This is a genomic window from Pseudomonas sp. (genome assembly GCF_030683065.1).
GTDB lineage: Bacteria > Pseudomonadota > Gammaproteobacteria > Pseudomonadales > Pseudomonadaceae > Aquipseudomonas.
Genome location: NZ_JAUXMX010000050.1, coordinates 1 through 112113 on the forward strand (window position 1 = coordinate 1; position 112113 = coordinate 112113).

A 112113-nucleotide genomic window follows, 5' to 3' on the forward strand; every position below is an offset into this window, starting at 1 on the left:
GTAGGAGGGGCAATGCTGTTCACTTAAGCCAAGTGAGCAGCGTTTTTTGTAGCCCGGATGAAATCCGGGGGAAGTCTGGCGCTTGAAAATCGCTCCCGGATTGCATCCGGGCTACGGGTAGGGGCATGGCTACGACAGGCGCCCAGAGATGGCCGCTTAAGTGAACAGCATTGCGGTTGTGAGCGGCCTTGAGCCCATGCGCCAATAATCGAAAAAGCTAACAACCACGCTCACACGGAATTATTGGCCGCGCCCATATGGCTGCTCATGACCGAGCGCAAACTGGCGTAATCCACACAGTTGATGGCCACCGGCACGTAGCCGTTCTTGCCTAAACTTGCGCTTTTCTCGCCCCTGAGGGCTGGCAGATACTCGGGGCCGGCGTAGCATGGCGGCCAGAGGGAGTGTTCATGTCACAGCTCGATCAAAGTCAGGTCTTTCAGGCCATGGCCAGTTCGCCCAATTCCAGGCTATTGCACAGTGCCGAGCTGGGCGATGGCCTGGCTGCGGCGCTGTGGAGCAATTGCCACGATACCCGCGACTACCAGGCGCCGAGCCACCACACCCTGTCCTGCTACCTGGCCGGCGGCACCGGCACCTTTCGCCGCGAGCGCCCGGACAGCAAGGGCGCGCCGGACAAGTTATGCATCTTACCGGCCGGGCATCAGTCGGCCTGGGTGATCAATGGCGAGATCAACCTGGCGCATTTGTATGTCAGTCAGGAGCAGTTCGCCCTCGGTGCGGTGCGCCTGCTCGACCGCGAACCGCGCGAGCTGCAACTGCGCGAGAGCACCTTCCTCGATGATCCGCAGCAGGCCCAGCGCTTTCGCCAGCTGAGCCGCCTGAATTGGCTGGAGCCAGGCGAGCGCCTGCTGACCAGCAGCCTGGCCCACGCGCTGCTCAACCATGCCCTGCTGTCCCAGGTGGGTCGGCGCGATGGCCTGCGTCTGACCGGCGGCCTGGCGCCAGCGCAGCGGCGGCGGTTGCGCGACTATATCGATGTGCACCTGGCCGAACCGCTGACCCTGGGCCAATTGGCCGGGCTCTGCGCGTTGTCCGAGTACCACTTCGCGCGCATGTTCCACCTGAGCTTCGGCCTGCCGCCGCACCGTTATCTGCTCGCGCGCCGCCTCGAACGCGCCCAGCAGTTGCTGCACAGCAGCCACCTGCCCCTCGGTGAGATTGCCCTGGCCTGCGGCTTTGCCAGCGCCAGCCATTTCTGCAACCGCTTTCGCCAGGCCTTTGCCGCGACGCCCGGGCAGTACCGCATGGCGTTCGCCAGCTAAGCAGCTGCCGTTTGCCCTGCCGCACCTGCGCGCGGCTTCCTCTGCGCTGCGCCTTGAATGGCTGGGGCCGTTAGATTACTCAATGGCCTGCTAATCCCTTGCCAGCTGTGCCAGAATCATCGGCTTTGCACTTACTCGGCACTGCCATGTCCAGACTCGCGCCCACCCCAGTTGCATTGCCATGATGGCCCTGGATGTTCTGCATCTACGCCAGGCCGACTGGCGGGCGACTTTTCGCGCCGGTGACTTCAGTCGCGGCCTCGATTATGCCGAGAAAGGCCGCAGCACCCTGCTCAGCCTGAAGGGTGAGACCCTGCTGGCCAGTTGTCGCGGCTCGGGCGCGCAGACCTACCAACAGCGCATCAGCCTGCAGTCCTTCCCCCAGGGCTGGAGCGTCAACGGCCATTGCGGCTGCCCTGTAGGGTTCAACTGCAAGCATGTGGTCGCCGCCCTGCTGACTCTGGAGCGCCAGCAACTGGCCGGGATCGACCTCAGCCCGCTGATAGAAACGCGCGCGGATGTGGTCGAGCAGCGCCTGGAGGGCGTTCAACCGCTGCCGGTCGTGATTCTCGGCAGCCATGTGCGGGTGCATTTCGATTCGCGCAAGGGCCGTATGCTCGAACAGACCCAGCACCGCGCCGTGCTGGCCTTCGATTACCAGGGCCATCTGGCCTACGGCAAACCCGCCAAAGACCTGCTGGTACGTCAGAGTTCGAGCCAGATCCTGCGCATCATCCGCGACGCCGCTGCCGAGGCAGCGCTGCGCCAGCGCCTGGAAGACGCCGGCCTGCAGGTCGCCCTGCGCCAGAGCGAAGCCCTGGCCGAACACCCCGGCGAACACTTCGACATGCCCGGCGAAGCCGCATGGCTGAACTTCGTCCAGGAACAAATACCGGTGCTGCGCGAGCAAGGCTGGCGTATCGAACTGCAGCCGGATTTCCGCTACAACCTGGCGCAGGTCGATGACTGGTACGCGGCCATCGAAGAAACCCCCGAGCACGACTGGTTCGACCTGGAGCTGGGCATCGAGGTCGAAGGGCGGCGCATCAGCCTGCTGCCGATCCTGCTGCAAGCGATTCGCTACAAGCCCTGGCTGCTCAATGGCGAGGCTCTGGCCCAACGTCAGGACGAGGAAATGCTGCTGGTCAGCCTGCCGCAGAGCGGTAAGCACATTGCCCTGCCCTTCGCCCGCCTCAAGCCCTTGCTGGCGACTCTGGGCGAGCTGTTTTTCCGCGAGCCGGGTGAGTCCAGCCAACGCTTGCGCCTGCCCCGCGCCGACGCTGCACGCCTGAGCGAACTGGATCAAGGCCCGGCGCTGAACTGGCAAGGCGGCGAGCAGCTGCGCGGCTTTGCCCAGCGCCTGCAGGCGCACAGCGCGCAGGAGGTCAAAGCACCGACGGAGTTACAGGCGACCCTGCGCCCTTACCAACTGCATGGCCTGGCCTGGATGCAGGCACTTGCCGAGTTGGACATCGGTGGCGTGCTGGCCGACGACATGGGTCTGGGCAAAACCCTGCAGACCCTGGCGCATATTCTTAGCGAGAAACAAGCCGGGCGCCTGGATCGACCGGCGCTGATCGTCATGCCCACCAGCCTGATCCCCAACTGGCAGGACGAAGCCGCCCACTTCACCCCGCAGCTCCGGGTGCTGGCCCTGCACGGGGCGAAACGCCGCCCGCTGTTCAAGCTGATCGGCGAGCACGACATCGTCCTGACTACTTATGCCTTGCTGCCGCGCGACCTCAAGGCGCTGGCGGCGCAGTCGTATCACCTGTTGATTCTCGACGAAGCGCAGAACATCAAGAATCCGCGCAGCAAGGCCGCCCTGGCCGCCGGACAACTGCAGGCACGGCAACGCCTGTGCCTGACCGGCACACCGCTGGAAAACCACCTGGGCGAACTCTGGTCGCTGTTCAACTTCCTCATGCCCGGCTGGCTCGGCGATGCCAAGAGCTTCACCCGTGACTACCGCACCCCCATCGAGAAACTGGGCAACCAGCAACGCCTGGCGCACCTGCGCGGGCGGATCAAACCCTTCGTGCTGCGCCGCACCAAGGAACAAGTGGCACGCGAGCTGCCGCCCAAGACCGAGGTCACCCACTGGGTCGAGCTGACCGCTGCCCAGCGCGACCGCTACGAAACCCTGCGCCTGGCAATGGACAAGAAGGTGCGCGATGAAGTCGCCCTCCAGGGCATGGCGCGCAGCCAGATCGTCATCCTCGAAGCGCTGCTGCGCCTGCGCCAGGCCTGCTGCGATTTGCGCCTGCTCGGCGATGACAACGCGCAGCTGAAAAGCAGCGACTCGGGCAAACTCAGCGCCTTGATGGCGATGCTCGAAGAGCTGGTCGAGGAAGGCCGCAAGGTGCTGCTGTTCTCCCAGTTCACCTCGATGCTGACACTCATCGAAACCGAGCTGAAGGCACGCAAGATCGGCTACACCAAGCTCACTGGCAGCACCCAGGATCGCCGCGCGCCGGTACAGCAGTTCCAGGCTGGACAGTTCCCGGTGTTCCTGATCAGCCTGAAAGCCGGCGGCGCCGGCCTCAACCTGACTGCCGCTGACACCGTGATTCACTTCGACCCCTGGTGGAACCCGGCCGCCGAAGCCCAGGCCAGCGACCGTGCCTACCGCATTGGCCAGGACAAACCGGTGTTCGTCTACAAGCTGATCGCCCGCGGTAGCGTCGAAGAAAAGATTCAACACCTGCAGCAGGCCAAGGCCAACCTGGCCCGCGGCCTGCTGGAAGGCGGCAGCCAGGCGCAGTGGCAGATGAGCGAGGACGACCTGGCGGCACTGTTTGCGCCCTTGAGCGATTAAATCCGGTGATCCTCGACACGTCCTTTACCGGCGATCAAACCACCCGCCAGCATATGCCACTCAACCGAGACGTCGCGGTTGACCAAGCCTGCCTAAACTGAGACCACGGCAATCTATCCCGGCGCGGGGATTGGATCGCCCGGCACGTCCGCCCCGTCGCATCTGGTGTTACTGCCATTGACACCACTACACGCAGAGACGTCCGCAATGAGAAAAGTCATGACCTGCTATGCCGTTGCTGTTGCCCTGCTGCTGCTTGGTTTACTGATTGCTACGGCTGGTGGCTGGGGCGTGCTGGCCATCACGTTTGCCGGGCCGTCAAACGCCACGCTACGCAATTGCCTGGCTGGCGGATTTGCCATTGCCTCGCTGGCAGCGCTGGTTGCTCTGGGCTTTGGCCGCTGGCGCGGCCTTGCCCTGGTGGCCTACGTCATCCTGTTCGCCGGGCTGCTGGCCTGGTGGTGGCGCATCGAGCCGTCCAACCAGCGCAATTGGCAGACGGATGTGGCAGTGCTGCCCTACGCCACCATCGAAGGCGACCTGGTGACGATGCACAATATCCGCAACTTCGACTACCGCAGCGAAACCGACTACACCCCGGCCTGGTACGACAAAACCTTCGACCTGCGCAAGCTGCACGGGGTGGATTTAATCACGTCCTACTGGATGGGCCCGGCCATCGCCCACGTATTTCTCAGCTTCGACTTTGGCGATGATGACCATTTGGCCATATCGATCGAGACACGCAAGGAGAAAGACGAAGCCTATTCGACGCTCAAGGGTTTCTTTCGCCAGTACGAACTGTTCTACGTGGTCGCCGATGAGCGCGACGTCATTCGTCTGCGCACCAACTACCGGCGCAGCCCAGCGGAAGAGGTCTACCTCTATCCGCTGCACGCCCCTATCGAACATGGCCGCCAGTTGTTCCTCGAGTACATACAGCGCATCAACACGCTGAAAGACCATCCCGCGTTCTACAACAGCCTGACTACCAACTGCACCACTGGCATGTGGCTGCATTCGCGAGTCAACCCGCAACATTTGTCGTTCGACTGGAGAATAATTGCCAGCGGCTATGTACCACAGCTTCTCTATCGGCACGGCTTGATCAACAGCGCCGGCTTGCCGTTCGCCGAGGTTCGCCGCCAGGCGCATATCAACGCTCGGGCGCAGGCCGCGGACGATGCCGTGGATTTCTCCAGGCTCATCCGCACGGATAACCCCGCGCAGCCCGTCGAACCGGCCGCTCAGCCGGCCGAAGATCCTGGCACTCGCAGCGAATAAGCCGCGAAGCTTTGCCTGCCGCCCAGCATGGGACTGCATTCACCCCAGCCGAGGCAGCCCCTTTAGTCGTCGCTCTGCTCATCGTCTTTTTCCGACGCATCATCGGCCAGATTGCGACTCTTGCGTGGGCCGTTGCTCTGCACCGAAGGGAAGCGCGAGGAGGCATAACGCACCACCAGAATCGCCAAGGCCAGTAACAGGATCGCCGCGGACACCATCACCACACCCCAGCCTGGCGTGTGGTTGTGCGAAATATCGGAAATCATCAGGCGGGTCAGCGCGGTAATCGCCACATAGATCATGAAGCGGATCGGCATGTGGTTGGTCTTGAAATAGATCCCCACCATCGCTGCCAGTTCCAGGTAGATGAACAGCAGCAGAATGTCATCAATATCGATCTGGCCCTTTTCCAGCATGCCCAGAAAGGCCATCACCGCCGCCCACGCAGTGACCGCACCAATGGCAAACAGCGCAAGATAGTGGAAGACCTCCATCAACAGATTGCCCAGCGACTCCGCCAGCCCATGCATGCTCTCGCGCGTGCGCTCAGCCCAATTGCGTCTCACTATCAAATCTCCTTAGAACACGATACGGCGATAAGCCATCGCCACGATGACTGCTAGGTTATGCAGGAACAAGACCAACGCCAAAGAGATGACGCCCGCCAGGCAAAAGACACCTACCCAGGCGCACCAGGGCTGGATACGCAGCGTTCATCACGCTCAACGGCGCCCCCTCAAGCAGCACATCTGCTTGGCGCAGTCTGTAATACGATGATTTTCCAGCGACGCAGCACAGTTGTCGCTGTTCAAATGCGCTAGAGTTCTTTATGCTCACAACCACTGTATAAATAAACAGTTTCCTGCAACTTATCAGCGTGAAGGCGTAGAGGTGATGAATGGCCGTCGAAGTGGTGTACCGCAGCAGCCGGGATCTGGAGCGTTTATTTATGGATAAAGCCGAAGCCGACCGTCATGACAAAATGCTCGAACTGGCCGAACTGCTCACCGACGTACTGCAAAAGGCCGTGCCTTCGCTGAACGAGCAACAAGGCGAAGAGCTGGGCATCTTCATGGCCAAAAACCGCGAGATCTTCGCCAAGGCCTTCAAAAACCAGCCAGATGCACTCAGCGAGCTGGACCAAGCCACAGCCGAATAACCACGCCCCTTGTAGGCGCGTGGGGACGCCTGACCCCATGCCCGCGAAGCTTTTATTGGCACGCTTCGCGAACATGGAGCTAGGCGCCCGCTTGCTCATCAACTAATAGATAACTCTTTTTTTTATATAGAAATCAGATCAGCTGCAGGAGCCAACTTGCTAGCGGTAATCGCCCGGTAGGCATCGATGGCTCGCGCAATGGCCTACACATAATTCGACAGCCCCCACTCATGTGGCAGGCATCGGGAGTGCGCCAGCTCAACACGAACACCTGCAGGTCGTTCTTCAGTGCGTACTGGAAAAGCTCGAATAACGGGTGGCGCAACACCACCGAACCTGGGGTGACGGCCAGATTACGCCCCACCTCGAAGACCTGCTTGCTCACCTGGCTGGACATGCCGCCGTTGTGCAGCATGCCGTCGACCAAATGGGCGACGTCTTTGAGCACACTGACACCGCCTAAGCTGAACAGCTCCTTGAGCGCCAGCGGATTGAGCAGGCCAGAGCATCGCCAAACTGGCCCATGACAAAACGCACGCGGGCCTTCTCATCAGCTGGCAATGCGCTGCGTAGCCCTGCGATCAACAAACGGATAACAGTGCTCATTGCGTGGGTACGCGGATGTTGCCATAGCTGGCTGGAGGAACCCGAGCAAGGCTTGGCGGGTGTCGCTCCAGGCAGTCTTGTGCTCCATATCGAGAAAGTGCCCGGCAGTGCCGATGGTGCGGAACTGGCACTGGCGGGCGTGGCCGGCAAACAGACGGGCGTCGGCTACCGTGGTGTATTCGTCCCGCTCGCCATTGACGAATAACAGCGGGATATCAATGGCTTCAGCGCACGCCAGGTAGCCCTGGATATCCTGGGTCAGCACCTCGCGGACATGGCAATACATCTGCAGGTATTCGTGGTCGGCCAGACTACTGATATGCCGCTGGTTGAAGCGCTTGAATAGCGGCGGCAAGTGCTTGCCGATGGTGTCGTTGATCAGGCGTCCAACGTTGTCGCCGTCGTGAGCCAGGAGCACGCCCAGTGCACGTTCCAGATAATCGCGCATTGGCTGGTTGAGCCGCGCGGCGAAAGAGCTGATCACGGCCTTCTCGATCCGCCACGGCCGCTGGGCCAAGGCCAGCATCGCGGCTGCGCCACCCCAGGAGAAGGACATCAGGTGGTTGACGCGGAAATGCTCGATCAACTCCAGGAGGATCTCGGCTTCGTCTTCCTTACGGATCGGTTGCTCGTGACGGTTATGTACTTTCGACTGGCCGGCATAGGGTTGGTCGTAGAGCACCACGTTGAAACGTGGCTGCAGGAAACGCAGCGTCTGGGCAAAGAATGCGGTGGTTGCCAGCGAGCCGTTGACCAGAATAATGGTCTTGTTGGCGGCGGGGTTGCGGTAGTGCTGCGTGTGGATTTTGTACTTCCCGTGAGTCTCGACGATGGCAGTTTCCGGCCTCATATCGTTATCCTCTTTGCACAAATTGGACGCTGCAGACAGTCTGTGCGCTGCTGGCAGGGCCATAGCGTGGGCAATAAGATGCCTAGACCCGAAACTTGAGCAAGTTCGAGGTGGCCCCATAAATGAATTGTTTACGTTACGTACTTGCAGTGGCTTATCGGATCAAGTCCGCATACCACGAGTGAGGGTCCATCCACTTCAACCAACGCGCACTACACCGCACAGACTGACAACGCGGGCGCCTTGGAGGCTCGACGTGACTTATTAGTCACCCGTCAACTAGGAGTAAAAATTTAATCAGGCACCCCACAGCTAAGCAATACCCCTTTCGGCTAATTCCGACGAGCGCCAGTGCCGCCGAGCTGGGATCTGCAGCGTTTATTTATGGATAAAACCGAAGCCGAGCGCACCGTCGAGATCCTCGAACAGACGCTGCAGCCGGCAGGGCCGCAAAGCTGTGCACTTGATGGCATAAGCCAGGCACCGCGCGCGTAGATCCTATGTTCATATGCAAGGTCTGCGGAATCAGGGTGGATGACGCTCTATCCATCCACCCATAGCGATGATGGATCCCGGGTGCAATCCGGGAGGGCTGTTCAGCGGCCAGATTTCCCCGGATTGCATCCAGGCTACAAAAAATGCTGCTCACCTGGCTTATGTGACCGCATTGCGGCAGGGTCGAGCCGTTCAACCCTCGGCCTGCTCCAGCGCCTGCACCAACGCTTTAAGAAACCGCGCGGCCTCACCGCCGGTGACTGCGCGGTGATCGAAGGTCAGCGACAGCGGCAAAATCGGGTGCACCACTACCTTGCCATCGCGTGCCACCGGCTCGTCACGGATACCGCCAGCGCCGATGATCGCCACCTGCGGCGGCATCACCACCGGGTTGGCGTAACGGCCGAACAGGGTGCCAAAATTGGACAGGGTGATGGTCGCACCCATCATTTCCTGGGGCGGAATCGAGCGCGCCTTGACGTCGGCACGCAGGCGCGCGACCCCGTCTTTCAAGTCATCGGCGGTGCGTGCGCCGACATTGCGCAACACCGGCACGAACAGGCCGTCCGTAGTATCCACCGCGATGCCCAGATCGAGCTGCGCGTGGGGCTTGAGCGACAGGCTCTTGCCGTCGAACCAACTGTTCAGTAACGGCTCCACCCCGCAGGCGGCGGCGATCGCCTGGGCGATGCGTACCAGTGGATCGCGCGCCTGCGACCAACGATGCAGATCGGCGTCGCCGACAATGAACACCGGCACCACCTCGGCATGCGCACGCGCCATGTTGATCGCCATGCTGCGCCGTACCCCGCGCAGCTTGTCGCCACCGAACTTGTCGCGGGCCGACTGGGTCGCGGCTTCGACATCGCCACGGGTGATCAGGCCAGCAGCTCCAGAGCCGCTCAGGCCGCTCAGCTCGACGCCTAATTGACGGGCCAGCTGGCGCACCGCCGGGGTCGCGCGCGGCGCCAGGTGCTCGCGGGTCGACGGCGCGGCACCGACGAAGAAGCTGTCGGCCTGGGCCTCGCCACCGCCTTCCAGGCGACCAACCACGGTGCCGGCATCGGCCTCGCCCTCGTAGGCCAGCAGCGGCTCGCCGACATGCAGGATGTCGCCCTCGGCACCGAAGGTCTTGGCCACCACGCCGTCGTAGGGCGCGGGAATTTCGACGATGGCCTTAGCGGTTTCCACCGAGACCAGCAGTTGGTCGACCTTGACCTCATCACCGGCCTTGACGTGCCACTCGACGATTTCGGCCTCCTGCAGGCCTTCGCCCAGGTCGGGCAGTTTGAAATATTTCATGGTCTCTCCCGGTTCCAGTGCTCTTGGTGGGAGCGGACTTGTCCGCGATAAAGTCATCAGCTATACAAGCGTTCGCGGCCAAGGCCCCTCCTACAAAAACCGCGCAGGGTCGGCCAAGCGGCGATTCGCTTCAGCCCACGATTCAGATACTCATCGGTGGTGGCTAAACGCAATAATTTCGGCCTCCTGCAGGCCTTCGCCCAGGTCGGGCAGTTTGAAATATTTCATGGTCTCTCCCGGTTCCAGTGCTCTTGGTGGGAGCGGACTTGTCCGCGATAAAGTCATCAGCCATGCAAGCGTTCGCGGCCAAGGCCCCTCCCACAAAAGCCGCCCGACCCACCCTAGATTCTGCATACCTTCACTTGCTCAGCCCTGTAGCCCAATGAAATCCGGGACCGGGCCGCTAACAACTCCCCGGATTGCATCCGGGCTACAACATGTGCGTACCCCGTAGGGTGCGCCGTGCGCACCATTGCCCCAGGCATCAGGCGTAATCCAGCACCGCATCGCATGCCGCGAGGATGTCCTCGACGCTGGGGATATACAGCTGTTCCATGCGGTACAGCGGCGGCGGAATATCCGGCGCGGTGACTCGCTTGATCGGCGCCTGCAAATCCAGCAAGGCGCGCTCGTAGAGGCTGGCGGCGATTTCTGCGCCGACCCCACAACTCTTCGGCGCCTCATGCACGATCACGCAACGTCCGGTCTTGCGCACCGAGGCTTCGAGGGTATCCAGATCCAGCGGTTTGATGCAGGCGACGTCGATCACCTCGGCGGACACTCCGCGTGCCTGCAGTTGCGCAGCCGCCTGCAGGGTCTCGTGGACACTGGCGCCCCAGCTGATCAGGGTCAGGTCGCAGCCCTCACGCAGGGTGAAACAGCTGTCCAGCGGCAGGCGCCTGCCATCGTCATGCAGCACCTGCGGGTTCATCCGGTACAGCCGCGTGGGTTCGAGGAAGATCACCGGATCGGGATCGTCGATGGCCGCCAGCAACAGGCCATAGGCCCGTGCCGGCGAGGACGGGATGACCACGCGCAGGCCGGGAATTTGGGCGAACATCGCCTCGGTGCTTTCACTGTGGTGTTCCGGCGCGCGGATACCGGCCCCCATCGGCGTGCGCAATACCAGCGGGCAGCTCAACCGGCCGCGGGTGCGATTGCGCAGGCGACTGGCATGGGAGACCAGCTGATCCAGCGCCGGGTAGATGAAGCCCATGAACTGGATTTCCAGCACCGGCTTCAAGCCTTGTGCAGCCATGCCGACCGCCAGGCCGGCGATCATGGTCTCGGCCAGTGGCGTGTCGATCACCCGTTTGAAACCGAAGGTGTCGCGCAGGCCGGCAGTGGCGCGGAACACGCCGCCGTTAACGCCGACGTCCTCACCGAGCACCACCACATCCAGGTCCTCGTACATGGCCCGGTGCAGGGCCAGGTTGACCGCCTCCAGCAGAGTCAGTTTGACCTCACTCATGACGAGCCTCCTTACGCCGGGCGACGCGCTCCAGGAGCATGTCGCGCTGCTCGGCCAGCGCCGCCGGCCACTGCGCGTAGACATACTCGAACAGCGTCTCGGCGGGCGGATTGCCGACTGCCTCGAAGGCTTCGACCGCTTGTTGCACCAGCGCCTGACACTCGCCGATCAGCGCCTGCTCGCGGCCTTCGCCCCACACGCCCTGGGCAGCAAGATACGCCTGCAAGCGTTTGACTGGCTCTTCCTGCCAGGCCTGCTTGACCTCCTCGCTGCTGCGATAGCGGGTGGCGTCGTCGGCGGTGGTGTGATCGCCGAGGCGGTAGCTGATGCACTCCAGCAACACCGGCCCCTTGCCATGGCGGGCACGTTCCAGGGCGACGCGCATGCGTTCGTAAACCGCAATGATGTCGTTGCCGTCGACCTGCTCACCGGGGAAGCCGGCACCTATCGCCTTCTGCGCCAGGGTCGGTGCGCCGCACTGGATACGCCGCGGCACCGAGATCGCCCACTGATTGTTGTTGACCACGAACACCACCGGCAATTGCCAGGCGCCAGCGACGTTGAGCGCTTCGAGGAAATCGCCCTTGCTGGTGGCGCCATCGCCGCAGGTGGTGACGGCAACCCGGTGCTCACCACGAATTTTCATCGCCGTGGCCACGCCGCAGGCATGCAAGGCCTGGGTGGCGATCGGCACGCAGAGCGGAAAATCCTGGGCTACCGCCGGGTCGACGTAGGCGCTGCCGCGCTCGTCGCCGCCCCAGTAGAGGAGGATTTCCTCCATCTTCACACCACGCATCACCTGCACCGCGGTGTCGCGGTAATACGGCACCAGCACGTCTTCGGGCTTCATCAGGGCGCCGATGGCCACGCCTATGGCTTCCTGGCCGATGGTCGGCGCGTAGGTGCCGATGCGTCCTGTGCGTTGCAGGGCCACGGCCTTCTGATCGAACAGGCGGGTCAGAACCATCTGCCGATACAGGCGAATCAGCAGGTCACTGTCGTCGGCCCACGCTGGCAAGGCATCGAGTACACGCCCCTGCGGATCGAGGTAGCGGGTATAGGCTATGTCGGGGTTGAGCACGTTCATGGACGTTTCCTCGGCACCTTTTGGGTGTGCTAACAACGGCCGACGCTTGTGGCATCGGCTGAGGCTGGCTGGCCCGGATTAACAGGTTCAGCCGTACAACAAACGCTCGGCCAGGGCATCGGCGACCCGCGCAGGTGAGCCCTTGTCGGCCTGGGCATGGGCGTATATCTCGGTCAGGCGCAGGCTGATCTGCTGCAGGTGCGCAGTGATCGCCACCGGGCTTTCACCACGGTGCCTGAGGGCGACGTAGATCAGCCCGCCTGCATTGATCACGTAATCCGGCGCATAGAGAATCCCGCGCGCCTGCAGGGTGTCGGCAATGTCGGCGCTGGCCAGTTGATTGTTGGCCGCGCCGGCCACTGCCGAGCAACGCAACTGGCCGACTGTTTCGCCATTCAGTACGCCGCCCAGCCCGCAGGGCACAAGGATGTCGCAGGGTGTGGCGAGCAGCGCAGCACTGGCCACCGCATGGGCGCCCAGTTGTTCCACCGCCAATTGCACCCGGCCACGGTCCAGGTCGCTGACCAGCAACTCGACACCGGCCGCGTGCAGCTGCTCGGCCAGCGCATAGCCAACATTGCCAAGCCCCTGAATGGCCACGCGCAGGCCTTGCAAATCAGCACTGCCCAGGCGCGCCATGGCGGTCGCGCGAATGCCGGCGAACACCCCCATGGCGGTGTGCGGCGAGGGGTCGCCCTCTTCGGTGGTGCTGGTGACGTGCTGGGTGTGCTGGGCGATGCAGTCCATGTCGGCACTCGAGGTGCCGCTGTCCACCGCGGTGATGTAGCGGCCATTGAGCGTCTCGATGAAACGGCCGAACGCTTCGAACAACGCAGCACGATTGTCGACATGCGCCGGACGGATGATCACCGCCTTGCCGCCGCCCTGTTGGAGACCCGCCAGCGCGGCCTTGTAGCTCATGCCTTGGGCCAGGCGCGCAGCATCACGGATGGCGCTCTGCTCATCGGGATACACCAGGTAACGGCAGCCACCCAGAGCGGGCCCAAGACGCGTGTTGTGAATGGCAATTATGGCCTTGAGGCCTGTGTCAGGATCCTGCGTGAGGTGCAATGCCTCAAGCCGGGCGGCTTCCATCATGGCGAACATGCTGTGGCTCCCTTGCTTCTGCTTACAGCCAGTATAGGTGCAGCCCCTGAAATAGCCCGCCGGGGCCGGCATAAGTAAATTCATGAAAAAGCCAAGCGGCCTAAGTGGCAAATCCCAGCGCAACACTGGACGTCGCTCACCAAGGCGGTTACAACCAAGTCTTGCGCAGAGGTGATCATGAGCCCACGCCAGAACTGTCTTGCCTGCCTTGACCAGGAACCGCCCGCACTCTTCGAGGCAGCGCTGTGGATTGCCGCCGAGCATGATCCGACACTGCAGCCGGCTGAGGTGCTGCGTGAGTTCAATACGCTGCAGCAGCAAATCAGCGTGGCTTTGCCCGCTTTGCCCGTTCAGGAGCTGGCGCAACCGCTGCTGCGGCGCCTGAGCGAGCTGGATTTCCGCGAAGACGACAGCCCGCCACGGCCGCAGGTCGCCTTGCTGCACAAGGTTATCCAGCGCCGCCGCGGACAACCGCTGTCGCTGGCATTGGTGGCCCTGGAGCTGGCGCGTCGACTGGGGATTCCCTTGCAGGGGGTGAATTTTCCGGGGCACTTTCTGCTACGGGTAGCGGGTGCCGACCACCTGCTAGACCCGTGCGGCGGGCGGCGCCTGTATACCCGCGACTGTCGCGAGTTGCTGATGCGCTGCCAGGGTGCCCAGGCCGAACTCAGTGCCAGCCATATGCGCGCCTGCGATGGACGCAGCATGCTGCAACGGCTATCGCGCAACCTGCATTACCTGCACCTGCTGGAGGAGGACTACCTCGCAGCCTTGAAAGATGCTGAACGCGTGTTGCTGCTGGGCGAGCCCACGGTTGCCGACCACCTGGCCCGCGCCGAACTGTACCAGCGGCTGGAATGCCCCCACGCCGAGCGCTTCGACGTGCAGCGTGCGCTGCTGCTGTGCGACGACCCGGCGCAACGCATGCTGCTCGCCGAACGCCTGCGCCAGCTCGCCAGCCCCCCGGCCCTGCATTAATAAAAGCACCATGGTGGTGGCGACCTGTTCGCTGCGCCCGCGCCGCCCTAGGTTCTGCTCTGTCCTGATCTGCCGGCCGGCCGGTGATCTGTGATGGGTATCGCTGCGCTCAACCGCATCCTACAAAAATGCTGCGGCCACCGACCCGTAGGATGGTGTTGAGCGCAGCGATACCCATCCGGCAACCTCGGGTTTACAACACCCCCAACGCCTTGGCCCGCGCTACGGCCTGGGTGCGTCGGGCCACGCCGAGTTTGCCGTTGATCCGTCGCGCATGGGTTTTCACCGTGTGCAGGGAAATAAACAGCTGTTCGGCAACTTCCTGATTGGACAGGCCCTGGGCGATCAGGCGCAGCACGGTCAACTCGCGGCAGCTGAGGCAGGCATCTGGTGCTGCCGGTATTTCGCCGGTTGTTGCCAGGGTGGCCTCGTCTTCGGCAAACCACAGCCCCTGATAGTTGAGACGTTGACGCAAGCTTTGGGCGGTCTGGCGGGCCTGGTGCGTTGCTTGCAGATCGGCGTAGGCGTTGCACGCTTCGGCATAGCTTGACCAAAGCTCGCTGGCAAATGCCTGGCGACCCTGTTCAACGGCCTGGTTAAGCAACTGCTGCAGCGCCTCGCGAACATCGCGGCCACCCAGCAGATCAAGGCACAGTAGAAGATGTTCAAGGCGCAGGAACAGCTCGGGGAAATTGGGCGGCGGCACGCTGCCCTGGCGCCGATGCCCGAGCACCCGGGTCAAGGCTTCGCGGGCACGCGGGTAATGCCCCTGGTAAATCCACAGGCGACTACTGGCCAGCAACAGCACGCCACGATACAGACTGTCGCTGACCCGCTGGCGCTGCATCCAGCGCTCGGCTTGAGCCAAATGGGCGAATGCGCCAGGGATATCGTGGCGACAGGTGGCCAACTCGGCCAGGCCCAGATAACCATGGAAGGCACCGGGATCACCGCCGGCTAGCGCATCATCGAGTCCGGCCTGCAGGTGACTGGCCGCCTGCCCGGTGCAGCCTTGGCGCAACGCCAGGCGGCCCAGGCGCAACAGAATCCTGCCGCGCACCGGCGTCTGCTGCAGCGACTGCGCATCCATCTGTGCGAGCACCCGTTGCAACAGCGCCTCGGCCCGACCGAACTCACCGCGCGCTTCCAACAGCAGCGCATGGTCGAGTTCCAGCAAGGCCTCAAACACCGCACTGCCGCACTGCCGCGCCTGCTTGAGCACGGCATAGCTGAGGTGCTGCGCCTGCTCCAACTGGCCCTCGCCAATGGCGATCTGGGTCAGCACCGAACGGCACAGCAGGCTCTGCGCCCAGGCGCTGTCCGGCAACGCCGACAGCGCCTCAAGCAAATGGCTGCGCGCCTCAGCCGCGTGGCCACGGCCATAGGCGGCAATCCCGCAAATCGCTTGCCACTGGGCGAATAACTCGGTCAGCCGCTCGGCATCGCCACGCGGCTGAAAACGCGCCAGCTGATCGACGCAGGCCTGCGCCTCGTCCAGGCGCCCGACCAGCAACAACGCCCAGGCATTCAGCAGGATCAGCCGCGGCGTGCTGCTCAGCAGGCTGTCGGGCAGCTCGCTGCGCCAGTGCAGGATCAGCGCCAGGTCCTGGCCCTGGAGCAGTTGCTCCTCGGTGAAACGTTCGAGAAAACTGGCCGCAACCTCCGGCTGCCCGCCCTTGAGCGCATGCTCCACCGCAGCACGCACTTCGCCGCGGGCGGCGAACCATTGGCTGGCATGCAAATGCAGGCTGGTGCAAGGCGCGGCCTTGGTCCGCTGTTGCAGCAAGTGCGCCAGCGGTGCGAATACTTCCAGCCAGTCTGCGGCGCCCTCCACTTCGTTGATGAACAGGCCGCGTGCGCGCAACGCCTGCAACCAGGCCGCGCCTTCGCCCACACCCAGCAGGTGCTCGCAGAGTTCATCATTGAAGCGTGGAATCTGTGCCAATTGGCAGAGTGCGTGCATCAGTTCGGCAGGCAGACCCTGCAGCACCTCATGTTCGATGTAGTCGCGTAACAGGGGGTTATGCTCTTCACACAGAGGCACAGCCGAACCCTCGCGCTCGCCCTGGGCAGCCAGCAGGCGCAGGGCCGCCGGCCAGCCGCGAGTCAGGCCGAACAGGTTGTCCGCACGGCTGGTGCGCAGCGTCTCCACATGCGGCAACCAGGCACTGACCTCGCCCGGAGTGAAGGCCAGTTCGGCGCCACCCAGTTCGAACAACTCGCCCTCCAGCAACAAGCGCGGCAGGTTGCAGAGCGGGCGCCGTCGACTGCCAAGCCACCAGCAGAGGCCCGCAGGCGATGCACAGAGCAGGCGGTCGAGGCAGGCGTCGAGTTCGCCATCGGGCTCGCGCGGATAATCGTTGAGCATGATCCACAGCGTGCGCTGCTCCTGCTCCACAGCCGCTAACAATTGGGTTTCGTTCACGTCCGCCGGGTAGCCGAGGGCGGCAGCCAACTGTCGGCAGAACGCCCGCGGCGAAGCGAGCAGCGCGGAGCAATTGAGCCATAGCGGCAAACATCCCGGCGGACATTGGCGGGCGCAATCGGCGAGCAGCACCGACTTGCCAAACCCGGCTGGGGCGATCAGCAGGCGCAAACGACAGTCTTGGGCAAGCAAGCGGCGCTGCAAATGCTCACGCTGAACATGCCCTGGCGGTTGGCGCGGCAGCAGGCTCTTGGCGCAGGATGGCAATGCGATAAGCAAAGATGGCGCGTAGGCGGTCATGACGGCTCGTATTGGTTTTGTACTGGGAGCAGTACTCACGAGGCTAGACCCGAGCGCAGGCATGCAATAGCTGTATCAGCATTGCTGATAAGCCACGATAAAAAAGGCGGCCCGCAGGCCGCCCGATCAAAGTACCGCGATGCTGTTATTGGCCTTAACGCACGCCGGAGCTGCGCAGGGCAGCCGGGGTGTAGTCGGCGGCACTGGCCTTGAAGCCGAAGGCGTAAGCCGATTTCTCTTCGTTCTTCATGCCCAAAGCCAGGTAGCGACCGGCGACGATGTCGTACAACGCCTCAAGGGTGTAACTCGGCACTTGGTGGTTGTAGTAGTTCTGCGCATGCCCTTCGGCGACGCGCCACAGTTGACCTCGACCGTCGTAGTGATCGACCAGGGCCAACTGCCAGGTATCCTCGTCGAAATACATATGACGCTTGGCGTAGATGTGCCGCTCGCCAGACTTCAGCGTGGCTTCCACTTCCCAGACCCGGTGCAGCTCGTAACGCGTCAGGTCCTGGTTGATATGCCCGGCCTTGATCACGTCATCGTACTTGAGTGCCGGCGAGTCGAGCTGGTAGCTGTTGTAGGGAATGTACATCTCCTTCTTGCCTACCAGTTTCCAGTCGTAACGATCTGGCGCCCCGGAGAACAGGTCGAAGTTGTCCGCCGTACGCATGCCGTCAGCGGCAGTGCCCGGCCCGTCGTAAGCCACCTGTGGTGCGCGGCGTACCCGGCGCTGGCCGGCGTTGTAGATCCACGCCAGGCGTGGTTCCTTGACCTGATCGATGGTCTCGTGAACCAGCAGCACGTTACCCGCCAGGCGCGAAGGTGCGGTTACCCGCTGCTTGAAGTACAGCAGCACGTTGGCGGCCTTGGCCGGATCGACATCGGGCATGTCGGAGGGGAAAGCAACCTCATCCTCGAACTTGACCATACTGTAGGAGCCGCCGGTCTGTGGCGTCGCCTGGGTGATCCAGCGGCGCACGTTGCCGCCGCGGTAACGGGTGATATGGTTCCACACCACCTCAACCCCAGTCTTGGGAATCGGGAAGGCGTAGTAACGGCTGTCGCTGAAGTTCTGCAGGCCGTTACCACCGTCGATGCTGCTGGTATTGAGTGCGCTCTGCTTGGCCGCCGCATAGATCGCCGCAGGCACGGCAGCAGTGCGGTGGGTCGTATAGACCGGGATCTTGTAACTGTCGGCATAGCGCTTGAACATCGCCATCTGCCCCGCGGACAGCTTGTCCTGGTACTGCGCGGCATTGGCGGCGGTAATCGTGAACAGCGGCTGCTCACCCGCGAACGGGTCAGCGAGGAAGCCCTTGCCGTCGACCGCGCCAGCAGTGGTCGACAGACCGCCGGTCCAGGCCGGGATGCTGCCGTCGGCGTTGCCGGCCATTTCCGCGCCCAGCGGGGTCAGGCTGGTGCCCAGTTGTGCGGCCTCCTGTTCAGAGACCGCCGCCATCACGCTACTGGCCAGCAAGGTCAGCACCAGCGCTCCGGTTTGCAGGATTCTTGTAGTTTTCATTATGTACGGATCCTTTGCGCGTCGTTGATCAGAAGTTCATACCGAAACTCAGGGCGACGAAGTCGCGGTCGGTAGTGGTGTTGTAATCGCCATCAAAGAAGTCGGTGTAACTGAGGCTGGCGTTATAGGTGTTCTGGTAATCGGCGCCAAGGGCGAGGCTGACAGCCTTGCTGCCTTCGTTGAAGTTCGGCCCAAAACCGTCGACGTCATGCGACCAGGCGATGCTCGGCGTCAGGTTGACCCCGGCAATCACGTTCGCGTAGTCGGCGCTGGCGCGCAGGCGATAACCCCACGAACTGCTGGTGTAGAAGCCCTCACCCTGGCACTCGTCCGGGTTGGCCGCGTTGAATGCGCCACACACGCCAGGCGCGCTGAACTCGCCGGCGCCGTAGATTGGGTCGCGGCCAAAACGCAGCTCGCTAGGGTCGTCCTTGATACCGCCAATGTGGTTGTAAGCGACTTCACCGAGCAGGGTCAGACGGCTGGCACCGAGCACCCGGTCAATGAACTGCACGGCGGTGACCTGGGCCTGGGTGAACGGCTTGCGTTCGTAACCGTGGATGTCGGCGCTGGCGACGTTCTGCGCGTGACCGGACTCGAATACCGGGTTGAACGGCAGCCCCAGAGCACCGAAGGACAGGTCGGTGGAGTTGATTTGCATCGGCATGTTCGGCCGGTGGCTGACTTCGCCAGACAATGCGGTGCCGCCGACATTGGTCTGGAAGCTCATGCCGTAGAGGCGGATATCCTCCGGGTATTCAATGAAGTAGCGCGCATTCGGCGCACCTGGGATGAAACTTGCGAAGTTCGGCGTGGTGGTGCGGATGGTGCTGAATACCGGGCCGCGACTGTGATAGTTCATCGCATAGAGGCCGAACTCGGTGTCGTTGAGCGACTCGGCGAACCAGCGCAAGGCCACGCCATACTGGCCGCTGTCGCGCGCATCGCGGTCGCCGGCACGCGGGATATAAGCGTTGTCGGCAAACGAGTTGGTCGACTCGCCAGGCGGCAGATCGGCGCCGAATACCGCGAGCCGGTCTTCGCAGCCATCAGCCAACACATCGGCGCTGGAGAAGAAGGTGCCGCAGTTGTCCACCACGGTCTGATCCCACTCCAACTGATAGAAGGCTTCCATGCTCAGCGAGTTGGTCAGGCTCTGCGAGACATAGAGCATATTGACCGGAATCAGGCCTTCCTTGATCTCCGCACCGGGACGGCGGAACGCGGCCACATCGACCGGATTGATCGAGTTGATGCTGTTACCGATGAAGGTGCTCTCACCCCAACTGACCACCTGCTTGCCGACTCGCACACTGCCGGGCAGGTCACCAATGCTGTAGTTGTGGTAGATGAACGCATCGAGAATCTGCGCGCCGGAGGCCTGCGCCGCTTCCTTGCGATTGTGATCGTCGATGTCATAGAACTGCCGGCTTTCATCTTTGGTTTCGAAGTCGTACCAATAATTGCCACGAATAAAGATCCCAGTGTCGCCGTACTTCAATTCAAGGTCGTGGATACCCTTGAAGATCTTCGAGAAGGTCTCGCCCTTCTTGAAGTTCAAGCGCCCGTCGTCCGAGGTCCGCGAGGAAGCCTTGCCGCCACTGGCGACCGAAACGAACTCTGGGTCGGCAGCGCGAACGCCCCAGCTGGCGCCGACCGACAGCGCAGAGTCGAACTGCGCTTCGAGCCCGCCGACATTGAAAGTGATCGCCTGGACCGGCGCGACACAGCCCAGAGCGACGGCAACTGCCAGTGCGCACGGCTGGAAGCTTGCATGCCTTGTTTTTGTTGTCATGCGGCTCTCCTGGAAAGCATGGTTTCGTGTTGAAGCTCCACGCTACCCAGCACCATCCTTGCGGATAAGCGCCCGAAAGAGGGATTCGTCCTGTCGCCCGAAAGAGTGAATACACCTCTACTGCGCAGCATTGCCGCCACGCCATGAACCGTCCCAATGGCTCGTCATAGCGCCGGTGAATGGCGCCAGCAAACGCGCACCTCGGGACAAAGCGTTGTGCGCCGGCTAGGCTGGCGGCACATGCCCGCATGAGGAAAGATCCGATGTCGCTACAACCGCGCATCAGCCTGTGGATGGATCAACTCGCTTCACCCCTGACGCCGCGCCCGGCCCTGCAGGGCCGTCAGGAGGTCGACGTAGCGATCATCGGCGCCGGTTACACCGGGTTGTGGACGGCCTATTACCTCAAGCGCCAGGCGCCTGAACTGCGCATCGCCGTGGTCGAGGCCGAGTACGCCGGCTTCGGCGCCTCCGGGCGCAACGGCGGTTGGCTGATGGGCAACCTGCTCGGCGAAGATCGTCTGCTCGCCGGCCTGCCTGCGGAACAGCGACGGGCCGCCTTCGACCTGCTGCACGGCATCCCCGACGAAGTGGCCGAGGTGCTGCAACGTGAAGGCATCGCCTGCGACTATCGCAAGGGCGGTGTGCTGTATTGCGCGGCGCGCTACCCGGAACAGGCGCGACGCCTGCGTACCTGGCTCGACTCGCTGCATGGCGAAGGCCTGAGCGAAGCTGACTACCGCTGGTTGGCACCGCAAGAGCTGAGCCAACAGCTGCGCATCAACAACCCACTCGGCGCCATCCACAGCCCGCATTGCGCGACCATTCAACCGGCAAGGCTGGTGCGCGGCCTGGCCCAGGCAGTCGAACGCCTGGGCGTGCAACTGTTCGAGCAGAGCCGCGTGACGCATTGGCAACCGGGCCTGCTGCGCACCGCCCAGGGTGAACTGCACGCCGACTGGGTGGTGCCTGCAGTTGAAGGCTACGCCGCCGAACTGCCGCTGCTGCGCCGCTATCAACTGCCGGTGCAAAGTCTGCTGATCGCCACCGAACCACTGTCGACCAGCCAGTGGGACGAGATCGGCCTCGAACGCGGCCAGGCCTTCAGCGAATTCAGCCGCCAGGTCACCTACGGCCAGCGCAGCGCTGACGACCGCCTGGTATTCGGCGCCCGTGGTGGTTACCGCTTCGCCGGCAAGCTGCGGCAGAACTTTGACCTGAACGCCGAGGAAGTCGGCCTGCGCCGCTACCTGTTCGGCGAGTTGTTCCCGCAATTGCGCAACGCCCGGATCAGCCATGGCTGGGGCGGCAACCTCGGCATGGCGCGGCGCTTCCAACCGCACATGTTGCTCGACCGCAGCAACCGCATCGCCCTCGCCGGCGGCTACGGCGGTGAAGGTGTCGGCGCCAGCAACCTCGGCGGGCGCACCCTGGCCGACCTGATCCTCGGCCGCAACAGCCCGTTGACCGCGCAACCCTGGGTGCTTGGCGAACGTCCGCTGTCGGCGCTCAAGGTCTGGGAGCCGGAACCCTGCCGCTGGCTCGGCTACAGCGCCATCATGCGCAGCTTCAGTCATGAGGACCGGGTGCTCGCCAATCCGCACAGCGCCCCCTGGCGTCGTGCTCTGGCCAGCAAGCTGGCGGACTTCATGGAAAGCCTGATGCGCTGAGCCGCGAGTGAGCTCATGGGCGGCTACCAGGGACTCACTTCAACGCAACACCAAATGTATTGATTTCAATACATCGTAACGAAATCCACACAAGTGCGACACCCACCTGCCAACCCGCGACATCACAGGCTTTGCTGGGTCATTTCAGTAGCAACCCGCAACAGCCGTATCGAATTCAATACAAGGCAGTTATTCACAAGCCTGCTTTAAAAATCATAAGTCGTTGTTTTTATTGATAAAAATAACAATGGCACCGCACTTGCTATGGTCTCTAGCTAAATGCTCGCTGCCTTGCACGAGCACCTTGTTCATCGCCCGCACAAGAAAGGGCGAGTCTGACTACTTGAGGAATTCACATGAGCGAGTTGCGTTTTACCGTCGAACACGAATGGCTGCGTCAGGACGCCGATGGCATGGTCACCGTGGGCATCACTGCCTACGCTCAGGAAGCCTTGGGTGACGTGGTGTTCGTGCAACTGCCAGACCTGCAGAACTACGCCGAAGGCGCAGAAGTCGCGGTGCTGGAATCGGTAAAAGCAGCCAGCAACATCGCCATGCCGCTGGACGGCGAAGTGCTCGAAGTCAACGCCGAGCTCGAAGCCAGCCCGGAACTGGTCAACGAAGATCCGCTGGGCCAGGGCTGGTTCTTCCGCTTCCGCCCAACTGATGCCAGCGCCATTGCTGCCCTGCTCGACCAGGCTGCCTACGAGCGCCTGCTCAACGCCAACGCTGACGCCTGAGAGAGTAAAATGACCGATCTGACCACCCAGAACGAATTTATCGCTCGGCATATTGGCCCACGCGATGCTGATACCTCGGCCATGCTCAACGCGCTCGGGTTCGACTCCCTTGACGCCCTGACCGCCAGTGTGATCCCCGAAACCATCAAGGGCACCAGCGTACTCGGGCAAACCCCGGGCCTGTCCGAAGCCGATGCCCTGGCCAAGATCAAAGCCATCGCGGGTAAAAATCAGCAGCTCAAGACCTACATCGGCCAGGGTTACTACGGCACCCACACGCCGAGCCCGATCCTGCGCAACCTGCTGGAAAACCCGGCCTGGTACACCGCCTACACCCCTTACCAGCCAGAGATCTCCCAGGGTCGTCTGGAGTCGCTGCTGAACTTCCAGACTCTGATCATCGACCTCACCGGCCTGTCGATCGCCAACGCATCCTTGCTCGACGAAGCCACCGCCGCCGCCGAAGCCATGACCTTCTGCAAGCGCCTGTCGAAGAACAAGGCCAGCAACGCCTTCTTCGCCTCCGCGCATTGCCACCCGCAAACCCTCGACGTGCTGCGCACCCGCGCCGAACCGCTGGGTATTGAGGTAGTAGTCGGCGACGAAAGCACCATCACTGACGCCAGCGCCTACTTCGGTGCGCTGCTGCAGTACCCAGCAAGCAATGGCGACATCTTCGACTACCGCGCGCTGGTCGAGCGTTTCCACGCCGCCAATGCATTGGTCGCCGTAGCCGCTGACCTGCTGGCCCTGACCCTGCTCACTCCGCCGGGCGAGTTCGGTGCCGACGTGGCCCTGGGCAGCGCCCAGCGCTTTGGTGTGCCGCTGGGCTTCGGCGGCCCGCATGCCGCCTATTTCGCCACCCGCGATGCATTCAAGCGCGACATGCCAGGCCGCCTGGTCGGCATGTCAGTCGACCGCTTCGGCAAGCCGGCCCTGCGCCTGGCCATGCAAACCCGCGAGCAACATATCCGCCGCGAGAAGGCCACCAGTAACATCTGTACCGCTCAGGTATTGCTGGCCAACATCGCCAGCATGTACGCCGTGTACCACGGCCCGCAGGGCCTGAGCGCAATCGCCAAGCGGATTCATCTGCTGACCGCGATCTTCGCCCAGGGCCTGGCCAAACTCGGCCTGAGCGTCGAACAAACCCACTTCTTCGACACCCTCAGCATTGCCACTGGCGAGCGCACCGCGCAACTGCACCAGCAGGCACGCGCGATGGGCATCAACCTGCGCGAGATCGATGGTGAACGCCTCGGCCTGTCGCTGGACGAAACCACCGACCAGGCTGCCGTCGAGCACCTCTGGGAAGTCTTCGCCGAGCCGGGCAACAGCTTGCCAAGCTTCGCTGAGCTGGCTGCCAACATCGCCACGCACCTGCCGCAAGGCCTGCTGCGTCAGTCGGCAATCCTGCAGCACGAGGTGTTCAACCGTTACCACAGCGAAACCGAGCTGATGCGCTACCTGCGCAAGCTGGCCGACAAGGACCTGGCGCTGGATCGCAGCATGATTCCGCTGGGTTCCTGCACCATGAAGCTCAACGCCGCCAGCGAGATGATCCCGGTAACCTGGGCCGAGTTCGGCAACCTGCACCCCTTCGCCCCGGCCGCACAGAGCCAGGGTTACCAGCAGCTGACCGACGAACTGGAGGCCATGCTCTGCGCGGCCACCGGTTACGACGGTATCTCCCTGCAGCCGAACGCCGGCTCCCAGGGCGAGTACGCCGGCCTGCTGGCTATCCGCGCGTACCACCAGAGCCGCGGCGACGATCAGCGCGATATCTGCCTGATCCCGTCCTCGGCCCACGGCACCAACCCGGCGACCGCCAGCATGGCCGGTATGCGCGTGGTGGTGACCGCCTGTGACGCCCGTGGCAACGTCGATATCGACGACCTGCGCGCCAAGGCTGAAGAACACAAGGAGCGCCTCGCCGCGCTGATGATCACCTACCCGTCGACCCACGGTGTGTTCGAGGAAGGCATCCGCGAGATCGCCCAGATCGTCCACGACAACGGCGGCCAGGTGTACATCGACGGCGCCAACATGAACGCCATGGTCGGCCTCTGTGCGCCAGGCAAGTTCGGCGGCGACGTTTCGCACCTGAACCTGCACAAGACCTTCTGCATCCCGCATGGCGGTGGTGGCCCAGGCGTCGGCCCGATTGGGGTCAAAGCCCACCTGATTCCGTTCCTGCCCGGCCACGCCAACATGGCGCGTAAAGAGGGTGCCGTCAGCGCCGCGCCGTTCGGCAGCGCCAGCATTCTGCCGATCACCTGGATGTACATCAGCATGATGGGCGGCGAAGGCCTCAAGCGTGCATCGCAGGTGGCCATCCTCAATGCCAACTACATCGCCCGCCGTCTCGAAGAGCACTACCCGGTGCTCTACAGCGGTGAAGGCGGCCTGGTGGCGCATGAGTGCATTCTGGATATCCGTACGATCAAGGACAGCAGCGGCATCAGCGTCGACGACGTGGCCAAGCGCCTGATCGACTTCGGCTTCCATGCCCCGACCATGTCCTTCCCGGTGGCCGGCACCCTGATGATCGAGCCGACCGAAAGCGAATCCAAGGAAGAACTGGACCGCTTCTGTGACGCTATGATCGCCATCCGCGAGGAAATCCGTGCGGTCGAAAGTGGCGAACTGGATGCCAACGACAACCCGCTGAAGAACGCCCCGCACACCGCCCTGGAACTGGTCGGCGAGTGGACCCACGCCTACAGCCGCGAGCAGGCGGTGTACCCGGTTGCCAGCTTGATCGATGGCAAGTACTGGCCACCGGTTGGCCGCGTGGACAACGTGTTCGGCGACCGTAACCTGATCTGCGCTTGCCCGTCGATCGAGGCGTATCAGGAAGCCTAAGGCGCTAAAAAACGTAGGATGGGTTAGCGGCGCAGAACGCTGTTCGCGCCGCCAATACCATCCTTGCGCGCCGCGTAACCCATCGATGGCGAGCGCGGCCTACGCAATGATGGGTATCGCTTCGCTCAACCCATCCTACGACTTTGTTTACCCAAAATTTTCGACTCACCCCTACCCGGGGCGGGTAAGTTGCACCCGACAAGAACAATAACCGAGGATTCTCACCATGTTTAGCAAGCACGATCAACTGCAAGGCTACGATGACGCCCTGCTCGCTGCGATCAACGCCGAAGAGCAGCGTCAGGAAGACCATATCGAGCTGATCGCCTCGGAAAACTATTGCAGCCAGCGCGTCATGCAGGCGCAGGGCAGCGGCCTGACCAACAAGTACGCTGAAGGCTACCCAGGCAAGCGCTACTACGGCGGCTGCGAGTATGTCGACAAGGTCGAAACGCTGGCCATCGAGCGCGCCAAGCAGCTGTTCGGCGCGGACTACGCCAATGTGCAGCCACACTCCGGCTCTTCCGCCCACAGCGCCGTATACCTGGCGCTGCTGAATGCTGGCGACACCCTGCTCGGCATGAGCCTGGCCCACGGTGGCCATCTGACCCACGGCGCCAAGGTCTCCTCCTCCGGCAAGCTGTACAACGCCGTGCAGTACGGCATCGACGAGAACGGCCTGATCGATTACGCCGAGGTCGAACGCCTGGCCGTCGAGCACCAGCCGAAGATGATCGTTGCCGGTTTCAGCGCCTATTCGCGCACCCTGGATTTTGCCCGCTTCCGCGAAATTGCCGATAAGGTCGGCGCCCTATTGTTCGTCGATATGGCCCATGTCGCCGGCCTGGTTGCCGCCGGCCTGTATCCCAACCCGATCCCCTTTGCCGATGTGGTCACCACCACCACCCACAAGACATTGCGCGGCCCGCGCGGCGGCCTGATCCTGGCCCGCGCCAACCCGGAGATCGAGAAGAAGCTCAACTCCGCAGTATTCCCCGGCAGCCAGGGCGGCCCGCTGATGCATGTGATCGCGGCCAAGGCCGTGTGCTTCAAGGAAGCGCTGGAGCCGGGCTTCAAGGCCTACCAGCAGCAGGTAATCGATAACGCCAGGACCATGGCAGACGTGTTCGTCGGCCGCGGTTTCGAGGTGGTTTCCGGCGGCACCGACAACCACTTGATGCTGATCAGCCTGGTCAAGCAGGGCCTGACCGGCAAGGCCGCCGATGCGGCGCTGGGCGCGGCGCATATCACGGTGAACAAGAACGCCGTGCCGAACGACCCGCAGTCGCCGTTTGTCACCTCGGGCATCCGCATCGGCACCCCGGCGGTGACCAGTCGCGGCTTCAAGCAAGGCGAGTGCCGCGAACTGGCCGGCTGGATCTGCGACATCCTCGATGCGCTGGATAACACCGACGTCAGCGAACGCGTTCGTGGCCAGGTCAGCGACCTTTGCGCGACTTTCCCGGTCTACGCTAAATAAGACGCCGGTTTAAGCCAACGGTAGGAGCGAGCCATGCTCGCGATGCCCTGCTGGATGCAGGCGCAGGCATCGCTCGCGCCTGCATCACGATGGCTGACTTGCCCATGGAGATCACATGTCACTTAGCGTTTTTGACCTTTTCAAAATCGGTATCGGCCCGTCCAGTTCGCACACGGTCGGGCCAATGCTCGCCGCCGCCCGCTTTGCCGAAGGCCTGCGCCGCGACGACCTGCTGACGAGCACCGAGTCGGTAAGAGTCGAGCTGTACGGCTCGCTTGGCGCCACTGGCAAAGGTCACGGCAGCGACAAGGCAGTACTGCTCGGCCTCGAAGGCGACCTGCCGGACAGCGTCGACATCGACAGCATCGCCGCACGCCTGGCGGCCCTGCGTGAGACCGGCCAGCTGCAACTGCTCGGCGAAAAACCGATCCGCTTCGTCGAAAAAGAACACCTGGCCATGATCCGCAAACCGCTGGAGTTCCACCCCAACGGTATGATCTTCCGCGCACTCGATGCTGCCGGCCTGCAGATCCGTGCCCGCGAGTACTACTCGGTGGGCGGCGGTTTCGTGGTCGATGAAGACGCCGCCGGCGCCGACCGCATCGTCGAAGACCAGACCGCACTGGCCTACCCCTTCACCACCGGCAAGCAATTGCTCGCCCACTGCGCCGAACAGCAACTGTCGATCAGCCAGCTGATGCTGGCCAACGAAGCCGCCTGGCGCCCGGAAGCCGAAACCCGCGCGCGCCTGCTGCATATCTGGCAAGTGATGCAGGATTGCGTCACAGCCGGTTGCCGCAACGAAGGCATCATGCCCGGCGGACTCAAGGTCAAACGCCGCGCCGCCGCCCTGCACCGCCAACTGTGCCAGCACCCGGAAGCCGCCTTGCGTGACGCCTTGAGCGTACTCGACTGGGTCAACCTCTATGCCCTGGCGGTGAACGAGGAAAATGCCAGCGGCGGCCGCGTGGTGACCGCCCCAACCAACGGTGCGGCCGGCATCGTGCCAGCGGTGCTGCACTACTACACGCGCTTCATCCCCGGCGCCAACGACGATGGCGTGGTGCGCTTTCTGCTTACGGCCGCCGCCATCGGCATCCTCTACAAAGAAAACGCCTCGATCTCCGGCGCCGAAGTCGGCTGCCAGGGCGAGGTCGGCGTGGCCTGCTCGATGGCTGCTGGCGCCCTGTGCGAAGTGCTCGGCGGCAGCGTCAACCAGGTCGAAAACGCCGCCGAAATCGGCATGGAACACAACCTCGGTTTGACCTGCGACCCGATCGGCGGCCTGGTTCAGGTACCCTGCATCGAACGCAACGCCATGGGCTCGGTGAAGGCGATCAACGCCGCGCGTATAGCCCTGCGCGGCGATGGCCAGCACTTCGTATCGCTGGATAAGGTGATCCGCACCATGCGCCAGACCGGCGCCGACATGAAGAGTAAATACAAGGAAACCTCACGCGGCGGCCTGGCGGTAAATATTGTCGAGTGCTGAGTACCTTGGGTGTGCGGGCCGTCTGAGCTGCGCCCCCCATCTGACACACGTATTGATCACGACCCGGTGCGCATGGCGCACCCTACCGGAGAGATTGCATGACCACTGAAACCCTCGCCAAAACCCCGTTACACGCTCTGCACCTGGAACTGGGCGCACGCATGGTGCCGTTTGCCGGCTATGACATGCCGGTGCAGTACCCGCTCGGCGTAATGAAAGAACACCTGCACACCCGCGAAGCCGCCGGTCTGTTCGACGTCTCGCACATGGGCCAGATCATCCTGCGCGGCCCGCAAGCGGCCCAGGCCCTGGAGCGCCTGGTGCCGGTCGACATCATCGACCTGCCGGTCGGCATGCAGCGCTACGCCATGTTCACCGACGACCAGGGCGGTATTCTCGATGACCTGATGGTCGCCAACCTCGGCAACGACACCCTGTTTCTGGTGGTCAACGCCGGCTGCAAGCACCAGGACCTGATGCACCTGCAACTGCAGATCGCCAGCCAGTGCCAGGTCGAGTCCTGCTTCGACCGCGCCCTGCTCGCCCTGCAAGGCCCGAAAGCCGTCGAGGTGCTGGCGCGTCTGGCGCCAGAAGTAGCCAAGATGACCTTCATGCAGTTCGCCCCGGTACGCCTGCTGGGTGTCGACTGCTACGTCAGCCGCTCCGGCTACACCGGCGAAGATGGCTATGAAATCTCGGTACCGGCCGCACACGCCGAAACCCTGGCGCGCAGCCTGCTGGCCGAACCGGAAGTCGCGGCCATCGGCCTCGGCGCGCGCGACTCGCTGCGCCTGGAAGCCGGCCTGTGCCTGTATGGCCACGACATGAGCACCAGCACCACGCCGATAGAGGCCGGCCTGCTGTGGGCCATCTCCAAGCCCCGTCGCGCCGATGGTGCGCGCGCTGGCGGCTTCCCCGGCGCCGAGCGGATCTTCGCCCAGCAACAACAAGGCGTCGCCAGCAAGCGCGTCGGCCTGCTGCCGCAGGAGCGCGTCCCGGTGCGTGAAGGCGCGGAAATCGTCGATGCCGACGGCACTGTGATCGGCACGGTATGCAGCGGCGGCTTCGGCCCAACCCTGGCTGCCCCGGTAGCCATGGGCTATGTGCAGAGCAGCCATATGGCCATCGACACCCCGGTCTGGGCCATGGTGCGCGGCAAGCGCGTGGCAATGAAAGTGGCCAAGACCCCGTTCGTGCCGCAGCGTTACTACCGCGGTTAAAACGACAGAGGCGGACAAGGCAAACTACCTTGTCCGCCAACGGCTTGATTAGTCGCGCAACCCACCCACCATCGCCGCCGTCACGCTCAGCACATCCTTGCCCAACTGCATCGAGCGCTGGCCGTTCCAGCCGGTGACGGCATTGGGCCTGTCATCGTGGTCCTTGAACGGCATTTCGATGGTGAACGACAGGCAGTCGAATTCCAGGCCGACCGCGTTGCACGCCAGGGTGATGTTGGCCTGCCCGGGCTGGTCACGCGCATAGCCGAACGCAGTCTGGAACTCGGCGCCGATGCCGACCAGGCGGCGGCGGAACTCCTCCTCCAGCTGCGCCAGGCGCTGGCTGTAACCGGGGTTGCCTTCGCAGCCTGCGGTGAAGACGTGGGGGATTTCCTCATCGCCGTGGATATCGAGAAACAGGTCAACACCGATCTGGCGCATCTGCTGCTGGACGAAAAACACCTCGGGCGTCTCGCTCGCGCTGGCTGCTTGCCAGGCGCGATTGAGGTCCTTGCCGGCGGCGTTGGTGCGCAGGTGGCCACGGAAGGCGCCATCCGGGTTCATGTTCGGCACCAGGTAAAGATCAGCCTGTTGCAGCAGAGCATTCAGTTCGGCGTCGTCACGGTTCTGCAGGCGCTCGATCAGGCCCTCCATAAACCATTCGGCCATGTGCTCGCCGGGGTGCTGCTGGGCGATGATCCAGATCTTGCGCAACGCGTTCGGGTTGCGACTGACGCGCAGTAACTGGATGTCGCGACCTTCGATACTTTTACCCGTGGCGAACAGTTCCGCGCCGGCCTTGCTCTGCGCCTGCTCGATCAGCCCGTCATGCCGCGCTCGGCTGTAGGGCTCGAAGTAGGCGAACCAGACCTGGGCCCGGCTCGGCTCGATGGTAAAGTCGAGCGCGCCGTTCTCGAAGCAGCTGGACACGCGAAACCAATTGATCTGGTCGTAAGAGGCAACGGCGTTGTAGCCGACCCAGGCATTGCTGTAGGCGGACTCGCCGGCGTTGGTCAGGCTGAAGCCGTAACGCTGGCCCGGGGTCAAGCCGTCGACGTTGAAGTGGAACCACTGGAAGTGATAGCTGTTGAGATCGTGGCGCATAGCCAGCAGCATCCGTTGCGGGTTGCTGGCATCGATGACCTCGATATTGCCGCTGTCGAAGTTGCAGCTGATGTTCATGGGTACCTCAACGGTTTGATGATGGTGTTGCTCGCCTGCCTATAAGCATCGCAGCGCGGCCAGCCTAGGAAAACCACCAGAGGCGACGAACAGATATGTATTCTGCCGGGATTGGCGCGCCTGACGAAGCCCGCCGCGCAACTTGTGCTCACTCGCGGGGTCTTCTGCTGCGCAGTCAGCTCAAGTGGCCGCGCCAGAGACTAGACAAGTAGCCAATTACGCTTGAGCAACCAACATTCCTGGCAAGCCCGAATACAGGCAGTCTGGCGCTAGCCACCCGCATACAGAAGGAATGACCATGACAACTCAGCAATGGGCCGGCACAAAACTATTCGCCCTCGTGTGTGCAGTGTTGCTGCTGGGCGGTTGTGCCAGTCAGCAACCGAGTGCGGCCAGTGCGCCGCAGACAGAAACACCCGCGGCCGACGAAGCAGCGGTCGAGAGCGCAGACGCGACCCTGGCAAAGCTGCGCAGCCAAGCCAATCGCGGTGACCTCGACTGTCAGTTCCAGTTGGGCAGTTCCTACTTCGTCGGCAAACCGGCGAAAGACCTCAAGCAAGCTGAGTATTGGTGGCAGCAAGCTGCCGACAAGGGCCACGCCATGGCGGCGGTCAGCCTGGCCTACCTGTACACCGGTCGCGACAATCCGGATTTCGCCAACCCGCAGCGCATGCTCAAGTACCTCAACCAGTCCGCCGCCGGCGGCAACCCGATGGCCCAGCACATCCTCGGCAACCTCTACCTGCGTGGCGAACAAGGCGTACCGCTCGACGCCAATCAGGCCAGACGCCTATTCCAGAGCGCCTGCCAGCAGAATTATGAGGTCAGCTGCACAGCGTTGAGCAGATTGCCCTGAAGCTGTCGCTGCTGCGCCAGCAGTTACGGGCCGGGCGGTTGACGGCGATCACCTCCTTGGGCAGCGACCCGGTACACTTCGCCAGGCTGATCCTGACCAGCCTGGATATCCGCCTGATGACTACGCGGGGGCGCGCGCTGCTATTGTTCGACGCGCCAAGCTCAGCCGTAAAGCGTCAGCAAGGCACTGCCGCCCTGTTTCTGGCGCTGTAAGAACCTGCTCACAATCTGTTGCGCGCCTGCCCCGCCGCATTAAAACGGGTTTCGCGAGCCGCTGGCTGTTACTCGCATAGCGCCTTGCATGGCTCCAGTTCGCGAGATTGTGCACAGGCTATAGACCGCATCACTGCGTCACAATCCCCCTGGAGCCGCCGGCCTGGCAGCTCCTTGTCTTGCAAGGACAGAACCGTCTCCATGCCAGCTGCCACACCCTTCCCCCGGCATATTGCCGCCTTGATCCTGGCCGTCCTGGCCTGCTCCTTCGCCGGCAACCATATTGCAGCGCGTATCGCTTTCGACCATGACACCGGCCTGCTGTTGGCCATGCTCAGCCGTTCCGGAGTGACCCTGCTGGCGCTCGCCGCCCTGGTGCTGTGGCGCGGTGAATCGCTGAAAATGCGCCGTCAGACTTGGGGCTGGCAGTTGATGATGGGCCTGCTGATCGCGGTACAGAGCTTCTGCATTTACTCGGCGGTGGCGCGGATCCCGGTGGCCCTGGCATTGCTGGTGGTTAACCTGGCCCCCATCCTGCTGGCGCTACTAACCTGGGCCTTGGGCGGGCCGCGGCCAACCCGCCGCGCCGCCTGGTTGATGGGGCTGATCCTGCTGGGGCTGGTGTTTGTGCTGGACCTGCCACAGCAGCTATCCAACCCGGCCGCAATCGATCGGCGCTGGGTCGAAGGGGTATTGTTCGGCCTGACGGGTGCCGCCGCATTTGCCGGCGCCCTATGGATCACCGAGCACCGGCTCCGCGGCATGCCAGGCACGGTACGTAGCATGCTGACCATGCTGGTGGTGTTCGCCGCGGCGGCCCTGGCAGGGGCTGGCGGCATGCTGCCAGGAGGAATGAACCTGCCCAATGCCACGGCAGGCTGGATCGCTCTGGGCTGCCTGGTGCTGCTCTATGGGGTGGCGTTTTCCACGCTGTTTATCCTGGTTACCCGCCTGGACATCGGGCGCAATGCCCCGGTGATGAATATGGAACCAGTAGCCGGCCTGCTGTTCGGCTGGCTGATTCTCGATCAGTTGCTCAATGGCCTGCAGATGTTAGGCGGTTTGCTGGTAGTCAGCGGCATCGTCCTGCTGGCCTACAGACGGCAGCCGTAGGAGAAACGCCGTGAACTGCCAACCGACTGGAATGCTGAATGCCAGATTATTCAGGAAGATGCCGGCTACCAACTCGACTGTTGCAGCGATAGCCCGTATTACTTGCTCTATTGTCCAACCATGCAGAGCCCAACCGAACAGCACTTCTTCTGTTTCGAGCCGGTCACCCATCCGGTCAATGCCCATCACCTGCCTGATCATCCTGGCCTGCGTTTACTGCGTCACGGACAATCCACCAGCCTGCACTTCGGCCTGCAGTACCGGCCACTGAATCACCGTTGAATACCTGCCTGAGGCACTATCGAGCGCTGACGTGAACACAACGGCCATATGCACTGTCTGAACAGACACCTATTCGTCAACCGCCTACCGGGGCTGCCAACTCTAGACTTTTAAGCGGCATTGGCCATACTTGTATTCGACCGTGCGCAATTGATAACGTGTAAGCACCCGCTTAATCAAGGCAAGTGCTTACTTCAAGAGAACGTTGTCTCACACGCCACAATCCGAGACTGTTCGACAGGTGCATTTGCCATTGCCGCAGCCAATAGATCGATGACCGTAGCAGCAAGCAATTGTGAACATATCTTATCTATTGTGATCGCCACCAGGTGCCTGCTGTAGAGGTTGCGCCCGGGGGCTGGTCTCGCAATAGCGCTCGATACTGTCACAACCGCTGAGGCCAATGTTGTCATCGCACGACTTTCCAAGACTATGGGTAATCACGTGACCAAAGACGAACTGCGCGCCGAGCTTGAGCGCCAGGCGCAGCGTTACAAGGATGAACAAGGCGGAGAAATCTTTACTTACGCCGCTCAACCGGATCCCGAGCGCAAGCCCTGGCGCAAGAAGGCTAGCCTTCTTGACCAAGCATTTGAGAAAGAAATCGAGAAAATCGAAAAAGACCTGCACGCCAAACCTGACGAACACGGCGGCTGAGTTATTCCTGCAGAACGTATAGCGCTCTGCAGAAATAACTGGCGAGGCGCTATCGCCCCTTGCCGCCTAATAACGATCCCAGCAAACCGCGCACCAACTGCCGACCAAGTTGATTGGCAGCTTGGCGCACGGCACTTTTCACCACCTGGCCGGCAAGGCCGCCCAACATGTCACCGATGCCGCCTGCAGGGCTTGTAGTGGATTGCTGCTGCGCCGCCTGGGCAGTGGCTTGGGCAGCACGGGCATTAAGCAACTCATAAGCCGATTCACGATCAATCGGCTTATCGTAGCGCCCGGCCAGCGGTGACTGGCGAATCAAGTCGGCACGCTCACTCTCGCTCAACGGGCCGATGCGCGACTGGGGCGGCGCGATGGCCACGTGCTGAACCATGGCCGGTGTACCTTTCTCTTCCAGGGTACCGACCAGAGCCTCGCCGATGCCCAGTTCGGTGAGGGTTGCCAAGGCATTAATCGCCGGATTGGGACGAAAACCATCGGCTACCGCGCGCAGGGATTTCTGCTCCCGAGTAGTGAAGGCGCGCAAGCCGTGCTGAATACGCAGGCCAAGCTGAGCCAGCACACTGTCGGGTAAATCACTGGGCGATTGGGTGACGAAATACACGCCGACGCCTTTCGAGCGAATCAAGCGAACCACCTGTTCCAGGCGCTCCTGCAGGGCTTTCGGGGTACCGGCGAACAGCAGATGCGCCTCATCGAAGAACAGCGCCAGCAGCGGCTTGTCGGCATCGCCTCGCTCCGGTAACTGCTCGAATAACTCGGCCAATAGCCACAACAGGAAGGTCGCGTAGACTTTCGGCGCCTCATGCACCAGACGACTGGCGTCGAGCAGATGAATCCGTCCGCGACCGTCGCGATCCGGCCGCAGAATGTCCTCCAACTGCAGAGAAGGCTCGCCGAACAACGCCTCGGCGCCCTGCTGTTCGAGGCTGGACAGGCGCCGCAGCAGGGCCTGCGAAGACGTGCTGGTGAACAGCGCGCTGTCTTCGCCGAGCACAGCCGGATTGCTCTTCAGGTAGGCCAGCAGGGCTTTCAGGTCTTTCAAATCGAGCAGCAGCAATCCTTCGCGGTCCGCCACCTTGAACGCCGCATAAAGCGCGGCCTGCTGGCTGTCGGTCAGCTCCAGCAACGCCCCGAGCAACAACGGCCCCATCTCACTGAGGGTGGTACGCAGCGGATGACCACTCTGGCCATGGATATCCCAGAGCGTAACCGGATAGGCCGTCGGCCGATGCGCAAGCCAGGGCATGCTGGCGATCCGCTCGGCCACCTTGCCTTGCGGTGCGCCAACAGCGCCGAGCCCGCTCAGGTCGCCTTTCACGTCCGCAGCGAACACCGCTACACCGGCATCGCTGAATTGCTCAACCAGACGCTGCAAGGTCACCGTCTTACCGGTACCAGTAGCTCCAGCCACCAGACCATGCCGATTGGCCAGGCGCAAAAGCTGCCCGACAGGTTGACCGCCGAGATCGGCACCAAGAACCAACTGGGTTGCTACACGCATTTATATGTCCCTTGAGTTAAAGCTTTGCTCACGCCATGCCGACATAATTACTAACGCTGCCTAGACAGCGCTGCCTGTGCCGTGCACCAGCCAAGACTGGTCCCTGACATTACCGGACGCAAGAAACCATGAATAATAACTTGAAGTTCAGTCACAAGATTCTACTGGCCGCATCGCTGGTGGTGATCGCCGCGTTTTCGCTGTTTACCCTGTACAACGACTACCTGCAGCGCAAGGCCATTCGTGACAACCTGGAAAGTTATTTGCATGAGATGGGTAGCGTTACGGCCACTAATATTTCCAGCTGGTTATCGGGACGAATCTTGCTGGTGGAAAGCGTAGCTGAGTCCCTGACCCGAGATTCAACAAACCCTTTCTTAACCAACTTGCTTGAGCAAAAAACACTCAACTCTGCATTCGAATTCATCTACTTAGGCGCAGCTGATGGAAGCTTTACCATGCGTCCAGACAGTAAAATGCCTGATGGTTACGACCCACGTAAACGCCCGTGGTACACAGATGCGATGACCGCTGGAGGAACGACGTTAACTGAACCCTACATTGATGCTGCAACAAATGTATTGATTCTCTCGATCGCCACACCGGCTAAAACTGCAGGTGTGGTCGGCGGCGACCTAAGCTTGAATGCGATGATTGATATCATCAACTCGCTAGACTTTGCCGGCATGGGCTATGCCTTCCTGGTCAGTGCTGACGGCAAAGTTCTGGTTCACCCCGACAAATCGCTGGTAATGAAGAATCTCAGCGAAATCTACCCGCAAAACACACCACGCATCAGTGGCGACTTCAGTGAGACCACACTGGATGGAGACACTCGAATTCTTACCTTTGCGCCAGTCGAGGGTTTGCCCTCTGTTAAGTGGCACGTCGGCCTGTCGATCGACAAGGGGAAAGCCTACTCGATGCTCAGCGAGTTCCGCGCCTCGGCCATAGTGGCCACGCTGATCGCGGTGGTGCTGATCATCCTCCTGCTGAGCATGCTGATCCGCGTCCTGATGAAGCCGCTGACCGTGATGGGCAAAACCATGCAGGACATCGCCCAGGGTGAGGGCGACCTGACCAAACGCCTGGCGATTCAGTCCAATGACGAATTCGGCGCTTTGGCCAAAGCCTTCAACCAGTTTGTCGAGCGGATACACGGTTCGATCCGCGAAGTGTCCTCGGCCACCAGCCAGGTCAATGAAGTGGCAAAGCTGGTGGTCAACGCCTCTAACTCTTCGATGATCAATTCCGACGAACAAGCCAGCCGTACCAACAGCGTAGCCGCCGCCATCAATGAGCTGGGTGCTGCAGCCCAGGAAATTGCGCGTAACGCCGCAGACGCCTCGACTCAGGCCTCCGATGCCCGGCAGCAGGCCGAAGATGGGCGCCATGTGGTGGAGAAAACCATCCATGCGATGAACGATCTGTCCAGCAAGATCCGTACGTCCTGCGGCCACATCGAAACCCTGAATGGCAAGACGGTGAACATCGGCCAGATCCTTGAGGTGATCAAGAGCATCTCCCAGCAAACCAACCTACTGGCACTCAATGCTGCCATCGAAGCCGCCCGCGCAGGCGAAGCAGGTCGCGGCTTCGCTGTAGTCGCAGACGAGGTGCGTAACCTGGCCCACCGTACCCAGGAGTCAGCTCAGGAAATCGAGAAGATGATCGAGGAGCTGCAGGTCGGTTCCCGTGAGTCGGTCACCACCATGACCGAGAGCCAGCGCTACAGTGAAGAAAGCGTGATAATTGCCAACCAGGCCGGCGAACGCCTGAACAGCGTAACCCTGCGTATCGGCGAGATCGATGGCATGAACCAATCGGTAGCCACCGCCACCGAAGAACAAACCTCGGTGATCGAATCGCTCAACGTCGATATCACCGAAATCAACACCCTCAACCAGGAAGGCGTGGAAAACCTCAATGCCACTCTGCGCGCCTGCGGTGATCTCGAGCAACAGGCTTCCAGGCTCAAGCAGCTGGTCGACAGCTTCCGCATTTAACTGCCCGCGCAATGCAAACGGGGCACTCAATGAGTGCCCCGTTTTTTTCGGCTATGTACCCGCTGGATATTCAGCTGTCTGCCGGGCTTCGCTGCCCGCACCAACCTAGGACTTATCGCCTCACAGCACACGGTACATAGCCTTTTATTTCGGCTTGTCGCGATCAGCCGCCTGCTTATCCCGTTCCAGCTGCCGCCACAACTCGGCGGCCTCGGCAAACTCGGCACCATCCTCGGGGCCAAGGGCCTGCGGATCGTAACGCTGGGTACAGCCCTCACCCACAACGGGCGGGGCGGTGGCGGTGGCGCGCGCAAGCGGATCATTCATCCCATCGCCCTCCGGCTCAGCGTCTGGCTGGACAGCTCAACTAACCAACAAACGACCTTCATCGTGCTGGGCGAACTCCTTGACCGCGCGCAGCACGTCGCTGCGGCTGACCTGGCCAACCAGGCGACCATCCTCGACCACCGGCAGACGCCGCCGACGGCCGCGCAAAAAGCATTCGGAAACCTCGATGATATCGGCCTCAGGCGAGATGATTTCTACCTCAGTGGTCATATAAGCACTGACGTCACCCCCTGCCGACTCGTAATAAGCGCCGGAAAGAATACCGCGCAAACAATCGCCCTCGGACAACAGGCCGACCAGATGCCCCTGCCCGTCAACCACCGGCGCGCCAGAGATACGGTGTTCCAATAAACGGTTGATCGCTGTAAACAAATTCATTTCGGGACGAAAGGTCACCAGATTGCGGGTCATGTAATCGCGCACTTTGACGGACTTGAGCATCAGCAAACTCCTTTGTCATGCACTAAACCAGCCCACGATCAACAACTCAGTCAAATACCACTGTCTTGTTATCGTGCACCAGTACTCTGTCTTCTAAGTGATAGCGCAGACCGCGGGACAACACCATCTTTTCCACATCTTTACCCAGACGCACCATCTCTTCAATGCTGTCGCGATGGCTGACCCGCACCACATCCTGCTCAATGATCGGCCCGGCATCCAGCTCTTCGGTGACATAGTGCGAAGTGGCCCCGATCAGCTTGACCCCGCGCAACGAGGCCTGGTGGTAAGGCTTGGCGCCAACGAACGACGGCAGGAAGCTGTGATGAATATTGATCACCCGCTGGGCGAAGTCGCGACACAGCTGCGCAGGCAGAATCTGCATGTAACGCGCCAGCACAATGACATCAGCGGCATGCGCATTGACCAACCGCTCCACTTCATCAAACGCCACCTGCTTGTTCTGCGGCTCGACCGGCACATGAAAATAAGGAATGTCGTGCCACTCAACCATGCTGCGCAAATCGTCATGGTTGGAAATCACGCACGCAATATCGCAGTCCAGTTCATTACTGTGCCAACGGTGCAACAAGTCAGCGAGGCAATGCGACTCGCGACTGGCCATCAATACCACACGTTTTTTCGCGGCCGAATCGGTGACTCGCCACTCCATGGAAAACTCACGGGCGATTGGCGCAAACGCCTGGTGAAACCCTTGCAGATCGAACGGCAACGAATCGGCACGAATCTCGTGCCGCATGAAGAACCAACCGCTTTGATTATCCGAGTGATGACTCGCCTCGGTGATCCAGCCGTTATAGGTGGCCAAAAAGTTACTGACCTTGGCCACGATACCAACGCGGTCCGGACAGGCTATAACCAGCCGAAAAGTACGCATGGAAAACTCCAGAGAAATCGCAAAAGTCAGTCATTCTAGCCACAGCGAGAGAAAACTGCAGTATTCATCAAGCCTACTCCAGCAGGCCAAGGCAGCAAACCAATTGGCTTCGCCCTGGCCGCGCTAGGCCATATGCGTTGACTGAAGATAATCATCTGGCGAGCAGCTCAAGGGCGCAATCAAGACATAATGACGGCCAGCTCTTGGCAATATCACGACCACGGATTTAAATATTATTCACTAATCCGAAGCAAATTCTTGCAAAGCGGTTTACTTGTCAAAAGTGCCTGACTATTATCACTGCAACTTTGCCACCGCCTACTCAGAACAAGGTAAGTCTAATGTCGCTAATCAACGAATACCGCGCTACCGAAGAAGCCATCAAAGAGCTGCAGGAGCGCCTGAAAAATCTGTCGCAAGACGACAAGCTGAAAAAAGAACTGGAATTCGAAGGCAAACTGCGGGTTCTGATGGGTGAATATCAGAAGTCCCTGCGTGACATCATCGCCATGCTCGACCCGGATGCCAAAGTCAGCAAGGTGCCGCGCGCCGGCGTTAAGACCACTGGGGTCAAGCGTGCCCGCAAAGTTAAGCAGTACAAAAACCCGAACACCGGTGAAGTGATCGAAACCAAAGGTGGCAACCACAAGACCCTGAAAGAGTGGAAAGCCAAGTGGGGCGGCGATGTTGTTGAAAGCTGGGTCACCTTGCTGGACTAAGCCATACGTTTGAATCACCCATTCAGCGTACAAAAACGCCAGCCATGCTGGCGTTTTTTATGTGCCCTGAATTCATACCTGAAAAATATATATGCTGGCGGTAATACGCGGAGTGGCTTCAAGGCGCTCACCGCCCATATGGCATAGCCGCTCAAGCAAGTCTGGTCATGGGCCTTTGACCGCAGGCGCAAAGCAGACGCTTGAGCATGCGCCTTTCAGCGCAATGCGCTGCAGGCCCGCGCGCCAACCTACCCACTGCTGCAATAGCTAACAGGTACACAGCTAATTTAAAGGCTATAACGCAAGCGCAACTGCTGCGCGTAGTTGCTCCATTCAGTCAGCATCGCCTGTTGTTCGGGCGTGGCCGCCGCGAATAATTCACCAAGTGCCTGATCAAACGCCGCCAAGGTATTGGGCGCACCACACTCGGGACGGGTTAACCGCTGCTGACAAAACATCACCCAGCGCTGTTGCTCTGCTGCGTCCAGGCTGGACGAAAAGTTGCGCGCACGATAACGAAACAACAACTCAGGTAACCGTGCGTCATCGAACGGCAAGACAGTAGTGGCTAACTGCGCAGGCTCGGCACTGCGTACCTGCTCACACAAGCGACGATCACGATCACCAATAAAACCGTCATACAGCTGCTGCTCGGGATCCTCGCTGGGTGCAAAACCTTCTTCGCCATATATCTGGGCGAGCTTATCGTGCCATTGTGCCTGGGCTGCAACCAGTTGATCGGCGTGCTGCAAAGGACTGTTCATGTCCAACTGCAAACGCTCAATATCTTCGCCACGCAGCACATTTAATGGCGCCAGCACCGGGCAACGATTGATATGGAGCAACTTCAACGGTACCGGTAATTCGCCCTCGCCCAGTTGCTCGCGGCGGGTGTATAGGCGCCGACGCAAGGACTCAGCATCCTCATTGAGCAACGGCGTCGGATCGGCATGCAAGTCGCAAACAATAAGTGCATTGCGATTACGCGGGTGCCAGGCCAGCGGCAACACCTGCGCCAGATAATGTCGCGTACCGGCGAAGCGCCCGGAAATATGCACCAGCGGTTGTAACAAACGAATCTGCTTGAGTACCTGCTGCTTGCTGCGCATTTGATAGAGGTAGTTGTACAGCTTGGGCTGTTTACTACGGATCAGCCGCGCCAAGGCAATAGTCGCGCGCACATCGGATAAAGCGTCGTGGGCCTGGCCGTGCTCAATGCCGTTGGCGACGGTCAGGCGCTCCAACTTGAGGCTGACGCGACCCTCTTCTTGCGGCCAGACAATGCCCTCTGGGCGCAAGGCATAGGCAGCGCGTACCAGGTCAATCAGGTCCCAGCGACTGTTGCCACCTTGCCACTCGCGGGCATAGGGGTCGTAAAAATTACGGTACAGGCTGTAGCGGGTGACTTCATCGTCAAAACGCAAGCTGTTGTAACCGACACCGCACGTACCCGGCTGCATCATTTCGGCATGCACGCGGGCCATGAACTCAGCCTCACTCACGCCTTTTGCCGCGAGCTGACTGGGCGTGATACCCGTTATGAGGCAAGCAGCCGGATGCGGCAGGATGTCGTCGCTGGGCTGACAGTAGATATTCAGCGGCTCGCCGATTTCGTTGAGGTCTTCGTCGGTGCGAACCCCGGCGACTTGCAGCGGGCGGTCGCGGCGCGGATCGATACCGGTGGTTTCGTAGTCGTACCAGAACAGACTGGAGGTCACGGCGGCTTCCTATGGGCAATGGACGACGCCAGTCTAGCAGCCTGTAAGACATGGTCGTCCGTGGCGAGGTAAGGCGGGCACCGATTGCCCCCTCAAACGCAGTTTGCATGCACAGCAGTTGCTTAGCCGTCAGCCGCTGGCTAGCATCGGGGTTTATTCAGCGCAGACCGCCGATGCCGTATTCCGCCACCTCGCCAAGTTCGCGCTCGCCTCGACCGTCCATCCAGCCGTCAACTGCACTGCTGGATACCCGCTATGAGGTGGAAACCCCGGAAGGTATCGACCTGCTCCTGCGTCCTGCGGGCCTGGTGCCGCGCGTCTTGGCGTTCGCCATTGACCTGCTGATTCGCGGCCTGTTGTTGCTGGTGATGTACGTCGTCCTCGGCCTGCTTGGCAAGTTCGGCATGGGCCTGGCGACTATCCTGCTGTTTCTGGTGACCTGGTGGTACATGGTGCTGTTCGAGGTATTCAACCAGGGTCGCTCCCCCGGCAAGCAAATCCTCGGCCTGCGTGTAGTGCACGATGACGGCACCCCAGTCGGCTGGGCCGCCTCACTGACCCGTAACCTGCTGCGTTTTGTCGATCTGCTGCCGTTCGCCTACACGCTGGGCATTCTCAGCTGCCTCAATCACCCGGCGTTCAAACGCCTCGGCGACATTGCCGCCGGTACCCTGGTGGTCTACCGCGACAGCGTACCCGAACGCCCGAGCCTGCCACTGGCCGAACCGCTGCCTGCACCTTTTGCTCTGGACCGGTTCGAGCAACGGGCCGTACTCGGATTTGCCGAGCGTGGCGCCAACCTGTCCACTGAACGCCGTGCCGAGCTGGCGGCGATTCTGGCCGAGCCGCTGCAAATCCCCCGCGAGCAGGCGGAACAACGCATCAACAGCCTAGCCCGCAGCTTGCTGGGGCCAACATGAAACAGAACCTGTTCGAAAACCGCCACCAAGCCGACTGGCAAGCTTTCGCCGAACAACTTGACGCCCTCGAGCGCGGCACGACCGACCTCCAGCAGTGCCTGGGCTTTGCCGCGGCTTACCGGCGCCTCTGCCAACAACTGGCCCTGGCCCAGGCGCGGGCTTACAGCAACCACCTGACTGAACAGCTCCAGCACTTGGTGTTGCGCGGCCACCAACAGTTCTATCGCCACCGCAGCCCCTTGGGCGCGCAGTTGATCGGCTTCCTACTGGCCGGCTTCCCGCGCCTGGTTCGCGCCGAATGGCGCTGCGTGCTGGTTGCCAGCCTGATGTTTTTCGGCAGCCTGCTGGGCATGGGGGCACTGGTCTACCTGTTCCCCGAACTGATCTACAGCCTGGTCGACCCCGCACAAGTGGCAAGCATGGAGCAGATGTACGACCCCGACGCCCGGCGTCTAGGTCGCTTCGGCGAACGCCAGTCGGGCGACGACTGGCTGATGTTCGGCTTTTACATCATGAACAACATCGGCATCGCCTTTCAGACCTTTGCCAGTGGCCTGCTGTTCGGCCTGGGTAGCCTGTTCTTCCTGCTGTTCAACGGTTTGATGATCGGCGCGGTGGCCGGCCACCTGACCCAGATCGGCTACGGCGAGACCTTCTGGTCGTTCGTCATCGGCCATGGCGCATTCGAGTTGACCGCCATCGCCTTGGCTGGCGGCGCCGGCCTCAAACTGGGCTGGGCACTGCTTGCGCCAGGTCGCCGGTCACGCAGCGAAGCCTTGCGCTTGGCCGCCGGGTGCAGCGTGCGCCTGATTGGCGGCGTGATTGTATTGCTGTTGCTCGCGGCGTTCGTCGAGGCTTACTGGTCCTCGATGACCTTCGCCGAGCCGACCGCCAAATATGCAGTTGGCGCCATACTCTGGCTGCTGGTGCTGAGTTACCTGCTGCTGGCCGGGCGAGGTAGCCATGCGCCTGACTGATGCCAGCGTGGCAATCCGCCCGCGCAGCCCCTGGGAAGCACTGGACCTCGGCGTGCTCCTGGCACGTCGTCATGCAGGCCTGCTGATGGCCAGCTGGGCATTGGTCACAGTGCCGATCTTCGCCCTGCTCTGCCTGTTGCTGTGGGACTCCCCGGGCTGGGCGATATTCGCCTTCTGGTGGCTGAAGCCGGCCTACGAGCGCCTGCCGCTATACATCCTCGCCCGCGCCCTGTTCGGCGACACACCCAGTCTCAAGCAAGCGCTCAAGGCCTTGCCCAGCCTGCTCAGGCCACAACTGCTAGCCAGCCTGACCTGGCGCCGGTTCAGCCCGACGCGCAGCTTCGACCTGCCGGTGTTGCAACTCGAAGGCTTGTCCGGTCAGGCGCGCAGCCAGCGCCTGGTAGTCCTGGGCCAGCGCGATGCGGGCGCCGCAAGTTGGTTGACGGTGGTCGGTATGCACCTGGAAATAGCGCTGTGGCTGGGCCTGGCCAGCTTGTTCTACCTGCTGTTGCCGGCGCAGATCGAGCTGGACTGGAGCTGGCAGAGCCTGGCCAATGCAGCAGTCGACGAGTGGCTGTGGCTGGAACACCTGTCCAACCTGCTGTACGTATTGGTGCTGATCGTCTGGGAGCCGGTCTACGTCGCCTGCGGCTTTACCCTCTACCTGAACCGACGCACCGCTCTGGAGGGCTGGGATATCGAACTGGTGTTCCGCCAACTGCGCCAGCGCCTGACCGGCGTGGCCTACGCCCTGTTACTCGGTTGCGGCTTATTGCTACTGCAGACGCCGACCGCGGCCATGGCCGCCGAGATCGTCACCAGCCCGCTGCCCGGCCCCGAGGCCGCGCGCCTGCTCAAACAACCGCTGAACAGCCAGGCGGCCCGCGACAGCATCAGTCAACTGCTGGATCAGCCGCCCTTTGAACACCGCGAAACTGTCACCCGCTGGCGCTTCGGCGAGCCAGAACAAGCCGCAGACGGGAGCGAGGAGCAACTCAGCGGCCTGTTTGAACTGATCGAGAAATTCTTCAAGCTGGCCGAGTTCTGGAACAGCATCGACGCCGTCGCGCTGTTTTTCGAGGCCCTGCTCTGGGCGGCCATGCTCGGACTGGCGGCACTGTTGATCTGGCGTTATCGGCAATGGCTCGGCGCCTTCGTTAGGCGTATTGGCCTGCCGCAGCGCGCCGCAACGCCGCCCAGCAGCCAGCTGTTCGGCCTGGAAGTGACCGCCCAAAGCTTGCCCGCAGATATCGCCGGCACAGCCGAGCAGCTATGGGCCGAACACCCCCGCGCGGCCCTCGGCCTGCTCTATCGCGCCCTGCTCAGCCGCCTGTTGGAGGACTATCGACTGCCCCTGAACAGCGCCTTTACCGAGAGCGAAGTGCTGCACCTGATCGAGGGCCTGGAGCAACCCGAACTGACCACCTTCAGCCAGACCCTGACCCTGCACTGGCAGAACCTCGCCTACGGCCAGCGCCTGCCGCCGGATGATCTGCGCCAGGCGCTGTGCCAAGACTGGCGAGACCTGTTCGATGACGGGGCGCGAGGATGAGCAGACGCCACTTATTACTGCTCGGCAGCGCGCTGGTGCTTGGCATGGGCTTGCTCGGCCTCTATTTGCTGAGCCGCGCGCAACCCTATGCAGAAACCATCGAGCACGGCCCGGCACCCGAGGCGCAGGCCAACCCATATCTGGCCGCCGAACACTTTCTTCGTCAGCAGGGCCTAAAGGTGCAGCGCAGCGCTGACTTGCGGCTGCTACCCACTTTGTCCAGTGCCGGGCAGACCCTGCTGCTACTTGCCGACCGTGAGCGCATGAGCCCGCGCCAAGTCGAACACCTGCTGGCCTGGACGGCCAAAGGTGGGCACCTGGTGTTCGTTGCCGAACGCCTGTGGGATGAGGATGAGGGTAAAAGTGCTGACCTGCTGCTCGACAGCCTGGGCATTCAGCAGTACCAGAGCGACGAGCTAGACCAGCCAGACGGTGAGACCGAGGAGCCCGCTCTGGATGCCGACGAGGCCACGGCCAGTGCCTACCCGGAGCTGACTCAGCTCTACCTGGAAAACGAGCAAGCCCCGGCTTACTTCAGTTTCGACACCGGCTTTCACCTCTACGATGCCGAAAATCGCGCCCATGCCTGGGCCAACAGCGCTGCGGCGACCCACCTGGTCCAGCTCTATCATGGCGACGGTCTGGTCAGCGTACTGAGCGACAGCTGGATCTGGCAGAACGACAGCATCGCCAATTACGACAATGCCTGGCTGCTCTGGTACCTGAGCCAGGACAGCGCCGTGACCCTGCTCTACCATGCCGATCGCGACAGCCTGTTCAGCCTGCTGCTGCGCTACTTCCCCCAGGCCTTGCTGGCCCTGGCGCTACTGCTGGGTCTCGGCCTGTGGCGCGTCGGTATGCGTCAGGGTCCGCTGCAAGCGCCGGCCAGCCCCAATCGCCGGCAATTGCAGGAGCACCTGCGCGCGAGCGCCGACTTCCTCCTGCGCCGCTGCGGCCAGCACAGCCTGCTACAAGGCCTGCAACGGGATATCAGGCGCCGCGCGAACTACCGTCACCCCGGTTTCGAACGCCTCGGTGTAACCGAACAATGGCAGGTACTGGGACGATTGACCCGCTTGCCCAGCCGCGCCATCAGCCAAGCCATGCGACCGCTGCCCAAGCAGCGCCTGTCCGCCGTTGACTTCACCCGTCAGGTCGCCCACCTGCAAACACTCAGGAATGCCCTATGAGCGAATACACGCCCGAACCGCCGAGCAGCCCCGCCGCAGAACCTCCGGCCGCTGCCGCGCCGGTCCCCGCGCCGAGCAATCCTGCACAGCAGCGCCAGCGCGCCAGCCAGCTTGCCCAGGCCCTGCGCCTGGAGTTGCACAAGGCGCTGATCGGCCAGAATGCGGTGGTTGACGATGTGCTCACCGCCCTGATCGCCGGCGGCCACGTACTGATCGAAGGCGTCCCCGGCCTGGGCAAGACCCTGCTGGTACGCGCCCTGGCGCGTTGCTTCGGCGGCGAGTTTGCACGCATCCAGTTCACCCCGGACCTGATGCCCAGCGACATCACCGGTCACGCCGTGTACGACCTGCAGAGCGAACAGTTCAAGCTGCGCAAGGGCCCGGTGTTCACCAACCTGTTGCTGGCTGACGAAATCAACCGCGCCCCGGCCAAAACCCAGGCGGCGCTGCTGGAAGTGATGCAAGAGCGCCAGGTCACCCTCGAGGGGCGTGCACTGGCGGTGCCGCTGCCGTTCATGGTGCTGGCCACGCAAAATCCGATTGAGCAGGAAGGCACCTACCCGCTGCCGGAAGCCGAACTGGATCGCTTCATGCTCAAGCTGCGCATGGACTACCCCGAGCAGGCCGATGAGCTGAGCATGGTGCGCCAGGTCACCCGCTCGACCCGTGCCGACATGCTCGACGTCAGCACCTTGCGCACCCTGCTGCAAGCCAAGGACCTGCTGGCCATGCAGAAGATCGCCAGCGACCTGCCGCTCGACGAACAGGTGCTCGACTATGCCGTGCGTCTGGCGCGCGCCACCCGTACCTGGCCGGGCCTGATTCTCGGTGCCGGGCCACGGGCCTCGATTGCCCTGGTACGTGGCGGACGTGCCCGTGCCCTGTTGCGCGGTGGCGACTTCGTCCTGCCGGACGACATCAAGGGCTGCGCCCTCGCCGTGCTGCGCCATCGCGTGCGCCTGGCGCCGGAGTTGGATATTGAAGGTCTGTCGGTCGACCAGGTGCTTCAGCAGTTGCTCGACCAGGTGCCGGCACCACGTCTATGAACCAGTCGACCCTGAGCGCGCACGCATGAAGCCTTCGCGCACGCTGCTGATCTTGCTCGGCGTCCTGCTCGGCCTGGCTATTGCCCTCGGCGTTCTGCAGGCGCTGGCGGTAAACGTGCCGCAAAGCCTGCACGCGCTCTGGTGGGGCGTGTTGCTGACGCTGACTGGCGCGGCACTGGTTGACGCCCTGCGCGTGCGCCAATTGCCCTCGCCACGTATCGAGCGCCTGCTGCCGGGCAATCTGCCGCTGGGGCGCTGGAGCGAGATCCGCCTAACCCTGCACCACACCTATGCCCAGCCCTTGGTGCTGGACGTATTCGACCATGTAGCCGACGGCATGGCGTTCGAGCAGCTGCCGCAACGCATCGAACTGCACCCCGGGGAACAGACCCAATTCGCCTACCGCGTGCGACCGCTGGTGCGCGGGCACTTCCATTTCAGCCAGTGTGAACTCGACCTGCCCAGTCCGCTGCGCCTGTGGTCTGCGCGCCGCTACCTGAGCTTGCCTGGAGAAACCCGGGTCTACCCGGACTTCGCCCACCTGCATGGTGCGCAGTTAATGGCGGTGGATAACTGGCTCAGCCAGCTTGGCGTACGCCAGCGACCCCGGCGTGGCCTGGGTATGGAATTCCACCAACTGCGCGAGTTCCGCGACGGCGACAGCCTGCGCCAGATCGACTGGAAAGCCACTGCACGCAAGCGCATACCGATCGTGCGCGAATACCAGGATGAACGCGACCAGCAGATCATCTTCCTGCTCGACTGCGGCCGGCGTATGCGCAGCCAGGATGGCGAACTGGCGCACTTCGACCACGCCCTCAATGCCTGCCTGCTGCTCAGCTATGTGGCCTTACGCCAGGGCGATGCGGTGGGCCTGGCAACCTTTGCCGGAGAGCAACAGCGCTTCCTCGCGCCGGTCAAAGGCCAGGCGCAGCTCAATGTGCTGCTGAACGCCGTCTATGACCTTCGCAGCAGCCTGCAGCCGGCCGACTACGCCGCCGCGGTCGACAGCCTGCTCGCCCGCCAACGTCGTCGCGCCCTGGTGGTGCTGGTGAGCAACCTGCGTGACGAGGATGATGAGGAATTATTGAACGCGGTCAAACGCATCAGCCGCCAACACCGCGTGCTGGTCGCCAGCCTGCGTGAAGAAGTGCTCGACACACTGCGCCACGCGCCGGTCGAAGATTTTGCCACGGCCCTGAGCTACTGCGGCACGGTCGACTACCTCAATGATCGCGCCGGCCTGCACGAGCGGCTGGCCGCGCACCATGTGCCGGTACTCGACGTCCGCCCCAGCGAGCTCGGCCCGCAACTGGTCAGCCGCTACCTGGCCTGGAAGAAGGCCGGGGTGCTGTAATGACGCGGGCCGCGTAGGCCTGGCCGCGTAGGATGGTGTTGAGCAAAGCGATACCCATCAAGCGATAGACCTGCTTGCGCCCATGATGGGCTACGTCGCAGCGGATCTTGCGGGTTCATCGCCAGCGGCAACAGGCGCCTAACCGACGCGGCCTATCCTACGTCCTACGGGGAATCGCAGATCAGCCGCGGGCGGCCTTGATCACTTCGACATAGGCTTCGGCAAAGCGCTGATCCTGGACCAGGGCGATGAAGTCGCGACCCTCGACATCCTTGGCCTCGAGGTCGTAGCCGGCTTCGACGAAGAAGCCAACGAAACGCGTGAAATCATCGATGCGCAGGCCGCGGTAGGCCTTGATCAGTTTATGCAGCGACGGCGGCGTGGCGTCAGCCGGTTCCACGGTAAGGAACAGCTTGATCGGCTCATCACCAATCTCGTCACCAATCACCTGTTTCTTGTCTTTACGCATCATTCACTCCAACTCGGCAGGCCACACGGGGCCGGCAGTGTAACTCTGGCAACGGCCGCGGCTCAACGCACAAGCGGCAATCGCAAGTCTGAGCCTACCGGCCCCACAGCTAACCTGACTGTGTAACACGCGCAACGCCGCCAGCAACAGCCGACTTAGGTCGGCACCCTGGCTGAGTCTCAGGCTTTATACTCCGCGCAGCCATGTCGGAGGCCTCATGTCGTTATCCTTACCGCCACTGTTCGCCGCCTGGCGCCAGAGCCTGCGTGCCGGCTATGGCTGGAAGAGCCTGCGCGGCGACTTGAGCGCCGGTGTCACCGTCGGCATTATTGCCATTCCGCTGGCCATGGCCCTGGCGATTGCAGTGGGTGTGGCGCCGCAGCACGGCCTTTATACGGTGCTGATCGCCGCGCCACTGATCGCCCTGTTCGGCGGCTCGCGCTTCAATGTCTCCGGCCCCACCGCTGCCTTCGTGGTGATCCTGCTGCCGATCACCCAGCAGTTCGGCCTCGGTGGCCTGCTGCTATGCACCCTGATGTCCGGGCTGATCCTCATAGCCTTGGGTTTGCTGCGTGCCGGCCGCCTGATCGAGTTTATCCCCTACCCGGTAACCCTGGGCTTTACCGCCGGTATTGGCATTGTCATCGCCACCTTGCAGATCAAGGACCTGTTCGGCCTGAATCCGGTTGGCCAGCCGAGCAACTACGTGGAGCAATTGAGCCTGCTGCTGCAGTCACTGCCTGGCTTGCAGTTCGCCGACAGCCTGGTGGCGCTGGTCTGCCTGGCCGTGCTGGTGCTCTGGCCGCGCTGGGTACCGAAGGTGCCCGGACACCTCGCCGCCCTGGCCGTGGGCGCCTTGCTCGGCCTGCTGCTGGAACACTACGGCCTGCCGGTGGCGACCCTTGGCGAGCGTTTCAGCTACACCCTGGACGGCATCGAGCACCCAGGCATCCCGCCGTTCCTGCCGAGTTTTGCCTGGCCCTGGCACCTGCCCGGAGCGGATGGCCAGCCGCTGCAGATCTCCTTCGAACTGATCCGCCAATTGCTCGCACCGGCCTTCGCCATCGCCATGCTTGGCGCCATCGAGTCACTGCTATGCGCGGTGGTCTCCGACGGCATGACCGGCAGCAAACACGACCCCAATGGCGAGCTGATCGGCCAGGGCATCGGCAATCTGGTGGCGCCCCTATTCGGTGGCATCACCGCCACCGCCGCCATCGCCCGCAGCGCCGCCAACGTCCGCGCCGGGGCTTTTTCACCGCTGGCGGCGATCATTCATGCCGGCGTGGTGCTGATCGCCATCCTGTTTCTCGCCCCGCTGTTCAGCTACCTGCCGATGGCCGCCATGGCCGCCTTGCTGCTGATGGTCGCCTGGAACATGAGCGAGGCGCGGCACGTGCAGCACACCCTGCGCATCGCCCCACGCAGCGATGTGCTGGTGCTGCTGACCTGCCTGGTACTGACGGTATTGTTCAACATGGTGCTGGCGGTTGGCGTCGGCCTGCTGCTGGCCGCCGGATTGTTCATCAAACGCATGAGCGACCTGACCGACACCGCCGCCTTGCCCAAGCATTTCCACGAGGCGCTGAGTGATCTGCCCGAGCATGTCCTGGCCTACGCCATTCGCGGCCCGCTGTTCTTCGGCGCAGCGGAAAAGGCCTTGAGCGTGCTGCGCCGCCTCAGCCCTGAGGTGCGGGTGGTAATCGTTGATATCAGTGCGGTGCCGTTGCTCGACATGACCGCCCTGGCGGCGCTGGAGAGTGTACTGCGCGACTACCGCGCACAAGGCGTGGGCCTGGTACTCAGCGGGCCGACGCCGCAGGTACGCCTGCAACTGCGCCGCGCCGGTATTCAGCGCGTCGAGGGCCAACTGGCCTATGTACGCGACCTCGATCAGGCGCGGGCAAAGGCGCTGCGCTGGCTGCAGCCAGGCGACAGCGCTTAAGAGATTGCGCCGTGCCGGGTAGGGTGCGCCCTCCCCCGCATTGCATCAGGGCTACCGCAGGACACCGCCGATTCGAGGCACACCAGCAGACTCGGTGCGCACGGCGCACGCTACCGAGCAGCGCTTACATGCCCTTGACCGCATAGATCCCGGCGGCATTGCGCCAGTAGCCTTTGTAATCCATACCGTAGCCGAAGACGTAACGGTCGATGCACGACAGACCGACGTAATCGGCCTTGAGGTTAGGACGCGCCTTGCGCTGGTGGTCCTTGTCGATCAGGACGGCGGTATGCACGGCGCTCGCACCGGCGTGGCGGCAAAAGTCGATGATCGCGCCCAGGGTATGCCCTTCATCGAGGATGTCGTCGATGATCAGCACGTCGCGGTCGATAAAGGAGATTTCCGGCTTGGCTTTCCAGAACAGCTCGCCGCCGCTGGTTTCGTTGCGATAACGGGTGGCATGCAGGTAGGACAGCTCCAAGGGGAAATCCAGCTTGGGCAGCAGCTTGCCGGAGAAGATCAAGCCACCGTTCATCACGCAGAACACCACTGGGTTGCGCTCCGCCAGTTCGGCGTTGATCGCGGCGGCTACCTGGTCGATGGCCGCTTCAACTTCGGCTTCCGTGTACAAGCAATCAGCTTCCAGCATGACTTGGCGGATATGCGTTAGATCGACGGGCATGGTCTTTCCTCATAAGAGTGAGCAAACGCTGAACAAGCACAAAAGCTGATCGATGCGTCAAAATAAAAGTCGGCAAAGGTACCCATCCACCCCAGTCGGAGCAAGCCTTTGCAGACAAACTGCCGGAAATACGCGTAATCGGCGACATCTCATACTAATTTCCTGCAAGCCGCCTGCATCTGCGCGCCAACGGCACAAAGCCAGTGCTAATCTAGCTCAATTTTTTTTGCCAGCCCGCCGGAGAACCCGCCATGCCCATCCTCGAGATTCGTCACCCGCTGATTCGTCACAAGCTCGGCCTGATGCGGCGCGCCGATATCAGCACCAAGAACTTCCGCGAACTGGCCCAGGAAGTCGGTGCCCTGCTGACCTACGAAGCGACCAACGACCTGCCTCTGGAGAACTACGACATCCAGGGCTGGGCGGGCACCGTACAGGTGGAGAAAATTGCCGGCAAGAAAATCACCGTGGTGCCGATCCTGCGCGCGGGTATCGGCATGCTCGAAGGTGTACTTAGCCTGATTCCGGGAGCCAAGGTCAGCGCCGTCGGCGTGGCGCGCAATGAGCAAACCCTGCAGGCGCATACCTACCTGGAAAAACTCGCCCCGGAGATCGACGAGCGCCTGGCCTTGATCATCGACCCGATGCTCGCCACCGGCGGCTCCATGGTCGCCACCATCGACCTGTTGAAGAGAGCCGGCTGCAAGGAAATCCGCGCCATGGTTCTGGTGGCCGCTCCCGAAGGGATCAAGGTGGTCAACGATGCCCACCCTGACGTGATGATCTTCACCGCATCAATCGACGAGCGCCTCAACGAACACGGCTACATCATTCCCGGCCTGGGCGACGCCGGCGACAAGATATTCGGCACCAAGCAGAAGGACGCCTGATCATGCAGGATCACATGCAGGACGCCACCTGGCGTCAGGCCCTGGCTGGCTCGCAGATGCTCTTTGTGGCCTTCGGCGCACTGGTGCTGATGCCGCTGATCACCGGCATGGACCCCAACGTGGCGCTGTTTACCGCAGGGCTCGGCACCCTGATCTTCCAGCTGGTGACCAAGAATCAGGTGCCGGTGTTTCTCGCCTCGAGCTTCGCCTTTATCGCACCAATCCTCGCCGCCAAGAACGACTTCGGCCTGCCGGCTACCCTCGGCGGCCTGGTTGCCGCAGGCGTCGCCTACATGCTCCTGGCCGGGGTAGTGAAGCTCAAGGGCACGGGCTTTATCGACCGCCTGTTGCCACCGGTGGTAATTGGCCCGGTAATCATGGCCATCGGCCTGGGCCTGGCTCCCGTGGCCGCCAACATGGCCATGGGCAAAGCGGGCGACGCCAGCGTGCAGCTGGTGCCTTACGACATCGCGCTGATGATTTCCCTGCCGGCCCTGCTTACCACCCTGATGGTTGCGGTGATCGGCCGCGGGGTCTTTCGCCTGATCCCGATTCTCTGTGGCATCGCCGTAGGCTATGTACTGGCCTGGCTACTCGGTGTGGTCGACTTCAGCCCGGTGACCGTTGCACCCTGGCTGGCCGTGCCGAATTTCGTCGCACCCGAACTGCACTGGGGAGCGATCCTGTTCATCCTGCCGGTGGCCATCGCACCGGCCATCGAGCATATCGGCGATGTGCTGGCGATCGGCACGGTGACCGGCAAGAACTACCTGAAGAACCCGGGCCTGCATCGCACCTTGCTCGGCGACGGCCTGGCCACCTCGGCCGCCGGCCTGCTCGGCGGGCCGCCCAACACCACCTACTCGGAAGTCACCGGCGCAGTAATGCTGACCAAGAACTTCAACCCCAAGGTGATGCTCTGGGCAGCCGTGATCGCCATGACCCTGGCCTTTATCGGTAAATTCGGCGCGCTGCTGCAGAGCATTCCGGTGCCGGTGATGGGCGGCATTCTCTGCCTACTGTTCGGGTCCATCGCCGTAGTCGGGCTCAATACCCTGATCCGCCATCAGGTCGACCTGTCCGAGGCGCGCAACCTGGTCATCGTCGCGGTGACGCTGGTGTTCGGCATCGGCGGCATGGTCATCGGTGCCGGCGACGTCAGCCTGAAAGGCATCTCGCTGTGCGGCATCATCGCCATCGTCCTCAACCTGCTGCTGCCCGGCGGCAAGGGCTGGCGCAGCAAGGCACTGAGCGACGGGCCGGAGGCCTAGGCACGGCTTGCGGATGCCAGCGGTGGACAATGCTTCACGATGTCCACCGCACACCCGCTCTTCGTAGCCCGGATGAAATCCGGGGGCGGTCTTATGGCGACTACCGATGTCCCGGATTGCATCCGGGCTACCGACTGGAGCAACAAGACGCTTAGCGAAGAGCAACCTGCATGGCACCTGGTGCGCACAGCGCACCCGAGGCCTGGGCCAGCACTCAGGCCGGTTCTGCCGCCCACTGCTGCAACCGCACCACACTTTCCCGGTAGGGTTTGAGGCTCATGCTCAGCAGCACGATGGAGCTAAACACCGCGATGCTGGTGACGATCAGCAGCGAGTAGCGCAGTGCCATGTCGTCGGCGAATACGTAGTCGGTGACCAGCGCCACGGCGGTCGGGCCGATACCCAGGCCGATCAGGGTAATCACGAACAGGTAGATCGCTGACGCCTGGCCGCGCATCGAGTTGGGCATGATTTCCTGGATCGCCGCCGGCGCCACACCGAACGGCATACTCAGGAAAAACACCGCCGGCGCAGTAAGAATCGCCGCCCACAGCGCAGTTTCCATCAACGGGAAGGCCAGCACACATGGCACCGCGCCGATGGCCGCATACAGACCAACGCGCATGTTGGCGTCGCTGCTACCACGCTTGGCCATCCAGTCAGCCAGGCGCCCGCCAAAGACGATGCCCAGGCAACCGAACACCGCGACGATGCTGCCGTAGATGATGCCGACCTGACCGGCGTCCCAGCCATAGGTGCGAATGAAGAACGTCGGAATCCAGGCCGCACTGCCGTAGCCAGCGAAGGCCAGGCCGGCGAAGCCGAAGTTATGGCAAAGCACAGTGCGCTTGTTGGCGCGAATATAGCGGCCGACATCGGCCAGCGGCACCGCGACGCCAGCTCCGACGCCACGCCGCGCCGGTTCCTTGACCGCCAACATCAACAGGGTAAAGAGCACCCCAGCCACGCCCAGAATCAGGAAGATCAACTGCCAGGGCCGTACTTCGCCGACCACTGGCAGCAGCACATCGCCCTGGGCCGAGGCGAACTGGATGACCAGCCCGCCGAGCAGAAAAGCCAGGCCCGAGCCCAGGTAGACACCCATCGAATAGACGCTGATTGCAGTAGCACGGCGCTCGGCCGGAAAGCTGTCGGCAATCAGCGAATAAGCCGCTGGCGATAGGGCCGCCTCACCGACACCGACACCAATCCGGCAGATAAGAAACTGCCAGTACAACTTAGCCAGGCCGCAGGCTGCAGTGGCCGCACTCCAGAACAGCACACCGATGGCAATCAGGCCACGCCGGCTCTTGGTATCGGCCAGGCGCCCCAGAGGAATACCGCAAACGGTGTAGAACAGGGCGAAGGACAAGCCCATCAGCAGGCTCATCTGCGTGTCGCTGATCATCAGATCGCGACGGATCGGCTCCACCAACAGGTTGAGAATCTGCCGATCGATAAACGACAGCACATAGGCCACCATCAAAATGGCGACAGTAGTCCAGGCGCGGGCACTGGAGGGATAGCCGTTATTGTTGTTGGGCACTGGCAGTCTCCTCGGCAGCGCAGGTGCGCTACACGACGGTTGAATGAGCTGCCAGCTTAGGTCGAGATACAGCGCGATGAGTATCGCCCGTAGGTGTTATCAGTCAGGCGAATGCACGGCATCCTTTCGAGCTAATGCATCCACCTGATACTCGGCTAGCAGTCCATTGCAAGCGTAGGCAAGGAAGCGGACTGCTAGAGCATTAGCGGTGCACGCTCGCTGAGGGTCTTCAGCGCCGCCACCCAGCGCGGGTGGTCGTTGAGGCAGGGCACCAGCTGCAGGCTTTCGCCACCTGCCGCGACAAACTGCTCAAGACCGCGATCGCCGATCTCCTCCAGGGTTTCGATGCAGTCGGCAACGAACGCCGGGCACATCACCAACAACTTCTTGACGCCCTGCCCGGCCAACTCCTCGAGGCGAGCTTCAGTGTAGGGTTCGATCCATTTATCGCGGCCCAGACGAGACTGGAAGGATACCGACCACTGCTCCGGGCGCAGGCCCATACGTTCGGCAAAGGCTGCAGCGCTGCGCATGCATTGCGCGCGGTAGCAGGTTGCGAGCACTTCCGGCGGCGCTGTCTGGCAGCAATCGGGGCCTTTGAGGCAATGCTTGCTCGGGTCAAGCTTGCGCAGATGACGTTCCGGCAAGCCGTGAAAACTCAGCAGCAAGTGGTCGAAATCTTGCTCCAGATAAGGCTTGGCACTTTCGACCAGCGCCTCTATGTATTCCGGCTGGTCATAGAACGGCGCCAGCAAGGAGAAACGCATGTCCAGGTTGCCCGCGCGCACTGCCCGCTTGGCTTCCTCGATTACCGTGGTCGTGGTGCTATCGGCAAACTGTGGATAAAGCGGCGCCAGTGTCACCTGCTTGATGCCTTGCGCTGCCAGACGCTGGAGTACGGTATTGATCGATGGCTCGCCGTAGCGCATCGCCAACTCGACCGGGCCCTGGGTCCACTGCGCCTTCATGGCCGTCTGCAGGCGCTTGCTCAATACCACCAGAGGCGAACCGTCCTCCCACCAAATGGACGCATAGGCGTGGGCTGAAGCAGCAGGTCGCTTGATCAGAATCAGCGACACCAGCAACCGGCGTAACGGCCAGGGGAGATCGACCACATAGGGGTCCATCAGAAATTGATTGAGGTAGCGCCTTACATCAGCTACTTCGGTCGACGCGGGTGAACCCAGGTTGACCAGCAGCAGGGCGTGATTACTCATGCAGAATCCTTATCAGTCAGTGTCGACCCAGCAAATCTGCCAGGGCCGTATCCAGATCGGTGAAACGAAAACTAAAGCCGGCTTCGCTCAGGCGAACCGGCAATGCGCGCTGGCCGCCCAGCAGCAAACCGGACAACTCACCCAGGCCGACGCGCAACACCAAGCCCGGCACCGGCAGTAGCGCCGGACGGTGCAGGGCGCGGCCCAGCGCGCGGGTAAACTCGGCATTGCGCACCGGGTGTGGGGAACAGGCATTATATGGACCGCTGGCCTGCTCCTGCTGCAAGAGAAAATCAATCAGGGCAATTTGATCGGCCAGATGCACCCACGGCATCCACTGCCGGCCATCACCCAAACGTCCGCCCAGGCCAAGCTTGAATGGCAGCAACAGGCGCTTGAGAAAGCCGCCGTCCCTGGCCAGTACCAGCCCGGTGCGCACCAGCACCACGCGAATGCCCATGGCTTCGGCGCGCTGCGCGGTTTCCTCCCAGGCGCCGCACAACTGGGCGGCAAAATCCTCGCTGACCGGCGGCGTATCTTCGTGCAGCTCGCGCTCACCACCATCGCCATACCAGCCCACTGCCGAACCGGACAACAATACCCGCGGCTTGTTTGCGCGCGCCTGCAACCAGCTCAGCAATTGCTCGGTAAGGCCGATACGACTGGCCCAGAGCAGGCTCTTGCGCTTGCTGCTCCAGGGTCGGTCGGCAATAGGCGCACCGGCCAGATTGACCACCGCGTCCACCTGTTCGTCGCCCAGCTCTTCGAGCCGGCCGATGCCGCGCACCTGCGCCCCGCAAAGCCCCGCAACCTGCTGCGGACTGCGGCTCCACACGGTCAACTGGTGGCCCTGCAGCGCCCAATGCTGACAAAGACCACGACCGATCAAGCCGGTCCCACCGGTGAGCAATATGTGCATGGCATCCTCCTCGCGTTACGTTAGCCAACCTGATGACCATCAGTCTGACTTATGGCCGGACAACGTGCCTTTAATCCGGCGCAAAATTGTCTTAAACATCGACATGATGTGATTGAATCCGATAATCCCTATACATACAAACAATATTGTATAGGTTTTGTATAAAGCGTAGCCTTGCACAGAAGCTCAAGAGCTAATCGGCAAAGGGCAATCGAGCACACCCGGATGAATGGAAAACGGCCGGGGCAGGCACGCACTACTGGAGATTACCGGCTCAGTTAAAGCTGCGGGTCGTGCCCATTGGGACGGCAGCGCCGAAGCCGCGGTCAATCGCGACCTGACCAGTAAGCCGCCAACCCGGACTTACGCTGCCGATAGCGATAAACCAGCAAGATCCGTTGCGCCGTGATCTGCGCAGCCCGCTCAGCACGTGATACGAGATTTCATGATTGACATGACACCAATCGACCCACTGAAGCACGCTGCTAGCGAGCAGCTTGCCGAGGTCGATTGCAACGCTGCATAGTTGAGCGCAGTAGCTTTTTTTCAGCCTGCGAGCGCCCTGAAGTCAAGAGGTAAACATGACCGCACCCATCGCCATCATCGGTACCGGCATCGCCGGTCTGTCCGCCGCCCAAGCGTTGCACGCCGCCGGACATGAGGTTCAGTTGTTCGATAAAAGCCGCGGCAGCGGCGGCCGCATGGCCAGCAAACGCAGTGATGTCGGCGCCCTCGATCTGGGCGCGCAATACTTCACTGCGCGCGACCGGCGCTTTGTCGATGTGGTTCAGCAATGGCAGGCCCGTGGTTGGGTCGCCGAATGGACACCGAACCTCTATCACAGCCGTAACGGTCAACTCAGTGCCTCGCCAGACGAACAGGTGCGCTGGGTCGGCAGCCCACGCATGAGTGCGATTACCCGCGCCATGCTGGGCGCCCTGCCAGTACATTTCTCCTGCCGGATCACCGAAGTGTTTCGCGGCACACAACACTGGAACCTGCAGGACGCCGAAGGTAACAGCTACGGCCCTTTCAGCCATGTGGTAATCGCCGCCCCCGCCCCACAAGCCAGCGCGCTGTTGGCGGCTGCGCCGAAACTCGCCAGCGCGGCCTCCAGCGTGGTCATGGAACCAACCTGGACAGTCGCCCTGGCCTTTGCCAACCCACTGGAAACCAAGGTCGATGGCTGCTTCGTGCAAGACAGCCCGCTCGACTGGCTGACACGCAATCACAGCAAACCCGGTCGCGACGGCAACCCGGATACCTGGGTGCTGCACGCCAGCAGCAGCTGGAGCAAACAGCACCTGGACATGCCCAAGGAGGATGTGATCGAACACCTGCACGGCGCATTTGCCGAGCTGATCGACTGCAGCATGCCAGCCCCCATGTTCAGCCTGGCGCACCGCTGGCTTTACTCCCGACCTGCCAGCGCCCACCAGTGGGGCTCGCTGGCAGACGCCGACCTGGGTTTGTATGCCTGTGGCGACTGGTGCCTGTCCGGTCGAGTAGAGGGCGCCTGGCTGAGCGGCCAGGACGCCGCGCGCAAACTGCTGGCGCACTTGCAATGAGCGGCGCAGCGCCCAGGCTGACCGCCAGGCACCGGATCAACCCACGCAAACTGCTGCTGTCCAAATGGACGGCAGTACAGCCGCAAAATCGTGAGAAACACTTTCTGGTCAGCGAGTTGTTCTGCGATGAAGAAGGCAATGTGCTGCAGGTCGAACTACAGGCGGTGCTTAACCAGCGCAGTCAACGCCTGGACTGGCAAGCACTCGAAGACGCCACACACTGGCACATGGGCTGGAAGTAGCCCGTTTTCGAACAGCCTGCTGAATCAGCAGCAGGTATGGCCAAACAGCCAACCCCGCGCGCAGGCGAGCCATTGACGTCGACACAGCACGACGGGCAGGGCCAGTTCAACGGACCAATCCAGTACAACACTTGTACAAAGTATTTGACTTGTACAACAGCACACCTATGATGAACACAAGTTGTACATTATTCGATCTATGTACAAGTAGCCATTAGAGGTTGTGCCATGAAACCGTCCCAAGTCGCCTCCAGCAAACCCAAACTTGCCATCAGTGCTTGCCTGCTGGGCGCTGAAGTGCGCTACAACGGCGGCCACAAGGAATCACGGCTGTGCAGCCGTACCCTTACAGAGCATTTCGATTTCGTCCCGCTATGCCCCGAAGTAGCAATTGGCTTGGGCACCCCGCGCGAACCCATACGCCTGGTCGGTGACCCGGCGGCACCCCGCGCAGTGGGCACCGTACAGCGTGAACGCGACGTCACTGAACCCCTGGCTGCCTATGGTGCGCAGATGGCGGGAGAACTGGACGACATCTGTGGCTATATCTTCATGCAGCAATCGCCGTCCTGCGGCCTGGAGCGGGTCAAGGTCTACCAGGAAAACGGCCGCCCCAGCGAACCCAAGGGCCGCGGCATATACGCCGAGGCATTCTGTGCCAGACGCCCTGATCTGCCAGTTGAGGAAGACGGCCGACTCAATGACCCTATCCTGCGTGAGAACTTCATCACTCGCGTGTTTGCTTATGCACAATGGCAGCAATTGCTGCGTGACGGCCTGAGCCGCAAGGCGCTGCTGGACTTCCACTCGCGCTACAAATACCTGCTGATGGCCACCCATCCGCTGCAATACAAAACGCTCGGTCGCCTGCTCGGCAACCTGCACCAGCATGATCTGCAGGAGTTGGCCCCGCGCTATTTCAGCGAACTGATGGCAGCGCTGAAGAAGTGCGCGACCCGGCGCACTCACAGCAACACACTGCAGCACCTCAGTGGCCACCTCAAGCAGGCTCTGAGCAGCGTAGAACGTCAGGAAATGCAGCAGCTGATCGGCCAATACCGCAACGGCATCGTGCCGCTGGTAGTCCCCCTCACCATGCTCAAGCATCATTTCCGCCGCCACCCGGACAACTATGTAGCTACGCAGGTTTACCTGCAGCCACACCCAGAAAACCTCAGCCTGCGTAATGCCCTTTGAACATGGACGAACCGACTCAGCAACTCACCGACCACGACGAACCTACTGCGGCCGGCGATGACTACCAGAACGCATTGGCCAAGGGCTTTCTGCCAATACGCGATGTTGCCCGGCTTACCGGCGTGAATGCCGTAACCCTGCGCGCCTGGGAGCGCCGCTATGGCCTGATCGTGCCGCACCGCACGCCAAAGGGCCATCGCCTGTATTCGGACGAACATGTGGCGCAAGTCCAGACCATCCTCACCTGGCTCAACCGGGGCGTCTCGGTTGGCCAGGTCAAAGGCCTGCTGCGCGCCAACCAGCCGGCGTTTGCCGAAGCCACTTCGCAATGGGATGAAAAATGCCAGCACCTGCAGGAAGCCATCTGCAACCTGGCGGAACGGCGCCTGGACGAGTGTTTCAATAGCGAACTGGCCCTCTACCCGCCACACACCTTGTGCAAACAGCTGCTGCTGCCACTGCTCGATGCCCTTGAGCTGCGCTGGCGTGGCCAGTTTGGCGCCCAGGCCGAACGGGTGTTCTTTTACTCCTGGCTGCGCAGCAAGCTAGGCGCGCGGCTCTATCACAACAACCGCCAGCAGGGCGGCGCACCGCTGCTAATGGTCAATCTTTCCGACCTGCCGATGGAACCCGGCCTGTGGCTAACCGCCTGGCTGGCCAGCAGCGCCGGCTCGGCAGTAGAAGTATTCGACTGGCCATTGCCGCCAGCAGAACTGGCCATGGCAATCGAGCACATCCAGCCCAAGGCGTTGCTGCTGTATTCCAGCCAAGCGTTGAACAGCACACATTGGCCACGCTTGCAGGCCGGCTATGACTGCCCGTGCTTGGTCATCGGCCCTGCGGCGCACATTCATCATCAGGAGTTGCAGGCCCTGGCTCTGCAGAACAGTGCCCTGGGCATGGCGCAAGACCCGCTAAGCGCCCTGCAAATTCTCTCCGATCTCAACCTGCTGGACAGCCAATGACTACGCCACAACTGATATGGCTGCGCACCGACCTGCGTGTGCAGGACAACAGCGCACTGGCCGCAGCCATGGCAGCAGGACCAACGGTCGCCCTGTTTTTGCTCAGCCCCGCGCAATGGCAGGCCCACGACGATGCCCCGAGCAAGGTCGATTTCTGGTTGCGCAACCTGACCGAGCTGAGCCGTGAACTGGCTGCACTCAACGTGCCCCTGCTGGTGCGTCAGGCCGATGACTGGAGCGGCGCGCCACAGGTAATCGCCGAGCTTTGCCAGCAGTTGCAGATTGCTGCGGTACAGGTCAACGAGGAATATGGCGTTCACGAAAGTCGCCGTGACCAGGCCGTGGCCCAAGCCCTGGACGCACTCGGGATCAACTTCCACAGTCACCTCGACCAGCTATTCTTCAGGCCTGGTAGCGTGCTGACCAAATCTGGCGGCTACTTCCAGGTCTATAGCCAGTTTCGCAAAGTCTGCTACCAGCGCCTGCACAGCGCCCTGCCCGCACTGATCCCGCACCCGACCGCACAGGCGACACTGAATATCGCCAGCGACCCTGTTCCCGTTGCGGTAGCAGGCTTTACGCCACCCAGCGACAGCCTGCGCCAGCTATGGCCGGCGGGTGAGCAGGAAGCCCACAACCGCTTACTGGCCTTTGCCGACGAGCAGATCAACTACTACCAGAGTGAGCGCGACTTCCCGGCAAAGCCCGGCACCAGCCGTCTGTCTGCCTACCTGGCCGCCGGCGTGCTGTCGCCACGTCAGTGCCTGCACGCCGCCCTGCAAGCCAACCAGGGCGAGTTCGACAGCGGCAATAGCGGCATTGTCACCTGGATCAACGAGCTGCTTTGGCGCGAGTTCTACAAACACATCCTGGTCGGCTACCCACGGGTATCCATGCGCCGCGCCTTTCGCCCGGACACCGACGCCCTGGCCTGGCGCCAGGCGCCGGACGAACTGGCTGCCTGGCAAGAGGGCCGTACCGGCTTGCCGATCATTGATGCCGCGATGCGCCAGCTGCTTGCCACCGGCTGGATGCACAACCGCCTGCGCATGGTCGTGGCGATGTTCCTGACCAAGAACCTGTTGATTGACTGGCGCGAAGGGGAGCGTTTCTTTATGCGTCACCTGATCGACGGCGACCTGGCGGCCAACAATGGCGGCTGGCAGTGGAGTTCATCCACCGGCACTGATTCGGCACCGTATTTCCGTATTTTCAACCCGCTCAGCCAATCCCAGCGCTTCGACCCGGACGGCACCTTTATCCGCCACTGGGTGCCGGAATTGACTGGCTTGAACAAAAAAGACATCCATAACCCGGCGGCCATGGGCGGTCTGTTCGGGATGGCGAATTACCCACGGCCCATCGTCGATCTGGCCAGCAGCCGCACCCGTGCGCTGGCGGCCTTCAAGCAGCTGCCGCATCTCGCGCCGGAGGCTCATGCATGAGTGATTTTCTGCGTCAATTCGCCCGTTCCTTCGCCACCCTGGACAAGGACAACCTTGCGAGCCTCGGCGATCTCTACAGCGACGACGCGCTGTTCCGCGACCCGCTGCATGAGGTACGCGGGCTGGCCAATATGCAACGCTACTTCACCGAGCTGTATAGCAATGTCAGCGAGCTGCGTTTCGATTTCTATGGCTTTGATCAGGTGCGCCCTGGCGAAGGCTACCTGCGCTGGACCATGAGCTACCGCCACCCGCGCCTGGCCGCCGGCCAACTGATTCGCGTGGAGGGCTGCTCCCACTTGCTGTGGACTGACAAAGTTCATCAGCACCGTGATTTCTTTGATGCAGGCAGTCTGCTCTACGAGCACCTGCCACTACTTGGCCGGGTCATCCGCTGGCTAAAAAGGAGACTGGCATGAGACGTATCTGGCTCACCGGCGCCAGCAGCGGCATCGGCGCCGCACTGGCCGAACTGTTGCTGCAACGCGGCTACCGCCTCGCGCTCAGTGCGCGTACCACTGAACCTCTGCACGCGCTGGCCGAGCGCTACCCGGAACAGGTCCTGGTCGCCGCCGGCGACCTCAGCGACGCCACCCAGGTACGGGCAATTGGCGAACGCATCGCTCAGGTATGGGGGGCACTGGACGGTGTGATTCTGAATGCCGGCACCTGCGAATACGTCGACGTGCAGAACTTCGAAGCCGCAATGATTGAACGGGTGGTGCGAGCCAACCTGTTCTCTGCCAGCTACTGCATAGAAGCGGCGCTGCCACTGCTGCGCCTGGGGCATCTACCACAGCTGGTCGGGGTAAGCAGCTCGGTGACCTATCTGCCGCTGCCGCGTGCCGAGGCCTATGGCGCGTCCAAGGCGGGCATGCGTTACCTGCTTGAAGCACTGCGTATTGACCTTGCGGCTGAGGGCATCGCCGTCACCGTGGTCAGCCCCGGCTTCGTCGATACGCCGCTGACCCAGAAAAATGACTTCCCCATGCCGATGCGCTGGCCGGTGGACAAGGCCGCCCGGCATATCGCCGAGCGACTGGATAAACGCCCCTACGAGATCGCGTTTCCCGGGCCCTTCATCGCCATTCTTCTGCTCCTGGCTCACCTGCCCAAACGCCTGCAAGTGGCCATCGGCAAGCGCATGGCTCGTACTACCAAGGACAGTGCATGAAAATCGCCATTATCGGCAGCGGTATCGCTGGTCTGACCAGCGCCTACCTGCTCAATCGAAACCATGAGATCAGCGTATTCGAAGCGGGTGACTGGGTGGGCGGCCATACCCATACGGTGAACGTCACTGTCGAGGGCAAAAGCTATGCGGTGGACACCGGCTTCATTGTGTTCAATGACTGGACCTATCCAAACTTCATTAACCTGCTCAACCAGCTCGGGGTCGGCTTCAAACCCACCGAGATGAGCTTCTCGGTGACTGACCCCGTCAGTGGCGTGGAGTACAACGGCAATAACCTCAACAGCCTGTTCGCCCAGCGCAGTAACCTGCTGTCACCCAAGTTCATCGGCATGGTGCGCGACATCCTGCGTTTCAACCGCGAGGCACTGGATGATCTGCAGCACAATCGGATAGATGCCGTCACCACCCTCGGCACCTACCTCAAGCAACGCGGCTACGGCGAACGCTTCACCCAGCACTACATCGTGCCGATGGGGTCTGCAATATGGTCGATGTCACTGGCCGACATGCTCGGTTTCCCCCTGCAATTCTTCGTGCGATTCTTCAAGAACCATGGTTTATTGTCGGTCAGCAACCGTCCTCAGTGGTGCGTGGTAGAAGGCGGTTCGAGCAGCTATGTGGCGCCACTGAGCGCGTCGTTCAAGCAACATATTCGGCTGAACTGTCCCGTACAGCGGGTCGAGCGTGATGCGACAGGCGTGACCCTGCACAGCGCCGCTGGCAGCGAGCGCTTCGACAAGGTGGTGTTCGCCTGCCACAGCGACCAGGCCCTCAAGCTACTCGCCCAACCATCGCAGGCCGAGCAGGAGATTCTGGGTGCCCTACCCTATGCCGACAATGACGTGGTGCTGCACAGCGATACTCGCCTGCTGCCCAAACGCCGCCTGGCCTGGGCCAGCTGGAACTATCGCCTTGGCGGGCCGGCCAATCAGCCTGCGGCGGTAACGTACGACATGAACATTCTCCAGGGAATTCAAAGCGACACCACCTTCTGCGTCAGCCTCAATCAAACGGCGCTGATCGACCCAACCAAGATCCTCGCACGCTACCGTTATGCCCACCCGCAATACAGCCTGGCCGGCATGGCCGCGCAGGCACGCTGGGAAGAATTGCTCGGCGCACAGCACAGCTATTTTTGCGGCGCTTACTGGGCCAACGGCTTCCATGAAGACGGCGTAGTCAGCGCCCTGCGCGTGGCGCGCGCCTTCGGCGAGGAGCTGTGATGAACAGCGCCCTGTACAGCGGCTGGGTGCAGCACCGGCGCTTCGCCCCCAAAGTTCATAACTTCCGCTACCGCATGGGCCTGCTTTATCTCGACCTGGACGAGCAGCAACAACTGTTCGACCTCTCACCCCTGGCCGGCAGCGGACGCTGGGCGCCTTTCGCCTTTCGTGAAACCGACTACTTGCCGCAATTCACCCGGGCCGGGGTCAGCCTGATCGACGCCGTGCGCCAGCGGGTCAGCGCAGCCCTGGGGCACACGCCGCAAGGCTCGGTCTGCCTGCTGACCCAGCCGCGCAGCTGGGGGCTGGCCTTCAATCCGGCGAGCTTCTTCTACTGCCATGAGGCCGATGGCAGCCTCGCGGCGATCCTCTGCGAAGTGAGCAATACCCCGTGGCGCGAGCGCTACCACTATGTGTTGCCGGCAGACGGCGAGGGTCATCAACACTTCGCCGTGGCCAAGGCCTTTCACGTCTCGCCTTTTTTGCCGCGTGAACTGGAATACCGCATGGCGTTCAGCCCCGCGGGTGAACGCCTGGGCATCCACATGGCCGACTGGATGACTGGCGAACAAGGCGATACCAAAGTGTTCGATGCCAGCCTCAGCCTGCAACGCAGCCCGCTCGACCGGGCAAGCCTGCATGCCTACCTGCGCAGCTTCCCCTGGATGACCGGCAAGACCGTCGCGGCTATCTACTGGCAAGCCCTGCGCCTGTTCGTCAAGCGCATCCCCCTAATTAGCCATCGAGCCGCGGAAGGTGAATTCCGTGTCGCTCGCCCAGTATCGAAGGACGTACACCATGAAAAGTTCTAGCCTGTCATCCGCGAAAACCTCGGTACGTGCGGGCAGCGGGATCGGCGCCAGCTTGCTGCGCCGCGCCGTCCTGCGCCAACTGAGCCAATTGCGCCACGGTCACCTGCGGATCATCGACGGCGATGATTTTCTCGAATTCGGTGACGCCACTGCCACCCTGCGCGCCGAAATCAGGGTGCTCGATGGCGCGCTCTGGGGCCTGGTCGCCGGTAATGGCTCGATAGGCGCTGGCGAAGCTTATATTCACGGTTACTGGAGCTCTCCAGACCTGACTGCGGTGATTCGCGTATTTGTCAGTAACCTGGAGTTGCTGGACGCCATGGAGCGCGGCCTGGCAAAGCTCGGCCGCCCTTTGGTGCAGAGCCTGCATTGGCTTAACCGCAATACCCGCAAAGGCTCGCGCAAGAATATCGCTGCCCACTATGACCTCGGCAATGAGCTGTTCGAGCAACTGCTTGACCCGACCATGATGTACTCCGCGGCCATGTTTGCGCGCCCGGAAGACAGCCTTGAGCAGGCGCAGCTGAACAAACTCGAACGCATCTGCCAGAAACTCGCGCTCAAACCCAGCGACCACCTGCTGGAAATCGGCACCGGCTGGGGCAGCATGGCAATCCATGCCGCCACCCATTACGGCTGCCAGGTGACCACCACCACCTTGTCGCGCGAGCAATACGCCTACACGGAGCGACGCATTGCCGAACTCGGCCTGGAAGATCGCATCACCCTGCTGCTAGAAGACTACCGTGACCTGCAAGGCCAGTACGACAAGCTGGTGTCGATCGAAATGATCGAAGCCGTCGGCCACCGCTTCCTGCCCACCTACTTCAAGCAGTGTGCGCAGTTGCTCAAAGATGACGGACTGATGCTGCTGCAAGCCATCACCATCCGCGACCAGCGCTACGAGCAGGCGAAGAAGAGTGTCGACTTCATCCAGCGCTATATCTTCCCCGGTGGCGCGCTGCCCTCGGTGCACAAGATGCTGGACATCATCACCACCAAGACCGACATGAACCTGCACCACATGGAAGACTTCGGCCAACATTACGCACGCACCCTGCGCCTGTGGCATGACAACCTGCAGCAGGCCAGGCACACGCTTGAGCAACTTGGCTACGACGAGCACTTCTATCGACTTTGGGAGTTCTACCTCTGCTATTGCGAGGGTGGCTTCATCGAGCGCACCATCGGCACCGCACAATTGCTACTGGCCAAGCCAGCGGCGCAACCGGAACCCTTGCTAGGAAATTTCGATGCCTAAACTGATCGCCAACGCCCTGCTCTTTCAGCTCGGCTGGTTCGCCTGCGTATTCGGTGGCGACAGCTTGTGGCTGCTAATAGTCGTAGCCGCAATGGCGGTGCACCTGCTCTGGGTCAGCAACTGGGCTGCCGAAGGCAAGCTGCTGCTGAGTGTATTTCTCGCCGGCAGCGCACTGGATAGCTTCCTGCTCAACCTCGGGGTATTCGACTTTGGCGAGCCGCGTAACATGATCCCGCTATGGCTGGCCCTGCTCTGGCTATTGCTGGCAACCACACTCAACCATTGCCTGGCCTGGACGGCCCGTCCCTGGTGGCGCGCCAGCCTGCTCGGCGCCTGCGCCGGCCCGCTGTCCTACTATGCCGGCGCACAAATCGCAGGCGTTGGCATGCCTTACGGCACCTGGCAGACGCTGCTCTTGCTGGCAGTAATCTGGGCGTTGGTAATGCCCGTGCTGCATGGATTTGCCAAGCTCTACCGCAGCCAACATGAACAAAGCGCTCGCACGCGCCAATCGACGTAGGCTGCGCCACCAGTAGCAGATTTGTGCATGCTCAGACGTGCGCACTCATTGGTGCGCACGGCGCACCCTACAATCTCCAAGCTGCATTGGTCGACCCGATACAATGCAGTACCGCGCCTGGCGTACACTGCACCACTATGACCGACCCAAACCACATTCCCCTCAGCCAATTGCCCAGTGAACCCGCGGTCAGTTGCAGCAACTGCGCCGCTTGTTGCTGCCAACTGGAAGTCATGCTGATCACCGACACCGGGGTGCCGCCACGTTTTATCGCCACCGATGACTGGGGCGGCGAAGTCATGCATCGTCTGGATGATGGCTGGTGTGCGGCGCTGGATCGCGACAGCATGCGTTGCACCATCTATGAGGTGCGCCCGCTGATCTGCCGTGAATTCGAGACGGCCTCCCCCGAATGCCTGGACGAACGTCGTGGCATGACCAGCATTTATCGCTGAATCGGGTTTATTGCAGAATTAAAAATCGGCCAACCAGCGACGGACGCTAAGTCCTGTCCGGGAATGGCAAGCAACCGCAAATTGCAGGCTGGCGCCGAGGAACGCAGCCCAATAAAACCAACCTGCCTGGCTTCGCAGAGCGGAGCCTGGGCGGCTTGACCTACGCGGCACGACCTGCGCGGCTCGACCTGCGCGGCCCGACTCTACCGACAAATATCCGTGCTTTCGAACAGTCTGCTAAAAACTCAAACGGTAATGCAGGGTATAAGCCTCGGCGCCGTCATTCGGATTTTTCAGCCCGGCGTTGGAATAGTGCACGGCGCGCAGACCGACTTCCTGGCCGGCAAAGCGCACCCCGAAGCCGAGGCGATCTTCAAACTGCAAGGACGAACCCAGGTCATTGTCTTCCAGTTCGGTGCTGCTGAACGCGGCCAAGCCAATTCCCGCCTCGACATAGGGCCGCACGGTGTCGCCGGCGAACTCGTAAACAAACACGGGAATGAACGACAGGCTGTGGTTGCTCGCCGTATCGTCGCCTTGCCAGTAGGTATAACCGGCATCCCAGTAACCTGTCAGGCGTCCGCTGTCGTACTGACGCAAGGTGCCGAAATCGAACTGGGTGCCCAACCGATAAACCATGGTCGAATCACCGGACTGGCCGATGGCGAAGGTCACATCGGCAGCTTGCACTGCGCAGGCCGGCCCCAGGATCAAGGCCGCAAACGCAGCCGCAGGAAACAACTTGGTCATTGGGATATCCTTTTTCATCCGGCGGCAGGAGCGCCACCCTTCGCTGCTGAAAGTATAGAAATTTTTATTCCTAGCGAAAGGCTGGAAAGAAATAAAGGTGCAGCCTTGCCACAATCACAGCGCCTGCACAGGCACCGACTCGCCCCACAACTGCGGCAATACTGCCTGCATGCTCAGCGGTTCAGCGCTCGACCAGAAGCGCGCCGCCTGCGCCGGCCCAGTAGCCAGTAACTGGCGCTCGCCGAGCACATAGCGCAGTTGCCGTGCGACCGCGGCCCCAGTGTCGATCAGGCTGACTGACTCGGGCAGTAGCTGACGCAACAGTGGCTTGATAAAGGGGTAATGGGTACAGCCGAGAATCAGCGTGTCACAGCCTTCAGCCAAGAGCGGTTGTACCCAGTCGCGCAGCATATCGCGGGTCTGCGCACTATCCAGTTCGCCAGCCTCGATACGCTCGACCAGCCCCGGACACGGCTGGGTAATGACCCGCACGTCACTGGCAAAGCGGTCGAGCAAAGCAGCGAACTTGGCGCTTTTCAGGGTACCGGTTGTGGCCAGCACCCCGACTACGCCCGAACGAGTCGCGGCGGCAGCCGGCTTGACCGCCGGCTCCATGCCGACGATAGGCAGCTGCGGGTACAGCTCGCGCAATTCGGCAACCCCAGCCGCGGTTGCCGTATTGCAGGCCAACACCAGCGCCTTGGCGCCTTGCTCGAGGAGAAATGCGGCGAGATAGCGACAACGCTCGCGGATAAATTCCGGGCTCTTCTCGCCATAAGGCACATGACCGCTGTCGGCTACATAGAGCAGCGATTCATTGGGCAGTAGCGCACGAATCTCGCCCAGCACCGACAGACCGCCGACGCCGGAATCGAATACGCCGATTGGCGCGTCATTGCCCATGGCCAATACCGCCACAGACGCTGCACGCCGGGTCACGCTTGACCCGCAGCTCACGAAAGCGCGAACCCAACGCATCGATCAGGAGCAAACGACCGACCAGCGGCTCACCGAATTGTGCCAATACCTTCAAGGCTTCCAGAGCCTGCAGGCTACCGACCAAGCCCACCAGCGGGCCGACTACCCCGGCCTCGCTGCAGGTCAGTTCGGCTTCGCTGCCGTGGCCGTACAGGCAGTGGTAACACGGGCTATCGGCACGCCGTGGATCGAACACCGAGAGCTGCCCTTCCAGGCGAATCGCCGCGCCGCTGACCAGCGGCTTGCGCGCCGCCACACAGGCAGCGTTGACCGCCAGGCGGGTGGCAAAGTTGTCCGAGCAGTCCAGCACCAGGTCCACCGCGCTGACTGCCGCCACCAGCGAGTCGCTGTCCAGCGCCTGGCGATGGGCCTGCAGACGAAGTTGCGGATTGATCGCCAGCAGACGCCGCGAGGCCGAATCGACCTTGCTCTGACCGACGCTCTGGGTGTCATGGACGATCTGCCGCTGCAGGTTGGTCAGATCCACCGTGTCGAAATCCGCCAGGTGCAATTCACCAACCCCGGCAGCGGCCAGATACAGTGCCACCGGCGAGCCCAGCCCACCCAGGCCGACGATCAGCGCGCGGCTGTTTTTGAGGCGTAACTGACCGTCGATATCGATCTGTTGCAGCAGGATCTGCCGGCTGTAGCGCAGCAGTTCTTCGTCAGTCAGCATGTCTTGCGGGCTCATGGCGTCACTCATTATCGAAGCGTCCCAGACTGATGCGCTCATGGCCGCCCAGGTCACGCCGGCTTTCCACCGCGCTAAAACCGCGCGCACTAAGCAGCTCACGTACCGCCGCGGCCTGGTCGAAACCATGCTCCAGCAGCAACCAGCCTGCCGCTTGAAGATAGTCCGGGGACTGCTGGATGATCAGGCGAATATCGTCCAAACCATCCGCGCCCGCCACCAGGGCGCTGCTCGGCTCGAAACGCACATCGCCTTCGGCCAGATGGCGATCATCGGCAGCGATATAGGGCGGATTGCTGACGATCAGCTGATAGCGCTGACCTGCCAGGGCGCTAAACCAGTGGCTTGCAACAAAGCTGGCATTGGCCAGCTTGAGTCGTGCGCGATTGCGCTCGGCCAAGGCCACCGCCTCCGCCACGCGATCCACACCGGTTAGTCGCCAGGCTGGCCGTTCACTGGCCAGGGCCAGGGCAATCGCACCGGTGCCGGTGCCCAGGTCGAGCAGCGCGGCAGGCGTGGCCGGCAGCAGCGCGAGCACGGTCTCCACCAGCAGTTCGGTATCCGGACGCGGAATCAGGGTGTGCGAGGCCACCTCCAGCTCCAGGCTCCAGAAACCCTGCTGACCGAGGATATAGGCCACCGGCTCGCCGGCCTGACGCCGCGCCAGCGCCGCCTGATAACGCTCCAGCTGCGGCGCGTCGAGCTCGCGTTCCGGCCAGGTATGCAGATAGCTGCGCGACTTGCCGAGGGCATGGGCGAGCAGCAGCTCGGCATCCAGCCGTGGGGTGGGCGAGTCGGGCAGTTCGGCGTTGTTGAGCAGGGCTTCGATAGTGGCCATGACATTCGTCTGGTGGAGATTTGTAGGGTGGACAACCGCGCAGCGTTGTCCACCAGCGACGCCGTGGTGGAAAACCGCTTTGCGGGTTTTCCACCCTACAAGTTATCGGTTATCCGAAGCAGATCAATCGCCCAACGCGGCCAACTGATCGGCCTGGTATTCGACCAGCAGCGGTTCGATCACGGCCTCAACGCCGCCAGCCATCACTTCATTGAGCGAATACAGGGTCAGGTTGATGCGGTGATCAGTGACCCGCCCCTGGGGAAAGTTATAGGTACGAATACGCTCGGAACGATCACCGGAGCCCACCAGCAATTTACGCGTGTCGGAAATTTCCTTGTGCGCGGCGGCGTCCTGCTGATCCTTCAATTTGGCCGCCAACCAAGCCATGGCCCGTGCACGGTTCTTGTGCTGGGAGCGTTCTTCCTGGCATTCGACCACGGTACCGGTGGGGATGTGGGTGATGCGGATCGCTGAGTCGGTGGTGTTTACGTGCTGGCCACCGGCACCGGAAGAACGGTAGGTATCGACGCGCAAGTCGGCCGGATTGATATCGATTTCGGCCTGTTCATCCGGCTCGGGCAACACAGCCACGGTACATGCCGAGGTGTGGATGCGACCCTGGGATTCGGTTTCCGGCACTCGCTGTACGCGGTGCGCGCCAGACTCGAACTTGAGCTTGCCGTAGACATTCTCACCTTCGACCCGAGCAATCACTTCCTTGAAGCCACCGTGTTCGCCTTCACTGGCAGAGAGAATCTCGACCCGCCAGCCGCGCCGTTCGGCGTAGCGCGAATACATGCGAAACAGGTCGCCGGAAAAGATCGCAGCCTCGTCGCCGCCAGTACCAGCACGCACTTCGAGGAACACATTGCGACCGTCGCGGGGATCTTTGGGCAACAGCATGCGCTGCAGGTTGTCTTCCAGTTCGACGAGCTTCCCTCTGGCTTCGGCAACTTCTTCCTCAGCCATTGCACGCATGTCCGGGTCGCTGTCCTTGAGTAGCGCCTGGGCGCCCTCAAGGTCGGCTTGCACCTTGCGAAACGCCCGGAACGCGCTGTTAACCGGTTCAATTTCGGCATATTCGCGCGAGTAGGCCCGGAACTGGCTCTGGTTGCTGATTACCTCAGCATCGCCAAGCAGTGCAGTCAGCTCTTCGAAGCGATCCTGCAGCATGTCGAGTTTGTTGATCAGTGACGCTTTCATTGCAGGCCTTTATTTATTGACCGAACCGGACGGCGCGCCCTCATCGAGGGCAAAGAGTTCCTGAGCCACACCGAGCGCATCGACGCGACCGTCGGCAGACAGTTTTTTCAGCTGCACGCTGGGCGCATGCAGCAGCTTGTTGGTCAGCCCGCGCGCCAGTTGCACCAGCACCTCTTCGGCCGCGCTGCCGTTATTAAGCAGGCGCAAAGCCTTGGCTAATTCTTCGTCACGTAACCGCTCGCCCTGCTGGCGATAGGCTTTTAGCACATCCACCGCAGCCAGCTCGCGCAGGCGCAGCATGAAGGTCTCGGCGCCCACGGCGACCAGTTCTTCGGCCGCCTGCGCGGCGCCCTGACGGCTTTTCAGATTCTCCGCAATCACTTCATGCAGGTCGTCGACGGTATACAGGTAGACATCGTCAAGCTCACCGACCTCGGCTTCGATGTCGCGCGGCACGGCGATGTCGACCATAAAGATCGGCTTGTGCTTGCGCTTCTTCAGCGCCCGCTCGACTGCACCTTTGCCGAGAATTGGCAATTGGCTGGCGGTGGAGCTGATGACGATGTCGCTATTGATCAATTCATCCGGGATTTCCGAGAGCAACACCGCATGCGCACCGAACTGTTCAGCCAGGGTGCTGGCACGCTCCAGGGTGCGGTTGGCCACCACAATGCGCTTGATACCCTGCTCGTGCAGGTGCCGCGCCACCAGGCTAATGGTCTCACCGGCACCGATCAGCAGCGCCTGACTGCGGTGCAGATCAGTGAAAATCTGCTTGGCCAGGCTCACCGCGGCAAACGCCACCGACACCGGATTTTCGCCAATTGCAGTATCGGTGCGCACGGTCTTGGCGGTACTGAAAGTGGCCTGAAACAAGCGCCCGAGCAGCGGACCGACAGTGCCCGCCTCGCGCGCCACGGCGTAGGCCGACTTCATTTGCCCGAGAATCTGCGGCTCGCCCAACACCATCGAATCCAGCCCGCAGGCCACGCGCATCATGTGACGCACTGCCGCGTCGTCTTCAAGCACATAGGCGCAAGCACGTAACTCGTCGAGGCTGAGCTGGTGATACTCGGCCAGCCAGACCAGCACCCCATCGACAGTCAGTGCATCCTGTTCGAGGTACAGCTCACTGCGGTTGCAGGTCGACAGAATTGCCGCCTCACGGCTATCCGTACGTTGGCAAAGCTGCTGCAAAGCCTCGACCAAATGCTCCGGAGAAAAAGCCACGCGCTCGCGCACGGCCACCGAAGCAGTTTTATGGTTGATACCGAGAGCAATAAAGGCCATGCAAAGTCGCTGACAGGAAGATAAGCGCGCAATTGTCCTACTTCGACAGAGTGAGAACAACCACCGCAGTTTATTGTCCTAATAAGTCACCAGCCAGCTATCGGGCCTTGCCCCATGGGCTTGCCCTAATGCTTGTGTCATGATGCCCCGACCCCAGGTTAGTCGCCGTTCTCTCTATGATTTTCTCTATGAATAGATCATTCGCGTTACTGACCGCCCTTGCTTTGTTGAGTGGCTGCCAGACTTTTACCTTCTCCGACCCAGACGGCACACCGCCCGTGGAAGAAGCTTCTGTTGTAGCAGAAGCGCCAAAGCCCGAAGCCTACGCGTCGTTCAGTCAGGAAACCCTGCTCGCACTGCTCGTCGCCGAACTGGCCGGGCAGCGCGACCGCTTCGATATTGCCATCAGCAACTACGTGCAACAGGCCCAGGAGACCCAGGACGCCGGCGTGGCCGAGCGTGGCTTCCGGATTGCCGAATACCTTGGTGCCGAGCAGGCCGCCCTGGACACTGCACTGATCTGGGCGAAGAACGCCCCAGACAGCCTGGATGCCCAGCGCGCAGCCGCCATCCAACTGGCCCGCACGGGCAGCTATGACGAATCCATGACCTTCATGGAACAGGTACTGCAACGTAAAGGCGACACACACTTCGACTTTCTCGCCCTGTCCGCCATGGAAACCGACCCAGATACCCGCGCCGGCCTGCTGCAGAGCTTCGATCGACTGCAAAGCAAATACCCGGACAACGGCCAACTGCTTTTCGGCAAAGCCTTGCTTCTGCAGCAGGACGGTCGCCCGCAGGAAGCGTTAGAGCTACTCGACGCGCAATCGGCCAACCAACGAGAAATCCCGCCGCTACTGCTCCATGCACGACTGTTGCAAAGCCTGGACCGCGGCGCTGAAGCCCTGCCACTGCTGCAAAAAGGCATCCGCCTGCACCCTGACGACAAACGCCTGCGCCTGACCTATGCGCGCCTGCTGGTCGAACAAGACCGCCTGGCAGAAGCCAAAGGCGAATTCGCCTCGCTGCTGCAACAGTTCCCCCAGGATGACGACCTGCGTTTCTCGCTCGCGCTGGTCTGCCTGGAAGCCAAATCTTGGCGCGAGGCCATCGTCTACCTCGAAGAACTGATCGAACGTGACAGTCATGTCGATGCCGCCCATTACAACCTGGCCCGCGCCTACGAAGCGCTCGGCGAAAAAGACAGCGCCCTGATCGAATATGCACTGGTCGGCCCTGGCAACGACTTCCTCCAGGCCCAGGCGCGCCAGGCGCAATTGCTGTTCGACAACAAGCGCCAGGCAGAAGCCTCAAAACTCCTAAGTCAGGCCCGCACAGCAGAGCCCGACTACGCCATCCAGCTCTACCTGATCGAAGTGGAAGCCCTGACCAGCAACGAGCAGCAGGAACAAGCCTGGCAAATGCTGCAACAAGCGCTGGAACAATTCCCCGACGACCTCAACCTGCTTTACACCCGCGCCATGCTCGCCGAGAAGCGCGACGATCTGGATCTGCTGGAGCAGGACCTGCGCTTCATTCTCGAGCGCGAACCAGACAACAGCATGGCGCTCAACGCGCTGGGCTACACCCTGGCCGACCGTACGACGCGCTACGCAGAAGCCAAGGTACTTATTGAGCAAGCCCTGCAGCTCAACCCCCAAGACCCGGCAATTCTCGACAGCCTGGGCTGGGTCAACTATCGCCTGGGCAACCTTGACAAGGCCGAACAGCTGCTGCGCCAGGCACTGGAACGCTTCCCTGACCACGAAGTCGCCGCCCACCTTGGCGAAGTACTCTGGGCTCAGGGCAAGCAGCGTGAGGCGCGCAAGGTCTGGAGCACAGCCCTCAAACAGCAGCCTGACAGCACAATATTGCGCAGCACCCTGCTGCGCCTGACCGGATCAGAGACGTTTTGATGTTTGTTCGCCAACTCCTCGTATTCAGTTTGATCGTCCTGCTCACCGGCTGCGCTGGCCTGACCTCCCGCGAAGCCCTCGAAGGCCAGGGCAGCCCGGCGCTCTGGCAAAGCCATAAGCAGCAGATCGGCCGCCTCGACGCTTGGCAAATAAGCGGCAAAGTCGGCATCCGCGCGCCCCAGGATTCAGGCAGCGGTACCTTGTTCTGGCTGCAACGCCAGGACTACTACGACATTCGCCTGTCAGGCCCGCTGGGCCGCGGCGCCGCGCGCCTGACCGGGCGCCCAGGCGACATCCAGCTGGAAGTCGCCAACCAGGGCCGCTACCAGGCCGCCTCACCGGAACAACTGCTGCAGCAACAGCTGGGCCTAAACCTGCCGGTCTCGCACCTGCTGTGGTGGATTCGCGGCCTTCCTGCACCTGACAGCAGAAGCCGCCTGACCCTCGACAGCGACAGCCGCCTGGCGCAACTGAGCCAAGACGGCTGGCAGGTCGAATACCTGCGCTACGTCGAACAGGATGGCTACTGGCTGCCCGAGCGCCTCAGGCTGAACGGTCATGACTTGCAGGTCACCCTGGTGATCAAGGACTGGCAACCGCGCCAGCTCGGCCAATGAGCGCGCCGGCAATTCCCGCCGCAGCCGAACTGAGGCTGCCGGCGCCGGCCAAACTCAACCTGATGCTGCACATCACCGGTCGCCGCGCAGACGGTTATCACGAACTGCAAACCCTGTTCCAGTTTCTCGACTTCGGTGATGAGCTGGGGTTTGCGGTACGCGCAGACGGCGTAATTCGCCTGCACAGCGACATTCCCGGAGTAGCCCACGACAGCAACCTGATCGTGCGCGCCGCCCGCGCCCTGCAACAACAGTCGGGCTGCACACTGGGCGCCGACATCTGGCTGACCAAACGCCTGCCCATGGGCGGCGGCATTGGCGGCGGCAGCTCGGACGCAGCAACCACCCTGCTCGGGCTCAATCACCTCTGGCAGCTGCACCTGGACGAGGATCGCCTGGCCGAACTGGGCCTGACCCTGGGCGCCGACGTACCGGTTTTCGTTCGCGGCCGTGCGGCTTTCGCCGAAGGGATCGGCGAAAAAATCACCCCAGTTACCCTCAGCGAACCCTGGTTTCTCGTGGCAATTCCACAAGTCCTTGTCAGTACTATGAAAATTTTCTCTGACCCTGAGTTGACACGGGATACTCCGACCATTAAAGTTCGCAGCCTTCTTGAGGGGGTCAGTCGTAATGACTGTCAGCCAGTCGTCGAGAAGCGTTACCCAGAAGTACGTAACGCGCTGATCTTATTGAACAAATATGTATCGGCAAAAATGACTGGCACTGGAGCTTGTGTGTTTGGGAGCTTCCCAAACAAGGACGATGCTGATAAAGTCGCCCGCCAACTTCCAGCAACTCTGCCAAGTTTTGTGGCAAAGGGGCGTAACATCTCGATGTTGCACCGCGCGCTAGAAGTTGTGGCAAAGAAGTAAATGCGTAGCATCAGTTACAGGGGCGTCGCCAAGCGGTAAGGCAGCAGGTTTTGATCCTGCCATGCGTTGGTTCGAATCCAGCCGCCCCTGCCATTACTGCCCTCGGGCAGCGATACACTGACAAGCAGCATTGGGTTACACACGTTACAGGGGCGTCGCCAAGCGGTAAGGCAGCAGGTTTTGATCCTGCCATGCGTTGGTTCGAATCCAGCCGCCCCTGCCATTTTCTATACTCATCCAGGTATACCCTCAGCCGGCAGGTACTGCGCGTGTCCAAGATGATGGTTTTTACGGGGAACGCTAACCCCGATCTGGCGCGACGTATCGTACGTCAGCTGCACATCCCCCTCGGCGATGCTTCTGTCGGAAAATTCTCCGACGGCGAAATCATGATTGAAATCAATGAGAACGTTCGCGGTAAAGACGTTTTTCTGATTCAGCCGACGTGTGCGCCAACCAATGACAATCTGATGGAACTGGTAGTGATGGCTGACGCCTTCCGCCGCTCCTCAGCCTCCCGAATCACAGCAGTCATCCCCTACTTCGGTTATGCCCGCCAGGATCGCCGTCCGCGCTCCGCTCGCGTGGCAATCAGCGCCAAAGTCGTGGCCGACATGCTCACTGTAGTGGGTATCGACCGGGTTCTTACCGTCGACCTGCATGCGGATCAGATTCAAGGCTTCTTCGATATCCCGGTAGATAACATCTACGGCTCACCAGTTTTGGTGGATGACATTGAAGACCAACGCTTTGAAAACATGATGATCGTCTCCCCGGACATTGGTGGTGTGGTGCGTGCGCGTGCCGTGGCCAAGTCCTTGGGTGTTGATCTGGCAATCATCGACAAGCGTCGTGAAAAAGCCAACCACTCCGAAGTGATGCACATAATCGGTGACGTGGAAGGCCGCACATGTATCCTGGTCGATGACATGGTGGATACCGCCGGCACCCTGTGCCATGCGGCGAAAGCGCTGAAAGAACACGGCGCATCGAAAGTCTTCGCCTACGCCACACACGCCGTACTGTCTGGCCGTGCGATCGAGAACATCGAAAACTCCGTACTCGACGAGCTGGTGGTGACCAACACCATCCCGCTGTCAGCCGCCGCGCAATCCTGTTCGCGTATTCGCCAACTGGATATCGCTCCGGTAGTCGCTGAGGCGGTTCGCCGTATCAGCAATGAAGAATCGATCAGCGCGATGTTCCGCTAACCCGGCCATCACCCTGAGCGCAACACGCCTCACTGTGCCAGTGGGGCTTATTACCTAACCGTCCGGTCGCTGGTCGCAAGCGTAAAGGGCGGTTTGGTTATTTTGGAGAAGTGAAATGACTGTTGAATTTGCCCTGAATGCTGAAGTGCGTTCCGACCTGGGGAAAGGTGCGAGCCGCCGCCTGCGTCGTAACGTTGCCATGGTTCCTGCCGTCATCTACGGTGGCGAAAAAGCCCCGATGTCGATCAGCCTGCTGGCCAAAGAACTGGCCAAACTGCTGGAAAACGAAGCTTCGTTTAGCCACGTTCTGACCCTGAACGTTGCCGGCAGCAATGAAAGCGTGCTGATCAAAGCTCTGCAGCGCCACCCAGCCAAAGGCCACGTGCTGCACGCTGACTTCGTTCGCGTTGTCGCCGGCCAGAAACTGACCGCTCACGTACCCCTGCACTTCCTCAACCAGGAAAGCTCGGTTGGCGTTAAGCAGCAAGCTGGCGAAGTCTCCCACGTAGTCGTGGAAGTAGAAGTTTCTTGCTTGCCGAAAGACCTGCCGGAATTCATCGAAGTCGACATGGCTGCGGTTGAAGTCGGTCAGATCGTTCACCTGTCCGACCTCAAACTGCCAAAAGGCGTTGAGCTGGTTGCACTGGCTCACGGTAACGACCTGGCAGTGGCCAACATCCACGCCTCGCGCGTTGCCAAAGACGTAGAAGAAGGCGAAGGCGCTGCCGAGTAACTCTCGCACCGCCGGAAAACAGCCTGAGCGCACCAGCGTTCAGGCTATTTCCACGAAAGGGCTCCTGACATGACTGCCGTACAACTGATCGTCGGCCTGGGTAACCCAGGCCCTGAATACGACCAGACCCGGCATAATGCAGGGGCCCTTTTCGTTGAGCGCCTGGCCCACAGCCAAGGCGCCAACCTAAGTGTTGATCGCAAATATTTCGGCCTGACCGGCAAATTCAGCCATCAGGGCCGCGACGTTCGCCTGCTGATCCCCACCACCTTCATGAACCGCAGCGGCCAGGCCGTAGCGGCATTGGCGAATTTCTTCCGCATACCGCCGGAAGCTATTCTGGTGGCTCACGACGAACTCGACATGCTCCCAGGCGTCGCCAAACTCAAACAGGGTGGCGGGCACGGCGGGCATAATGGGCTACGCGATATCATCGCCCAGCTCGGCAACCAGAATAATTTTTATCGCCTGCGGCTTGGCATTGGCCATCCCGGGCACAGCAGCATGGTCTCCAACTTCGTCCTCAGCCGCGCACCGCGCAGCGAACAGGAACTGCTGGATACCAGCATCGACTTCGCCCTCGGCGTATTGCCGGAAATCCTCGCAGGGGATTGGAGCAAAGCGATGCACAAACTGCACAGTCAGAAAGCCTCCTCTTAACTCTTCACCGCCATTTCGCGCGAGGGACACACCATGGGATTCAACTGCGGCATCGTCGGCCTGCCCAACGTCGGCAAGTCCACCCTGTTCAACGCCCTCACCAAATCCGGGATTGCGGCAGAGAACTTCCCCTTCTGCACCATCGAACCGAACACCGGTATCGTACCGATGCCCGACCCACGTCTCGCTGCGCTGGCCGCCATCGTCAATCCCAAGCGAATCCTGCCGACCACCATGGAATTCGTCGACATCGCCGGCCTGGTCGCTGGCGCATCCAAGGGCGAAGGCCTGGGCAACAAGTTCCTCGCCAACATCCGCGAGACCGACGCCATCGCCCACGTAGTGCGCTGCTTCGAAGACGAAAACGTGATCCACGTATCCAACAGCGTCGACCCCAAGCGCGATATCGAGATCATTGACCTCGAACTGATCTTTGCCGACCTCGACAGCTGCGAGAAGCAACTGCAGAAAGTCACTCGCAACGCCAAGGGCGGCGACAAGGACGCGGCTGCGCAGAAAGGCCTGCTGGAGCAACTGATTAGTCATTTCAGCGAAGGCAAGCCAGCGCGCAGCTTGATGAAGAGTTTGAGCGCTGATGAGAAAGCGTTGATCCGCGGCTTCCACCTACTCACCAGCAAGCCGGTGATGTACATCGCCAACGTCGCCGAAGACGGCTTCGACAACAACCCGCTGCTCGACGTAGTCCGCGCCATCGCAGAAGAAGAAGGCGCGATCGTGGTGCCGGTGTGCAACAAGATCGAAGCGGAAATCGCCGAACTCGACGACGGCGAAGAAAAAGACATGTTTCTCGAAGCCCTGGGCCTCGAAGAGCCAGGCCTCAACCGCGTAATCCGCGCCGGCTACGAAATGCTCCACCTGCAGACCTACTTCACTGCTGGTGTCGAAGAAGTCCGCGCCTGGACCGTGCGTGTCGGTGCCACTGCACCGCAGGCCGCTGGCGTGATCCACACCGACTTCGAGAAAGGCTTTATTCGCGCCGAAGTCATCGCCTACGACGACTTCATCCAGTACAAGGGCGAAGCCGGCGCTAAAGAAGCCGGCAAATGGCGCCTGGAAGGCAAGGAATACATCGTCAAAGACGGCGACGTCATGCACTTCCGCTTTAACGTCTAAGCGCGACGCCGGATCCCGGCGGACGCTGACAGACCCCGAACCCCCGTACTCACCCTGTGATACGGGGGTTTTCTTATCCCGCAGCGGCCACCGCGATTCGTTGTGATCCGAGTTTTAACCCGGTCGAACACTACCGCGCATATATAAGGCTATGTACCCATTGCCTGCTGTGAGGTGATGAGTCATGTCTCAATGGGAACAGCAGGCTCTCAACCTTCGCGCTGACGCGATCACGTTGTTTGTAACTAATTGATCTGTAGCAGGGTTTCTGTGGTTACTGGGAAATAGTGTCCTGCGGTGCCTGCCTGTCGTTGAGAATACCTGTCTAGTCTTGCGACAGAGCCCGAAATGAAGAACATCAAGATAGCCTTGTGGGGATTGCTGATAGGTTTAACCCTGCTCTGGGCACTGGCAGATACCTTCCTGCCGCAGCCGCTGAGCTATTTCTCGCTGCGCACGGTGCTGGTGCAATACACCGGCATCATCGCGATGGCGGCCATGAGCGTGGCAATGATGCTGGCTGTGCGCCCGCGCCGCCCCGAACCGCTGTTGGGCGGACTGGACAAGATGTACCGGCTACACAAGTGGCTGGGCATCAGCGCGCTGGTGTTTGGCAGCATGCACTGGGTATGGGCCAAAGGGACCAAGTGGGCGGTCGGCTGGGGCTGGCTGAGTAAACCGCTCAAGGGTGGCGGTGCGGGCCCGGAACTTGGCACCATTGAGCAGTTGCTGCGTAGCCAGCGTGGGTTGGCCGAGACGCTCGGCGAGTGGGCGTTCTACGCAACCGTTGTGCTGATCATCCTGGCGCTGGTCAAGCGCTTCCCCTACCGCTGGTTCGCCAAGACCCACACCATTCTGGCCGCACTCTACCTGGTGCTGGTGTTCCACACGGTGGTGCTGGTCAAATTCGCCTACTGGTCCCAGCCGGTCGGCATAGTCACGGCCCTGCTGCTGGTCGGTGGCAGTCTGGCGGCGTTCCAGGCGCTGTTCAAGCGCATCGGAGCCCGGCGCAAGGTCCAAGGTGAAATACAAACCCTGACCCAGTACCCGGAACTGCATGTGCTGGAAACCCACATCGCACTGCAAGCGGGCTGGCCCGGGCACAAGGCTGGTCAGTTTGCCTTCGTCACCTCGTCAGAATCGGAAGGCGCCCACCCCTACACCATCGCCTCGGCCTGGGACCCGCAGCAGGCGCAAGTCACCTTTATCACCAAAGCCCTGGGCGACCATACCAGCCGACTGCCGCAGACCCTGCACGTGGGCGATCGGGTGACGGTAGAAGGACCCTACGGCTGTTTCACCTTCGAAGACCAGAAGCAGCGGCAAATCTGGATCGGTGCCGGGATCGGTATCACTCCATTTGTGGCGCGGCTAAAGCAACTGGCACTGGAGCCTGATCGTCAGTACAGCATCGATCTGTTCCATCCGTCCGCCGAGTACTCGTCCCAGGCCATTGATAAATTGCGCGCCGATGCTGCCGCTGCGGGGGTCAGGTTGCACCTGTTGGTCGCCGATCAAAACGGCCGCCTCAATGGCGAACGCCTACGCGGGGAAATTCCAGACTGGCAGGATGCCAGCATCTGGTTCTGCGGGCCTACGGGCTTTGGCAAGGCCCTGCGTGATGACCTGGCGGCCCACGGCCTGAGGCCAGCAGATTTCCATCAAGAGTTGTTCCAGATGCGCTGAGCATCCGGCTGAGTGGCCGCACTGGTAATTTCCGGGAAACCCACCCGGTAATACTCAGGCAGCCACTTGAATAAAAGTGGCTGGACTTAGCGAAGCCCAGCCTTGTACTCGTCAGATCACCCGCTTGATGGCGATGTAATCACCCTCGGTACGCAGGGTGACGTTAACAGGCTTGTTGGTGCGATTACGCCAGAACCAACCGTGATTACCATCGAAGGCTGCCTCCAGCACGCCCTGATCCTCGGCGGTGGCGCGGCCCTTGCCATAGCCGTGATAGAACTCGCGCGGCGCATTGTAGGGGTCACCATGGGTGTCGTAGTTCACCACGCTACCGTTGGCCGTCCAGAAGTACTTCACCTGGGTGCCCTTGAGCATCTCCACCTTGATCTCGGCGCCCTGGCCGGGCGCCAGAGAAACACTCATTTCATGCGTCTGCCCTTTTGTTTCAGGCGCCTCTAGCGCCGCTACAATCGCCGGTTCAGCAACCACGGCAGGCTGAGGAACAGCTTGCAGTACCGGCTCGGGCGCCGCTGCAGCACCAGCAACAGGCGCTACGGCATCGGCGGCGGCTTCTTCGGCCAGTAGCAACTTGACCTCGCCCATCTGGGTAAGCCCCAGCATACGACCGGCCCCGGTGGGGTCGATGGCGTATTCCGAGGGCATGACCACGGTTACCAGCAGGACCATGGCGGCGATCAGGGCAATCACCGTCGAGCGCAACAACTGCTGGCTGCTGGGCATTTCGTTAAGGGCAGGTATCTTGCTGTTGAACATGAGAAATTCCTTACTGAGAGACGATCAGGCCGGTGAGCTGGTAACCCATTAACAGGAAACCGGCGCTCATCAAGGCGACGTTAGCGGTGTAGGCATGGCGCCAGAAGCTGGCGGTGCGCCGCCAGTAGCCCATCAGAATGAGAATGCTGCCGAGAGCCAGAAGCTGGCCGATCTCGACGCCGACATTGAAGGCGAGCAGGTTAGGAATCAGGCCATCCGCCGAAATCTCGTACTCCTGGATCTTGCTGGCCAGGCCGAAGCCATGCAGCAAACCGAAGATCAGCGTGGCCGCGCGGGTGTCAGGCTGGTAACCAAACCAGCGCTGGAAGGCGCCCAGGTTATCCAGCGCCTTGTAGACCACCGAGAAGCCGATGATGGCGTCGATCACGTAGGCACTGATGCTGATTTCCGCCAATACGCCAAACAGCAGGGTGACGGTGTGGCCGACAGCGAACAGGCTGACATACAGCGCCACGTCCCTTAGACGGTAGAGAAAGAAGATCACCCCTAACAGAAACAGCAGGTGGTCGTAGCCGGTGATCATGTGCTTGGCGCCCATATAAATGAACGGCATCACCATCACCCCCGCGCTTTCCTGGATAAAGCCCTTGTCGCCCTCGGCAACCGCGTGGGCCAGCGCCTCGGGCATACCCAGAACGAGCAATGCCATAAACAACAGCACCAGTGCTAGTGAGCGGTGCGGGCGCACAGCAGATGCGCCAAGGGCGCTTATAAAAAGCGAATGCATGGTTAAGTCCTAAATTGCAGTGGTCTTGGACCGCAGGCGCGGCCTGTGTCAGATCGCCAACAGGGAACGCGGCGGGCGCTCAATCAGAAAGATGGGGCCGAGCGAAATCGAATAGCGCGGTGCTTCTATCGGCACCGCGCGCACTGACAACGTACCGATACTCAGCAGTGCGGGCAGGTGCGGTGTTTCATGCACATGGTCGGCTGCCAGCGAGGAATGGTAATGATCCGCACATGCCGTACAGGTAAATGCGCCGCCGCCGTGGGTATGGGCCTCATCATTGCCGCTCCAGGCGGACTGGCTCGAACCCGTGAACAGCGCAGGGGCATGCCCGGCCCAGGCCATCAGAATGGCGAGAGCAAGGGCAAATATCACCTTGGCGCGGATGGGCGTACTGAGCATGCGGCGGCTCTTTTCAATGCCTGAACGGTTGGCTTTTCTGGCAGGGAAGCAGGTTTGCCATATCCCCCCCGGGGGGATAGCATGCGAGCGTAATTCATCGATGCATGAGACTCAAGGCATGAGCGATCACGAACATGGCCATCAGCACCAAAGTCATAGCGATATCATCAAAAGGTTGAAGCGTGCCGAGGGCCATCTGCGCAGCATTGTCGGCATGATCGAGGACGGCCGCGCCTGCGTAGACCTCGCCCAGCAACTGCATGCGGTAGAAAAAGCCGTCTGCCAGGCCAAACGCACCCTGATTCAGGATCACATCGACCACTGCCTGGAACATGCGCTTGCCGCTACCGACGCGCGCGGCGAGGCCACGGCGCTGAGCGACTTCAAATTGATCACCAAGTACCTCTGAGCACTTGCCTGGGTTATCTGCTGTTCACGCGGCTGATACGCCGCTTTGGCGTCGAACTGCAGTAACGGCTGTGGCGAAAAAGGGCCGACCAGCCCCCTCCCCCTCCTGACATCAGTTCAGGAGCGCGGCCCCATGATTTGTTTAAGAACCTGCGGCCCCGGTGCGCCGAGTTGCTGGCGCAGCTGGCCGCTTTCGTCCAGGTAGAAAATGGCTGGCGTGGCGGATGCGCCCAGCTCAGCCATCAAGGTGATGTTGTCATTGAGCTGCTGCTCGATAGCGCTTGGGATTTCGTCCAGTGCCTGCAACTTGCTGGCCTTGCCGGCGGACTCATGGGCATGCAGCGCGGCCTGCTGATCGTTGGCGCTCAACAGCGTAGCCGCCTTAGCGAGGCTGTCTTGCCGCAGCATGCCCACCATCACGTGACGCACCTGCACATCACCGGCCTCGACCCAGGGCCGCGCCTGTTTCCAGAACATGTTGCAGTAGGGGCAGTTGGGGTCGGAAAACATATAGACGATGCGTGGCGCGCTGGCGCTGCCGTCGGCAATCCAAGTGCTGCTGGCTAGCTTGGCCAGCCGCTCCTGGCCCAGGGGTTCGTATACCAACTGCTCCAGCGGCTGACGGGAAAGATCCTCGCCTTGAGCATTGAGCAGGCTGCCAATCAGCACATGCTCACCATCGGCCGTCAGGTAGAGCGCGACGCCCTGGCCGTTGTAGCGCGCGGCATAACCCTGCAGGCCGCTCGGTGCATCGAAGCGCTCGACAATTTCAGCGCCACGCGCCTCGACCGCCTGGATTGCAGCGGGCCACTCCTGGGCCTGCGCCAGTGGCATAGCCAGCAAGGGCAGAGTCGATAGCAGTACAGTCCGGCAGATGGGGCGCAGCATGGTCATTGATCCTTTTTCAGCACTTCAAGCGCGCGAGCCAGGCTGGCGCGGGACAATTCACCCAGGTGGCTGCCAACCTGGCGGCCCTCGGCGTCGTAGAACAGTGTGGTTGGCAAGGCCATGGAACCGACGCGCTGACCAAGCCGGCCACCAGTGTCCAGCAGGACGTTGTCCAGCCCCAGGGCTTCGGCCTCAAGGTACCGGCTAACCTCGCCTTGGCCTTCGCCCTGATTGACGAACAGGATGGTCAGCTCAGGATTATTCCGTTGCGCGTCGGCCAATACCGGCATTTCGCGGCGGCACGGCGGACACCAGGTCGCCCACAGATTGACCACCAAGGGCTTGCCGACATAATCCTGCAGCGCCACCGTGGCTCCGTTGCTGTCTCTAAACGACAGCGGCGGCAGGCGGGTGCCCTGCTCAAGCCCATACAAGGTCAGGCTGCCCAGGCCCCAGCTCAGTACGCCAACGGCCAGCGCACAAGCCAGCGGTTTCCTGACGGCGTGTGTGCGCCAGGCTTGCCAGGCACCGAGCAGCAGGGCTGCCAGCAAGCCAGGCCAGGCGATAAAGCCGCCATCACGGATATCCAGGGCCTGCCAGGGTTGATCGCGGTAGTGCTCGAGATACACGGTGACAAACGCAAGCCGGGCGACCAGCAAGGCCACCAGCAGCAAGCGAAACAGCTGCTTCTCGGGGTTTACCGCGTTACGCCTGCCGACGTACCAACCGGTAAAAATCGCCAACAACAGGCTGAGCATCAACAGCACATGGGCAGTGCTGAGTGCCAGCGGCCCAATATTGATCGTCAACATCAACCACGCTCCTTGGTATTGGTCCATATCTGTAAAAACCGCTCGGCATCCACCGCGCCGGTAATCCGCTGTGAGCGCCGCTCCTCACCGTCCGGGCCAATCCACAGCAGCGTGGGCGGGCCCAGTACGTCAAAGCGGCTGAGTAGCTCACGGCTCGCCGCATTGCTCTCGGTCACGTCGGGGCGCAATACGCGCACGCCCTGCAGGCTGGCCTGCACCTCGGAATTGCCGAACACGGTTTTCTCCATGATTTTGCACGACACACACCAGTCCGCGTAGTAATCCACCAACACCCACTGGCCCTCGGCCTTGGCGGCGGCCAGCTCGCGTTCCAGCGCGGCCGGCTCGTTCATGCCAATAAAGTGCTGCGCGTTAGGGCTGGCTAAAACGCTGGTACCGGCATAGACCTTGAGCGGCTGCATGGGATCACTGGCGCCACCGGCAGCACCCAGCAGCATCGCCATACCCCAGATGCCCAATAGCGCACCACCCGCCTTGCTCAGGCTGCGGTGTTGCTGCACCTGACGCGCCAGCTGCAGCAGGGCACTGGCCAACACAATCAGCAGCGCACCCCACAGGCCAAGCCAGATCGACTCCGTCAGTAGCGGGCGGATCACCAGCAACGCGGTGACCAGGAACAGGAAACCGAATACCACCTTGACCCGATCCATCCACGCACCCGGTTTCGGCAGGAAGCGATTGCCCAGGGTCACCAGCACCACCAGCGGGGTGCCGATCCCCAGCCCCAGGGCAAACAGCACCAGGCCGCCGTGCAGCGCGTCACCACTCTGTGCGATATACAGCAGGGCGGCGGCCAGCGGTGCAGTCATGCACGGCCCGACCAATAGACCGGAGAACACACCGAGCCCGCTGGCACCCACCAGGCTGCCGCCTTGCTGCGTGCGCCCGGCATTTGCCAGGCGGTCCCGCAGGGCCGCCGGCAACTGCAACTCGAACAGGCCGAACATCGGCAAGGCCAGCAGCACAAACAGCGCGGCGAAGCTGGCCAGCAGCCAGGGTTGCTGCAGCAGGCCTTGCAGGCTGGCCCCCATCAAGGCCGCAACCACGCCCAGCGCGGCGTACACCAGCGCCATGCTCACCACATAAGCCGTCGCCAGCGCCAATCCGCGACGCGGCGAGGCACCGCTGCCCACCACGATGCCGGCAAGAATTGGCAGCATCGGCAACGAACACGGGGCAAAGGCCAGCAGCAGGCCCAGGCCGAAGAATACCAGCAGGCCCAAGACCAGGTTCTGATTCAACAGACCCTCAGCCAGGGCTTCATCGTCGGCCAGCAGCGGCCCCTGTTCGGTCGGCGAACCCGCACCGGGCAGATCAATCTGCCGGGTCTGCGGCGGATAGCAGAGTCCGGCATCGGCGCAGCCTTGCCAGCCTACCTGGATGCTGGCGGAATGGCCGGCCGGCAGGGTCAACGCCAGGCGCTCACGATAGATCTGCGAGTCACCGAAGTATTCATCGCTATAGGCCAGCCCCGGCGGCAACTCAGGCTCGACGCCAGCAGGCAGGTCGCTGAACTGCAAACGGTGCTGATAGAGGTAGTATCCGGGGGCGATATCCCAGCGCAACAGAGTGTCACCATTGGCCTGCGGCTCGACGCTCAGGTCGAACGCCTGCTCGACACGGAGAAACTCTGCCTGCGGGGCATTGTCTGCCAGCAGTGGATTGGCTGAAAAACTGAAGGCCTGCACCGGCTGCAGTAGCCCGGCCCACAGCAGTGAAAACAGCAAGAACGTCCGCATGCAGAACCACGCCTTGGAATGTCGAGGCGCAGAGCATTGCAGTTGGCGGTTAACTGAGGATTAACGGAGGGCCAATCAGCGCACATGGCCGCCGCCAGTTATGATTTCTTGCCCAGAGATAATTCCGGCTTAATTCTGCTAGCGGATACTGCAACCTCCATCACGGACTGGTTCCATGTACATATTGCTGACCGAAGACAATGCCTTGATTGCCAGCGGCGTCGTGGCGGGGCTCACCGCCCAGGGCTTTCGCGTGATGCATGCCGCGACCGCTGCAGAAACCGAGGCACTGCTGCGCACCGTCCAGTTCGATGCACTGGTGCTGGACCTCGGCCTGCCGGATGAAGATGGCTTGAGCCTGCTGCGCCGCCTGCGCCAGCGCGGTGTGGCGCTGCCTGTGCTGCTGCTGACGGCCCGCGACTCGGTGGTTGACCGTGTTTCGGGCCTGCAGGACGGTGCTGACGATTACCTGGTCAAACCCTTCGACTTGCGTGAGCTGGCCGCGCGCCTGCATGCCTTGCTACGCCGCGCCGCCGGACGCGCCAGCCCGCAGGTCGAGCATGGCCCGTTGCGGTATGACCCGGTGGCCTGCCAGGCGTTTCTGAATGATCAGTTGGTCGACCTGTCGCGCCGCGAGCAAGTCCTGCTGCAGGCATTGCTGCAGAAACCAGGGCGGATTCTAAGCAGCGAACAGCTCAAGGATGCGATCTATGGCCTCGACGGTGAGGTAGAAAGCAACGCCCTCAACGTGCACATCCATCACCTGCGACGCAAGCTGGGTAGCGGCATCGTCGAGACGGTTCGCGGCCTGGGTTACCGCCTGGGCCCGGCGGGGCATCCCGCCAACACTGCCGAGAGAAGTACCTCATGAGCCTGCGCCTGCGCCTGACCCTCATCCTTGGCTCAGCCTTCGTGCTGCTCTGGTCGCTGGCTGCAGTGTGGATGCTGTTCGACCTGCGCAACCAGCTGATGCTTACACTCGATCAACGACTGGCGTCCTCGGCCCGCATGGTCGCAGGCCTGCTGGTGCAGCTGCCACAACTGCAGCAAGGGGCGTCAGGTGCTCCGCTCAGCACTGAGCGGCTGGGCATGCCCGAAGGCATTGCCTGTCAAATCAGCTCGGTGCGCGGGGAGATCCTGGCGAGCAGCCGCACGGCACCGGACAGCGTCCTGGGCGTTGAGGACACCGGCTTTGGTGAGCGAACCATTGGCGATATCACCTGGCGCACCTTCACCCTCATCGAAGGTGATATGCGCGTGACCACCGCCGATCGTCTGGATGAGCGCGACACGCTCAAACAGTCCATTTTGCTGACCGCTGCGGCCCCTGTCCTGGTGGCTCTGCTAGGGAGTTTGCTCGTTCTATGGCTAGGCCTTAGCCGCGAATTGTCACCCTTGAAGCGTATCCGCCAGGCACTTGCCCAGCGCAGTGTCGACAGCATTGAACCGCTGAATGTCGACGGGCTTCCCCGAGAACTGCAACCGCTGGTGGCAGCACAGAACCAGCTGTTTCAACGGATTGCCCAGGCCATCGAGCGCGAGCGGCGGCTAACCGATGATGCTGCCCATGAACTGCGCAGCCCGCTGACGGCGATTAAAACCCACCTGCAGGTTGCCAGCATGACCGAAGGTGAAACCGCTCGGCAGGCATTGGCGTCTGCCGAGGCCGGTGCCGATCGCCTGCATCAGACCCTAGAGCAGCTGCTGCTACTTGCACGAGTAGAGGGCAAGCTGCCCTTTGACGAAAACCTTCAATACAGCGCCGCTGAAGTGGCCAGCATGGCCATCAGCGATACCCAATTGCAGGGCAAGCACCCTATCGAGTTGCACCTGCTCGACGCCAGTGCGCAGCGCTTGCTCGATATGCCGCCAAGCCTTGCCATTGCCGCCTTGCGCAACCTGCTGGACAACGCCCAGCGGCATACTCCGGCGGGCACTGCGGTCAGCCTGACGGTGCAGTCGCGCGGGGAAAACGTCTGCTTTAGCGTGCGCGACTCTGGGCCTGGGGTGAGCACAGACAAGCTCAAGCATCTGACCGAACGCTTCTGGCGCAACTCGGCGGGTGAAGGCAGCGGCCTTGGTCTTTCCATCGTCAACGCCATCGCCGAACGCTGTGGCTGCGCGCTTGAGTTTGTCAGCAGCGGCAATGGGCTGTGTGTGAATTTGCTGGTAGTTACAAGAACGGGACGCTCAGCGCTTTAACCAACACGCGATAACTCGCACCTGGCTGCGCGCCCTCCTGACCGGATGGGACCAGGGCGACAACTGCCCGCGCCGTGCATGTTCTGCGGCGGCGCAGCCGCTGTTTACGCGCATCACGCGCGCCTCGCGAAAGCCTCATCGACGGTGCAATTTTCAATAGCCTGATGAGCTGGAGATGCCCTGAACACGCCGAGCCAGACCTGGATCGTTGGTCGACTAATAGTCATTACCCCGTCAATCGCGGCATAGTGTTGGAGAACTCCGGCCGGGTACGTATCTGTATAGAGCAACATGCTCGCCCTAACGGCGTCGGATCAAGCACACACATCACTTCGCGCGCATTTCGCCTTGGCGCCCGACAAAAGGATTATTCCATGTACCGCAAACGACTCCCCTGCACCCTGACCTTGCTGCTCTTGCTGGCTGGCTGCAGCTCGCCAGATGGCGCCCGGACAACTGGCGCACAGCCCGTCAACAGCGACGGCACCTGCAACGCCGAAGCCGTGCAAAACATGCTGGGCAAGACCGCGACCGCCGAGCAGGTTGAACAAGCACGCCTGCACTCCGGTGCGCAAAGCGTTCGCGTATTGGCGCCCGGTGATGCAGTGACCCTGGACTACAACTCGCGGCGCCTGAATATCGATATCGACGAAGCCGAAGTGATCGAGCGGATCAACTGCGGCTGAACCGTTAAGTATCATCTGCACGTGATACGGCCAGCGGCTTAAATAAGCCGCGCAGACCGGGCATACTGCTGCACCTGTAATCGAGCCGGTTCCTCGCCCGCATGCGCATCCACGTCAGCTTTATCGACCGCGTTGGTATCACCCAGGAAGTCCTGGCTCTGCTCGGTGGGCGCAATCTCAACCTGGATGCGGTGGAGATGGTGCCGCCGAACGTCTACATCGACGCGCCGACCCTCAGCGCCGTAGTCCTCGACGAGCTGCGCGAGGCGCTGTTCAAGGTGCATGGCGTGCAGGCGGTGACCATCGTCGACATCCTGCCCGGCCAGCGCCGGCGCCTGCAGCTCGATGCGTTACTCGCGGCGATGACCGACCCGGTACTGGCAGTGGATGGCGAGGGTTGCGTGCTGCTGGCCAATCCGGCGCTGGTTGCCCTGTGTGGGCGTGAAGTGGAAGGCTTGTCGCTTGGCGAGCTGTTCGCCGACCCGGCCTTGCACAGCGCACTGCTGGATCAGCAATTTCGCCTGCCGCTGCGCGAGGTCACCCTCAACGGTCAGGCGCTGTTACTCGATGCCATGCCGATCAGCGAAGCCGCCGACACCGGCCAGCCTCAGCTCGCAGGTGGCCTGCTCACCCTGTATGCGCCGAGCCGGATCGGCGAGCGTCTGGCGGCGCTGCACCACGACCACGCCGAGGGCTTCGATTCGTTGCTCGGCGAATCGCCGTCGATCCGCACCCTGAAAACCCGCGCCCTGCGCGTCGCCAGCCTGGATGCGCCACTGTTAATCCAGGGCGAAACCGGCACCGGCAAGGAGCTGGTGGCGCGCGGTTGCCATGCCATCAGCGCGCGTAATACCGCCTCTTTCCTAGCGCTTAACTGCGCGGCATTGCCGGAGAACCTCGCCGAAAGCGAGCTGTTCGGCTATGCCCCTGGTGCCTTTACCGGGGCTCAGCGCGGCGGTAAGCCGGGCCTGCTGGAACTGGCCAACCAGGGCACGGTATTTCTCGACGAGATCGGCGAGATGTCGCCTTATTTGCAGGCCAAACTGCTGCGTTTTCTCAGTGACGGCACCTTCCGCCGGGTCGGTGGCGAGCGTGAGGTCAAGGTCAATGTGCGCATCCTCAGCGCCACCCACCGCAACCTGGAAAAAATGGTCAGCGAAGGCACCTTCCGCGAAGACTTGTTCTACCGCCTCAACGTGCTCAACCTGGAAGTGCCGCCGCTGCGCGAGCGTGGCCAGGACATCCTGCTCCTGGCCCGGCATTTCATGCAGCAAGCCTGCGCGCAGATCCAGCGCACGCAGTGCCGGCTGACGCCAGACACCTACCCGGCGCTGCTCGGCAACCGCTGGCCGGGGAACGTACGTCAGTTGCAGAACGTAATCTTCCGCGCCGCCGCAATCTGCGAAAGCAACCTGGTGCAGATCGACGATCTGGACATCGCCAGCACCGCCGTAGCGCCGCAACTGCTCGACGGTGAGATTGGCAGCCTGGAAGGTGCCGTGGCCGGTTTCGAGAAAGCGCTGCTGGAAAAGCTCTACCTCAGCCACCCTTCCAGCCGGCAACTGGCCGCGCGCCTGCACACCTCGCACAGCGCCATCGCCATGCGCCTGCGCAAGTACGGGATTTCCGGCAAGGGCTGAGAGCGTGTGAAAAAACTCTCGCCGACTGCGATTTTTTCACAAACCCTGAGAGGCTGAAGCCGCGTTCACTGGCACGCAGCGCTTCTGTAGGATGTGGCGGGCCGCGTAGGCTTGAGCGTAGCGATACCCATCGATCGGTTGCATAACCGCCGGGATTGTTGATTGGCCGCCCATCGTCGCGATGGGTATCGCTACGCTCAACGCCACCCTACGGGTTGGCAGTCGCAGCGCTTTTGTAGGGTGCGCCGTGCGCACCCCATAAAAGCCAAAGGACGGCATTTAACCGGCCTTCACCTTAAACCCTTTGCGAAAAAGAAATCAGCCTGCTGGCCAATCTCCCCGCCAGAGTGGTGCAATCAGAGGGCGTATTTCTGCAAATTCGCCATCATCTCCTTCAGAGCCTCAAGGTTGTCGGCGGGGTGCACTGCGCCTTCGAAGTCACAGATCTGCTGCCAGTGATCGGCCACGTCTTCCGGGCTGAAACCGGCGCGCGGGTCGAAACCGGCACCCAGGCTGCGCTCCCAACGCACCTTGCCGACCCAGCCGCCACCAACCTCGAACAGGCCGGAGGTTTCTGCGCAGGCCTGGCTGGACAGATAGACCACCAGCGGGCTGACCAGCTCGGGCTTGAGTTGCTCAAACACCTGCGGCGGGATCAGCCCTTCGGTCATGCGCGTACCGCCAGTCGGGGCAATGGCGTTGACCAGGATGTTGTTCTTGCGCCCCTCGATGGCCAGGGTGCGGGTCAGGCCATAGAGGCCAAGCTTGGCCATGCCGTAGTTGGACTGGCCGAAGTTGCCGTAGATGCCGGACGTGGAGGCAGTGAAGATGATGCGACCATAGCCCTGCTCGCGCATGTGCGGCCAGGCGGCGCGGGTGACCTTGAAGGCGCCCTCGACATGCACCTTGTAGACCAGGTCCCAGTCGGCTTCTTCCATCTTGTGGAAGGTTTTGTCGCGCAGAATGCCCGCGTTATTGACCACCACATCGATGCGACCAAAGGCATCCAGAGCATGCTGGACGATCTTCTCGCCATCGGTCACCGAGTCATGGTTGGCGACCGCAGTGCCGCCTGCGGCAAGGATCTCCTCGACCACCTTGGCTGCAGCTGACGCATTGGCGCCTTCACCATGGGTGCTGCCACCAAGATCGTTGACCACCACTTTGGCGCCATGTTTGGCGAACAGCAGGGCATGGGCGCGACCCAGGCCACCACCGGCACCGGTGACGATCACGACTTGGTCTTGAAAACGGATGGCTTCGCTCATGGGCTAGGTTCCTTGGCAGGTGGGCAATACTGCGAGTGTCCTGCAGCCGCACGCCGGTCACAATAAAGACGCCCGCAGCTGAATAGTGCTCGATAAGACAGCGGGATGATCAACAGACCGTTGAAAAATGTAGCGAGCGACGGCTAGGCAAGGCGAAATTGGCCGAAAAAGCGCAGTTTACGTGTTGTAAATGAGCATTTTGACTGGGCTCGCATCCGAGGCCGATTTCAACGCCGCATAGCCGAGCGCAGTAGTTTTTCAACGGTCTGTTAAGCCAGCCGGATCAGGCTCAGGTGGTTATACAGATGCAGCACATGGGCCTGGGCGTAGTCGGCGTGACTGAGCGCCCCGTAAGCAAAGTGCGGCTGCAGTTCGCCCCGGTGGCTGGCGAAGTCGGCGAACGCCTGTTGCAGCCGCTGTAGCGCCAGCACCTGGCTGGCCGGCTCGCTCAGCAGCGCAGCCCCGGGAATGACCTCATCCAGCGGATGACGCATCGCGCCACGGGCAACGAACACACTGAAGGCCAGCGGCCCGACGCTATGGCGGAACCAGGCGGGCTTGAGTTCGGGATAACCGCTGATGGAATACTCAATACTCTGCGCGCAGTGATTGAATACCTCGGTCGGACTCCAGCCCTTGAGGCTGACCAACTGCTTAGCCACCAGCCCAGCCAATACCTGCTGCGCGCCTTGCAGGCTGAGTGCGCCAGGTGCTGTGCCGGTCGGGATAGCCCAGTAGCCTGTCCCGACGACAGCCACTGCACTTACTGCGGCGAATTTAACCAGCTGGCGCCTATTCATGGCGAGACGCCAACGCCTGGCGCAAGGCCAGATAATGCTGCAAGACCAAGCCTGGTGCCTCGGTTTGCGGATAATGACCGATGCCGTCGAGCAGAACAGTGTCTGCCTGTGGGATCAGCGCGCGATAACGCGCCAGCATATGTGCGCCGGAGATCGGGTCGACTGCACCGTCGATCAACCGCAGCGGCACCCCGCCCTGCTGCATCGCCGCCAACCAGCGTTCACGCTGCGCCCGGCGCTCGGGGATATAACGGATCAGCCGATGCATCACACCCGGCCCATCATTCTGCGCGATCAGGCGCCAGAAATCGTCGAGTTCGGCGCTACTGGGCTGGGTCTGCGGGCCGAACACCTTGGCAAAATTGGCCGCCAGCGTCTTGCGCGAAAACAGTCGGCCGATCAAGCCGCCGAGTGGGCTGAGCAGTAGCCGCTGCGCCAACACCGGGTGATGGGTCTCGGGGAACAGGCCACCATTGAGGAACACGCAACTGGCCAGTGCAATGCGCCCCTCGTGATGCCTTGCGAGCAACTCCTGGGCCACGCTGTCGCCATAATCATGCGCCAGCACATGCACGGGCTCGTTCACCCCAAGATGGTCGAGCAGCGCCTGCTGCAAGTCGGCCTGCTCCAGCAGGCTGTAAGCGTGCCTGCGCGGCTTGGCCGAGTCGCCGAAGCCGAGCATGTCGCAAGCGATCAGGCGGTAATCCTGACTCAGCGGCGTCCATAAATAGTGCCAATCCCAACTGGCCGTAGGAAAACCATGGATCAGCAGCAGGGGCTCGGCGGTTGCCGCGCCCGCCGTCCAGTAGCGTATGGCATGGCCACGAAAATCGAAGTCCCGGCCCTGGCCGCGCCAGTATGCCAGGGCAATGCCAGATAAAGCACTCACTCGGCGTAACCCGGCATCTGCTGGTCGAGCTTGCGCAGCAACGCCGGCCAAGGCAGCGCACCACCCATGCCCTGAGGGCTCTTCATCACCCCGGCGACCATCGCCCTAGCACCGTCGAGAATCGGCTGGGGGATATGAATCAGCTCCGCGCCGCCACTCTGCGCCATCACCTGGATTTCGCAGGCACGCTGCAGAATGAACATCATCAAAAAGGCATCGGCGATGCTGCCGGCAGCAGTAAGCAGGCCGTGATTGGGCAGGATCATGAAATTCTTCTCGCCGAGATCCTGCTGCAGGCGGGCCTTCTCGTCGTGGTTCAGGGCCACGCCTTCGTAACCGTGGTAGGCCAGGCTGGCGAGCACGAACAACGACTGTTGCGACAGTGGTAACAGGCCCTGCTTCTGTGCCGACACGGCAATTCCCGCAGCGGTGTGGATGTGCAGCACGCAGGCGACATCGTGACGCACCTCGTGAACGGCACTGTGGATGGTGTAGCCGGCGGGGTTGATGTCGAACGGACTGTCCATCAGCTTGTTGCCGGCCAGGTCGATCTTCACCAGGCTCGAGGCCGTGATCTCGTGGAACATCAGCCCGTAGGGGTTGATCAGGAACTCTTCGCTGCCCGGCACCTTGGCCGATATGTGGGTGAAAATCAGGTCGTCCCAGCCGTAGAGGGCAATCAGTCGGTAGCAGGCAGCCAGGTCGACCCGGGCCTGCCATTCGGCAGCGGAAACCTGATTCTTTAGATTGAGACTGGGCAGAGCATGGGCAACAGTCACGGCAAACACCTCGGCACGTATTGTTATCAGTGCCAATGAGTCTAGCGAGGGATGCAGCAAAGGTGAGTCGCTCTGGCGGCCAGCGTGGTGGCCTTACGAGTCAAACCCGTTCGCACTATTGCCGTGCGTAGGGCTGCTTGGTAGCGAATCGACAGCCCGCCAGCTTTTGCGCCACGCCGACCAACCCTGGTCGAGTGACGCCCCGCTGCCCGCAGGTTGCTCCAGATCGAGGGCCGCAGCGCCCGGACTGTATCAGGCCTTCAGCGCCGCCATGAACGTGGCCAGCCAGGGCTCAGCGTCGCTTTCTGGGGTGACGCTTTCACTGCTGTCCAGGCGCAACATCGGCTGCACCTCGTGAATGCCCAGCTCGGCAAACAGCTCGCGAACCAGCTCGCCACCACCGCAGAACGTATCACCATAGCTGGAATCACCCAGGCCAATCACCCCGCCAGGCAGACCGCTCCACGCGGGCAAGTGATCACGAATGGCGAAATACAAAGGCTGCAGATTTTCTGGCAGCTCGCCCATACCGGTGGTCGACGTCACTGCCAGAAAGGCGGCCGGGGCAAACGCCTGTAGATCGGCCAGACTGGCGCGGGGGTTGTGCCAGGTTTCGAAACCGGCCTGTTTCAACAACTGCTCGGCATGCCGGGCGACTTCCTCGGCAGTGCCGTAGACTGAGCCGGAAAGAATGGCGACTTTCATAAATAACTCCGATACATGTGGAACACAGCCTTAAACTGGCTGGCATTATGCCGCAAGTAGACAGCGCGCCCGGATGTTTTAGAATGCAGCGGACAGAGCCCAGGAATCGCCTCATGATCAATGCCAAACTGCTGCAACTGGTGATCAACGCTTCGAACGACGGCATAGTGGTTGCCGAAAAAGAGGGCGATGACAACATCCTCATCTATGCCAACCCTGCCTTTGAAAGGCTGACCGGTTATGCCAGCGAAGATATTCTGTATCAGGATTGCCGCTTCCTGCAGGCCGGCGACCGTGATCAGCCAGGCCTGACCACTATTCGCGAAGCGGTAAAAAAACACCTACCCAGCCGGCAAATTATTCGCAACTACCGCAAGGACGGCAGTGCATTCTGGAACGAATTGTCGATCACGCCGGTGTTCAACGAAGGTGATCAGCTGACCTACTACATCGGCATCCAGAAAAATGTCACCGAACAAGTAGAAGCCCAGGAACGGGTCAAGGAATTGGAGGCCGAACTGGCGACGCTACGCGCGGAACTGGCGCAGCTGAAAACCCGACCACAGGCATAAACCTATTTCATTCCATGCTGTCTCAAAGGGGTCAACCCTTTCGGGCAGAGTATGACCATGCATGACCAGCCACTACTCACGCAGGCTGAACTGGACTTTATTCAGCACCTGCATAAAAAGCCTGCGGCAAGTAAACGCAAGCCTGCGCCAGCGCCTAACCTACTGCTCGATGCTGGCGTGCAGCTCAAAGAACTGCTCGCCTACTGTGCAGCCAACGAGCAACTGACCATTGAGGCGCACATCGCCAATCAGCGGCTGACGTTTACAGCGCACTTGGTCGAAGACGCACAGCAGGTTCAACACCTCGAGCTCGGCACCCCGCAAATTTTCGAGGATGGCCCGGCCAATCGTGCCTGGCGCTTGCCGCTGAATCCGCCTGTTGCATTACGCCAGCGCAATGGCAAACCAAGTGAGCTGTGGGTACACGAGCTGTCACTCAACGGACTGCTGATCGAAGTCCGCAACAAACGTATCGCCCCTGAACACTTCAATTTGATCCTGCCACTCGCCGGCCAGAAGCCGATTGCCATTGAAGGCAGCCTGGTACGCAAAGCCTCCGGTGGCCTGCAGGCCTATCGACTCGATCCGCTCGACAACCGTGGCAGCGAGCGCTTGCAACAGTTCATTTTCCAGCAACACCGCGCACTTTACCCTCAAGACAGCCAGGGCTAGCGGGCTCTTGATGCCCCAAGATGCCGGGCTGCTCTGCTCCGGCCTATTCCACCGTTATGGTGATGAAGAGCCTGACGCGCAACCCACCGCCTGCATGCCTTAGCCACGACAAACAGCGCTAGCTGCGGCCGGGCGTGCCTGAAAATACGCGCTATCGGACGAACGCAGGGCATCGATCACACCCAGGATTGGCCGAAGCGAGTAGAATGCGCGCCCGTTGCGCTGGGAGCGTGTTACGGGCACACAAGGACACAGTCACCGAGGAGTTTTATCTTGCGCCGACTAATCACCCTGGCCACCTGCCTGCTGCTTGGCGCCTGCGCCGGTAACCCGCAGTCGACCGATGAACACGCCGTGCGCTCAGCGCAGGGGCCGATTGCCAAAAGCAATCTCGAAGCCATCCATAATGTCCAGGCGATCCCCCTGCCAATGAATCCCGGCCTGTCGCTGCCTGCCTGGCAGATCGGTGCCGAGCAACCGCGTGTGGACTTCGGCAGCTCGATCTCCAATTACCGCGTGTTCTCTCTGCACCTGAAAAAGGGCGAGCGCTATGCACTCAACGTCAATTCGCTATGCCATAACGCTTGCCTGGACTTCAACAAGTTCGCCCTGAAGCCGCGTGCGCTGCTGCTCGATGCTTACGGCACGGTGATCGCCAGCCAACCCTCACGCGCGAGTGCCGTGGTTGGCCAGATCAGCATGGGCTGGGATGGCGAAGCACCGGAAGATGGTACGTACTACCTGCTGGTCGCCGCCGACAATGAAGACATCGGCAAAACCATCGTGATCGATAATATCTGGATCAACAACTCACCGCTGATGGCGGTAAAGGTCGACATGCTCAGTGCACCTTTCGGCCAGATCAACGCCTTTTCGACGCCTACGGACGAATAAAAGCAGCGACTGCCGGCTCGATGACCAGCAAAGCCAAGATCCACCTCGCCGACACGGATTCACGCCTAACCGGCGGCTTATTGATCAGAAGCAATGCACGTTGCGCACAACACCTTAGCCTGTAGCGACCACCCCCAACGGGTCTACACCGTCGTAACGCGCGAGGTTCATATGAGTATCACGTCCGCCAGCATCTGCGAGGCCGCTGACCAACTGCAGGGCTTTGTCGGCTTCAATGCCAGAACCGACCACTACATCGTGCGCTTCAGCGAGGACTCGTTCGGCCTGGATGTGCCAGAGGGCAGCATCACCCCGAGCTGCGAGTTCGTCTGGTGCACCGGCCCGGATCAACTGATGACCCTCAAGCGCGAGCGCATCCAATTGCTCCTCGATTTGCGCATCGACGAACGACTGAATATCGGCGAGCCCTTGCGGGTGTACATGCACCGCCAGGATCTACCCGAGATCACTGCCGAGCGCCTGCTTCGCCACGCCTGACGTCATGACGGCCACCCAATAGCGACAAACGGCCCAGGCCACGCGGCCTCACGGTACAACTGCCCAGCTATTGCTTAGCCATGAGCGTAGACTTCGAGCCAGGCAGGACAATGGGAGGTGACCATGACTGAACGCTGCTCCGCACATCATTCAATCGCTATCTAGACCCAGGTGAAGATCATGAGCAAAGGCATGGACTCAAAGAAACAAACCAAAAAGAAACCGCTTCAAACTGCGCAAGAAAAGCGCATGACGAAAAAAGGCAAGCAGGCCGATAAAAACCTGCTCGGCAGTCACCCCACCAGCGCCTGATGAACTCGCCCAGCAGCCGGCCAATGCCCTGCTGCTGGGCCACCGGATCGCCCCCGCCATTCTCGACAAACGACTTACCCTGCATGTCCGACCTGAACTGCCGTGCCTTGCCCGCCCCACTGCTACCGCTGGCGGATGCGTTTTATCGTGCGCATCACTCACCCATGCGCACGGACCGCCAGGCCCAGGTTTGGGTCACGCAACACACAACGATTGTCGCCGCCTTGTGCCTACGACCAATCGCAGAAGGGTACTGGCTGAACAGCCTGTTCGTGGCCCCCACCTGGCGCGGCCAAGGTCTGGCGCGGCAATTGATCGAGCAAGCCCTGGCGCATGCCAACAAGCCTGTCTGGCTATTCTGTCATCCCGAACTGCTCAGCTTTTATGCAAATCTGGGCTTTGCGCCCTGCGCCAGTCTCCCCGCAGCGCTCGCCGAGCGACTGGTACGCTATCAGCGCACAAAAGACCTGATTGCCTTGTATCGCTAACAGGCCAATGCTGCTCGCCTCGGTAGCGCTATCCATCAGCTCGGCGTAAATGCTGGCACTTTGTTCATCTTCTGCCCTTGCCAGGGTCAAGCAAAGCTCTGCATTCTTACTCCATCAAAACGACAAGAGCCCTTCATGGCCAGACTCATTCGGCGAATGCTCAAGCGGCTACGCAACGACTTCCAGCTTTCCATCATTACCCTGATGAGCTTCTTCGGCATCATGGGCATCTCGCCCTATGCGGTGTACCGGCTGACCGAAGGTAATTATCTGGTCGCCGCCGCCGACACCACTATCGTATTTTCCACCATCTGCGCCGTGCTCTATGCCTGGCGCACCGGCGACACGGTCAAGCCCGGCATTTACCTGGCGATTATTTTCTCGCTAGGCTCGACGCTGATTGCCATCAACCTGGGGGTCAACGGACTGTTCTGGATCTACCCTCTGATCCTGTTCAATTTTTTCATGGTCTCCCCTGGGAAAGCCATGGTGGCCACCGTACTGGTGCTGTCGAGCCTGGTTGGCTATGCACTGGTAGTGCCGGGCACGGTATTCGAGAGCAGCTACCAGATGGTGTCGTTCCTGGTCACCGGCATGCTGGCCAGCATCCTGACCTTTATCTTCGCCCTGCGCACACGCCGCCAACGCGACCAATTGCAAATCCTGGCGATCCTGGATCCATTGACCGGCGCGCGCAATCGCCGGGCAATGAATGAAGAACTTAAAATTGCCGTCTCCACCCATCGCCGGCACGGCAATAACTATGGAATCCTGGTGATGGACCTGGATCATTTCAAAAAGATCAACGACCGGTTTGGCCACCAGGCTGGCGACCAGGTGCTAGTAGACTTAGTCGAGCTGATCAAATGCTGCTCCCGCCAGGAAGATCGCCTGTTTCGCTTTGGCGGCGAAGAGTTTCTGCTGCTCTTGCCCGGCACCGACGAAGTCAGTCTGAAAGCCGCAGCGGCTAATCTGCAACAGCACATCGGTGCAGGCCTGAAAAGTCCTGGCGGCCCTGTGACGGCCTCGATCGGCGGCGCCATTCTGGGTAACGGCGAGGATTGGCAATCCTGGCTGGGGCGCGCCGACCGATGCCTGTATCAAGCTAAAAGCGCTGGGCGCAACTGCACCATCATCGATGACATACAACACCATCAAGAACGCCTGCCTACACCATAGCCAGGGCCCTGGCGGTGAACATAAGCGAAGCCGGCGTGGCACTTTCGCAATTAGACACACATAACCCGCCAGCAGCTGTAACAACTCTGCCGAGGGCAAGTCTATTGAACACATCACCGTACAGAGAACAGCCATGAAACGTCGTTCATTCCTCCAGGGCCTGATCTTGCTGCCAAGCCTACCGCTACTCGCCAGCCATGCACCGCTCAGCCAGGCCGCAACTGTCGTGCCGCTGGACAAAGCACATGGCGCGTGGCGTGAACTGCTGTCGCCAGAAGCCTATGCGGTGCTATTCGAAGAGGACACCGAGCGGCCAGGCAGCAGCCCACTCAACCAGGAAAAGCGCGCCGGCACCTACCTCTGCGCCGCCTGCTACCTGCCGCTGTTCGCCAGCCAGGACAAATATGAAAGCGGTACCGGCTGGCCCAGCTTTACCCAACCGATTGCCGGCCATATGGGCACCAAGCGCGACTTCAAGTTGATATTCCCGCGCACCGAATACCACTGCGCCCGCTGCGGCGGGCATCAGGGCCATGTCTTCGATGACGGCCCGAAACCGCGCGGCGAACGCTGGTGCAACAACGGCGTGGCCTTGCGCTTTATCCCCCAAGGCCACGCTTTACCTGAGCTGCGGAGCTGAACATGACTGCTATCACCTCTACCTGGCGCAGCCACCTGCTGGCCAGCAGCATTGTTGCTCTGGGCGGCCTACTGGTGGCCTGTGAACCCACCGCCGCACAGGCGCCGCAGCAACAAGCCAGTGCGCCGACGGTGGAGAACCCTGGCGTGGCGATCTTGGCCGGCGGCTGCTTCTGGTGCACCGAATCGGACTTCGACAAGGTACCTGGTGTGATTGAAACCACCTCGGGCTATATCGGCGGGCATATCGACAACCCCACCTACGAGCAGGTCTCGGCCGGCAGCAGTGGGCATATCGAAGCGGTGCGCGTGCGCTTCGACCCGAGCAAGACCAGCTACGCCAAACTGCTGGAAGCCTTCTGGCCAACCATCGACCCGGTGACCGCCAACGCCCAGTTCTGCGACCGCGGCCCGCAGTACCGCAGCGCGATCTTCTATAGCAATGCAGAAGAGCAGCAACAGGCCGAAGCCTCCAAAGCCACTTTGGATAAATCCGGGCGTTTGCCGGCCCCGGTGGTCACGGAAATCCTCGCCGCCAGCACCTTTTATCCGGCCGAGGACTATCACCAGGACTATTACCAACGTAATCCGCTGCGCTACAACTACTACCGCAACGGCTGTGGTCGCGACCAACGGCTGGAACAGCTGTGGGGCAAGAAGCAATAAAACACACCCATCAGCTGGCCCTCGCGCCAGCTGATGACATTGTATTCAGCCGCTGATATGAGGATGCGGCAATCGCCGTATCCGCTATGGTTGGGCCCATACATTGCCCAGTGAGCGCGCCATGGCACCGTTGCAACCCCTGTTCAAACTCACCTCGCTGATCGCCCTGGGCGGCTGGCTGATGCTGGTCTGCCTGCCGTTCTGGTCCTATACCGATGAGCTGGTGCTGGGCCTCAGCGTGGTACTGCTGGCCATCGTCTACAGCTGGCTGCTGTTTGTCGCGATGCGCCAACGCCTCGAACCGGGTAGCGGCAGGCCCGGTTTCTTCAGCCTCGGCGGGGTGCTCTCACTGCTGCGCCAACCCACGGCCGCGCTGGCGGCCTGGATACATATCCTGGCGTTCGACCTGATGGTCGGCCTGTATATCCGCCACGAAGGCGCCATCGCGGGCATCAGCCACTGGGCACTGCTGCCCTGCTACGTACTGACCCTGATGTTCGGCCCGTTGGGCTTGCTGGCGTTTCTGGCGCTGCGCTGGGGCATGCTGATGGCGGCCTGAACTAGCGGCTGCGCTCGATGTATTCAGTGCTCTGTCCCGGATACTGCTGCACCCGGTAGCCATTAGGGTACTCAATCGTTTGTTTGATCGTTCCGCGGCTTTCTATCGATTGACTGCCGTAGCGCTGCTCATGGCGCTGCAGGACGTCGGGTAGGCGCTGCCCGCCATACAGGTTATGGCTTTCGATGATCCGGGAGCTGCCGATGCTGCCGCTGGCACCAGGGCTGATGTAAGTCTTCGGCATAACCCGCAGCGTCTGCGGCGCCACCTGCTCGGCATACAGCGGAGTCACCAGCAGCACTCCCAGCAGACTGACCACATACCTGCACATCGTCATCACAACCTCTGCGCCGTCGGCGCGAAACGAACCTGAAGGTTTGCTGCGGCATTGATGTGAATGACACCGTGGTCGCACGCAGCTCTGCCGAGGGAGCTACGCCGGCAAGATATTGCTTAAGTCGCTCAGCACACCAGATGCAACGCGACTGCAGCGGTCACCCCAAGCATGGCAAGCCAACTGCAGAACAGATGGCTCACTGCGTGTGTCGTGCAGCAAGCCATAAACGCATAGCGCTGATGCTTAATTGCCGGGCAGTTCGATGCGGTCTTCGTGGATCACGATGCGGCCTTGTTTGTACAAGCCGCCGATGGCTTTCTTGAAGTTGCCCTTGCTGACCCGAAACAGCCCGGCAATTTCTTCAGGCGAACTTTTGTCATTCACCTTGAGTACGCCATCGTGCTCGCGCAACTTGGCCAGGATTTGCTCGCCCAGGCTGCTCGCCGCCTCCTGCCCAACCGCCTGCAGGCTCAGGCTGATCTTGCCGTCGGAGCGGACTTCCTTGATGAAGCCCTTCTCCTGCATGCCGCTGCGCAGGAACTTGAACATTTCGTTCTTATGGATCAGGCCCCAGTGCTTGCCGTTGATGATCGCCTTGAAGCCCATATCGGTGGACTCGACCACCAACAGGTCAACTTCCTGACCGGCCGTGTAAGTAGCCGGCACGGTGTCCAGGTAACGATCCAGGCGCGCGGTGGCGGTGATACGCTTGCTGCGCTTGTCGACGAATACGTAGACCACGCAGTAGTCACCAACTTGCAGCGGGCGCTTTTCTTCCGAATGAGGCAATAGCAGATCTTTCGGCAACCCCCAATCGAGGAACAAACCGACGCGGTTGATATCCACCACTTTCAGGCTGGCAAATTGACCGACATGGACTTTCGGTGTTTCCGTGGTGGCAATCAGCTTGTCATCACTGTCCAGGTAAATAAATACATTCAGCCAGTCCTCCACCTCACTTGGCGTGTCTTTGGGGATATAGCGCTTGGGCAGCAATATTTCGCCATCCGCGTCGCCATCCAGATACAGGCCAAAGTCGGTGTGTTTAACGACCTGCAAACTATTCATTCGTCCGATTACAGCCATGGTGCCCTACCCTCGTTGCGAGCCGGACATTCTACCTGAGTTGCGGCCTGGATTCTCGGCGTCAACACGCGAACGCGCAGAGCCTCGCCAGAGCGCCCGAGTCGACCCGACCAGTGGAGGCCGCTCACCTCGAGAGCCGCTGAACCGCCAAAAGGACCAACGGAGCGCTGATAAAACAATGACTTACTCAGCGGCGTAAGCAAAACTCGGACATTGCGCAAATCCCTGGCACACGCACAACATGAGTTATCTGCGTTATTTATAAAGCGCTTGTCAAGCCGTTCATGTACAATCCGCGACCAAATTAATTTTTAAATAGGTTAATGGCCGCCATGCGTGTTAAAGCATCAAACAGCAAGCCCAAACCAGCTCCAGCCGTCGAAACCAGCGCTTCTATCGATGCGCAGATCGCCGCCTTCTTGAACTCCGGCGGTGAGATCCAGCAGATCGCCAAAGGCGTCAGTGGCCAGATTTATGGCGCGTCCAAGCAGATCACCATCGGCAAAAAATAGCCGAACATCACCTTAGCCCTGCAGCGCTTTGCACCCAGACAAAGCGCTGGGCTACCGTTCCATCCCCGCACCCAGCGTCAACTCCCCGCCCCTGATCAACACTGCTCAAGGCCGCAGCACAGCTGCTCAGCCTCGATTCATTTCGGCTGTAAATCCAGCCGCAACAGTTGGCCTTTTGCGGCATCAGTCAGCACATACAGATAGCCATCCGGCCCTTGGCGAACATCGCGGATGCGCGCATCAAGCGGCTCCAGCAAGCGCTCCTCATGCACCACCTGATCGCCGCGCAACTCCAGGCGAATCAGCGCGCGCCCGACCAACGCCCCTATAAACAGGTTGCCTCGCCAGGCAGCGAAGCGTTCGCCGTCATAGAACGCCATGCCACTGATTGCCGGCGATTTTGCCCAGACATGGTGCGGTGATTCAGTTCCAGCGACCGCCTTGCCTTGCGCCTCCGGGATCGGCAGAAACGAATAATTCACCCCATGAGTAGCAAGTGGCCAGCCGTAGTTCTTGCCTGCTTGCGGGATATTGATCTCGTCGCCGCCGCGCGGGCCATGTTCGTGGGTCCACAACTGCCCGGTCCAGGGATTGAGCGCAGCACCTTGCTGGTTACGATGGCCGTAAGACCAGATCTCCGGCCGAACGCCTGCCTGGCCGACAAAGGGATTGTCGCGCGGGACAGCCCCGTCCGGGTGTAGACGCACCACCTTGCCTTGCAGTTTGTCGAGGTCTTGTGCGGTCGAGCGCTGGTTGTTTTCCCCCAACGCAATAAACAGAAAACCCTCGCGATCAAAGGCTAATCGCGAGCCAAAATGCACGCCACTAGACAGTTTCGGTAGCTGACGGAAGATCACTTCAAAACCGTGCAACTGGCGGTTATCCAGCGAAAGCTTAGCGCGCCCGACGGCAGTGCCCGCGTACCCAGCGTCGCCAGCCTCGGCATAGGACAGGTACACCAGACGATCCTCGGCAAAATCAGGCGACAGCAACACATCGAGCAGCCCTCCCTGCCCCCTCGCATACACTGCAGGCACTCCGCTAATCGGCTCGGACAGGCCACCTTGCAGCGTAGCTATGCGCAAACGCCCAGGCCGCTCCGTCACCAGCACGCTTTCTCCATCAGGCAGAAAAGCCATGCTCCAGGGATGCTCCAGCCCCCCAACCAGTTGAGTGACCTGCAGGGTGCCCTGTTCGCTGGAATATTCGGCAGCCTGCGTGGTCAGCAGTACACTGGCCAGGCCCAGAATTGTCATGATGCGTATGCCCGACATGCGTCTCTCCTTTGCTACGGATAGTGATGGGGACGAACCTTCGCATCATCCAGCAGCATTGCTCGGCCTGCAGCCTAGCCGACCACTAGCCTGACGATTGACCTCAATACATCGCGTAACGACGCTCGATCGCGCGGTACTCGCCATTTGCACGAATTTCAGCAAGCCCTTGATTGAAGCGATTGCGCTGGGCCTCGCGCCGGAAGCCGACCTGATAGGGGGTTGGCGCGAAGATCGAGTATTGGGCCAATGGCTGGCTGACATCGACCTGATGAAGCACCTCACGATTGAGATAGCGCAAAATTCGAATATCCGCCACCACGACCTCAATCCGCCCGCTGTAGAGCAGACGATTGCGCGCGATCTGCTGCGCCTCTTCGCGATAACGCGGGTTGCTTTGCGCCATGCGCTGAAATTCGCGACCGAGTAAAAAGCGTGCACGCTGAAATGCACTGACCGAGTAATTGCTCAGGTCGGCAATCCGCTCAATTTTGTAGTTGCGCGAGCGCAATGCCACGGCAACATTCTGGTAGTAGATGTGTGGCTGGGAATAAAAGGCCTGAATGCCGCTCAGCTCGTTAGTCGTGGCGATGGCGTCTATCTCGCTACGGCGCAGTAACCAATGCAGGCGCTCTATCGGCATATGCACGACGTCAATAGCGAAGCCGGCGTGCTTCGCAGCCGCCTCGACTATTTCATACTCCAGCCCCCGCGCTTCACCTTGAAACACGTAAGGCGGCTTGTGCGTCCCGATACCCAGACGCAGCGGCTCCGCCATGGCCGAGAAACTGAACCAGAGCAGCACTACTCCCAACATCCATTGCATGCCAGCATCCTTCGTTCAGCAGGCTTGTAGCATACACAAGCCTGCCTAAACTTCCGACCTGCGCGCACTGGTTATGGTGCAGAGCCCAGGCGCCGCCAACCGCGAGCAATCACCGAGATAGATTGAGCGGGATTCGCCGCGGCATAGTCACTCCAGTCTAGACTCAGGGGCCATATAGATATCGGGCGCCGTCATCGGGCGACTCGCAGTAAATAAGCATTTTTCAAAATATCTTAGCCCTCAAAATGAATCGCCATTGCTGGAGAAACACCATGCTCAAAGCCGAATACCAAACTCGCGGACCGGTGCCGCAGGACGTGATCGATGCAGTCGAGCTACACCTGCCGGCCCCTGCAGCAGGCCAGGTGCGGATCAAGGTGGAGGCCGCGCCGATCAACCCATCCGACGTCCTCACCCTGACCGGTGAGTACGGCATGCTGCCACCGCTGCCGGCAATTGGCGGCAACGAAGGTGTTGGCCGTATCGAGGAAGTCGGCCCCGAGGTGAGTAACCTCAAGGTTGGCCAACTGGTACTGCTACCAGTCGGGTGCGGCACCTGGGTCAGTCACCTGAACGCACCCGCAAACAAACTGATTGCATTGCCGGAGGGGGATCCCCAGCAATTGGCGATGCTAACCGTCAATCCGCCGACCGCCTCCTTGCTGCTCAGCCAGTTTGTCGACCTCAAACCCGGTGACTGGGTGATCCAGAACGCCGCCAACTCGGGCGTCGGCAGCTACTTGATCCAGCTAGCCAAGCTGCGCGGCTTCAAGACCATTAACGTGGTGCGCCGCGAATCGGCAGTGGCGGGCGTACAAGCCGAAGGCGGCGATGTGGTGCTCGTGGATGGGCCAGACCTGGCCAAGCGCGTACGCGCAGCCACTGGCGGCGAGCAAGTACGCCTGGGTATCGACGCAGTGGGCGGTCCGTCCACCGACAACCTGGCCGCAAGCCTCAGCGAGGGCGGGGTGCTGGTCAACTACGGCATGATGAGTCGCCAGCCGTGTCAGGTCTCACCGGCTTCCTTCGTGTTCCGCGACGTAAGCCTGCGCGGCTTCTGGCTGGCCAAGTGGTTCCAGAATGCCACCCCGGCCGAGCAGATGAAGGTGTTTGGTGAGCTGATCCAGCTGATCGCCAGCGGCAAGCTGCGCACCCACGTGGCAGCCACCTATGACGTCAGCCAGATCAAACAAGCGGTAGCAGCGGCCGCCAGTGGCGAGCGTGACGGCAAGATACTGATCGTACCTAAATAACGCCGCAGAACAGCGCATATGCAGCCTGCTGCGACCGACTGCACCAGCCCGGCAGGCTGCACACCAAACACCAAACACCCGCGGTCAATGGTGCGCGCGGCGCACCCTACGTCTGCGCACGCGGACCATTGATACTGAAATACGCCCGGACGCAATCCGGGCGACACAATCACTCAGCCGCAGGGGCACGACGCTTGAGCGGAGCCAAACCGTCCTGGCTGACCAACTCCGGCGCTGCGACCTTGGGTTTATTGATGGTATTGCGCTTGCTTGGCGCCTTGGCCGCAGGCTTCTTCGCGACCAGCTTCTTGCCGGTCTTGGGGTCGATCTTTTTCTTCTTCGGCCCCACCGCCTTGCCGGATGCCTTGAGGTTCTTCGGCCCCTGGTAGATGCCTTTCATGTCCTTGATATTGCGCCGCTCGAAACGCTGCTTGAGGTAGCGTTCGATGCTCGACATCAGGCTCCAGTCGTTGTGGCAAATCAGCGAAATCGCCAGACCTTCAGCTCCCGCGCGACCGGTACGACCAATGCGGTGTACGTACTCGTCGCCCGAACGCGGCATGTCGAAGTTGATCACCATATCCAGGCCATCGACATCCAGACCACGCGCAGCCACGTCGGTGGCCACCAGGATTTTTACCGCGCCCTGCTTGAGACGATCAATGGCCAGCTTGCGATCTTTCTGGTCCTTCTCGCCGTGCAGTACGAATACCTTGAAATCGTGGGCTACCAACTTGCCATACAGGCGGTCGGCCTGCACCCGAGTGTTGGTGAAGATGATCGCCTTCTCGTAGGTCTCATTGGTCAACAGCCACTCGACCATGCGCTCTTTGTGATGGTTATGGTCGGCAGTGATGATTTGCTGGCGCGTGCCTTCATTGAGCTGGCTGACGCGGTTGAGTTGCAGGTGCTCGGGCTCTTTGAGCACCTTGGCGACGATCTCGCGCAGGCCTGCACCACCGCTGGTCGCGGAGAACAGCAGGGTCTGGCGCCCGGCATTGCACAGCTCACTCAAGCGTTGCACATCTTCGGCAAAACCCATGTCAAGCATACGGTCAGCTTCGTCGAGCACCAGCACTTCCACTTCATCGAGCAGCAGGTTACCGGCGTTGGCGTGCTCGATCAGGCGACCCGGCGTACCAATCAGGATATCAACCCGACGCAGCATCGCGGCCTGCATCTTGAAATCCTCACCACCGGTGATCAAACCGGCCTTGAGGAAGGTGAACTGGGCAAAACGCTCGACTTCCTTTAGGGTTTGCTGGGCCAGCTCACGGGTGGGCAACATAATCATCGCGCGCACGCTCATGCGCGGCGAGGAAGCACCATCACCCAGCAGGCGATTGAGCATCGGCAGGACAAAGGCTGCCGTCTTGCCGCTGCCAGTTTGTGCCGTGACCCGCAAATCCTGCCCTTGCAGCGCCAGCGGAATAGCCGCCAGCTGCACTGGAGTGGGCTCGGTAAAGTTCAGCGCAGCCACGGCTTTCAGCAGACGTTCATGCAGGGCGAATTGGGAAAACACGGAGGTAACCTCGACGAAAAACGGAAATCAGCTGCATAGCGTAACGTTTTCCTGCGCCGGGGCCGAATTTCTTTGCAAAGACCCGCAGAGAGCAGGCCCCTCGACAGGTGAACGAACCCCCATCAAAGCACTCAAATCAGGCACTACAACCGTGCCAAACACCCGGAGATTTGCATGAGCAACCCGTCTCGCGCCTTACTCATCTGCAGCGGCCTGGCCATCGCCCTGGCCACGCAGAGCGCCTTCGCCGCACCGAAACACGATAACCCTGGCAAACATGGCGCGGGCCATGACGACAATGTCAGTCTCCACCTCAGTGGTCCCAGCATCGATATCGGCCGCGTACGCATCGTACTGGGCGACAATCGGCAACTGATCGGCTCGACCAGCGCATTGCCGCCAGGCATCGCCAAGAACCTGGCCCGTGGCAAACCACTGCCACCCGGTATCGCCAAGAACTTCGACGGCCGCATTGCCAGCCAACTGCCACGCTATGACGGCTATGAGTGGAAACAAGCCGGTACCGATGTGGTGCTGGTGGCAATCGCCACCGGGATCATCTACGAAGTGCTGAGCAACGTACTGGACTGATCTGTCACACCCGCATCGAGCAGATGGCCAACCTTTACATAAATCAGGCAACCCTCACGGGAAAACGGCGCATGCGTTGACCCGTGTGGGCTGCGCAGCCAGGTGCCGGCAGGA

109 protein-coding genes and 2 tRNA genes (1 of these 111 only partly in view) are annotated in these 112113 nt (G+C 61.4%); 67 read left to right on the forward strand and 44 right to left on the reverse strand.

The genetic code is table 11. The annotated features are described in order from the left end of the window. Window positions 1–410: 410 nt before the first annotated feature. The 3 genes from Q8K09_RS16305 to Q8K09_RS16315 all read left to right on the forward strand — a co-directional run bounded on the left by Q8K09_RS16305 (window position 411) and on the right by Q8K09_RS16315 (window position 5388). A complete protein-coding gene (locus tag Q8K09_RS16305) occupies window positions 411–1286 on the forward strand; it encodes a helix-turn-helix domain-containing protein (RefSeq protein WP_305256043.1) in 876 nt (291 codons plus the stop codon). 184 nt (window positions 1287–1470) lie between these two features. Continuing rightward, window positions 1471–4104, forward strand: coding sequence for a DEAD/DEAH box helicase (locus tag Q8K09_RS16310; protein ID WP_305256179.1), 2634 nt, complete (start codon window positions 1471–1473; stop codon window positions 4102–4104). Between the two features lie 219 nt (window positions 4105–4323). Continuing rightward, entirely contained in the window at window positions 4324–5388 is a 1065-nt protein-coding gene (locus Q8K09_RS16315) for a DUF4105 domain-containing protein (RefSeq protein ID WP_305256044.1), read from the forward strand. A 62-nt stretch (window positions 5389–5450) separates the two neighbouring features. Here the strand turns inward: Q8K09_RS16315 and Q8K09_RS16320 are convergent, their stop codons facing one another. Then, a complete protein-coding gene (locus Q8K09_RS16320) occupies window positions 5451–5954 on the reverse strand; it encodes a phosphate-starvation-inducible protein PsiE (RefSeq protein ID WP_305256045.1) in 504 nt (167 codons plus the stop codon). Between the two features lie 332 nt (window positions 5955–6286). On the opposite strand from Q8K09_RS16320, the gene Q8K09_RS16325 reads away from it, so the two are divergent. Beyond that, complete coding sequence (locus tag Q8K09_RS16325; protein ID WP_304864881.1) at window positions 6287–6547, forward strand: YebG family protein; 261 nt, start codon at window positions 6287–6289, stop codon at window positions 6545–6547. Window positions 6548–6680: 133 nt separating this feature from the next. Here Q8K09_RS16325 and Q8K09_RS16330 read toward each other — a convergent pair whose 3' ends face one another. The 6 genes from Q8K09_RS16330 to Q8K09_RS16355 form a co-directional block, all read right to left on the reverse strand. Next, complete coding sequence (locus Q8K09_RS16330) at window positions 6681–6995, reverse strand: hypothetical protein (RefSeq protein WP_370869553.1); 315 nt, start codon at window positions 6993–6995, stop codon at window positions 6681–6683. 102 nt (window positions 6996–7097) lie between these two features. Beyond that, the gene (locus Q8K09_RS16335) at window positions 7098–8003 is read right to left on the reverse strand and encodes an alpha/beta fold hydrolase (RefSeq protein ID WP_305256046.1); all 906 of its coding nucleotides are present in this window, start codon (window positions 8001–8003) and stop codon (window positions 7098–7100) included. A 687-nt stretch (window positions 8004–8690) separates the two neighbouring features. Next, window positions 8691–9800, reverse strand: coding sequence for a dihydrolipoamide acetyltransferase family protein (locus tag Q8K09_RS16340; protein ID WP_305256047.1), 1110 nt, complete (start codon window positions 9798–9800; stop codon window positions 8691–8693). Window positions 9801–10284: 484 nt separating this feature from the next. Further along, window positions 10285–11271, reverse strand: a complete 987-nt coding sequence (locus Q8K09_RS16345) for an alpha-ketoacid dehydrogenase subunit beta (RefSeq protein ID WP_305256048.1) — start codon at window positions 11269–11271, stop codon at window positions 10285–10287. Further along, entirely contained in the window at window positions 11264–12358 is a 1095-nt protein-coding gene (gene pdhA, locus Q8K09_RS16350) for a pyruvate dehydrogenase (acetyl-transferring) E1 component subunit alpha (protein WP_305256049.1), read from the reverse strand. The genes Q8K09_RS16345 and pdhA overlap by 8 nt, the downstream gene beginning before the upstream one ends. Before the next feature lie 87 nt (window positions 12359–12445). Further along, on the reverse strand, window positions 12446–13465 hold the full coding sequence (locus tag Q8K09_RS16355) for a Glu/Leu/Phe/Val dehydrogenase dimerization domain-containing protein (RefSeq protein WP_305256050.1): 1020 nt from the start codon (window positions 13463–13465) through the stop codon (window positions 12446–12448). Between the two features lie 177 nt (window positions 13466–13642). Between Q8K09_RS16355 and Q8K09_RS16360 the strand changes: the two genes are divergently transcribed. Beyond that, on the forward strand, window positions 13643–14443 hold the full coding sequence (locus tag Q8K09_RS16360) for a SirB1 family protein (protein WP_305256051.1): 801 nt from the start codon (window positions 13643–13645) through the stop codon (window positions 14441–14443). 193 nt (window positions 14444–14636) lie between these two features. On the opposite strand, the gene Q8K09_RS16365 is transcribed toward Q8K09_RS16360, so the two are convergent. From Q8K09_RS16365 to Q8K09_RS16375, 3 genes are all read right to left on the reverse strand, one after another. Next, a complete protein-coding gene (locus Q8K09_RS16365) occupies window positions 14637–17168 on the reverse strand; it encodes a LuxR C-terminal-related transcriptional regulator (RefSeq protein WP_305256052.1) in 2532 nt (843 codons plus the stop codon). Window positions 17169–17322: 154 nt separating this feature from the next. After that, the gene (locus tag Q8K09_RS16370) at window positions 17323–18693 is read right to left on the reverse strand and encodes a DUF1329 domain-containing protein (protein ID WP_305256053.1); all 1371 of its coding nucleotides are present in this window, start codon (window positions 18691–18693) and stop codon (window positions 17323–17325) included. A 28-nt stretch (window positions 18694–18721) separates the two neighbouring features. Next, on the reverse strand, window positions 18722–20488 hold the full coding sequence (locus tag Q8K09_RS16375) for a DUF1302 domain-containing protein (RefSeq protein WP_305256054.1): 1767 nt from the start codon (window positions 20486–20488) through the stop codon (window positions 18722–18724). Between the two features lie 263 nt (window positions 20489–20751). On the opposite strand from Q8K09_RS16375, the gene Q8K09_RS16380 reads away from it, so the two are divergent. The 6 genes from Q8K09_RS16380 (at window position 20752) to gcvT (ending at window position 29955) form a co-directional block, all read left to right on the forward strand. After that, window positions 20752–22158 carry an FAD-binding oxidoreductase gene (locus tag Q8K09_RS16380; RefSeq protein WP_305256055.1) on the forward strand — a complete coding sequence of 469 codons (1407 nt, stop codon included), beginning with the start codon at window positions 20752–20754 and terminating at the stop codon, window positions 22156–22158. A 356-nt stretch (window positions 22159–22514) separates the two neighbouring features. Continuing rightward, window positions 22515–22898, forward strand: coding sequence for a glycine cleavage system protein GcvH (gene gcvH, locus Q8K09_RS16385; RefSeq protein ID WP_305256056.1), 384 nt, complete (start codon window positions 22515–22517; stop codon window positions 22896–22898). Between the two features lie 9 nt (window positions 22899–22907). Further along, window positions 22908–25763 carry an aminomethyl-transferring glycine dehydrogenase gene (gene gcvP / locus Q8K09_RS16390; RefSeq protein ID WP_305256057.1) on the forward strand — a complete coding sequence of 952 codons (2856 nt, stop codon included), beginning with the start codon at window positions 22908–22910 and terminating at the stop codon, window positions 25761–25763. A gap of 226 nt (window positions 25764–25989) precedes the next feature. Then, window positions 25990–27243 carry a serine hydroxymethyltransferase gene (gene glyA, locus Q8K09_RS16395; protein WP_305256058.1) on the forward strand — a complete coding sequence of 418 codons (1254 nt, stop codon included), beginning with the start codon at window positions 25990–25992 and terminating at the stop codon, window positions 27241–27243. A 115-nt stretch (window positions 27244–27358) separates the two neighbouring features. After that, window positions 27359–28735 (forward strand): L-serine ammonia-lyase, encoded by a 1377-nt coding sequence (locus Q8K09_RS16400; protein ID WP_305256059.1) that lies wholly within the window; start codon window positions 27359–27361, stop codon window positions 28733–28735. Between the two features lie 98 nt (window positions 28736–28833). Continuing rightward, on the forward strand, window positions 28834–29955 hold the full coding sequence (gene gcvT / locus Q8K09_RS16405; protein WP_305256060.1) for a glycine cleavage system aminomethyltransferase GcvT: 1122 nt from the start codon (window positions 28834–28836) through the stop codon (window positions 29953–29955). Window positions 29956–30003: 48 nt separating this feature from the next. On the opposite strand, the gene Q8K09_RS16410 is transcribed toward gcvT, so the two are convergent. Next, complete coding sequence (locus tag Q8K09_RS16410; protein ID WP_305256061.1) at window positions 30004–31137, reverse strand: M14-type cytosolic carboxypeptidase; 1134 nt, start codon at window positions 31135–31137, stop codon at window positions 30004–30006. A gap of 298 nt (window positions 31138–31435) precedes the next feature. On the opposite strand from Q8K09_RS16410, the gene Q8K09_RS16415 reads away from it, so the two are divergent. The 5 genes from Q8K09_RS16415 (at window position 31436) to Q8K09_RS16435 (ending at window position 34257) form a co-directional block, all read left to right on the forward strand. Further along, window positions 31436–31993, forward strand: a complete 558-nt coding sequence (locus Q8K09_RS16415) for a tetratricopeptide repeat protein (protein WP_305256062.1) — start codon at window positions 31436–31438, stop codon at window positions 31991–31993. A 38-nt stretch (window positions 31994–32031) separates the two neighbouring features. After that, complete coding sequence (locus tag Q8K09_RS16420) at window positions 32032–32205, forward strand: hypothetical protein (RefSeq protein WP_305256063.1); 174 nt, start codon at window positions 32032–32034, stop codon at window positions 32203–32205. Between the two features lie 201 nt (window positions 32206–32406). Next, window positions 32407–33318 carry a DMT family transporter gene (locus Q8K09_RS16425; RefSeq protein WP_305256064.1) on the forward strand — a complete coding sequence of 304 codons (912 nt, stop codon included), beginning with the start codon at window positions 32407–32409 and terminating at the stop codon, window positions 33316–33318. A gap of 120 nt (window positions 33319–33438) precedes the next feature. Continuing rightward, complete coding sequence (locus Q8K09_RS21345) at window positions 33439–33600, forward strand: hypothetical protein (RefSeq protein ID WP_370869554.1); 162 nt, start codon at window positions 33439–33441, stop codon at window positions 33598–33600. Window positions 33601–34044: 444 nt separating this feature from the next. Beyond that, window positions 34045–34257 carry a hypothetical protein gene (locus Q8K09_RS16435; protein WP_305256065.1) on the forward strand — a complete coding sequence of 71 codons (213 nt, stop codon included), beginning with the start codon at window positions 34045–34047 and terminating at the stop codon, window positions 34255–34257. Window positions 34258–34306: 49 nt separating this feature from the next. On the opposite strand, the gene Q8K09_RS16440 is transcribed toward Q8K09_RS16435, so the two are convergent. Beyond that, window positions 34307–35779, reverse strand: a complete 1473-nt coding sequence (locus Q8K09_RS16440) for a helicase HerA-like domain-containing protein (RefSeq protein WP_305256066.1) — start codon at window positions 35777–35779, stop codon at window positions 34307–34309. 128 nt (window positions 35780–35907) lie between these two features. On the opposite strand from Q8K09_RS16440, the gene Q8K09_RS16445 reads away from it, so the two are divergent. Then, on the forward strand, window positions 35908–37785 hold the full coding sequence (locus tag Q8K09_RS16445; RefSeq protein ID WP_305256068.1) for a methyl-accepting chemotaxis protein: 1878 nt from the start codon (window positions 35908–35910) through the stop codon (window positions 37783–37785). A gap of 144 nt (window positions 37786–37929) precedes the next feature. Here the strand turns inward: Q8K09_RS16445 and Q8K09_RS16450 are convergent, their stop codons facing one another. From Q8K09_RS16450 to purU, 3 genes are read right to left on the reverse strand one after another with little or no spacing between them, the layout of a single operon-like run. Next, complete coding sequence (locus Q8K09_RS16450; protein WP_305256069.1) at window positions 37930–38112, reverse strand: hypothetical protein; 183 nt, start codon at window positions 38110–38112, stop codon at window positions 37930–37932. 36 nt (window positions 38113–38148) lie between these two features. After that, the gene (locus Q8K09_RS16455; protein WP_305256070.1) at window positions 38149–38574 is read right to left on the reverse strand and encodes a CBS domain-containing protein; all 426 of its coding nucleotides are present in this window, start codon (window positions 38572–38574) and stop codon (window positions 38149–38151) included. Window positions 38575–38620: 46 nt separating this feature from the next. Next, window positions 38621–39472 (reverse strand): formyltetrahydrofolate deformylase, encoded by an 852-nt coding sequence (gene purU / locus Q8K09_RS16460; protein WP_305256071.1) that lies wholly within the window; start codon window positions 39470–39472, stop codon window positions 38621–38623. A gap of 341 nt (window positions 39473–39813) precedes the next feature. Between purU and mvaT the strand changes: the two genes are divergently transcribed. Further along, the gene (gene mvaT / locus Q8K09_RS16465; RefSeq protein WP_305256072.1) at window positions 39814–40191 is read left to right on the forward strand and encodes a histone-like nucleoid-structuring protein MvaT; all 378 of its coding nucleotides are present in this window, start codon (window positions 39814–39816) and stop codon (window positions 40189–40191) included. A gap of 287 nt (window positions 40192–40478) precedes the next feature. Here mvaT and sbcB read toward each other — a convergent pair whose 3' ends face one another. Further along, window positions 40479–41909, reverse strand: coding sequence for an exodeoxyribonuclease I (gene sbcB, locus Q8K09_RS16470; RefSeq protein ID WP_305256073.1), 1431 nt, complete (start codon window positions 41907–41909; stop codon window positions 40479–40481). Between the two features lie 173 nt (window positions 41910–42082). On the opposite strand from sbcB, the gene Q8K09_RS16475 reads away from it, so the two are divergent. The 6 genes from Q8K09_RS16475 to Q8K09_RS16500 are packed head-to-tail and all read left to right on the forward strand — an operon-like array spanning window position 42083 to window position 48951. Then, complete coding sequence (locus Q8K09_RS16475; protein ID WP_305256074.1) at window positions 42083–42829, forward strand: RDD family protein; 747 nt, start codon at window positions 42083–42085, stop codon at window positions 42827–42829. Then, entirely contained in the window at window positions 42826–43806 is a 981-nt protein-coding gene (locus Q8K09_RS16480) for a stage II sporulation protein M (protein ID WP_305256075.1), read from the forward strand. The genes Q8K09_RS16475 and Q8K09_RS16480 overlap by 4 nt, the downstream gene beginning before the upstream one ends. Then, window positions 43793–45358: a DUF4129 domain-containing protein gene (locus Q8K09_RS16485; protein ID WP_305256076.1), complete on the forward strand. Its 1566-nt coding sequence runs from the start codon at window positions 43793–43795 to the stop codon at window positions 45356–45358. The genes Q8K09_RS16480 and Q8K09_RS16485 overlap by 14 nt, the downstream gene beginning before the upstream one ends. Next, window positions 45355–46548: a DUF4350 domain-containing protein gene (locus Q8K09_RS16490; protein ID WP_305256077.1), complete on the forward strand. Its 1194-nt coding sequence runs from the start codon at window positions 45355–45357 to the stop codon at window positions 46546–46548. The genes Q8K09_RS16485 and Q8K09_RS16490 overlap by 4 nt, the downstream gene beginning before the upstream one ends. Then, the gene (locus Q8K09_RS16495; protein ID WP_305256078.1) at window positions 46545–47594 is read left to right on the forward strand and encodes a MoxR family ATPase; all 1050 of its coding nucleotides are present in this window, start codon (window positions 46545–46547) and stop codon (window positions 47592–47594) included. The genes Q8K09_RS16490 and Q8K09_RS16495 overlap by 4 nt, the downstream gene beginning before the upstream one ends. A 25-nt stretch (window positions 47595–47619) precedes the next feature. Then, complete coding sequence (locus Q8K09_RS16500; RefSeq protein ID WP_305256079.1) at window positions 47620–48951, forward strand: DUF58 domain-containing protein; 1332 nt, start codon at window positions 47620–47622, stop codon at window positions 48949–48951. Between the two features lie 181 nt (window positions 48952–49132). Here Q8K09_RS16500 and Q8K09_RS16505 read toward each other — a convergent pair whose 3' ends face one another. Further along, entirely contained in the window at window positions 49133–49420 is a 288-nt protein-coding gene (locus tag Q8K09_RS16505) for a PA4642 family protein (protein ID WP_305256180.1), read from the reverse strand. 217 nt (window positions 49421–49637) lie between these two features. Between Q8K09_RS16505 and dauA the strand changes: the two genes are divergently transcribed. Beyond that, the gene (dauA, locus tag Q8K09_RS16510; RefSeq protein ID WP_305256080.1) at window positions 49638–51365 is read left to right on the forward strand and encodes a C4-dicarboxylic acid transporter DauA; all 1728 of its coding nucleotides are present in this window, start codon (window positions 49638–49640) and stop codon (window positions 51363–51365) included. A 124-nt stretch (window positions 51366–51489) separates the two neighbouring features. On the opposite strand, the gene Q8K09_RS16515 is transcribed toward dauA, so the two are convergent. Then, a complete protein-coding gene (locus Q8K09_RS16515) occupies window positions 51490–52047 on the reverse strand; it encodes a hypoxanthine-guanine phosphoribosyltransferase (RefSeq protein ID WP_305256081.1) in 558 nt (185 codons plus the stop codon). A gap of 251 nt (window positions 52048–52298) precedes the next feature. Between Q8K09_RS16515 and upp the strand changes: the two genes are divergently transcribed. Together upp and Q8K09_RS16525 are read left to right on the forward strand one after the other, a co-directional pair. Then, complete coding sequence (gene upp / locus Q8K09_RS16520) at window positions 52299–52937, forward strand: uracil phosphoribosyltransferase (RefSeq protein WP_305256082.1); 639 nt, start codon at window positions 52299–52301, stop codon at window positions 52935–52937. Window positions 52938–52939: 2 nt separating this feature from the next. Next, window positions 52940–54208: a uracil-xanthine permease family protein gene (locus Q8K09_RS16525; protein ID WP_305256083.1), complete on the forward strand. Its 1269-nt coding sequence runs from the start codon at window positions 52940–52942 to the stop codon at window positions 54206–54208. A gap of 214 nt (window positions 54209–54422) precedes the next feature. Here Q8K09_RS16525 and Q8K09_RS16530 read toward each other — a convergent pair whose 3' ends face one another. The 3 genes from Q8K09_RS16530 to Q8K09_RS16540 form a co-directional block, all read right to left on the reverse strand. Continuing rightward, complete coding sequence (locus Q8K09_RS16530) at window positions 54423–55754, reverse strand: MFS transporter (RefSeq protein ID WP_305256084.1); 1332 nt, start codon at window positions 55752–55754, stop codon at window positions 54423–54425. A gap of 194 nt (window positions 55755–55948) precedes the next feature. Beyond that, the gene (gene hemH, locus Q8K09_RS16535; protein WP_305256085.1) at window positions 55949–56971 is read right to left on the reverse strand and encodes a ferrochelatase; all 1023 of its coding nucleotides are present in this window, start codon (window positions 56969–56971) and stop codon (window positions 55949–55951) included. 16 nt (window positions 56972–56987) lie between these two features. Then, window positions 56988–57890 (reverse strand): TIGR01777 family oxidoreductase, encoded by a 903-nt coding sequence (locus Q8K09_RS16540; RefSeq protein WP_305256086.1) that lies wholly within the window; start codon window positions 57888–57890, stop codon window positions 56988–56990. Between the two features lie 581 nt (window positions 57891–58471). Here Q8K09_RS16540 and Q8K09_RS16545 point away from each other — a divergent pair. From Q8K09_RS16545 to Q8K09_RS16600, 12 genes are all read left to right on the forward strand, one after another. Then, window positions 58472–59458, forward strand: coding sequence for an NAD(P)/FAD-dependent oxidoreductase (locus tag Q8K09_RS16545; RefSeq protein WP_305256087.1), 987 nt, complete (start codon window positions 58472–58474; stop codon window positions 59456–59458). Further along, window positions 59455–59700: a TIGR02450 family Trp-rich protein gene (locus Q8K09_RS16550; protein WP_305256088.1), complete on the forward strand. Its 246-nt coding sequence runs from the start codon at window positions 59455–59457 to the stop codon at window positions 59698–59700. Before Q8K09_RS16545 ends, Q8K09_RS16550 begins: the two co-directional genes overlap by 4 nt. Before the next feature lie 228 nt (window positions 59701–59928). Continuing rightward, complete coding sequence (locus tag Q8K09_RS16555; protein ID WP_305256089.1) at window positions 59929–60897, forward strand: DUF523 and DUF1722 domain-containing protein; 969 nt, start codon at window positions 59929–59931, stop codon at window positions 60895–60897. Window positions 60898–60899: 2 nt separating this feature from the next. Next, window positions 60900–61862 carry a MerR family transcriptional regulator gene (locus tag Q8K09_RS16560; protein WP_305256090.1) on the forward strand — a complete coding sequence of 321 codons (963 nt, stop codon included), beginning with the start codon at window positions 60900–60902 and terminating at the stop codon, window positions 61860–61862. After that, window positions 61859–63307: a deoxyribodipyrimidine photo-lyase gene (gene phrB, locus Q8K09_RS16565; RefSeq protein WP_305256091.1), complete on the forward strand. Its 1449-nt coding sequence runs from the start codon at window positions 61859–61861 to the stop codon at window positions 63305–63307. Before Q8K09_RS16560 ends, phrB begins: the two co-directional genes overlap by 4 nt. Then, on the forward strand, window positions 63304–63726 hold the full coding sequence (locus tag Q8K09_RS16570) for a nuclear transport factor 2 family protein (protein ID WP_305256092.1): 423 nt from the start codon (window positions 63304–63306) through the stop codon (window positions 63724–63726). The genes phrB and Q8K09_RS16570 overlap by 4 nt, the downstream gene beginning before the upstream one ends. Then, complete coding sequence (locus Q8K09_RS16575) at window positions 63723–64481, forward strand: SDR family oxidoreductase (RefSeq protein ID WP_305256093.1); 759 nt, start codon at window positions 63723–63725, stop codon at window positions 64479–64481. The genes Q8K09_RS16570 and Q8K09_RS16575 overlap by 4 nt, the downstream gene beginning before the upstream one ends. After that, complete coding sequence (locus Q8K09_RS16580; RefSeq protein WP_305256094.1) at window positions 64478–65725, forward strand: NAD(P)/FAD-dependent oxidoreductase; 1248 nt, start codon at window positions 64478–64480, stop codon at window positions 65723–65725. Before Q8K09_RS16575 ends, Q8K09_RS16580 begins: the two co-directional genes overlap by 4 nt. Further along, the gene (locus Q8K09_RS16585) at window positions 65725–66537 is read left to right on the forward strand and encodes a DUF1365 domain-containing protein (protein ID WP_305256095.1); all 813 of its coding nucleotides are present in this window, start codon (window positions 65725–65727) and stop codon (window positions 66535–66537) included. The genes Q8K09_RS16580 and Q8K09_RS16585 overlap by 1 nt, the downstream gene beginning before the upstream one ends. Next, entirely contained in the window at window positions 66524–67798 is a 1275-nt protein-coding gene (locus Q8K09_RS16590) for a cyclopropane-fatty-acyl-phospholipid synthase family protein (protein WP_305256096.1), read from the forward strand. Before Q8K09_RS16585 ends, Q8K09_RS16590 begins: the two co-directional genes overlap by 14 nt. Further along, window positions 67791–68318 carry a DUF2878 domain-containing protein gene (locus tag Q8K09_RS16595; RefSeq protein WP_305256097.1) on the forward strand — a complete coding sequence of 176 codons (528 nt, stop codon included), beginning with the start codon at window positions 67791–67793 and terminating at the stop codon, window positions 68316–68318. Before Q8K09_RS16590 ends, Q8K09_RS16595 begins: the two co-directional genes overlap by 8 nt. A gap of 137 nt (window positions 68319–68455) precedes the next feature. Next, on the forward strand, window positions 68456–68773 hold the full coding sequence (locus Q8K09_RS16600) for a YkgJ family cysteine cluster protein (RefSeq protein WP_305256098.1): 318 nt from the start codon (window positions 68456–68458) through the stop codon (window positions 68771–68773). Window positions 68774–69010: 237 nt separating this feature from the next. Here the strand turns inward: Q8K09_RS16600 and Q8K09_RS16605 are convergent, their stop codons facing one another. The 6 genes from Q8K09_RS16605 to hemA all read right to left on the reverse strand — a co-directional run bounded on the left by Q8K09_RS16605 (window position 69011) and on the right by hemA (window position 74526). Next, complete coding sequence (locus Q8K09_RS16605) at window positions 69011–69523, reverse strand: acyloxyacyl hydrolase (RefSeq protein WP_305256099.1); 513 nt, start codon at window positions 69521–69523, stop codon at window positions 69011–69013. 114 nt (window positions 69524–69637) lie between these two features. Next, complete coding sequence (gene murI / locus Q8K09_RS16610) at window positions 69638–70426, reverse strand: glutamate racemase (RefSeq protein ID WP_305256100.1); 789 nt, start codon at window positions 70424–70426, stop codon at window positions 69638–69640. Continuing rightward, on the reverse strand, window positions 70416–71177 hold the full coding sequence (locus tag Q8K09_RS16615) for a molybdopterin-synthase adenylyltransferase MoeB (protein WP_305256181.1): 762 nt from the start codon (window positions 71175–71177) through the stop codon (window positions 70416–70418). Before Q8K09_RS16615 ends, murI begins: the two co-directional genes overlap by 11 nt. Window positions 71178–71196: 19 nt before the next feature. After that, entirely contained in the window at window positions 71197–72030 is an 834-nt protein-coding gene (gene prmC, locus Q8K09_RS16620; protein ID WP_305256101.1) for a peptide chain release factor N(5)-glutamine methyltransferase, read from the reverse strand. 123 nt (window positions 72031–72153) lie between these two features. Then, window positions 72154–73236, reverse strand: a complete 1083-nt coding sequence (gene prfA / locus Q8K09_RS16625; RefSeq protein WP_305256102.1) for a peptide chain release factor 1 — start codon at window positions 73234–73236, stop codon at window positions 72154–72156. A 9-nt stretch (window positions 73237–73245) separates the two neighbouring features. Continuing rightward, window positions 73246–74526, reverse strand: coding sequence for a glutamyl-tRNA reductase (hemA, locus tag Q8K09_RS16630; protein ID WP_305256103.1), 1281 nt, complete (start codon window positions 74524–74526; stop codon window positions 73246–73248). Between the two features lie 188 nt (window positions 74527–74714). On the opposite strand from hemA, the gene Q8K09_RS16635 reads away from it, so the two are divergent. The 10 genes from Q8K09_RS16635 to Q8K09_RS16680 all read left to right on the forward strand — a co-directional run bounded on the left by Q8K09_RS16635 (window position 74715) and on the right by Q8K09_RS16680 (window position 83358). Continuing rightward, window positions 74715–76445, forward strand: coding sequence for a tetratricopeptide repeat protein (locus tag Q8K09_RS16635; RefSeq protein ID WP_305256104.1), 1731 nt, complete (start codon window positions 74715–74717; stop codon window positions 76443–76445). Further along, complete coding sequence (lolB, locus tag Q8K09_RS16640) at window positions 76445–77062, forward strand: lipoprotein insertase outer membrane protein LolB (protein WP_305256105.1); 618 nt, start codon at window positions 76445–76447, stop codon at window positions 77060–77062. The genes Q8K09_RS16635 and lolB overlap by 1 nt, the downstream gene beginning before the upstream one ends. After that, window positions 77059–77934 carry a 4-(cytidine 5'-diphospho)-2-C-methyl-D-erythritol kinase gene (gene ispE / locus Q8K09_RS16645; RefSeq protein ID WP_305256106.1) on the forward strand — a complete coding sequence of 292 codons (876 nt, stop codon included), beginning with the start codon at window positions 77059–77061 and terminating at the stop codon, window positions 77932–77934. Before lolB ends, ispE begins: the two co-directional genes overlap by 4 nt. Window positions 77935–77952: 18 nt before the next feature. Continuing rightward, window positions 77953–78027 (forward strand) — tRNA-Gln (locus Q8K09_RS16650). A 55-nt stretch (window positions 78028–78082) separates the two neighbouring features. Continuing rightward, window positions 78083–78157, forward strand: a tRNA-Gln gene (locus Q8K09_RS16655). A 46-nt stretch (window positions 78158–78203) separates the two neighbouring features. Further along, window positions 78204–79145 carry a ribose-phosphate pyrophosphokinase gene (locus Q8K09_RS16660; RefSeq protein WP_305256107.1) on the forward strand — a complete coding sequence of 314 codons (942 nt, stop codon included), beginning with the start codon at window positions 78204–78206 and terminating at the stop codon, window positions 79143–79145. A 115-nt stretch (window positions 79146–79260) separates the two neighbouring features. Further along, window positions 79261–79878 (forward strand): 50S ribosomal protein L25/general stress protein Ctc, encoded by a 618-nt coding sequence (locus tag Q8K09_RS16665; protein WP_305256108.1) that lies wholly within the window; start codon window positions 79261–79263, stop codon window positions 79876–79878. A gap of 69 nt (window positions 79879–79947) precedes the next feature. Further along, entirely contained in the window at window positions 79948–80538 is a 591-nt protein-coding gene (gene pth, locus Q8K09_RS16670; protein WP_305256109.1) for an aminoacyl-tRNA hydrolase, read from the forward strand. A gap of 33 nt (window positions 80539–80571) precedes the next feature. After that, a complete protein-coding gene (ychF, locus tag Q8K09_RS16675) occupies window positions 80572–81672 on the forward strand; it encodes a redox-regulated ATPase YchF (protein ID WP_305256111.1) in 1101 nt (366 codons plus the stop codon). A 348-nt stretch (window positions 81673–82020) separates the two neighbouring features. Beyond that, window positions 82021–83358, forward strand: a complete 1338-nt coding sequence (locus tag Q8K09_RS16680) for a ferric reductase-like transmembrane domain-containing protein (protein ID WP_305256112.1) — start codon at window positions 82021–82023, stop codon at window positions 83356–83358. 111 nt (window positions 83359–83469) lie between these two features. Here the strand turns inward: Q8K09_RS16680 and Q8K09_RS16685 are convergent, their stop codons facing one another. From Q8K09_RS16685 to Q8K09_RS16695, 3 genes are read right to left on the reverse strand one after another with little or no spacing between them, the layout of a single operon-like run. Further along, window positions 83470–84132 carry a transmembrane anchor protein gene (locus tag Q8K09_RS16685; protein ID WP_305256113.1) on the reverse strand — a complete coding sequence of 221 codons (663 nt, stop codon included), beginning with the start codon at window positions 84130–84132 and terminating at the stop codon, window positions 83470–83472. Between the two features lie 10 nt (window positions 84133–84142). Further along, a complete protein-coding gene (locus Q8K09_RS16690) occupies window positions 84143–84880 on the reverse strand; it encodes a HupE/UreJ family protein (protein ID WP_305256114.1) in 738 nt (245 codons plus the stop codon). Window positions 84881–84928: 48 nt separating this feature from the next. Next, window positions 84929–85282 (reverse strand): hypothetical protein, encoded by a 354-nt coding sequence (locus tag Q8K09_RS16695; RefSeq protein WP_305256115.1) that lies wholly within the window; start codon window positions 85280–85282, stop codon window positions 84929–84931. A 118-nt stretch (window positions 85283–85400) separates the two neighbouring features. Here Q8K09_RS16695 and Q8K09_RS16700 point away from each other — a divergent pair, with 118 nt between their 5' ends. After that, a complete protein-coding gene (locus Q8K09_RS16700; protein WP_305256116.1) occupies window positions 85401–85691 on the forward strand; it encodes a metal-sensing transcriptional repressor in 291 nt (96 codons plus the stop codon). A 116-nt stretch (window positions 85692–85807) separates the two neighbouring features. On the opposite strand, the gene dsbG is transcribed toward Q8K09_RS16700, so the two are convergent. The 3 genes from dsbG to dsbD are packed head-to-tail and all read right to left on the reverse strand — an operon-like array spanning window position 85808 to window position 89150. After that, window positions 85808–86578, reverse strand: a complete 771-nt coding sequence (gene dsbG, locus Q8K09_RS16705; RefSeq protein WP_370869556.1) for a thiol:disulfide interchange protein DsbG — start codon at window positions 86576–86578, stop codon at window positions 85808–85810. A 2-nt stretch (window positions 86579–86580) separates the two neighbouring features. After that, window positions 86581–87390, reverse strand: a complete 810-nt coding sequence (locus tag Q8K09_RS16710) for a TlpA disulfide reductase family protein (protein WP_305256118.1) — start codon at window positions 87388–87390, stop codon at window positions 86581–86583. Beyond that, window positions 87390–89150 (reverse strand): protein-disulfide reductase DsbD, encoded by a 1761-nt coding sequence (dsbD, locus tag Q8K09_RS16715; RefSeq protein WP_305256119.1) that lies wholly within the window; start codon window positions 89148–89150, stop codon window positions 87390–87392. The genes Q8K09_RS16710 and dsbD overlap by 1 nt, the downstream gene beginning before the upstream one ends. A gap of 175 nt (window positions 89151–89325) precedes the next feature. Between dsbD and Q8K09_RS16720 the strand changes: the two genes are divergently transcribed. The 4 genes from Q8K09_RS16720 (at window position 89326) to Q8K09_RS16735 (ending at window position 93678) form a co-directional block, all read left to right on the forward strand. After that, on the forward strand, window positions 89326–90021 hold the full coding sequence (locus Q8K09_RS16720) for a response regulator transcription factor (RefSeq protein ID WP_305256120.1): 696 nt from the start codon (window positions 89326–89328) through the stop codon (window positions 90019–90021). Then, window positions 90018–91352, forward strand: a complete 1335-nt coding sequence (locus Q8K09_RS16725; protein WP_305256121.1) for an ATP-binding protein — start codon at window positions 90018–90020, stop codon at window positions 91350–91352. Before Q8K09_RS16720 ends, Q8K09_RS16725 begins: the two co-directional genes overlap by 4 nt. A gap of 374 nt (window positions 91353–91726) precedes the next feature. Continuing rightward, window positions 91727–92038, forward strand: a complete 312-nt coding sequence (locus Q8K09_RS16730) for an I78 family peptidase inhibitor (RefSeq protein ID WP_305256122.1) — start codon at window positions 91727–91729, stop codon at window positions 92036–92038. 101 nt (window positions 92039–92139) lie between these two features. After that, window positions 92140–93678, forward strand: a complete 1539-nt coding sequence (locus Q8K09_RS16735) for a sigma-54-dependent transcriptional regulator (protein WP_305256123.1) — start codon at window positions 92140–92142, stop codon at window positions 93676–93678. 356 nt (window positions 93679–94034) lie between these two features. Here Q8K09_RS16735 and Q8K09_RS16740 read toward each other — a convergent pair whose 3' ends face one another. From Q8K09_RS16740 to Q8K09_RS16760, 5 genes are all read right to left on the reverse strand, one after another. Next, complete coding sequence (locus Q8K09_RS16740; RefSeq protein ID WP_305256124.1) at window positions 94035–94946, reverse strand: SDR family oxidoreductase; 912 nt, start codon at window positions 94944–94946, stop codon at window positions 94035–94037. A 269-nt stretch (window positions 94947–95215) separates the two neighbouring features. Further along, window positions 95216–95746, reverse strand: a complete 531-nt coding sequence (locus tag Q8K09_RS16745) for a DUF1569 domain-containing protein (protein ID WP_305256125.1) — start codon at window positions 95744–95746, stop codon at window positions 95216–95218. After that, window positions 95739–96635, reverse strand: coding sequence for an alpha/beta fold hydrolase (locus Q8K09_RS16750; protein WP_305256126.1), 897 nt, complete (start codon window positions 96633–96635; stop codon window positions 95739–95741). Before Q8K09_RS16750 ends, Q8K09_RS16745 begins: the two co-directional genes overlap by 8 nt. Beyond that, window positions 96632–97414, reverse strand: a complete 783-nt coding sequence (locus Q8K09_RS16755) for a class II aldolase/adducin family protein (RefSeq protein WP_305256127.1) — start codon at window positions 97412–97414, stop codon at window positions 96632–96634. The genes Q8K09_RS16750 and Q8K09_RS16755 overlap by 4 nt, the downstream gene beginning before the upstream one ends. Window positions 97415–97666: 252 nt before the next feature. Beyond that, window positions 97667–98119 carry a flavodoxin gene (locus Q8K09_RS16760; protein ID WP_305256128.1) on the reverse strand — a complete coding sequence of 151 codons (453 nt, stop codon included), beginning with the start codon at window positions 98117–98119 and terminating at the stop codon, window positions 97667–97669. Window positions 98120–98232: 113 nt separating this feature from the next. Between Q8K09_RS16760 and Q8K09_RS16765 the strand changes: the two genes are divergently transcribed. The 10 genes from Q8K09_RS16765 (at window position 98233) to Q8K09_RS16810 (ending at window position 104598) form a co-directional block, all read left to right on the forward strand. Beyond that, window positions 98233–98691 carry a PAS domain-containing protein gene (locus tag Q8K09_RS16765; RefSeq protein ID WP_305256129.1) on the forward strand — a complete coding sequence of 153 codons (459 nt, stop codon included), beginning with the start codon at window positions 98233–98235 and terminating at the stop codon, window positions 98689–98691. Between the two features lie 57 nt (window positions 98692–98748). After that, window positions 98749–99363, forward strand: coding sequence for a hypothetical protein (locus tag Q8K09_RS16770; RefSeq protein ID WP_305256130.1), 615 nt, complete (start codon window positions 98749–98751; stop codon window positions 99361–99363). Between the two features lie 273 nt (window positions 99364–99636). Continuing rightward, complete coding sequence (locus Q8K09_RS16775) at window positions 99637–100257, forward strand: hypothetical protein (protein ID WP_305256131.1); 621 nt, start codon at window positions 99637–99639, stop codon at window positions 100255–100257. Between the two features lie 171 nt (window positions 100258–100428). Then, window positions 100429–100755: a DUF2025 family protein gene (locus Q8K09_RS16780; protein ID WP_305256132.1), complete on the forward strand. Its 327-nt coding sequence runs from the start codon at window positions 100429–100431 to the stop codon at window positions 100753–100755. A gap of 180 nt (window positions 100756–100935) precedes the next feature. Next, entirely contained in the window at window positions 100936–101067 is a 132-nt protein-coding gene (locus Q8K09_RS16785; RefSeq protein WP_305256133.1) for a hypothetical protein, read from the forward strand. An 83-nt stretch (window positions 101068–101150) separates the two neighbouring features. Further along, window positions 101151–101555 carry a GNAT family N-acetyltransferase gene (locus Q8K09_RS16790; protein WP_305256134.1) on the forward strand — a complete coding sequence of 135 codons (405 nt, stop codon included), beginning with the start codon at window positions 101151–101153 and terminating at the stop codon, window positions 101553–101555. Between the two features lie 135 nt (window positions 101556–101690). Next, on the forward strand, window positions 101691–102734 hold the full coding sequence (locus Q8K09_RS16795) for a GGDEF domain-containing protein (RefSeq protein ID WP_305256135.1): 1044 nt from the start codon (window positions 101691–101693) through the stop codon (window positions 102732–102734). 133 nt (window positions 102735–102867) lie between these two features. Next, the gene (msrB, locus tag Q8K09_RS16800) at window positions 102868–103374 is read left to right on the forward strand and encodes a peptide-methionine (R)-S-oxide reductase MsrB (RefSeq protein ID WP_305256136.1); all 507 of its coding nucleotides are present in this window, start codon (window positions 102868–102870) and stop codon (window positions 103372–103374) included. 2 nt (window positions 103375–103376) lie between these two features. After that, the gene (msrA, locus tag Q8K09_RS16805; RefSeq protein WP_305256137.1) at window positions 103377–104039 is read left to right on the forward strand and encodes a peptide-methionine (S)-S-oxide reductase MsrA; all 663 of its coding nucleotides are present in this window, start codon (window positions 103377–103379) and stop codon (window positions 104037–104039) included. Window positions 104040–104160: 121 nt separating this feature from the next. Next, window positions 104161–104598, forward strand: coding sequence for an ABA4-like family protein (locus tag Q8K09_RS16810; protein ID WP_305256138.1), 438 nt, complete (start codon window positions 104161–104163; stop codon window positions 104596–104598). Window position 104599: 1 nt separating this feature from the next. Here Q8K09_RS16810 and Q8K09_RS16815 read toward each other — a convergent pair whose 3' ends face one another. Next, a complete protein-coding gene (locus Q8K09_RS16815; protein ID WP_305256139.1) occupies window positions 104600–104935 on the reverse strand; it encodes a hypothetical protein in 336 nt (111 codons plus the stop codon). A gap of 243 nt (window positions 104936–105178) precedes the next feature. Beyond that, entirely contained in the window at window positions 105179–106021 is an 843-nt protein-coding gene (locus Q8K09_RS16820; protein ID WP_305256140.1) for a S1 RNA-binding domain-containing protein, read from the reverse strand. Between the two features lie 323 nt (window positions 106022–106344). Between Q8K09_RS16820 and Q8K09_RS16825 the strand changes: the two genes are divergently transcribed. Beyond that, on the forward strand, window positions 106345–106533 hold the full coding sequence (locus Q8K09_RS16825; protein WP_300656920.1) for a hypothetical protein: 189 nt from the start codon (window positions 106345–106347) through the stop codon (window positions 106531–106533). A gap of 137 nt (window positions 106534–106670) precedes the next feature. Here Q8K09_RS16825 and Q8K09_RS16830 read toward each other — a convergent pair whose 3' ends face one another. Continuing rightward, window positions 106671–107789, reverse strand: coding sequence for a PQQ-dependent sugar dehydrogenase (locus tag Q8K09_RS16830; protein ID WP_305256182.1), 1119 nt, complete (start codon window positions 107787–107789; stop codon window positions 106671–106673). Window positions 107790–107910: 121 nt separating this feature from the next. Continuing rightward, complete coding sequence (locus tag Q8K09_RS16835) at window positions 107911–108633, reverse strand: ABC transporter substrate-binding protein (RefSeq protein ID WP_305256141.1); 723 nt, start codon at window positions 108631–108633, stop codon at window positions 107911–107913. Window positions 108634–108905: 272 nt separating this feature from the next. Here Q8K09_RS16835 and Q8K09_RS16840 point away from each other — a divergent pair, with 272 nt between their 5' ends. Next, window positions 108906–109886: a zinc-dependent alcohol dehydrogenase family protein gene (locus Q8K09_RS16840; protein ID WP_305256142.1), complete on the forward strand. Its 981-nt coding sequence runs from the start codon at window positions 108906–108908 to the stop codon at window positions 109884–109886. 169 nt (window positions 109887–110055) lie between these two features. Here Q8K09_RS16840 and Q8K09_RS16845 read toward each other — a convergent pair whose 3' ends face one another. Further along, the gene (locus tag Q8K09_RS16845; RefSeq protein ID WP_305256143.1) at window positions 110056–111408 is read right to left on the reverse strand and encodes a DEAD/DEAH box helicase; all 1353 of its coding nucleotides are present in this window, start codon (window positions 111406–111408) and stop codon (window positions 110056–110058) included. 174 nt (window positions 111409–111582) lie between these two features. Here Q8K09_RS16845 and Q8K09_RS16850 point away from each other — a divergent pair, with 174 nt between their 5' ends. Continuing rightward, window positions 111583–111999 carry an anti-virulence regulator CigR family protein gene (locus Q8K09_RS16850; protein ID WP_305256144.1) on the forward strand — a complete coding sequence of 139 codons (417 nt, stop codon included), beginning with the start codon at window positions 111583–111585 and terminating at the stop codon, window positions 111997–111999. Here Q8K09_RS16850 and Q8K09_RS16855 read toward each other — a convergent pair. Then, window positions 111969–112113 carry the final stretch of a cupin domain-containing protein gene (locus Q8K09_RS16855; protein WP_305256145.1) on the reverse strand. 554 nt of this gene lie beyond the right edge of the window, so only the last 145 of its 699 coding nucleotides appear in the window; its start codon lies beyond the right edge, outside the window; its stop codon occupies window positions 111969–111971. The two genes, Q8K09_RS16850 and Q8K09_RS16855, sit on opposite strands and share 31 nt — an antisense overlap.

What these genes read in the sequence shown, in the direction of transcription:
- Q8K09_RS16440 (WP_305256066.1), bottom strand. Translation starts at nt 35,779, where the DNA reads ATGCGTGTAGCAACCCAGTTGGTTCTTGGTGCCGATCTCGGCGGTCAA.
- gcvH (WP_305256056.1), top strand. Translation starts at nt 22,515, where the DNA reads ATGAGCGAGTTGCGTTTTACCGTCGAACACGAATGGCTGCGTCAGGAC.
- Q8K09_RS16580 (WP_305256094.1), top strand. Translation starts at nt 64,478, where the DNA reads ATGAAAATCGCCATTATCGGCAGCGGTATCGCTGGTCTGACCAGCGCC.
- prfA (WP_305256102.1), bottom strand. Translation starts at nt 73,236, where the DNA reads ATGAAAGCGTCACTGATCAACAAACTCGACATGCTGCAGGATCGCTTC.
- Q8K09_RS16575 (WP_305256093.1), top strand. Translation starts at nt 63,723, where the DNA reads ATGAGACGTATCTGGCTCACCGGCGCCAGCAGCGGCATCGGCGCCGCA.
- Q8K09_RS16445 (WP_305256068.1), top strand. Translation starts at nt 35,908, where the DNA reads ATGAATAATAACTTGAAGTTCAGTCACAAGATTCTACTGGCCGCATCG.
- Q8K09_RS16570 (WP_305256092.1), top strand. Translation starts at nt 63,304, where the DNA reads ATGAGTGATTTTCTGCGTCAATTCGCCCGTTCCTTCGCCACCCTGGAC.
- Q8K09_RS16615 (WP_305256181.1), bottom strand. Translation starts at nt 71,177, where the DNA reads ATGCTGACTGACGAAGAACTGCTGCGCTACAGCCGGCAGATCCTGCTG.
- Q8K09_RS16480 (WP_305256075.1), top strand. Translation starts at nt 42,826, where the DNA reads ATGAAACAGAACCTGTTCGAAAACCGCCACCAAGCCGACTGGCAAGCT.
- hemA (WP_305256103.1), bottom strand. Translation starts at nt 74,526, where the DNA reads ATGGCCTTTATTGCTCTCGGTATCAACCATAAAACTGCTTCGGTGGCC.
- Q8K09_RS16690 (WP_305256114.1), bottom strand. Translation starts at nt 84,880, where the DNA reads ATGCATTCGCTTTTTATAAGCGCCCTTGGCGCATCTGCTGTGCGCCCG.
- dauA (WP_305256080.1), top strand. Translation starts at nt 49,638, where the DNA reads ATGTCGTTATCCTTACCGCCACTGTTCGCCGCCTGGCGCCAGAGCCTG.
- Q8K09_RS16455 (WP_305256070.1), bottom strand. Translation starts at nt 38,574, where the DNA reads ATGCTCAAGTCCGTCAAAGTGCGCGATTACATGACCCGCAATCTGGTG.
- Q8K09_RS16365 (WP_305256052.1), bottom strand. Translation starts at nt 17,168, where the DNA reads ATGACCGCCTACGCGCCATCTTTGCTTATCGCATTGCCATCCTGCGCC.
- lolB (WP_305256105.1), top strand. Translation starts at nt 76,445, where the DNA reads ATGTTTGTTCGCCAACTCCTCGTATTCAGTTTGATCGTCCTGCTCACC.
- dsbG (WP_370869556.1), bottom strand. Translation starts at nt 86,578, where the DNA reads ATGCTGCGCCCCATCTGCCGGACTGTACTGCTATCGACTCTGCCCTTG.
- pdhA (WP_305256049.1), bottom strand. Translation starts at nt 12,358, where the DNA reads ATGAACGTGCTCAACCCCGACATAGCCTATACCCGCTACCTCGATCCG.
- ispE (WP_305256106.1), top strand. Translation starts at nt 77,059, where the DNA reads ATGAGCGCGCCGGCAATTCCCGCCGCAGCCGAACTGAGGCTGCCGGCG.
- Q8K09_RS16830 (WP_305256182.1), bottom strand. Translation starts at nt 107,789, where the DNA reads ATGACAATTCTGGGCCTGGCCAGTGTACTGCTGACCACGCAGGCTGCC.
- Q8K09_RS16595 (WP_305256097.1), top strand. Translation starts at nt 67,791, where the DNA reads ATGCCTAAACTGATCGCCAACGCCCTGCTCTTTCAGCTCGGCTGGTTC.
- Q8K09_RS16495 (WP_305256078.1), top strand. Translation starts at nt 46,545, where the DNA reads ATGAGCGAATACACGCCCGAACCGCCGAGCAGCCCCGCCGCAGAACCT.
- Q8K09_RS16710 (WP_305256118.1), bottom strand. Translation starts at nt 87,390, where the DNA reads ATGTTGACGATCAATATTGGGCCGCTGGCACTCAGCACTGCCCATGTG.
- msrA (WP_305256137.1), top strand. Translation starts at nt 103,377, where the DNA reads ATGACTGCTATCACCTCTACCTGGCGCAGCCACCTGCTGGCCAGCAGC.
- Q8K09_RS16505 (WP_305256180.1), bottom strand. Translation starts at nt 49,420, where the DNA reads ATGCGTAAAGACAAGAAACAGGTGATTGGTGACGAGATTGGTGATGAG.
- Q8K09_RS16745 (WP_305256125.1), bottom strand. Translation starts at nt 95,746, where the DNA reads ATGAATAGGCGCCAGCTGGTTAAATTCGCCGCAGTAAGTGCAGTGGCT.
- Q8K09_RS16835 (WP_305256141.1), bottom strand. Translation starts at nt 108,633, where the DNA reads ATGCAATGGATGTTGGGAGTAGTGCTGCTCTGGTTCAGTTTCTCGGCC.
- Q8K09_RS16555 (WP_305256089.1), top strand. Translation starts at nt 59,929, where the DNA reads ATGAAACCGTCCCAAGTCGCCTCCAGCAAACCCAAACTTGCCATCAGT.
- Q8K09_RS16450 (WP_305256069.1), bottom strand. Translation starts at nt 38,112, where the DNA reads ATGAATGATCCGCTTGCGCGCGCCACCGCCACCGCCCCGCCCGTTGTG.
- Q8K09_RS16340 (WP_305256047.1), bottom strand. Translation starts at nt 9,800, where the DNA reads ATGAAATATTTCAAACTGCCCGACCTGGGCGAAGGCCTGCAGGAGGCC.
- Q8K09_RS16415 (WP_305256062.1), top strand. Translation starts at nt 31,436, where the DNA reads ATGACAACTCAGCAATGGGCCGGCACAAAACTATTCGCCCTCGTGTGT.
- Q8K09_RS16325 (WP_304864881.1), top strand. Translation starts at nt 6,287, where the DNA reads ATGGCCGTCGAAGTGGTGTACCGCAGCAGCCGGGATCTGGAGCGTTTA.
- Q8K09_RS16355 (WP_305256050.1), bottom strand. Translation starts at nt 13,465, where the DNA reads ATGTTCGCCATGATGGAAGCCGCCCGGCTTGAGGCATTGCACCTCACG.
- Q8K09_RS16425 (WP_305256064.1), top strand. Translation starts at nt 32,407, where the DNA reads ATGCCAGCTGCCACACCCTTCCCCCGGCATATTGCCGCCTTGATCCTG.
- Q8K09_RS16635 (WP_305256104.1), top strand. Translation starts at nt 74,715, where the DNA reads ATGAATAGATCATTCGCGTTACTGACCGCCCTTGCTTTGTTGAGTGGC.
- Q8K09_RS16315 (WP_305256044.1), top strand. Translation starts at nt 4,324, where the DNA reads ATGACCTGCTATGCCGTTGCTGTTGCCCTGCTGCTGCTTGGTTTACTG.
- gcvT (WP_305256060.1), top strand. Translation starts at nt 28,834, where the DNA reads ATGACCACTGAAACCCTCGCCAAAACCCCGTTACACGCTCTGCACCTG.
- Q8K09_RS16785 (WP_305256133.1), top strand. Translation starts at nt 100,936, where the DNA reads ATGAGCAAAGGCATGGACTCAAAGAAACAAACCAAAAAGAAACCGCTT.
- Q8K09_RS16770 (WP_305256130.1), top strand. Translation starts at nt 98,749, where the DNA reads ATGCATGACCAGCCACTACTCACGCAGGCTGAACTGGACTTTATTCAG.
- prmC (WP_305256101.1), bottom strand. Translation starts at nt 72,030, where the DNA reads ATGGCCACTATCGAAGCCCTGCTCAACAACGCCGAACTGCCCGACTCG.
- Q8K09_RS16585 (WP_305256095.1), top strand. Translation starts at nt 65,725, where the DNA reads ATGAACAGCGCCCTGTACAGCGGCTGGGTGCAGCACCGGCGCTTCGCC.
- Q8K09_RS16700 (WP_305256116.1), top strand. Translation starts at nt 85,401, where the DNA reads ATGAGCGATCACGAACATGGCCATCAGCACCAAAGTCATAGCGATATC.
- Q8K09_RS16375 (WP_305256054.1), bottom strand. Translation starts at nt 20,488, where the DNA reads ATGACAACAAAAACAAGGCATGCAAGCTTCCAGCCGTGCGCACTGGCA.
- purU (WP_305256071.1), bottom strand. Translation starts at nt 39,472, where the DNA reads ATGCGTACTTTTCGGCTGGTTATAGCCTGTCCGGACCGCGTTGGTATC.
- Q8K09_RS16475 (WP_305256074.1), top strand. Translation starts at nt 42,083, where the DNA reads ATGCCGTATTCCGCCACCTCGCCAAGTTCGCGCTCGCCTCGACCGTCC.
- Q8K09_RS16765 (WP_305256129.1), top strand. Translation starts at nt 98,233, where the DNA reads ATGATCAATGCCAAACTGCTGCAACTGGTGATCAACGCTTCGAACGAC.
- Q8K09_RS16410 (WP_305256061.1), bottom strand. Translation starts at nt 31,137, where the DNA reads ATGAACATCAGCTGCAACTTCGACAGCGGCAATATCGAGGTCATCGAT.
- Q8K09_RS16540 (WP_305256086.1), bottom strand. Translation starts at nt 57,890, where the DNA reads ATGCACATATTGCTCACCGGTGGGACCGGCTTGATCGGTCGTGGTCTT.
- Q8K09_RS16525 (WP_305256083.1), top strand. Translation starts at nt 52,940, where the DNA reads ATGCAGGATCACATGCAGGACGCCACCTGGCGTCAGGCCCTGGCTGGC.
- Q8K09_RS16685 (WP_305256113.1), bottom strand. Translation starts at nt 84,132, where the DNA reads ATGTTCAACAGCAAGATACCTGCCCTTAACGAAATGCCCAGCAGCCAG.
- Q8K09_RS16850 (WP_305256144.1), top strand. Translation starts at nt 111,583, where the DNA reads ATGAGCAACCCGTCTCGCGCCTTACTCATCTGCAGCGGCCTGGCCATC.
- Q8K09_RS16695 (WP_305256115.1), bottom strand. Translation starts at nt 85,282, where the DNA reads ATGCTCAGTACGCCCATCCGCGCCAAGGTGATATTTGCCCTTGCTCTC.
- Q8K09_RS16345 (WP_305256048.1), bottom strand. Translation starts at nt 11,271, where the DNA reads ATGAGTGAGGTCAAACTGACTCTGCTGGAGGCGGTCAACCTGGCCCTG.
- Q8K09_RS16790 (WP_305256134.1), top strand. Translation starts at nt 101,151, where the DNA reads ATGTCCGACCTGAACTGCCGTGCCTTGCCCGCCCCACTGCTACCGCTG.
- Q8K09_RS16725 (WP_305256121.1), top strand. Translation starts at nt 90,018, where the DNA reads ATGAGCCTGCGCCTGCGCCTGACCCTCATCCTTGGCTCAGCCTTCGTG.
- dsbD (WP_305256119.1), bottom strand. Translation starts at nt 89,150, where the DNA reads ATGCGGACGTTCTTGCTGTTTTCACTGCTGTGGGCCGGGCTACTGCAG.
- Q8K09_RS16810 (WP_305256138.1), top strand. Translation starts at nt 104,161, where the DNA reads ATGGCACCGTTGCAACCCCTGTTCAAACTCACCTCGCTGATCGCCCTG.
- ychF (WP_305256111.1), top strand. Translation starts at nt 80,572, where the DNA reads ATGGGATTCAACTGCGGCATCGTCGGCCTGCCCAACGTCGGCAAGTCC.
- pth (WP_305256109.1), top strand. Translation starts at nt 79,948, where the DNA reads ATGACTGCCGTACAACTGATCGTCGGCCTGGGTAACCCAGGCCCTGAA.
- Q8K09_RS16720 (WP_305256120.1), top strand. Translation starts at nt 89,326, where the DNA reads ATGTACATATTGCTGACCGAAGACAATGCCTTGATTGCCAGCGGCGTC.
- Q8K09_RS16680 (WP_305256112.1), top strand. Translation starts at nt 82,021, where the DNA reads ATGAAGAACATCAAGATAGCCTTGTGGGGATTGCTGATAGGTTTAACC.
- Q8K09_RS16335 (WP_305256046.1), bottom strand. Translation starts at nt 8,003, where the DNA reads ATGAGGCCGGAAACTGCCATCGTCGAGACTCACGGGAAGTACAAAATC.
- phrB (WP_305256091.1), top strand. Translation starts at nt 61,859, where the DNA reads ATGACTACGCCACAACTGATATGGCTGCGCACCGACCTGCGTGTGCAG.
- Q8K09_RS16605 (WP_305256099.1), bottom strand. Translation starts at nt 69,523, where the DNA reads ATGACCAAGTTGTTTCCTGCGGCTGCGTTTGCGGCCTTGATCCTGGGG.
- Q8K09_RS16780 (WP_305256132.1), top strand. Translation starts at nt 100,429, where the DNA reads ATGAGTATCACGTCCGCCAGCATCTGCGAGGCCGCTGACCAACTGCAG.
- Q8K09_RS16820 (WP_305256140.1), bottom strand. Translation starts at nt 106,021, where the DNA reads ATGGCTGTAATCGGACGAATGAATAGTTTGCAGGTCGTTAAACACACC.
- Q8K09_RS16560 (WP_305256090.1), top strand. Translation starts at nt 60,900, where the DNA reads ATGGACGAACCGACTCAGCAACTCACCGACCACGACGAACCTACTGCG.
- Q8K09_RS16665 (WP_305256108.1), top strand. Translation starts at nt 79,261, where the DNA reads ATGACTGTTGAATTTGCCCTGAATGCTGAAGTGCGTTCCGACCTGGGG.
- upp (WP_305256082.1), top strand. Translation starts at nt 52,299, where the DNA reads ATGCCCATCCTCGAGATTCGTCACCCGCTGATTCGTCACAAGCTCGGC.
- Q8K09_RS16730 (WP_305256122.1), top strand. Translation starts at nt 91,727, where the DNA reads ATGTACCGCAAACGACTCCCCTGCACCCTGACCTTGCTGCTCTTGCTG.
- Q8K09_RS16760 (WP_305256128.1), bottom strand. Translation starts at nt 98,119, where the DNA reads ATGAAAGTCGCCATTCTTTCCGGCTCAGTCTACGGCACTGCCGAGGAA.
- Q8K09_RS16380 (WP_305256055.1), top strand. Translation starts at nt 20,752, where the DNA reads ATGTCGCTACAACCGCGCATCAGCCTGTGGATGGATCAACTCGCTTCA.
- Q8K09_RS16600 (WP_305256098.1), top strand. Translation starts at nt 68,456, where the DNA reads ATGACCGACCCAAACCACATTCCCCTCAGCCAATTGCCCAGTGAACCC.
- Q8K09_RS16815 (WP_305256139.1), bottom strand. Translation starts at nt 104,935, where the DNA reads ATGACGATGTGCAGGTATGTGGTCAGTCTGCTGGGAGTGCTGCTGGTG.
- Q8K09_RS16840 (WP_305256142.1), top strand. Translation starts at nt 108,906, where the DNA reads ATGCTCAAAGCCGAATACCAAACTCGCGGACCGGTGCCGCAGGACGTG.
- Q8K09_RS16360 (WP_305256051.1), top strand. Translation starts at nt 13,643, where the DNA reads ATGAGCCCACGCCAGAACTGTCTTGCCTGCCTTGACCAGGAACCGCCC.
- Q8K09_RS16825 (WP_300656920.1), top strand. Translation starts at nt 106,345, where the DNA reads ATGGCCGCCATGCGTGTTAAAGCATCAAACAGCAAGCCCAAACCAGCT.
- Q8K09_RS16515 (WP_305256081.1), bottom strand. Translation starts at nt 52,047, where the DNA reads ATGCCCGTCGATCTAACGCATATCCGCCAAGTCATGCTGGAAGCTGAT.
- Q8K09_RS16545 (WP_305256087.1), top strand. Translation starts at nt 58,472, where the DNA reads ATGACCGCACCCATCGCCATCATCGGTACCGGCATCGCCGGTCTGTCC.
- Q8K09_RS16500 (WP_305256079.1), top strand. Translation starts at nt 47,620, where the DNA reads ATGAAGCCTTCGCGCACGCTGCTGATCTTGCTCGGCGTCCTGCTCGGC.
- Q8K09_RS16590 (WP_305256096.1), top strand. Translation starts at nt 66,524, where the DNA reads ATGAAAAGTTCTAGCCTGTCATCCGCGAAAACCTCGGTACGTGCGGGC.
- Q8K09_RS16490 (WP_305256077.1), top strand. Translation starts at nt 45,355, where the DNA reads ATGAGCAGACGCCACTTATTACTGCTCGGCAGCGCGCTGGTGCTTGGC.
- Q8K09_RS16735 (WP_305256123.1), top strand. Translation starts at nt 92,140, where the DNA reads ATGCGCATCCACGTCAGCTTTATCGACCGCGTTGGTATCACCCAGGAA.
- Q8K09_RS16550 (WP_305256088.1), top strand. Translation starts at nt 59,455, where the DNA reads ATGAGCGGCGCAGCGCCCAGGCTGACCGCCAGGCACCGGATCAACCCA.
- Q8K09_RS16740 (WP_305256124.1), bottom strand. Translation starts at nt 94,946, where the DNA reads ATGAGCGAAGCCATCCGTTTTCAAGACCAAGTCGTGATCGTCACCGGT.
- glyA (WP_305256058.1), top strand. Translation starts at nt 25,990, where the DNA reads ATGTTTAGCAAGCACGATCAACTGCAAGGCTACGATGACGCCCTGCTC.
- Q8K09_RS16370 (WP_305256053.1), bottom strand. Translation starts at nt 18,693, where the DNA reads ATGAAAACTACAAGAATCCTGCAAACCGGAGCGCTGGTGCTGACCTTG.
- msrB (WP_305256136.1), top strand. Translation starts at nt 102,868, where the DNA reads ATGAAACGTCGTTCATTCCTCCAGGGCCTGATCTTGCTGCCAAGCCTA.
- Q8K09_RS16795 (WP_305256135.1), top strand. Translation starts at nt 101,691, where the DNA reads ATGGCCAGACTCATTCGGCGAATGCTCAAGCGGCTACGCAACGACTTC.
- murI (WP_305256100.1), bottom strand. Translation starts at nt 70,426, where the DNA reads ATGGGCAATGACGCGCCAATCGGCGTATTCGATTCCGGCGTCGGCGGT.
- gcvP (WP_305256057.1), top strand. Translation starts at nt 22,908, where the DNA reads ATGACCGATCTGACCACCCAGAACGAATTTATCGCTCGGCATATTGGC.
- Q8K09_RS16485 (WP_305256076.1), top strand. Translation starts at nt 43,793, where the DNA reads ATGCGCCTGACTGATGCCAGCGTGGCAATCCGCCCGCGCAGCCCCTGG.
- hemH (WP_305256085.1), bottom strand. Translation starts at nt 56,971, where the DNA reads ATGAGTAATCACGCCCTGCTGCTGGTCAACCTGGGTTCACCCGCGTCG.
- Q8K09_RS16305 (WP_305256043.1), top strand. Translation starts at nt 411, where the DNA reads ATGTCACAGCTCGATCAAAGTCAGGTCTTTCAGGCCATGGCCAGTTCG.
- Q8K09_RS16310 (WP_305256179.1), top strand. Translation starts at nt 1,471, where the DNA reads ATGGCCCTGGATGTTCTGCATCTACGCCAGGCCGACTGGCGGGCGACT.
- mvaT (WP_305256072.1), top strand. Translation starts at nt 39,814, where the DNA reads ATGTCGCTAATCAACGAATACCGCGCTACCGAAGAAGCCATCAAAGAG.
- Q8K09_RS21345 (WP_370869554.1), top strand. Translation starts at nt 33,439, where the DNA reads ATGCAGAGCCCAACCGAACAGCACTTCTTCTGTTTCGAGCCGGTCACC.
- Q8K09_RS16400 (WP_305256059.1), top strand. Translation starts at nt 27,359, where the DNA reads ATGTCACTTAGCGTTTTTGACCTTTTCAAAATCGGTATCGGCCCGTCC.